We start from the raw sequence: 93,526 nt of genomic DNA, 5'->3' as shown, positions 1-93,526 counted from the left end.
GCCGTTGTCGTCGATGATGCAAATCGACACGGAGCGCAGCGAGACATCCAAACCGGTGTAGTAGGTCATCTCATCTCTCCTGCCAAAGCCGGGGCTTTAGATTCTAGGGAGAGCTCGACCAAGCCTGGTCCGCCCGATTACCGATGCTTCTGGCCGTAAGCGGCCATTGAGCTAGTCCTTGAACATTCGAGCATGGCGCCATAGCCAGCGGTCCAGTTGGTGCGGGGCGATCCATTCGCCGCCAGGTGCGACCAACCGGGCGCCGGCCAATCGCCAGCCGGCCCAAGGGCCGTGCAGTGCCGTGTGGTTGTAGACCACTTGTTGGTGCAGTCTTGCTGCGCAATCGTTCGGGCAAGCTTTGCCCGGCTTCCAGCATGGAGGCCTAAGATTGGTGTTCATGGGTATCCCTAGGAAGGCGGCGGGGACCTTATCGGCCCCCGGCGCTTGAGCTGGATCGGACTACGCCGCGAGAGCGGGTCGGGAAGGGCCTACACGACGGGCCTTAAGCAGCAAATAGACGGCTGCACCGACCAACAGAGCACTTCGCATAATGCATATTATGTCAACTCTCCGTAGGAGTTGGCGTGGACTGCTTTCTGATGCCCTAGCGCGGCGTTTCCTTCACCACTCGCCCTGCTCTCGGCCGATATCCCGGGTCAACGCCTCATTCCCCCGGGAGCGCCCAAATGAACTACGACTTCGAAGATGACTGGTACGGGTGGGGGCTGCGAGGCCGCCACCTCGTTTCAGAGGACGGCCAACGCATGACCATCGAGCGGTTACGTGGCTTGATGTGGCGAGACAAGATGAAACTCAGACGCGCCGGTTACGCCAACCGCCGCAAGGCCGAGGAAGCCCGCAAGGCCTGAAGTGGCCCGGTCCATCGGATCCATGCCATAGCCACAAATGTTCCGGCGGCGCGGATCTACGAGTACTCGACTCACGTTCTGACTCGATGCGAGGTGTCCGCTCCAGCCGGCACGGAACATCGAGCTAAATCGCCCCGGACGGACTCAGCGTAACCACGGAGCCAGATAGGGCGCCGTTCGACTGGCCATGGTCCGGCCGACGTCGTCCGGCGTACCTGCGACCACGATGCGGCCGCCCTCCTCGCCCGCTCCTGGTCCCACGTCGACCACCCAGTCGCTGTCGGCCACGACCCGCATCTCGTGCTCGACGACGATGACGGTGTTGCCCGCATCCACGAGCCCATGCAGTTGTGCCATCAGCTTGTCGACGTCGGCCGGATGCAGACCGGTCGTCGGTTCGTCCAGCACGTACAGCGTGTCTCCGCGTTGGCTGCGCTGCAATTCGGTCGCCAGCTTGATGCGTTGCGCTTCGCCGCCGGACAGTTCCGTCGCCGGCTGGCCGAGGCGCAGGTAGCCCAGGCCGATGTCGTGCAACAGGACCAGCGGGCGATGCACCGCGGCTTCTTCAACGAAGAATGCCCGCGCATCGTCAACGGTCATGTCCAGCACCTGTGCGATGTTCTTCCCGCGCAGCTCGATCTCCAGCGTCTTTGCGTTGTAGCGACGGCCGTGACACGTCGGACACGGCGCGTAGACGCTGGGCATGAACAAGAGCTCGACGCTCACGAAGCCCTCGCCTTCGCAGGTCTCGCATCGTCCCTGCGCGACGTTGAAGGAGAAGCGGCCGGCGGCGTAACGGCGCGCCTTCGCGGCCTTCGTCGCCGCGAACAGCTTGCGGACGTGGTCGAACAAGCCCGTGTAGGTGGCGAGATTGGAGCGCGGCGTGCGGCCGATCGGCTTCTGGTCGACGTTGACCAGGCGCCGGATCGCCTCCGCGCCTGCGCCGATGCGTCCCGTGGTGCGCGCGATTAGTCCCGGTCCGGGTGGACTGTCGGTGTCGGCCTCTTCCGTCGGAGGTTCGTGCCCCAGGTGTTCGCCGACGAGTTCCACCAAGGACTGGCTCACAAGGCTCGACTTGCCGGATCCTGATACGCCGGTGACGGTGGTGAATGCGCCCAGCGGGAAGCGCACGTCCACGCCGTGAAGGTTGTTGCGGTGGATGCCGCGCAGTTCGAGCCATTGCGAAATGGCGCGGGTATCGCGACGGCGGGCGTCGCGCTTGTCGAACAGATAGCGGCGCGTATGCGATGCCTCGACCTCGCGCAGGCCTGATGGCACCCCGCTGTAAAGGACACGTCCCCCGTGCTGGCCTGCGCCGGGACCCACGTCCACCAGCCAGTCAGCGCGACGCATCAATTCGAGGTCGTGCTCGACCACGAACAACGTGTTGCCGGCCATCTTCAGCCGGTCCAGCGCGTCGTACAGTGCTTCGCTGTCGGCCGGATGCAGCCCGGCGGAAGGTTCGTCAAGCACGTACACCACACCGAACAGGTTCGAGCGAATCTGTGTGGCCAGCCGCAATCGCTGCAGTTCGCCTGGTGAAAGCGTGGGCGTCGGCCGATCCAGTGTGAGGTAGCCCAGGCCGAGCGCCTGCAACGTGCCAATGCGATCGATCAGGTCGTGCGCGATGCGCTGCGCTGCGATGCGTTTCTCTTCCGATAGATCCGGCGTGCGGCGAACGTCCGAACCGCCGGCGTGCGCCGCCCCGCCCGCCTGAACGCGCGCGGCCACGTCCCTTCGGGTGTCGGCGCGGCCCCGGGTGCGGGTTCTAGCCGGTGTGTCGAAGTGGCCATCGGCGGCGGGCCTGAGCACGTCCACGACGCGATTGATCGGCAGCTGCGACAGCGTGCCGATGTCCAGACCCGCAAAGGTCACCGACAAGGCTTCGCGCTTGAGCCTGCGCCCTTTGCACACGGGGCACGGTGCGCCAGTCATGAAACGCGACACGCGCTTCTTCATCAGCGCGCTCTGCGTGGTGGCGAAGGTGTGCAGCACGTAGCGCCGCGCGCCGGTGTAGGTGCCCATGTACGCAGGTTCCGTCTTTCGGCGCAACGCGGTGCGTGTTTCGGCAGGGGTGAAGCCGGGGTACACCGGCACCGTTGGAGTTTCCTCTGTGAACAGGATCCACTCGCGGTCCTTCTTCGGCAGCCGCGACCACGGCACGTCGACGTCGTAGCCCTGTGTGACAAGGATGTCGCGCAAGTTCTGCCCGTGCCACGCCGGTGGCCATGACGCGATGGCGCGGCCGCGGATGCTCAACGACGGGTCGGGGACCATCGACGCTTCCGTCACGTCATACACGTAGCCCAACCCGTGGCAGTTCGGACACGCGCCCTGCGGCGTGTTGGGAGAGAAGTCCTCCGCGTACAGCATGGGCTGCTTGGACGGGTACGTGCCCGCACGGGAGTACAGCATGCGAATCAGGCTGGACAGCGTCGTCACGCTGCCGACCGTGGAACGCACGTTCGGCGTGCCGCGCTGCTGCTGCAGCGCCACTGCGGGGGGCAGGCCTTCGATGGAATCCACGTCCGGCACGCCGACCTGGTTGACCAGCCGTCGCGCGTACGGCGAAAGGGATTCGAGATAGCGGCGCTGCGCCTCGGCGTAGAGGGTGCCGAACGCGAGCGACGATTTACCCGAGCCGGAGATGCCGGAGAACACCACCAGCGCGTCGCGTGGAATATCGACGTCGACATCCTGCAGGTTGTGCTCGCGCGCGCCTCGGACACGGACGAAGGCTGCGGGCGATGCGTTCTGGCGTTCGCGTCTAGACATCGATGTGAATCCAAGCATGGTTCGCGGCTGAATGGTGTGACGACCTCGAACCTCGGATGGTTTGCGCTCGAAGGTCACCAGGCTGGAGGATTGCCAATGGGTCAACGTCCGCTATCTACCGGTTGAAACCGCAGCCAATAGCCGACGTGCGGCAAGACGCAGCGCACGGTTGGCCTCGCGGAGCACCAGCCTGCGTTGGGTTCATGAGTGCGGCGGCCCCTCCAGGGTGCCGGCCGCCGCCCACCGCAAAGGAGTGCTCCGCCGTGAACGCAGCGACCGTCGCCCGCCCCTCCGCGAATCGAGACCACGCCGCCACGCGCCGCCTGGTTCGGTTCGGCTGTTACCGACGCCCGGCTGCGCAAATCACCGCATGGTCTTCGCAGTTGGTAATGCTCGCCTGTCTGGCAATTCCAGGCGCGGCACTGGGCCAACCCCAACCATTTCGCTCTGGCCCAATGGTCCAGCACTTCCTCCCGAAAGTGATCGTCAACGAGCCCAACTACGCCATCATCGAGCGCTCGTCTGGTTCCACCCGGAACAAGCTCAAGCAGGTCGAAGTTACTTGCCCCGACGGTATGCGGGCGATGTCGGCTGGATTCTCAGCGGCATCCGGGCGCGGTGAGCCCGACGACTGGCGTGTCTTCCTGTCGCAACCGACGGACGATGGCAGGGGCTGGACGGTGTTTGCCATGTTCGATGGCACAGGGGGCAAGAACGCCAACGGCGTTTCTGGTGTGCCCGCCCCGTACGAGTGGGCTCTCAGGGTTCGCATTGTCTGTGCACGAAACGCGTGAGGTGCCGCGGATGAAGCCAGGCCCAGCCATTACGCTCATCGGGCTTCTCGCGTTCGCCTGGGCGCCTGTGCCTGTCTTCGCGGCAGACCCTGCATACCAGTGTCCGACGCACTGCCGACCTGGCTACGCGCTCAGGCGCGCTACTTCAAGTGACCGCGTGTGCGTGCCAGTCGCGGTACGTGATCAAGTCAAGGCCGACAACGATGCGATTGCTTTCCGCAGGCAACACAATCGCCCCCAGCCAACCCCCGACCCGAACAGACCCGTCTCATTCCGGATTCCGTGCCAGAGCCCATACGTCTGGCGCTATGCGACAGCGAACGATTACGCCTGCGTGGACTATGACCAGCGTACCCAGGCGCAACAGGACAATGGGTTTGAAGTAAGCACGTGGCGTTGCGCTGACTATCCTTCCAAGATTGCCTGCACCGCCCCTCTTCCATCGAACTTCGGTTTCGTCATTGCCCCTGAGAACGTGCGGCCCTACCTGGGTTGCCAGGTGCAGGACGCCCCGGTGGGTACAAGCTGCGCGTGTGGCATTGAACCGTTTGGCACCTGGAACCCACCTCGCAGGATGAGTGCCAGTGGCAGCGTGATTTACCTCAAGGCCGGTCGGCCGCCCGGGCTTCCCACTTCGGAACCCTGAGCGATAGCGAGTTACGTTCCCGGCTCATCAGCCCCACCCGCCCCTCCTCTTCCGCACGAGGCAGGCGCGAGTCGAGCTGGAATGAATTCTCAGCTGCCGATCAACACGCCGCGTTCCTTGAACACCTCACGAGCAATATTGAGGGCGTTGATGGCCGAAGGAAAACCAGCGTACACGGCCATCTGAAGAATCACCTCAACGATCTCGGATGGCCGGCAGCCGACATTGAGCGCTCCATTGATGTGCACTTTCAGCTGTGGCGCGGCTGTACCCATGGCGGTGAGCGCCGCGACCGTCGCGAACTGGCGAGATCGCAGGTCCAGGCCGGGACGTGACATGACATCCCCGTACGAGAACGAGACGATCCACTCCGCCAGATCGGGAGCGATGTCCTTCAGGCTCTCCACGACCGCAGTGCCCGTGCCACCCGTGATCGCCGCAAGTGCGGCTACGCCAAGGTCGTAGCGTTCATTGTCTGTTGCCAATTGCGTGATCTCCCAGCGAACCAAGGTCGGAACGAAGCGGAGCCGCGAAGCGGGCTCGGCTTGAAGGGAGAACCATAGATGCGACCGCCGCGCCCTGCAAGAACGGACCGAAGATTCGATTCCGAAATACCAGAAATCTCCGTGAACACATTTCTTCCATCGGTTGAGCGGACTAGGATGGCCTGCGTTCGCCCCCAGCGCCTTCTTCCTCCAACCGACGAGCCGCCATGCCGCACTTCATAGTCGACTGTTCCCAGGAACTGCTTCAGATTCACAGCGAAGAAGCGATCATCACCCGCCTGCATCGAGTAGTGAACGCTTCATCGCTTTTCGAGGAATCCGACATCAAGATCCGCGTACAGCCTTTCGAGATCTACGCTGTCGGCGGTGAAAAGCAGGACTTCATCCACACGTTCGCCTGGATCATGCAGGGGCGAAGTGTCGATCAGCGTGCGGCCTTGTCGAAGGCCATCGTTACCGAGTTGGCGGCGATGTTCCCGCTGCTTCCACGCATTGCCGTGAATGTCGCCGAGTTCGAGCGGGCCACCTATTTCAACCGCGCAATGATCCCGGCTTCATAGGCTGAGGGCCCCTGCCCCGGCTATTCCTGCCTGTGCCAGACCGAGATGGGCACGCTCCCGTCGGGGCGAGGCGGCACCCGGTAACTCAGCTCGTCGCCGTCGAGCTTGTACTGACGCTTCTGCACCGTCCCTTCCCAGTTCGGGAACGAGGAACCTTCGATCGAGAACACGAGCAGATTGGCCTCGCTGTCGATCGTTACCGTTCCGTAGTGCGTGCTGCTGCCCATCACCGCGGACTTGAATTCGTCCGCGCTGCCATCGGCCTTGCTGTCGGTGGCGAAGCGGACCCGTTCGGATTTGAAGATCTGCAACGAGTAGCGGCCCTGGTCGTCCACGACGAGCCTGCCCTTCGGCCGCTCGCCATAGTCGCGCGCCAGTCCACCACCCGGCAGTACCTTGTCTGCCGCTACCAGCGTCCATGTCCCGCGCAGCGGCGACACCTTCTCGAATGAAGCGGCGTCTCGCGCCGCCAACCCGGCCAGCATTGCCAGGGTAATGCCAATAAAGCGACTCATGGGTTACTCCCGTTTGAACGATTGCACGGGTGCAGGTTAGTCCGCTTGATGCATAACTAAAACATATCTATGCTTGTACCTGTCATTTCAGTATCGAATGATTGGAAATATGGAAACTCTGGATATCGGTGCAGTCAGGGCCTTCGTTCTTGCCGCGGAGATGCAGAGCTTTACCCGCGCAGCAGACTCGCTGGGCATTACCCAATCCGCAGTCAGCCTGAAGTTGCGTAGGCTTGAGGAGCAACTGGGACGCCGCCTGCTGGAGCGAACGCCACGACAGGTTCGCCTTTCCGCTGAGGGGTTGGCCTTCCTCGGTGCCGCACGCGATCTGATGTCCAGCCACGACCTTGCGGTAGCTGCGTTCGAAACGGAGCAACGTCGACTGGTCGTTGGCATCAACCACATGCTGATCGGTAGCGAACTGCCGTCCCTGTTGCGCCGCATTCACGACCACGATGCAGGGCTGCGGATCGAGATGCGGATCGCAGGCACGCAGGAGCTGATGCGTGCCTACGAGCAGGGCGAGCTCGATGCGGCCCTGGTGCTGCGTCCCGACGATGGGCGCAAGCAAGGCAAGGCCGCGTTCACGGAGGATTTCTCATGGTTCGCCGCCACGGGGTGGAGACCGCTCGCCGGCAAGCCATTGCCGCTCGCTACGCAAGGAGAGTCCTGCCGGATCCGCGCAGCAGCGACCAGCGCGTTGGACCGGGCCGGAATCGCCTGGGATGAAGTCTTCGTCGGCAAGGGAGCCGCCATCCTCGGCGCCGCTGCTTCCGGCGGGCTGGCGGTGGCGGTACTGGCCAGACGAGCCGTCCCGGCCGGGGCGGTGGACGTCAGTGGCATTGCCTCGTTGCCGTCGATACCCCGGCAGGACGTCATGCTCTACAGCGCGCTCAATGACCGGCGTTCGCGGGGCACGCTGCAGGTGCTCGTCCAGGCACTCCGCTGATGCGCCTCGCCAGGTCTCTCGCCGGTCAAGCCGCCCTGCCCCCCTGACTTGCAAATGGTACCCGGAGGATTATTCTCAGCCCTCCACAGCCAGGAAGGATCCACAATGAAGACCGTACTGTTCCTCATTGCTCTGTCGGCGACCTCACTTGCCTACGCAGGTGAAGCAACTTCATCGGACACGGCGTCGAGTTCCGCCGCTGCTACCGATGACAAGGGCGTGGTATGCGAGAAGAAGAAGGAAGTGGGAAGCAACGTTGCCACGCGGGTTTGCACCACCGAAGCCGAGCGAGTCGCGGCAAAGGACAAGGCACAGGCCGATGTTGAACGGCTCGGCCGGTGCAGCGGAAACGAGAAGGCCTGCAGCGGCAGTCTGTAGGACGGGCCCATGGCCAGACCACCTGATGGCAAAAACCGGGGGCCGACAAGGCCCCCGGTTCCGTTTTGGGGAAACGACAGCACCGTCACTCTGGTGGGCACGGTTCTTGCCGCTGCGGACGACGCGTTCACGGACGCGGCGTGAGCCGCTACACACAAATACAAATCCGCGGAAACTGGAACACACTGCCGATACGCGCAGCCGCTCAAATGGGATCACCACTTGAGAGGCATCGCAATGAACAAGCTCACCATCTCCGCGGCGCTGCTCATCTGCGCCGTCATCCTCCCCGCTGCCCACGCACAGCAGTCCGTGCGCGAGCATGCCGACGACCTGCTCCCCGCCTCTTCCGGTGTGCCCGCGCCGGTGAACCGCGCTCCCTGGATCGTTGCAGACCCGGCGAATTCGCGAATCGTTCCCGCCGCCCACCCAACAAGTGGCAATGCGCCGCAGGTTGACCTGAAGTTCGCGGACGAAGTGCCGCTGCAGCCGGGCATGTTCGATTCGGCTACTGCATGGGAAGACGAGCCGTAGGCCTCGCGATCACCCCAGCCAGCCTCCCCACTCCACCATTCAACGCAACAGGTGACCCCCATGAAGAACCACCTCGCCATCGCATCCGTCAACGCCGCGCTTGCCGGTCTACTCGTGCTCTCCTCTGCCGCCATTGCACAGACGGCCCCCAGCGGACTCAAGCGCACGGACCTGCAGAAGCACGACCTATCGATTCCGGGTCGCGAAGTCGTGCAGGTGCGCGTCGACTTCGCGCCAGGGACCACGGCCCCCAGGCATCGCCATCCGGGCGAAGAGATCGTCTATGCCATCGAAGGCACGATGGAGTACCGGGTCGAAGGTCAGCCCCCGGTAGTGCTCAAGGCGGGCGACGTGCTGTTCATCCCGGCCGGTGCGGCGCACTCGGTGAAGAACCTTGGCCAGGGCAACGCGGCCGAACTGGCGACCTACATCGTCGAGAAGGGCAAGCCCCTGCTCGTCCCCGCCAACTGATCCGGGCAGCAGGAGCTCACTGCTCCTGCAGCAACCCCAGCACGCGCGCCCGGTCCACCGCGTGCTTGCGGGACGTAGCCGACAGCTTCTGGAACAGGTTCTTGAGGTGCCATTTCACCGTCTCGGCGGTGACATCGAGGATCCGGGCGATCGCCTTGTTAGACAGGCCCTTGGCGAGCAGGCCGAGCACTTCGGATTCTTTCGACGTCAGCGCGCCGTTGCGCACCAGCAACGGCCTTGCCACCGTAGTGCGCGGAGCCACTGCACGCTTGCCCGGTTGCTCCCGATCCCTCGCCATGTCCAACGCGAACGGATGGACATGGGTCAGCAGCCAGGCATCGCCTGCGAGCGTGGCCAGGTGGACGGTCTCCTTCAGCAATGGCGTGGCGAGGTCATCTCCGCGCTTCCATGCGACCACCGCGCGCAACGCCATGATCGAACGCACATCGCCCTGGCGGTGCAGCGATTTTGCCAGCGCGTCGCCGCTATCGAGGAGCTGTTCGGCCTCGTCCAGGGCGTCGCGTGCGAGCGCCGCATCGGCCTTGGCAATCGCCGCGACGAGTTCGCACTCCGGCAGCAGCGGACGAAGCTCCTCGCCCTGCATCGTCGCCAGGGCCTCGTCGAGCGCCTGGGTGAGCGCATCGATGGTTTCCCGGGCGTTGTGCCGCGCGTGAATGCGAATGCGATCGGCGAGACCATGAATCCGCAGGCGTGGCAATTCCCGGCGCACGGCCAACGCATCCAGTTCTTCCAGCACCTGCAGCGCCCGTCGCTCGTCGCCTTCGCCAAGCGCGATCCGTGCGAGCGTCTGGTAGGCGAGCAGGATGTTGTCGGGCGCGCCCCACTGCTCGATGACATCGAGCCGGTTCGCGAGCAGCGGCAGCGCTTCGGCGGGTCGCCCCATTCGCGTAAGCGCGGCGGCAAGCACGGAGGCCTGCAGCGACGCGACCATGCCGCGACGTCCCTTCTCCTGTTCCGAATTCGCCACGGCGCGGCGGAGTGTGGCGGCGGCCTGCTCGGGGTCGCCGTCCCACAGGTGAGCCATTGCGCGCAGCATCCGCCCCAGGCCCGCGGCAAGGTGCAACGAGCCCGCCTCTCCGTGTTCGGCAGCCTCGTCCAACAGTTCGCGCAGAGTGCGGGTCGCGCCGGCATGCAGGGCTGCCATCGCGCGGGTGTTCAGGCTTGAAACCGCGTACAGCGGATCGTCGTGCTCGCGCAGCAACGGCGTCCAGCGCGCCACCAGGTCCGGCAGCAAACCCAGGCGGTCGGCATAGATGCACGCCCCAGCCGCGACCCGCAGCGCCTCGACGCGGGTTGCGGGTGTGGTGGCGGGGTCATCGATGATCCCGCGCGCGATTGCCAGGGCTTCGGAATTGCGATCGGTCGCCGCCAGCACGAATGCGGCGCCGAGCCTGATCCCGGAATCGCGTGCAAGCATCGCCGCGGGAATCCGCTCCAGCCATTCCCGCGCCTCGGCGATCTGACCCTGCGTGCCCAGCGTCCACAGCGATCGCGACGCGTACGCCTGCGCCAGCGGCTCGTCACCGGCGGCAAGCGCGTGCCTGGCGGCTTCATGGAAACGTCCGTTCCTGGCATACCAGTGCGAAACGCGCGCGTGCAGCTCCGACTGTTCCTGCTGCGGAAGCAGTTCGAACCGGCTGAGCAGGAAGTCGCGGGCGAGCGGATGCAACCGGATCCAGTCTGCTTGATCGCCAAGGATGACGATGGGTGTTTCGGCGATGATCTGCTGCAACTGCATGTCGCCGTCGGCGACGCCGACGCCACTCATCAGTTCGCACAGTTCGGCGTTGATGTCGTCGAGGATGGCTACGCGGGTCAACAACGCCACCGTCGGCCCGGACAGACGCGACAGCAGCGATTCGACGAAGTAGCCCTGGAGATGGCCCCGCCGCGCCGACAGCAGGTGAACCGCGGCGGCCGGATCGGTATCGTGCCCGGCCATCGCAATCGCAAGCTGCAGGCCGATGGGCCAACCCTCGGTGGTTTCGTGCAGCAGTGCACGTTCGTCCAGGTTCAACCTGGCGCCAAGGTTCTTTTCGAGGATGGAGAGCGACTCTTCGAATCGCAGGCGCAGGTCATCGGTGGTCAGCGTGGCGAGGTTGCCCTTCGCCGCCAACTCGGCGACGCGCAACGGAAGCGCCAGCCGTGAGGCAATGGCCACGCTCAGGTTTGCCGGTGCGTTGAGCAGGAGGTATTGCACGCACGTGCGTACGGTCGCCGCCGGCAGGCGTTCGGCCTCGTCGATGATGACGACGGTCTGCGCGCCGCGCTGGGCGACTTCGGACAGAAGGTCGGTCAATGCCGCGATGCCGGACCCCGGGGATCCCGGTCCGAGATCGCTGCTCGCGCTGTGCACCGATCGGCACAATGCGGCGATGAAGCGGGCCGGATCGTCTTCGGCGTCGCAGCTCACCCATGCGACGACGGCCCCGCGTTCCAGCCAGCGGCGTCGCCACTGCAGCAGCACCGTTGTCTTGCCGAATCCCGCAGGTGCAACCAGCTGGATGGCGGTGCGATCGCTGATCCCGTCCCACAAGGCCACCAGGCGCTCGCGCTCCACCGCGGCGCTCGGCAAGCGTGGCGGCGTGGTCTTGAGGATGATCTCGGAGTCGGACATGACGGCTCGTCGGACCTGGTCGACACCGCGGAGGCGCAGCTTACCCGATTGCCCGGAAAGTCCGTTTCACCCGGTTGTGCGTGCCCGCCCTATCCTTCTTCGTCCGCCCTGGCAGCTTCAGCCTGATCGGCTTCAGTCACCTGCGCGGACCGTTCGTACTGCAACAGATCGCCAGGCTGGCAGTCGAGCGCTTCGCAGATCGCCTCCAGGGTCGAGAAGCGGATACCGCGCGCCTTTCCCGTCTTGAGGATGGACAGGTTGGCGAGCGTGATGCCGACCCTGGCGGAAAGTTCGGTGAGGGTCATGCGCCGATCGTGCAGCACGTCGTCGAGTTTCACGTAGATGGCCATGTCAGATCATCGTGTCCAGGTCCGCGCGCAGGCGCGTGCCAACCTCGAAGACCTGCGCGAGCACGAACAGCAGGACCACCGCGACCCAGCCACTGGCCGAGAACTTCCAGTCGATGTTCGAACCGGCGGCATTCATGGCACCTGCCATCACGCCGAACACCAGCCTCAGCAGCTCGATGCCCAGCATGCACCAGGCGATCGTCTTCAATCGCACGGCGTTCTCGGGCACGAACGGATCGCTGTTGACCGTCGCCACCACCGCCAGCAGTCGCGACAGCTGCACGTGGACCAGCGCAACCATCAGCAGCGCCAGCACCATCCAGGTCCGCAGCACCGGGATCAGCAGCGACGAGTCCACGCGCGGCGGCTGCTTGCTGAAGAACTGGAAGAACGTCGGTTCGAACAGGAAGCTGGCCGGGATGGCCAGGAGCAGGCCAATGCCCGTGCCGATGTTGAGGATGCGCAGGATCCCAAGCAGGACCCGCGAGGCGGTAAGCGCAGTACCGGAGCTGGGCTGGAGCACGTGGTCTCTCCCACGGTTTTGTCGATTGACAATATCAGGCATATCGTTAAACAGCAACACACATATTGACATGCGATATGTCAGGCGCGAGTTTGCACAATCGCCAAGGCAAGCATATGATTGAGTACGCACTCAGTAATAACGAACCGCCATGGCCCGCCCCCGCAGCGAAGACAAACGAAACGCCCTGCTCACCGCCGCCATCCGGGTGTTCGCCGAGGACGGCATCAACGCGCCCACGGCAAGGATCGCCAAGGTCGCCGGCGTCGCCGAGGGCACGTTGTTCACGTACTTCAGCAACAAGGACGAGCTGCTCAATCATCTCTACCTGGAGATCAAGCGCGAGCTGCGCGAGGCGATGCTCTCCACCTACCCGCGTGCCGCCGACATCAAGCAGCGGGCACGCCATGTGTGGCGGACGTACGTCGACTGGGGCCTGGTGAACGTCGACAGGCGCAAGGTGGTGGCGCAGCTGGCCGTGTCCGATCGCATCACTCAAGACACCCGTGCGATTGCCTCCGCGGGCTTCGCCGACTTCCAGTCGATGCTCCAGGAAAGCATGGCCAAGGGTCAGTTGCGCGAGCATCCGCCGGCCTACATCGGCGCGATCCTGGTCGCGCTGGCGGAAACCACGATGGACTTCATGCTCAAGGAACCCGGCGCCGCCGAGCAGTACCGCAGTGCGGGCTTTGAGGCGTTCTGGCGGGCTGCTGCTTCTGACTAGCGCCCTTTTTTTGCCCCGATCAATGAGTGCGTGAACACTCAGTAACACCCTTCCCCCTGTCGCTGGAACGCCAATGCCCAACACCACCGCCCGCAATGTCGCCTCCTCCACGCAGCGGGAGTGCGTGTCATGAAGGTCCTGATCTTTGGCGCCACGGGCATGGTCGGCCAGGGCGTGTTGCGCGAGTGCCTCAACGCCGCCGATGTCAGCAGCGTGGTCGCGATCGGTCGAACCGCAACCGGCCGGGCGCACCCGAAACTGCAGGAGCTCATCCACGCCGACTTCTTCGACTACAGCGCCATCGAAGACCGGCTGCAGGGCTTCGACGCCTGCTTCTTCTGCCTGGGCGTGTCGTCGCTGGGCATGAGCGAGGCGGACTACACACGAGTGACTTACGACCTCACCCTCGCGGCCGCGACCACCCTCGCCCGCCTCAACCCCGCAATGGTCTTCGTCTATGTGACCGGCGCCGGCACCGACAGCAGCGAGAGCGGCCGCAGCATGTGGGCGCGAGTGAAGGGACGCACCGAGAACGCGCTGCTGCGCCTTCCGTTCAAGGCGGTGTATCTGTTCCGGCCGGGCGTCATCCAGCCGCTGCATGGCGTGCGCACCAAGACCGGCTGGATCCACGGCATCTACACGGTGAGCGCGCCGCTGCTGTCTATCGCGCGCGGGCTGTTCCCGCATACCGTCCTGACCAGCGAAGGCATCGGCCAGGCCATGCTCGCCGTCGCCCGCGATGGCAGCAGGAGCGCGGTGCTGGAAAGCGGCGACATCGAGGACGTCGTGCGGCGACCAAAGGAGGACTCGCGATGACCATGAAGAAACCAGACGCGCACCTGGAACTCACGCTGGCCAGTGCCACCGCGGCGGAGAGTGAATTGCTGCGGGCACTGCTTCGTGTCGACCTGGGCGCCCGCATCCAGATCGACATGCAACGACGCAACGTGCGGATCGAAGGTCGCTTCTGGGGCGACGACGTGGTCAGCGCGATCGAGGCGATCGGCTGCCAGATCGATTCGGTCCATGAGCGGCCGCGCACGGTGGTGCTGGCGACGGCCCCCGCGCCGGGGTTGTCGCAGCGGGCGCGCTACACAGGACATTGACGGCGCAGGACATTGACGGCGCGGCTTTGTATCGAACTGTATCGGCGCCGGCCGTGGCCACAGAACCTTGCATAACGGCCTGTCGGCGACACAACCGGCGGACATGGGGTTGAAAGAATTTCGTCATCGGAAAAGGGCAGCGGGTTGCATATCAACCCCAGGCCACAACCCGATGCACCTCTCCCCATAGCCTCCAGGAATCGCCATGACCACCCAGATCGAAAAAGTGCTGTACACCGGCAAGACCCACACCACCGGCGGCCGCAACGGCGCGTCGCAGAGCTCTGACGGCCGTCTTGACATCAAGCTGTCGTCGCCCGGCACGTCCGGCGCCGGCACCAATCCCGAGCAGCTGTTTGCCGCCGGCTGGTCTGCCTGCTTCATCGGCGCCATCGGCGCCGCTGCCGCCGCCCGCAAGATCAAGCTCCCGGCCGACCTGGCCGTGGACACCGAAGTGGACCTGGGCACGAACGCCGACGGCTACGCCCTGCAGGCCCGCCTCAATGTCAGCCTGCCCGACCTGGATGGCGACGTCGCCCGCGAGCTGGTCGAAGCCGCGCATCAGACCTGCCCGTACTCCAAGGCCACCCGCGGCAACATCGGCGTCACGATCAACCTGGTCTGACGCGCCTCCTCGCCTGCCCTGCCGATCCGCAGCGCGCCGGCAGTGAAGTCGGCCGGGAAACCGGCCGGCCTTGCCTCCATCGATGCCATCGCGGCACGAATCCGATCGGCTCCAGGCGCCCTCTCTTGAGGCTCCCTCTTTGTAACGCAGCGTAGGTTCGCCGCAATCGGCGCGGCTCGCATACAAATCGGCTCCGGCGCGACACCCCCGGGATACACCCCGGCGATGAAATGGCGTCCCGACACCCATCACGGTACCTGTCATGTTCCGCAACGTCCTCGCCCTCGCACTCCTCGCTGCTGCCGGCCTGTCCCCGGAGCTGGCGCACACCAACGACCAGGCCACTGCAGACGATGGCGTCGCAGCATCCCGGCAGGTCGACCTCTCGCCCCGCGAAGGGGGCTGAGCCATGGTCGGGAACGGATTCGAATTCGCGTTGGCCGGTGCGGCGGGCGTCGCCACCATTCTGTCGCCCTGCATCCTGCCGGTTCTCCCGATCGTGCTCGCCACCAGCACCGGTCGCAGCCGCGTCGAGCCTGCGTTGATCATCGCCGGGTTCGTTGCCACGTTCGCCGCCAGCGGGATCCTGATCGGCGCACTGTCGTCCTCTTCTGGCGAGTTGCAGGAGGCGATCCGCACCGGCTCGATCTGGCTGCTGCTCATGGCCGGCCTGGCCTGCCTGTGGCCGGCGCCGTTCAACTGGCTGGTGGCGCGCGTGCAGCAATGGCGGGCCGCCCATGCCGGACCTTCGCTTCCCCGTGAGGAGCGCAGCGGGAGCATGGCCGCATTGCTGGTCGGCGCCTCGTTGGGCCTGGCCTGGACCCCGTGTGCGGGGCCGATCCTGGCATCGGTGCTCTCGCTCGCGGCCAGCTCGCAGGCGCCTGGCAAGGCGACCTCGCTGCTGGCGGCCTACGCCCTGGGTGCAGGCCTTCCGATGCTCGCCATCGCCTACGGCGGTCGCTGGATCACCTCGCGCCTTGCTTTCCTCAATCGACGCGCCGAACTGTTCCGCCGCGTGTTCGGCGCGGTCGCAATCGCAGTCGCCGTGCTGCAGCTGTTCCAGTACGACGTCCTGTTCTCCGCCTGGGCCACGCAGTGGCTCCCCTCCATCGCAACCGGTCTTTGACCACGGTCCGCCATCATGAAACTGCTCAAGCCCATCCTCACCGCCCTTTGCATGAGCGTGCTTGCCGTTGCCTGCGCGCCCGGCGCCAGCGCCGATCCCGTGCCGGGAACCAGCATCTCCCCTGCCCCCAAGGCGCCTGAATTCCAGGGCATCGACCACTGGATCAACAGTGCCCCGCTGACCATGGCGCAACTGCGCGGAAAAGTGGTCCTGGTCGACTTCTGGACCTATTCCTGCATCAACTGCGTTCACGTGCTGCCGCATGTGAAGGAACTGCACCAGCGCTACAAGGACCAGGGCCTGGTCGTGGTCGGCGTGCATACACCCGAGTACGGCTTCGAGAAGATTCGCGGCAACGTCGAGGACGCCGTGAAGCGCTTCGGCATCGAGTACCCGGTTGCCCAGGACAACGGCTACGAAACCTGGGAGGCGTATAACAACCGCTACTGGCCGGCGCTGTACCTGATCGACCGCGAGGGACACGTGGTGTACCACCACTTCGGTGAGGGCAACTATGCCGAGACCGAGGACAAGGTAAAGCGCCTGCTGCAGAGCAAGTGAACGCGCGCATCTGAGCCCGCCCATTCCGCATCCAAGCCAGGACCCGTTGCATGGAACACATTGATCACATCCTGGTCGTCGACGACGACCACGACATCCGCTCGATGGTGGCCGAGTACCTGCGCAAGAACGGGTTTCGGACCTCGCTGGCCGCGGACGGGCGCGAGATGCGCGCGATCCTCGACACCAACGCGGTCGACCTGATCGTGCTGGACGTGATGATGCCCGGCGACGACGGCCTGGTGCTCAGCCGGAACCTGCGCACCAGCAAGCACAAGGCCATCCCGATCATCCTGCTGACCGCACGCGACGACGCTACCGACCGCATCATCGGCCTGGAAATGGGGGCCGATGATTACGTCACCAAGCCGTTCTCGTCGCGTGAACTGCTGGCGCGCATCAACGCCGTGATCCGGCGCACGCGCATGCTGCCGCCCAACCTGCAGGTGACCGAGGCCAGCCGGCTGCTGGAGTTCGGGCAATGGCGGCTCGATACCACGGCGCGACACCTGCTCGATCAGCAGGGCACCGCCGTCGCGCTCAGTGGCGCCGAGTTCCGGTTGCTGCGCGTGTTCCTCGACCACCCGCAACGCGTGCTCAGCCGCGACCAGCTGCTGAGCCTGACCCAGGGCCGTGAGGCGGAGCTGTTCGACCGCTCGATCGATCTGCTGGTCAGTCGCCTGCGCCAGCGCCTGAAGGATGACCCGCGCGAACCGGCGTACATCAAGACCGTTCGCAGCGAGGGCTATGTGTTCAGCCTGCCGGTCACGCTGCTGGATGAGGGTGCATGAGCAACGATGCCCCATCGCTCTGGTCGCGCCTGCTTCCGCGCAGGATCGCGTCGCGGTTGTACCTGATCCTGTTCACCGGCCTGCTGATCGCCCACGGCCTGTCGTTCGGCCTGCTGTTCTACGAGCGCTATGTCTCGGCGACGTCGATGATGCTCGGCAACCTGGAGAAGGACGTGTCCACATCGATCGCGATGCTCGACCGCCTGCCCGCCGCGGAGCGGCCGGCATGGGTGCCGAAGTTCACGCGCCGGACCTATCGCTACATCCTCGGCCCGGGCGAGCCCGGCGGCGAGTTGCAGACCGAACGGTCGCGGCAGTTGACGCAACTCATCGGCGGCGTGCTCGGCGACCGCTACCCCGTGCGCGGCAACACCACTTCGACCCGGCCCGAACGCCTCCAGGTCCACCTCAATCTGAGCGACGGCAGTCCCGTCACCATCGAACTCACGCCGTCGGTGATGCCGATCGCGCAGTGGCTGCCGTACGTGCTTGCCGCCCAGCTCGTGCTGCTGCTGGCATGCGCCTGGCTGGCAGTGCGCCAGATCACCCGGCCGCTGGCGCAACTGGCCAGCGCGGCCGACGCGCTGAGCCCCACTGGCGACGGCCCGCACCTGCCCGAGGGCGGACCGGCGGAAGTGGCCAAGGCCGTGTCGGCGTTCAATGCGATGCAGGACCGCATCGCCCTCCACCTCAAGGAGCGTCTGCAGATCCTTGCCGCGATCTCCCATGACCTGCAGACGCCGATCACGCGGATGAAGTTGCGCGTGGAGGCGATGGACGAATCCCCGGCCACCACCAAGCTGGCCAGCGACCTGGACGAAATGCAGCACCTGGTCCGCGATGGCGTCGCCTATGCGCGCAGCGCGCACGGCGGCAACGAGCCGCTGATCAAGGTCGACCTGGATGCATTCCTCGACAGCATGGTCTGGGACTACCAGGACACCGGCAGTTCGGTCAGCCTGATCACGCACGCCGGCGTTCCGGTCAATACGCGGCCCCGCGCATTGCGGCGCGTCGTCGGGAACCTGATCGACAACGCGGTCAAGTACGCCGGCGCCGCCGAAGTTGCCGCGTCGCTCGATGACGACGGCACCGTCGCCATCAGCGTGATGGACCGCGGGCCGGGCATCGCCGCCGATCAGCTCGATTCGGTGCTGGAACCGTTCTATCGCGTCGAGGGCTCGCGCAACCGCGATTCCGGTGGCGCTGGCCTGGGCCTGGCCATCGCCCAGCAACTGGCGATCGCGATCGGCGCCAGGCTTGTTCTGAAGACGCGCGATGGTGGCGGACTGGTGGCGACCGTGACGCTGCCTCGGGCCTGATTTCGCACCGCCGCGCCCGCGACACCTATGGCCCCGTCATCACGCGGGCGTTGCGCCGCAGGACCTGCGGTGGCTGGCCGAAGGCCCGAAGGAACGCGCGGCGCATCCGCTCGCGATCGGCGAATCCGGTTTCGGCCGCGACCACTTCGATCGGGTGCCTGCTCTGTTCAATCATGACCCGCGCCGCCTCGAGCCGCAGGTGCTCGACGGCCTTGGCCGGTGACTGTCCGGTCTCGGCGCGGAAGGCCCGACTGAACTGCCGCGGACTCAGGTGTGCCGCTTCAGCGAGTTCCTCCACTGTCAGCGCCGCGCGCAGGTTCTGCCGCGCGTAGTCGAGCGCTGTCTGGATGCGGTCAGACTTTGCGTCCATCTCCAGCAATGCCGAATGCTGCGTCTGGCCACCGGCACGGCGGTGGTACACCACCAGTTTCTGCGCCACCGAGCGCGACACATCCATGCCCAGGTCCTTCTCGACCATGCCAAGCGCCAGGTCGATGCCCGCGCTCATGCCGGCTGACGTCCAGACCGACCCGTCGATGATGAAGATCCGATCCTCCTCCACCTTCGCCTGCGGCACCTGCAGCTGCAGCGTCCGCGCGTGGAACCAGTGCGTGGTGACGCGCCGTCCGTCGAGCAGGCCCGCTTCGCCCAGGATGAACGCACCGGTGCAGACCGAGGCGATCCGGCGGGTGACGGGCAATGCCTTGCGCAGGTAGCCAACGAGCTTGCGGCCCGATGGCGACGGCTCCAGCAGGCCGCTGACGATCAGCGTGTCGAATGGCGTTCGCGGCAATGCCCGCGTCTCGACAGACATCCCCAGCGAGCTCTTCACCTGGCCACCGTGCTCGGACAGGAAATGGATGTCGTAGACCGTCTCGCCGACGTGGGCATTGGCCAGTTCGAACACCGACGTGGCGGCGATTCCCATCATCTGGAACCCGGACGGAAGTATGAATCCGACCCTCATCATCGCCCGCACTCCCAGACCGACGTATGGCACAAAAGGAGGTATATACGACATTTGCGCCACGGGCAAGCAGGCCTACATTTGCTTCCGACCCGGCATGTCGCCGGACTCGGACTCTCCCCCCAGGACCTGCCCATGAACACCCATGCACACAACGGTACCGCGCTGATCACCGGCGCCTCCTCCGGCATCGGCGCCGTCTACGCCGACCGCCTCGCCCGCGCCGGCTACGACCTGATCCTCGTCGCCCGCCGCGCCGACAAGCTCCAGGAACTGGCGAAATCGCTTACCGACCGCACCGGCCGCTCGGTCGAAACCATCAGCGCCGACCTGACCGACAAACAGGACCTGGCGCGCGTGGAAGCAACGCTCGCAGCCGACGCCAGCATCACCGTGCTGGTCAACAACGCCGGCGTCGGCGCCACCGCGCCGCTGCTGCAATCGGATGTCGGCGACATGGAGAAGATGATCACGCTCAACGTCAGCGTGCTCACGCGACTGGCGTATGCGGTTGCACCGGCGTTCGTCGCCCGCGGCCGCGGCACGATCATCAACATCGCCTCGGTCGTCGCGCTGGCCCCGGAACTGCTCAATGGCGTCTACGGCGGCAGCAAGGCATTCGTGCTGGCGTTTTCGCAGTCGCTGCAGCACGAACTGGCCGACAAGGGCGTGCGTGTCCAGGCGGTCCTCCCCGGCGCGACCGCGACCGAGTTCTGGGGCGTCGCCGGCCGGCCGGTGGAAGACCTGCCCAAGGAGATCGTCATGTCGGTCGAGGATCTGGTCGATGCGGCCCTTGCAGGCCTGGAACTGGGCGAGCACGTGACCATCCCCGCCCTGCCCGACGTTGCCCAGTGGACCGCGTTCGAAGACGCACGCCGCGCAATGGCGCCCGGCTTGTCGCGGATCACGCCCGCAACGCGTTACGCCATCGCCCGCTGACTGGCGCTCCCGAACGCCCGCTGTGGCCCGGAGGAGCGGCACGGTTCGCAAGCCCCGGACCGTGCCGCTTCTTCACCTGCCATGAATGCCGCGGGCCGCAGGCTTCCGCAACTGGCGTGCCCACGCGCCTCAGACGCGGGGAGCGCACCTCCTCGCGATCGATCAGTGCGAGGAGAAGCAGCGTGAAGTTGAAGCGCATGACGTTCAAGCACGTGAAGTCGAAGCACCTCCCACCTGCAGCGGCCCTGGCGACCTTCCTTGCCATCGTTCCATGGTCTTCGCATGCGCAGGACCAGAGCCACGCGGACAGCGCAGACCCCGGTGAATGGAAATGGATGGTCGCGCCCTACCTGTGGGCGGCCAGCGTCGGCACGGACCTGCACACGCCCTTCCCCGTGAGCGAGGGCGGCTCGGATTTCACCAATGTCATCGACGATATCGACGGCGTCTTCCAGGCGCACGTCGAAGGGCAGAACGGCGCCTACGGCCTGTTCGCCGACTTCACCTATTTCGGCCTGGGCGGCGACCAGGACTATGAGCGGATCAATACCGACTCGCAGCTCGACGCCTACCTGTTCGAGGCGGCGGCAGTGTGGAGCCCCGGCGAGGACCGCCTCAAGGGCATCGAGGTATTTGGCGGCCTGCGCTACATCGACATCGACCTGACCGTGACGTTTGATCCGCACGATCCACGCTTCGGCACGCTGGAGCTCAACCCCAACGACTCCTACGCCGACTTCATGCTCGGTGCGCGCTACACGTGGGCCTTCGCCCAGCGCTGGCGGGTGACGCTGCGCGGAGACGGCTCGTTCGGACAGACCGACGGCACCTGGAACGCCAGCATCGTCGGCCAGTACCAGGTGAAATACGGCGAATGGCTGCTCGGCTACCGGTACCTGACGGCGAAATTCGAGGACCAGCGACGCAAGATCGACATCACCATGAGCGGGCCCATGGTGGGATTCGGCTTCGTGTTCTGACCGCGTCGCCGCCTGGCCCCGGCCCCGGCGTCACGCCGGGACCGCTGGCTTCCTGGTCGCCCACACCTCGGGCGAGGCCTTGCAGTACTGATCGATGAACGCCTGCTGCGAAGGCATCTTGGCCACCGCTTCGTCGATGGGTTTGCGGATCGCCGGCAGCAGGCTGCGCATGTCGTCGTCGGACAGCCCCAGCGACAACGGATGATGCTGCGTGGGCACGACCCCCTGCCCCAGCATCACGTGCGTCCACGAGTCCACCCGGAACAGCTCGTTCGCACCCTGCCAGGCGTGCGCGCGCTCGCGCCAGGCGCGAAGGCGGATGGCCAGCGAATCGGGGATCTCCATCTCGCGGCACTGCTTCCACATCGCCTCGTCGCGCTGGTTGGCGTGGTAGTGAAGGATGATGAAGTCGCGCACGTGTTCCATCTCTGCGCGGCCGGTCGCGTTGTACAGGTCCACCAGCGACTGCGGGATGCCATCGAACGGAAACGATTCGATCAGCCGCACGATCGAGGTCATCGACAGGTGCAGGCTGGTCGATTCGAGCGGTTCGATGAAGCCGCTGGCCAGGCCCAGAGACACGACGTTCTTGTTCCATGCCTTCAGGCGTCGACCGGTGCGGAACTGCACCGGCCACGGCTCGCGGATGACCGGCGCGGCGGCTTCGCGCAGCAGCTTGTCGCGCGCCTCGTCGTCGGACATGTGGTGGCTGGAGTACACCAGCCCGCAGCCGACCCGGTGCTGCAGCGCGATGTGCCAGCGCCAGCCGGCCTCGTGCGCGATGGCGCGCGTGTACGGCACCGGCGGCCCCACCGATTCGGTCTGCAGGGCGACCGCGCGGTCACACGGCAGCCAGTTGTTCCAGTCCTCGTAGCCGGTCTTGAGGGTCTGCTCGATCAGCAGGCCGCGGAAGCCGGTGCAATCGATGAACAGGTCGCCTTCGATGACCTGCCCGTCCTCCAGCACCAGCGATTCGACGTAGCCCGACTCGCCGTTCTGCCTGACTTCGCGGATCTTGCCTTCGACGCGCTTGAGCCCGTGGGACTCGGCCTTTGCGCGCAGGAAGCGCGCGTAGAGCCCGGCGTCGAGATGGTAGGAATAGTTGACCTGGGGCGACTGCAGCAATGCGAACCGGTCGACGCGCGACGCCACCGTTTCCAGGCAGTAGTCGCCCAGCTCCGACTGGATGCCGCGTCGCAGGCTGTCCAGCCAGAAATGATGGAAGCCGCAGACCAGCGTGCTTTGACCGGTGACGCCGAACGGGTGGATGTAGCGCTCGCCGTGGCGGCGCCAGTTCTCGAACGAGATCGACAGCTTGAAGGTGCCCGCCACCGAGCGCAGGAACTCCTGTTCGTCGATCTGCAGGAAACGATGGAAATTGCGGATCGGCGGCACCGTCGATTCACCGACGCCGACCGTTCCGATCTGCTCCGACTCGATCAGCACCACGTCCAGCAGTTCGCGGAACTGGTGCGTCAACGCGGCGGCCGCCAACCACCCCGCGGTACCGCCACCGGCGATCACGACCCTTCGAATCCTGCCCTTTTCCACCTTGACCCCCTGCATTGCACTGGCCGGCGGCGCCGGCTCAACGATTGAGTTTGCCGATCAGCATGGCCCGCAGCTGCCGCGCCAGGGTCTCGTCGATGGGACCGAGCACCTGTCGCGCCGCTTCAGGAAGATGGTCTCCGGCGCGATCGGCCGCGCCGAAAACGTAATAGTCGAAGATCTCGCGCCACGCCTGTCGCTCGCGCTCGGGCCGGTCGCGGATGGTCCACAGAGCGTGGTACAGCGCGTGCATCGGCGTCGGAATCCACGCCGCGGCGCTGTTCCACCAGTAGTTCACCAGCACATTGAACGGCTCCAGCCCCTGCACGTGGTGCCACCACAGGCTCGGGATGAAGATCGCATCGCCCGGCTCGAGCACCGCGCTCTGCCCTGCTTCCAGTGCGTCGCGGAATCGCGGGTAACGCTCGAAGTCGGGATCGGCGAAATCGACCACGCTCACTGCCTGTCCGCCCGGCGTAGGCTCCAGCGGCCCCGGGTACAGGTTGTCGATCTGCCCGGGCGGGAACAGCGTGAAGCGGCGCCGCCCGACGGCACAGCAGGCGATGTTGTTGAGCGCGTCGTAATGGCACGAAGCGATGACGCGGTTGCCGATCCAGATGCTCGGCGGCGCGTCGATGCCGTGCGCCGCCAGGTCCAGGTCGTTGCCCGCGCGCATTCCGGGAAGACGGCTGTCGACCAGTAGCGAGGCGACGTAATAGGTCGGCGGTTGCGCGTCGTCGGCATGGGCAGCGATCTCGTCGAGCACGCGGCCCAGGTCGCTGCGCCGCACTTCGCAGTTCAAGTCGGTGAAATCGGCGTTGTAGAACGGCCGTCCGGCCACCTCCGGCCCGCCCCAGGAATAGGTCACCGCCTGGCCGTTGTAGAAACGGCGCAGGTAATCCATGGCATCGACGGGCGAGCGCGATGCCGCCTGCACCAGCTCCCAGTTGCGGACCAGGCCGCGCAGCACGGCCGGCTGTCCCGAGGCGAGCAGCTCCTCGATCGGCAACGATCCGTCGCTGCAGTCGATGGCCCGGATCGTGGCGGCCACGTCGACCACTCAGGCCTCCGCGACCACGCGCAGGCGGCGTTGCTTCTCCGCCATCAGCCGGCGCAGGTTGTGCAGCGAGGACTGCACCAGGAAGGCGCCCTCCAGGTAACCGGCGCGATGCAGCTCGTGCAGAGTCGCCGCGTCCAGCGCAGCCAGGCGCTCCTGGTCGATGCCGTGCAGGCCCGCCAGCGAAACCCGGTGCTGCTCGTCGAGCTGCATGTCCAGCTTCATCGGCTGGATCAGCCCCGCTACCTCAAACGCGGCGAACATCGCGCGCCCGGCCTCGACGCCGTCGCGAATGCCGCGCAGGACCGTGGACACATGCTCCAGGTACGCACTGTGCCCGCCGTGCGACAGGAACACCGGTTCGCCCTCGCCGAAGCTGATGCGCGGGTGCGCCATGTCGACGTGGATGACCGGTTCGCGGCGCACTTCGCCGTCGATGCGCTGTTCCTGGAAGCCGATCAGGAACGGCCCCTTTGCCACCACCCCCGGCAGGTAGGCGGCGTTCCAGCGGCCTTCGTGCAGGAACAGGTTCTCGTTGCGTTCGAATCCCAGCAGCGCCACCGCCTGCCACTCGTCCTTGTCCTTGCGGAAGAAGATCGGGTACTCGCGCTGCAGCTCGGCGAACTCCGTCGGGAAGGCCGCCACCATGCCGATCTCGTCGCCGTATTCGCGGCCGAAGCGGGTGACGACCCGAAGGTCCTTGTGCTTGATGTTGTTGAGCAGTTCGTATTGGGCCATGAGCGCTGCAAGGACGGGTTTGCGTGATGTTATGCGCTTGCCAGGCGAATAAGGAAAGTGCACTGCAAAAAAAACGGGCAGGACAGCTGCTCGCGCAGCGGCCCTGCCCTGGTTCAAAACCCTGGGAGGGTCCTCAGAACTTGTAGCGCACCCCCAGCATGTAGCGCGGGCTCTGGTCGACGAGCTTGATGATCTGCTTCTCGGAACGGCCGTGCCAGCGCACGTCCTGACCGGTCAGGTTGATCGCCTCGAACGTGGCGGACCAGTGGTCGTTGAACTCGTAGCCCACGTTCGTATCCCACTGCTCGTAGGCCTCGACGTAGTACGGGTTGCGGTTGGAGCCGTTCTGGTTGGCCGCGATCAGGTACTCGTCACGCCAGTTCCATGCCAGGCGCACCGACCAGCCATACTTCTCGTACATCAGCATCACGTTGGCCGTGTCGCTCAGTCCAAGCAGCGCGAACTGGTCGCGTTCGATCACCGTATTGTCGAAGGCGACGTCGCCGTCGACCAGGGTGTAGTTCGCGAACACGCCGAACCCGGACTCGCCGAAGAAGTACTGCCCACCCATTTCCCAACCGTGCAGGTTGGCGTCGTTCTGGTTGACGGGGCGGTTGACGTCGAACTCATACAGCGGATCGTCGGCCTCGCCCACCAGGTCGTAGGCATTCTCCATCGCCAGCGACTGCGCCGAGCTGCCGTTGTAGGCCGCCAGGCCGCCGGTTTCCGGGTTGCGCAGCATCGCCACTGCGGCGAACAGCGCCGTGTCGTTGGCCGAGCAGGCCTGGGACACGTCGTTGCCGGCCGCGCCGACCTGGGAGGCGCACGACGCGCTCGTCAGGAAGGCCAGTGCCGCCTGTGCATCGGGGCCGGAGGTCGGATCGGTCAGCCCGTACAGCGGCTCACGCACCACCGAGGTGCCGATGAAGTTCTTCACGTCCTTGTTCCAGAACGTCACCGAGATGAAGCTGGCATCGGCGAAGTACCACTCAACCGCAAGATCGAGGTTGTCCGATTCCAGCGGATCCAGCGCCGGGTTCTGCGCTTCGCCATTGGCGCGGGTGGACGGGTTGATCAGGATCGAACCGGTCGGCTGGTTCGGCGTCGGGCCCGCGTAGAGATTGCCGTAAGGCGCGCGCGCGATGGTCTTGCTGAACGATGCGCGGCCCTTGATCTCGTCGGTGAAGTCGAGCGAGAAGTCCAGGTTCGGCAGGACGAAGTCGTAGCTGTGCGTCTCGCTGAAGGGCACCTGGTCGTCGCCGCGCAGGATGCGGAAGTCGTTGTTGGCCTGCCACTGGATGGCGCTGGGCAGGGCAACCTGCGAGGTCGAGGTCAGGTAGGTCTTCTCGTAGCGCACACCGATGCGGGTGTGGGTCGGGAAGTCGCCCAGCGTACCGTCCAGGTCCAACTGGGCATACGCCGCGTCGGTGTCTTCCTTCACCCGGTTGTCGGCAGCCAGCTGCGGGTTGTAGCGGGTGGTCGCACCGTAGAAGTCACCGGCCCACAACGCACCGGCCGTGGCGCTTCCCTGCCAGGCGCCGTGGGCGGCACCCGGAGCGCTGAAGTCGTCGAACATGCCGACGATGTCGATCGGGCGGATCAGCGCGGCCAGGCCCGGCTCGTTACCGGTGTTGGCCACGCCCCAGTCGCCCAGGGTCGAATAGGCTTCAGTGGCCTGGTGGCGGGTCATCGTCGTTTGCGACGAATCGACGCCGAACTGGAAGCGACCGTCGTCAAACACGTACTCGCCGTCGATGCGGCCCTGCTTGATCTCGGTTTCCTGGCGCTGGTAGTTGATGCGCAGCACCTGCGAACCGATCTGCTCCGGCGGGAAGTCCGGGTTCACCGTTCCGTTGGTGCCGGCGATGGCGTCGCCCGAGGTCGGATACCAGGTACGGGCACCGATCGGCAGGCCATTGTTGAAACTCAGCTCCTGCGCCCAGTTACCGCCGCAGTACGGACCGACGGTGCAGTTGTTGGTGCCGGCGATGCTGAAGAACGTCGAGCCACCGCCGGTGACCGGATCGTTGGGCACGCTCTCGGAGGTGGTGTTGTGCGCGTCGAAGGTCAGGCGGAAGCGGTCAGTGACGTCCCAGGCCGCGTTGAAGCCCAGCGAGTCGAGCTTGTACTCCTGCTCCTGGTGCTGCTGCTCGTAACCGAAGTCCTTGGTGCCGACGATGTCGCGGATGTAGATGGGCGTGGCCACCGACTGGCCGGTATCGAACGTCAGATCGGTGAAGCTGTTGGCGCGCTGCAGCCAGATGGTCTGCTCGCCGCGGTCTTCCTTGATCTGATTGGTCGAGTAGGTGTAGTCCAGGGTCAGCGTCAGCGCATCGGTCGGCGCGAACTGCAGCACGGCCTGGCCGTTGATGCGCTCACGCTCGAAGTCGGCGAACGCATAGCGCAGGTCGTTGGGCATGCCATACAGCTGGCCGATGGCCGGTGCATTGGTCACCACCGCGTCCGGACGCAGGGCCGGGTCCGTACCGGTCCAGCGCTGCATGTTCCAGGCGTTCTCGGTCGCCTGTACCGAACCGCCGTGGCGCTTCTGGTAGCTCGCCGAAAGCCCGACACCCCAGGTCTTGTCGTCGTTGGTGTAGCTGAAGATGCCGGACACTTCCGGCGTGAAGTCGGTATCGAAAGGCTCCGACTCGTCGTAGACCGCCTTCACGCCGGCCGAGCCGACGAGGCCCTGGTGGTTGAACGGACGATCGGTCTGGATATCGATGGTCGCACCGATGCCGCCGCTGGGCACGCTGGCCTGGCCGGTCTTGTAGACCTCCAGCGTGGTGATCGCTTCGGACGCAAGCTGGGCGAAGTTGAACGCACGCGTGCCGCCGTCGACGCCGCCGATCGGCACCTGGCCGGGCGCACCGAAGGCGTCCGCGCCGGGGATGGTGCGGCCGTTGAGGGTGACCATGTTGAACTGCGGGCCGAAGCCACGCGCGGTGATCTGCGCGCCTTCGCCGTCGCGGCGTTCGATCGAGATGCCGGTGATGCGCTGCAACGACTCGGCAAGGTTGGTATCAGGGAACTTGCCGATGTCCTCGGAGCTGATCGCATCGACCACGCCGGCTGCGTCGCGCTTGATCTCCATCGACTGATTGAGACTGTTGCGCATGCCGGTGACCGTGACCGTATCGAGGGTCGTGGCCTGGTCGGAGCTGGTCTGCCCGGCCTGCGCGGTTGTGGCCTGCGCCGCCGTTGCCTGTGCAGTCGTCGCCTGCGCGCTGGTTGTCTGCGCAGTCGTGGCCTGCGCGGCCACGGTGCTGGCGTCCTGCGCGTACGCCGGGTTGATGACGAGCACGCCACCGACGAAGGTGAACATCGCGGTGGACTTGAAGCGCTTCTTGAACTGCCTGGACAGATGGCTCATTGCAAGGTCCTCCCAACTGAAGGGGAACCGCCCAAGGACGCCCACAGAACGTGGCACCGAAACCGACTCATATGGTCTTCCCCCTCAACTTCGATCAATGGATGTCGCCCTGTCTAAGGGCCCCTGCAGGCACCTGCCTGCTAGTTCCAGAACGAGCGTTCAAGCGAACGCCCGTGCAGATATTGCTTTGGCGTGACACTTCATTTCGATTTCAGGTACGCGTGCGTCGGTGGTGGCTCGGTGGACCTCCGGGACCCGCTTGGGGCGGGCAAGAGTGATAGCGCTATCATCTGGCCGCAGACTAAACATTAAGTTTCCATACATGTCACCGTGCACTGCAGCAAAGTTTGGCTAATGAATCGCCAAATTGAGTGTCACGGACACCCTTCCGCCCGTGCTTTGTGATGGTTTCATTCGCAACGATCCCCCCGCGCCCGCCCGGACCCCCATCTGGCTGAGAGCGCTATCAGTCCCGTACGTCCGATGGCGGCCTGGCAGGCCAGAGGACGTGCATCGGGCCGATGCAGCGCACGGCGTTGGCGGCGCAGCCAGTCAGTTCGCCGCCGGCCCGCCCAGCAGCACGCCATAGGACTGCAGGAATTCCACTGTGCCGTGGAATATCAGGCCGCCGCCCATCGCGGAAACGAAGAAGCCGACGATCCTGGTCGCGGCGTCCACGCCCTGCGCGCCGATCCTGCTCAGGATCTTCTTGGCATAGAGCAGCGAAACGTAGGTGCACACCACCGCAGCAGCGATCGCCGCGACCACCACGGCAAAGGAGATCACCAGTTGATCGGACTTGCGGATCAACGAGGTCAAGCCGATCACCGTGGCAATCACGCCGGGGCCAAACATGATGGGCATGGCCAACGGAATGAAGGAGACATCGCCGCTGTTGCCCTTCCCGGCCGACAGCATGCTGTTCTGGCTCGGCGAGAACAGATCGAAGCCGATCCGCATGAGGATCACGCCACCCACCACGCGCACCATGCTCAGTGGCACGCCGAACAAGCGCAGAAGCACGTTGCCGAACAGCAGGAAGAACAGGCACAGCAGCAGGACATTGATGCATGCCTTGCGCGCGGTCCTGCGCCGTTCCTCATCGCCCTTGCCATCCATAAGGCTCAGGAACACCGGAATGGCTTCCAGCGGATTGATGATGGCCAGCAGGGTCGTGAACAGACTGAAGAAGAGAGTGACCTGGGCCATCGGCGTCGGCGACTTCTCGCCCCCTCGGTTCCGGCAAACGGAGCACCGAGTCTTGGCGCGCATCAATCACAACAGCGTGAGGAATGGGCCCGGCGACGCCTGCCGACGCATTCGCGACACCGGGCATCACTTACCAGATATCAGTCACTTACAGCACATATCAAATGCGCTGTGGCAAATCGCCATGCAGCGCGATTCCCACCCAACCCCTGCCGGGATACATTTCCTTCCACGCGGCGCCCTGACCACCAGCGGCCGCCCGCATCAGGACCAGCAACGGCAACCAGGACCGGCATCGGAGTTTTTTTTGACTGAGTACAGTTCGCCGGCTCCGCCGCTGTTCGCTGTTGTTCCTGACGGTCTTTTCGGACCCCTCGCCTCCTCCAACCGCCTGCATTACTGGCAACTGCTTTGCCAGTTGTTCGCTGAGTTCTTTGGTCCCGACGCGCCGATGCCGCCGAGCATCGGCTTCCCGCGCCGCGAGATCACCTCGGCCATCGAGCGCTACCTGCTGACCGACGACCCCTGGGAAGACGACGGGCAGGCCCCGGACGCGCCATTGGCGATGCGGGCCAATGCCATCTACGAGCGCTTCCGCGCCGCCGGCTGGCTGCGCCAGGAGCGGGTCGGTGCGCGCGAGATGGTGGCGATGACCCACGCCGTGGCGCAGTTGCTGGTGGCGCTGATGGACTTCGCCGAACGCGGTCCGGCCTTCTTCGGCGCCAAGGTGCGCTCGATCGAGCTGCAGTTGCAGCAGGTGGTGGCCGGCAACGCCGGCGGCGACAGCCTGGACGAAGCAGCCGACCAGTCGCGGCAGCTGTTGTCCTATGTCGCCGCGATCAGCGTGCAGGTCCGCGACCTGATGCCGGAGCTGATCAAGGCCGAAAGCACAGCCCAGTTCGCGCGGCAGCTGTTCGAGCGTTACGTCGGCGAATTGTTCGTTGGCGACTATGCGCAATTGCACAACGCCGACCATCCCCTCGCCCGCCGTACCGCGATCCTGGCCATGGTTCGCGATATCGAACAGTCCGATCTGCGCGGGCAACTGATCGCGTGGTACCAGGAACGCGCCACCGGCGGCGACCGTGTCCGCGCCGAGCAACGCCTGCAGCGCAGCCTGCGACGCCTGTACGAGATCGATCGCATCGACGAGTACCTGGCCCGGCTCGATGACGACATCCGACAGGCCAATCGCCGTGCGCTGGCGTTCCTGGACTACCGGCTGCGCGCGCCCGACAAACTCGACGTGCTGCTGCGCCGCGCCTGTCGAGGTGTGCTGCAGGCGCCTGAAGAGTCGCTGCGCCTGCCGGTCGCACCCGGCCCGCTGATGGACGAACAAAGGCTGCGCGCGCCGCAGCAGCGGGCCAGGCCCATTCCGCGAACGGCCAACACCAGCCGCGAGCCCACGCCCGAACAGCTGGCGCGACTGAACCTGCTGCGGCAGATGACGCGCTCGCGCCTGGTCAAGCCAGAGGACCTGCGGCGCTACGTAGACCGTCACCTGGATGCCAACGGCCGCATCGATTCGGAGGCCATGGAAATCGCCAGCATCGAGGATTTCCGCGCCTACCAGACCCTCATCACGCTCGCATTGCGCAGCAGCCGCCAGGGCGGCCTGCGTCGCGACGATCCGATCCACAAGATGCTGCAGGGCTTCCGCATCCAGCTGAGCGATGGCGAACACACCGCCAACGACTTCCTGGCGTCGCCCCGCTTCGTCCTGCAACGCACGAGGAATGCCGCATGAAACGCTCATGGGCCACGTTGAGCCAGCTCGCCGGCGGCATGTACACCGCCCAGGACTTCGAGCGGGCGGCCTACCGCCTGGTCACCGAACAGGTGCTCTACAGCGCAGACCGCAAGTCGCGCAATGCCTACCACCTGGTCGAAACCTATCTGGCCGATTTCGCCGCCGCGCTGGAACCGCTGGGCATCCGCCTGGAGCGCAACGCCCACTTCCGCTACGTCACCGCACTGCCGGTCCACGGCGAAGGCACCGCGGTGAGCCTGGATGAAACTCTGCTGATCCTGGTGCTGCGCCAGCGCTACGACGAGGCGATGCGCCAGGGCCAGGTCGAGGACCACGGCGACGTGCAGGTGGAGCTGCCCGACCTGCAGGAGGCCTATCAGTCGCTGACAGGTCGCGAGCTGCCCGAGACCGGCGCGCTGCGCAGCCAGCTGCGCGCGCTCAAGCGCTGGTCGGTCTGCCGGACGATGGATTGCGAGCCGGGCGACCCGCAGCCATTCCGGATCCTGGTGCGGCCGGCAATCGTGGAGATAGTGGGCGCGCAGTGGCTGCAGCGCCTCGATCAGCACAATCAGCAGGACCTGCAAGACCAGGACACCGCTGCGGCCGCCGACAACGACGCGGCCGACGCTGAAGAACCCGCCAGTGAAGAAAGCATGGAGGCTGACGATGTATCAGCTTAAGCGCGTCCATCTCATCCAGTTCTTCCTGTTCCAGGCGCAGACGCTCGAACTCGACCTGAGCACGGCGATCATCGCGCCCAACGGCGCCGGCAAGAGCGCGCTCCTCGATGCGCTGCAGATCGTCATGCTCGGCGGCGACCGCAACCAGATCCGCTTCAACGCACAGGCCGGCGGCAGCCACCGCGCCCGCACGATCCGCGACTACTGCCTGGGCGTATACCGCTCCGGCGACGACGGCCGGGACCGCGACACCGCCACGACGTACCTGAGCCTGGTCTTCGAGGATCAGCAAAGCGGCGAGACACTCACCGCGGGCATCGCGCTGGCGGCTTCCGCTGCCGAGCCCGACCACCGCGTCAACGGCCTGTACCTGTTGCCGCGCGTGGCGCTGACCCTCGACGACCATCTGGAGACACTCAAGGGCGAGCAGTTGCCGCAGGAATGGTCGCGCTTCCGCGAGCTGATCGCACAACGCTGCAAGGCCGCCGGCAGCAAGGCCGAGCTGCACAGCAGCAGCGACCGCTTCATCAAGGACCTGCTGTACCGCCTGCGCCCGGGTCCGACCTCGCAGCTCGACGCGACGGCGTACCGCAAGGCATTCCAGAACGCACTCAACCTGCAGCGGGTCAGCGACGTCGACCTGTTCGTGCGCACGCTGGTCGCCGAGGAACGGCCGACCGAGATCGGCAAGTTCCGCGCCCTGCTCGACGGCTTCCGCCTGATCAAGGAGAAGATCGAACAGGTGGCGCGTCGCATCGACGAAGCCGAACTGGTCGAGCAGCACTACAAGAAGGTCGCCCACCAGGCGACGCGGGCGGCCTCCTACCGCGCGCTCGGTGCCGAGTACCAGCGCGACCTCCACTCCGAACGCGTCGATGCCGCCGAACTCGCGCTCGCCGACTCGCAGCAGTCCCTGCGCAACAAGCGCCTTGCCCTGGCCCAGGCCCGCAGCGATCGCGAGAACGCCCGCCTGGCCGCTGACGAAGCCAGCAAGCGACTGCAGGGCACGCGCGGCTACCATGAGCAGGCCTCGTTCGAGCAGCTGACCGCTCCCTATCAGGAAGAACTGGCGCGCCTGAAGAAGGAACTCATGCGCAGTGCCGGCTTCGTCCGCGACCAGTTGCTGGCCGTGGGCAAGCTCGGCCTGCCCGGCGTCGACACGCACCTGCTCAAGGCCGCCCTGACGCCCTGGCAATCGCTGTACGACCAGTTGGCCGCCCTCGTCGCCGATGCCGACATCCTGGTAGCGCCGGAAACCCTGCACGACGAACTGCGCCGGGCACTCGAGCGGGCCGCGCCGATCATCGCCGCGGTCACCGCTTACGAGCGCGAACGCCACAACGCCCTCGACCAGGCCCGGCAGACGGCGTTGACCGCGCGCCAGAACCTGACCCGGCTCAATGCCGGCCAATCCGAACTGCGACCCGACGTCGCCCGGTTGATGAGTTACCTCGCCGACGCCGGCGTGCCGGCGCAGCCGGTCTGCGACCTGGTGCAGGTCACCGACCCGGCCTGGCAACGCGCCATCGAAGGCTACCTGCGCAGCCACGTCGAAGCGCTGCTGATCCCGGCCGAACACGAAGAGCAGGCGGTGCGCCTGTACCGCTCGCTGCAGGGCGCGCGTTCGGTCTATGGCGTCAAGCTGGCCCTGTGCAGCCATGCGCGCCAGCCCAAGGCCGACACAACGCCGGCCGCCGGCCAGGTCGCCGCGTTGCTGGCCGGCGACAATGCCGACGCCCTCGCCTATCTGCGCCGGCAACTCGGAGATCTGCGCTGCGTCGCCACCGAAGCCGAAGTCGTGCGCAGCCGCCATGGCCTGAGCCAGGACGGGCTGGTCGCCAAGGGCGGCGGTGTGGAACGCATGCGCCTGCCCGCCGCCAGCGAACTCAAGATTGGCGCATCGAGCAGTCGCGAGCGCCAGAAGATGCTGCGCGAGGAACTCGACAACGCCGAGAGCCGCATCGGAGAACTGGAGGCCCAATGGCGCCCGGTGCACGCCAGCGCCACCGGCCTGGCCCGCATCGGCAGTGCTGAAGACATGGCGCGCGACGCCCACGAGCTGCTGCTGAAGCATCGCCAGGCAGCCGCGCGCTATCGCGCCCTGAAGGACAACCAGGACGCGGCCAGCGATCCCGACCTGATCCGTCTCAGCGAACAGGCCCAGGAATGGGAGCGCCGGCGTCAGCAACTGGAAGACCTGGTCGAGCGCCTCGTCGGCGAGGAAGCCGTCGCCACCGGCAAGTGCGCCGAGGCCGAAGCTGCCCTGCAGGCACTGCTCGAGCAGAGCGATGCGATCGCGCGCCTGGCCAGTTCGGCATTCGCCCATCCCGACGTCGATGCCAATCTGGTCGAGCACCAGCGCGAGGAGCTCGACGAGAAAGTCGCCACGCTCGCCGAACGCCAGCAGCGTTGCCAGACCCGCGCCGACGACAGCGATCGCATCCTCAACGGCCTGCTTCCGGAAGCCTGGCGCGGCCTGGCGCAATACGGCAAGGATCACGGCCTGGCGCTCGACCTGGAGCCGGGGCAATGGCGCCAGGCCAATGCGCTGTTGCACAAGGAGATCGAGCACCTCAAGGGCACCGAGCTGGTCCAGCACCAGGCCGCCGCCGACGAAGCCTATGCCACGGCCGTGGAGACCTTCCGTTCCAACGTCGCATCGGCGCTGTACGACAACTTCACCCGTCTGCGGCACCAGATCAACACGCTCAACCGGACCCTGCAGCGCAGCCCGGCGTTCTCCAACAACGAGCGCTACCAGTTCAAGTACGACGTCGCTCCGGAGTTCCGCGACCTGCACCGTTTCATCAACAAGGCCGCCGACGTCGGCCAGACCGACACGCTGTTCGGCAGCGCCGGCGAAGTTCCGCCGGCCTTCCGCGACATCATCGAGGACAAGGTCGGCAGCAAGGGCGCAACCACGGCGTCGCCGCTCGACGATTACCGGCGGTTCTTCAGCTTCGAAGTGGTCATCAAGCAGGACGAGACCGTCATCGGGACACTCAGCGAGCGCATGCGATCGGGCTCGGGCGGCGAACACCGCGCGCCGCTGTACGTCATCGCCGGCGCCGCCCTGGCGGCCGCCTACGGCAAGGCCGAGGGCCAGCAAGGCGGGCTGGGCGTGATCATGCTCGACGAGTTCGGCGACAAGATCGATGCACAGAACGCGCGCGCCACGACCAACTACCTGCGTTCACTCGGGTTGCAGCTGATCGTGGCCGCGCCCGACACGGCGCAGGGAACACTCAGTGGCGTGCTCGACAGTTACATCGAGCTGTTCCGTGACGGGCCGTTGCTGCAGGTCGAGCGTGTCGTCGTGCACGGTCGTGGCCGCGAACTGCTGGAGAGCGACCAGTTCCAGCTGCATCCGGAACTGCTCGACGCCGAGATCAGGAGAATCACGCTGGAACCTGAGAGCGCCTAGCGGATTCGGCAAGCACGCAAGCAGCTTGCCGTATACGCACAAGGCGCCGGCCACATTCGGCAACATTTCGGATGAATCGCGGCGACCCTGGGGAAATGCCTTATTCTCGGGCTGCTCCTTCCCATAGCCATCCGAGGCGAACATGCGCATCGTCTTGGCCGACGATCATCCGATCATTCGCAATGGTGTACGCACCTTGCTGGAGCGCGACCACGGTCTGAAGGTGGTCGCCGAGGCTGCCTCCGCCGATGAACTCCATCGCGTCCTGGATGCAGCACCATGCGACCTGATCATCACCGACTTCAACATGCCAGGCGGTCGCATGTCCGACGGACTCAGCCTGCTTGGAATGTTGCGCCGCAAGTGGCCCGCGCTGCCGGTCATCGTGTTGACCATCGTCAGCAATCCCGGCGTGCTGCGTTCGATCCTCTCCACCGGCGCACGCGGCCTGGTCAACAAGACCGAGGCGCTCGACGAACTGCCGCAAGCCGTGCAGGCCGTGGCGCAGGGACGCAACTACGTCGGCGCCGCGATGGAACGGGCGCTGCTGCAGGAGAGTGAGGGGGACAAGGAGAAGATCGCGCTCTCGATCCGTGAAGTCGAAGTCTTCCGCCTGTTCGCGTCCGGATTGACGGTGTCGCAGATCGCCAGGCAGCTCAACCGCAGCGTCAAGACGGTCAGCCGGCAGAAGGTCGATGCAATGGCCAAGCTCGGGATCGAGAACGACATCGACCTGTACTCCTACGCGCGCGAGCACGGGCTGCTATAGCGGCGTCGACGACAATTCGCTCACGTCACGCTCACGCGCGGCAACCTTCGTGCCTTCAATTACGTCCTGATCCGCATAACTTTCACGCGGCTGGAAGTTCGGCTGTGCGAGGTTGGACCCACGAGATCGCAGGAGCGCAGATATGAAAGTTGGCGAAATCATGACGACCGATGTGGTCCTCACCGACCCGGCCAAGAGCATCCGCGAGGCCGCCGAGACCATGAAACGGATGGATGTGGGCAGCCTGCCCGTGGGCGAAGGCGACCGGATCGTCGGCATCGTCACCGACCGCGATATCGCCATGCGCGCAGTGGCCAACGGGTTGGGATCGGATACGCTGGTCCGCGATGTGATGAGCGAGGCCATCCATTACTGCTACGACGACGAAGACGTCGACGACGTCGCGCGCAACATGGCCGACCTGCAGGTGCGGCGACTGCCAGTCATCAATCGCGAGCGCCAGCTGGTGGGGTTCGTGTCGCTGGCCGACTTTGCCTACAGCGGCGACGAAGACTCCTCGGAAGAGTTGCTCAAGGGCGTTGCCCGTCCGCATTAAGCCTGTTTTCCAGCGTCAGCGACGCATGCGGCGGCCGAAGCCGCCGCATGCACCGTCCCCTGGTTGCCTTTCGCCTCAAGCTGCGTTGTCCAGGCCACATTGCTCCGCGGGCCTGCGCGCGCCCTTCCCTGTCTGCTGCTCCATCAGCCGCGTCCATGCTGCGCGTGCCACCGGCTGCGCTTCGTACCAGTCCAGGCGCGAGCTTCCGCGGACCCGGAGGTAGCTCTGCTCCAGTTCGTCGAGGCAGTCGTCGAATGCCTGACCGCGGAGGTAGGCACTGAGACCCAGCTTGACGGCGGGGAGGTAGTCGTCACTGCGGAACACCACCACGTACTGACGGTAGTGCCGCATCCACGACGCGATCTCGCGCTCGATATCGACCACCTCAACCACGTTTGAACGCGTGCCATAGAACAGATTCGTATTCATCCTGCCTCCTGTTGCATGCCTCTTGGTTCAGTGCTTCCGCATTGGGCCGACGAAGAATCGACGGACCGGCGCGAAAGCTCGACGCAACTACCGTGCCATCCCCTGACCCCCTGCAGCCGCGCTGCGGCGGTCGTGGTTCACCCGGCGTTGCGATCGAGATGCAGGTTTTTCCGCGCAAAGGAAAATGTTGCCTGACCAGGGCCGCACGCCTTCAATGCGCGTTCACCGCGATCGGAATAGTCTTCCGGGACGAACCGCTGGAGCTCGACCGATGCCCGCATCGCTGCTGATCGTCGACGACGACCGCGACTTCACTGAATCGGCAGCCGACTTCGCCCGACTGCGCGGTTTCCGGCCCTACGTTGCCCACTCGCTGGAGCAATCGCGCCAGTTCAGCCACCTGCCACCGGTGGACCTGCTGTTGCTCGATCTCGAACTTCCGGATGGCAACGGCCTTGACCTGCTCGATGATCCGGCGATGCCCGAGCACGGCCAGGCCATCATCGTGACCGGCCAGCCCTCGGTGCAGTCGGCGATCCAGGCCGTCTCCCGGCCCGTGGTCGATTACCTGCTCAAGCCGTTGTGCCCGATCCAGTTCGACACCCTGCTCAAGCAGGCGGCGGCGCGCGGCGTCACCACCGCGGTCACCGATCGCCATGGAATGGTGGGCCGCTGCGAAGCGATGTGCCGGATCCACGACGACATCGATCGCGTCGCTGCAACCGACGCATCGGTGCTGATATCCGGCGCCAGCGGCACCGGCAAGGAACTGGTGGCCAGGGCCATCCACATCGCCAGTGGCAGGACCGGACCGTTCGTCGCCGTCAATGCCGGCGCGATCGCACCGGAGTTGCTGGCCAGCCATTTGTTCGGCCATGAGCGCGGCAGCTTCACCGGCGCCAGCCACCGTCATGCGGGCTATTTCGAACAGGCCCACGGTGGCACGCTGTTCCTCGACGAGATCACCGAGATGCCGCCGGCACTGCAGGTCTACCTGCTCCGCGTGCTGGAGACCGGGACGGTCACGCGCGTCGGCGGAACCGAAGCTATCGCCACCAATGTGCGCGTGCTTGCCGCGACCAACCGCGATCCGCAGATGGCGCTCGACGCCGGCAACCTGCGCGAGGACCTGTTCTATCGCCTCGCCGACTTCCAGATCACGATGCCTGCGCTGCGCGAGCGTGCGACCGACGTGACGTTGCTGGCGCAGTATTTCCTCGATTGCCTCAACGCCCGCCACGGCACCGCCAGGCGCTTCGCCGATGGCAGCGAGCGCGTGCTGATGCGGCACCCGTGGCCCGGCAACGTCCGTGAGCTGCGCAGCACCATCCAACGGTCGTACCTGTGCAGCGACGGGCCGCTGGTGCGGATCCGGGCGCTGGAGCAGCGGGCACGTACCATGGCAATGGCTGGCGGCATGATCGGCTTCGGCGTCGGAATGAGTTACGCCGAGGTCGAGCGCGAGATGCTGGTACGCACCCTATCCCACTACGACAACGACCGCGGCCGCACGGCGCAGGCGCTGGGAGTCAGCGTGCGAACGATCCAGAACCAGCTCGCACGCCTGCGCGGCGATGGCGACCCGCGGGCATGAGCGACGCCCCGGCGAGTGAACAAGTGCGGCGCTGGCGTCACAGTCTGCGCAACGAACTCAACGTCATCATCATGGCCACCTCGACTGCGTCGGCCCTGATCGAGCACGGTGAAAGCCTCACGCGCGTGCGCGAGCACCTCGCCCGTGCCGAGGCAGCGTCCCGGCGCTGCCGCGACCTGGTCCAGGAATGGCCGGACAGTACCTGAGCAAGCCGCTCCCGCACATCGCGCTGCTGGTCGGCGATGTGGTGGTGGCGCTGCTGCTGGGCGCGCTGGGTTCGCTCGCCTATGGCCTGCCGTCGCCGCAATTGCCGATGACGTTCGGCTACGCGGCGGTGCTGTTGGCCGCCGCCATGTTCGGTCACCGCTGCGGATTCCTGACGGTCGTGGCCATAGTCACCATGGTGCTGGTGCGCGGGCACGCCGATGCCGGCCCCATCGACATGGCGGCCTTTGCCGCGGTCGCCGGCGTCCTGGCCTGGCTCGCCGGCGAAGTGCGCGCCAGCCGAAGACCCGGCGACGTGCTCAAGCGATTCCAGGCCGACCGCGAGCAGCGCGCCCTGCTCGACCACCTTCCGAAGATGGTCTGGGTCGCCGAACCCGACGGCACGATGCGTTACCACAACCGCTACTGGTTCGAGTACACCGGCCTGAGCGGCGACGAGGGCTGGCAGGCCATCGTCCACCCCGAAGACATGCGTGCCGGCATGGATGCGTGGCGCGATTCGATGGCCACAGCGCAACCGCTCAACCTGGAGATGCGCTTCCGCCGCGCCGACGGCAGCTACCGCTGGCACCTGGTCAAGGGCGTTCCGATCATCGGCGCCGATGGCAAGGTGCATTGCTGGTACGGCGCCAGCACCGACATCGAGGACCAGAAGCGTGCGGTGGAGACGCTGGCGCTGGCCAATCAGCGCATCAGCCGTTTCCTCGCCGTGCTGAGCCACGAACTGCGCAACCCGCTGGCCGGCGTCACCACCGCCTCGGAGATCCTGCGCCGCGACGACACCGACGTGCCGCAGCGGACGCAGGCGCTGGCGACCCTGCAGCGCCAGAGCCAGCACCTGCGGCGGATGGTCGATGACCTGCTCGACATCTCGCGCGTGACCCAGGGCAAGGTCGAGCTGCGGCGCAGCCTGGTCGAGATCGGCGAGCTGCTCGATGAAGTGCATCGCGACAACGTGCCCATCGCCGCCCAGTATGGCGTGGTGCTGGTACCGCCGACCCATGAAGGAACGTGCCACGTCCGCGGCGATCACGCGCGCCTGCGGCAGGTGCTCGACAACCTCGTGTCCAACGCCATCAAGGCGAGCGCGCGCGGCCAGCGCGTCTTCATGTCGGTCGACGAGCACGACGGCGAATCGATCATCACCGTAGGCGACGAAGGCCAGGGCCTGGATCAGGACTTCGTCGCGCGCATGTTCGATCCCTTCGTGCAGTCGCCCACCTGGCAATCGCGTGGCCTCGGCCTGGGCCTGAGCATCGTCAAGCACATCACCGAGCTGCACGGTGGCCAGGTCAGCGTGCACAGCGATGGCCCCGGTCGCGGCGCGTACTTCACCTTGAAGCTTCCATGCGAATCATCGCCCGAGGCGTGCGGCTGCGACGACGAGCCATTGCGAATCGCTCCGGCCGTCCACGCCCATGTCCTGATCGTCGAGGACGAGCTGGAGAACGCGCAGGCGCTGCAGACCCTGCTCGAGCTGGAGGGCCACCGGGCGAGCATCGCCACCGATGCCGACTCCGCGCTGCGGATGGTGCGCGAGGATCCCGCCGACGTAGTCCTGTGCGACCTGGAACTCAGGGAGGGGCTGTCGGGCTACGACGTGGCGCGGATGATGCTCGACTCGGACAAGGCTCCCTACCTGATTGCCTACAGTGGCTACGGCCAGCAGAGCGACCGCGACCGCACGCGCCTGGCCGGCTTCCAGAAGCACCTCGTCAAGCCGGCGACCATCGCCGAGATCCTTGCCGCCATCGACGAGGGTTTGCGCTCTGGCCAGCGGCCGGTGCGTGGCGCCAGCAAACCCGCAATCACGTCCTAGCAACCGGCTCGCGGCCCGGCAAGAGTTGCGCCGGGGCGAAACACATTCCGTGCGTCCCCTCAAAGCCCCGTTAAGGCGCGATTCCCGCGCGCGGATACACGCAAAAGAACGACGCGACGTACACCGCTGGCGTCGTAACGTGAGCCAATGCGCATTGCCCAGATCGCCCCTCTCTATGAGGCCGTACCGCCCTTGCTCTACGGTGGAACCGAGCGGGTGGTTGCGCATCTCACCGATGCGCTGGTCGAGGAGGGTCACCAGGTCACGTTGTTCGCTTCGGCCGACACGTGCACCCGCGCCGAACTGGCAGCCATGCGCGACCAGGCCATCCGACTGGACCCGGCGCCCCTGAAGTCGGACCTGGCCGCGCACCTTTCCATGCTGCACGAAGTTCGCCGGCGCGCCGACGAGTTCGACATCCTTCACTTCCACGTCGACCTGATCCACTTCCCGTTCTTCGAGCGCTGTGCCGAGAAGACCGTCACCACGCTGCACGGGCGCCTGGACCTCAAGGACCTGGCCAATGGCTACGGCTGCTGGCCGCAGTTTCCGCTGGTGTCGATCACCGACAGCCAGCGGCATTCGATGGAAGCACTGAACTGGATTTCGACGATCCACCACGGCCTGCCGCAAGCGCTCTACGACTACTCGCCGCAACCGCGCGGCGGATACCTCGCGTTCCTCGGCCGCATCTCGCCGGAGAAGCGCGTCGACCGCGCGATCGACATCGCGCGCAGGGCCGGCCTTCCGCTGCGCATCGCCGCCAAGGTCGACGCCGTCGACCGCGAGTACTTCCGCACCCGGATCGAGCCCCTGCTCGACGCGCCTGGAATCGAGTACATCGGCGAAATCTCCGACAGCGACAAGAACCGCTTCCTCGGCGACGCGCTCGCCCTGCTGTTCCCGATCGACTGGCCGGAGCCGTTTGGTCTGGTGATGATCGAGGCGATGGCCTGCGGCACGCCGGTGCTGGCCTGGGATTGCGGATCGGTACCGGAGGTGATCGAGCCTGGTGTGTCCGGATGCATCGTGACGTCCGAAGCGCAGGCCGTCGCCGCGCTCGCCGCACTGCTGGCGCTGGACCGGCGCAGGATCCGCGACTGCTTCGAGCGCAGATTCACTGCCCAGGTGATGGCCAAGGCCTATGTCGAGGTGTACTGGCGCCTGCTGCGTGAGGCCGCACAGCAGCGCCGCGCCGGCTGAGGGACAGGCATGGACCCGGCGGCCGCGGCATCGTTGAACACCGGCTACGTCCTGAAGGAAGGCGAGACGTTCGTCGTCGCCAACCGCCAGGGCGACATCGAGGGCGGCGCCGACGGCCATTTCCACAACGACACCCGGATGCTGTCGCGGTTCTGCCTGCGCCTGGGTGACACCAGTCCGGTGCTGCTCAGTTCCTATGTCACGCGTGACAACGTGTTCTTCGTCGCGCACATGACCAACCGCCTGCTGCCGCCACTGGGCGGCACGTCCACCGGCGAAGGACTGGTCTACATCAAGCGCGTGCGCTTCCTGCACGACGACCGGATGTATGAGCGCATCAAGCTGCTCAACTACGGCAGCCAGCCGGCGCATGTACCGCTGTGCATGGAGATCGCCGCGGACTTCTCCGACATGTTCGAGGTTCGCGGCAGCACGCGCCAGCGCCGCGGCGAACTGTTGCCGGTGGAGGTGCTCGAACGCGGCCAGGTGTTCCGCTACCGCGGCCTCGACCAGGAACTGCGCACTTCATGCGTGAGCTTCTCCGACCGCCCCGACCACCTGGATGCGTCCGAAGCCAGCTACGTGATCGCGCTTGCCCCTGGCGCGCGGCGCGTGGTCTTCGTCGAGGTCGGCAGCGAGCTGGCGAGCGTCGACCGCAGCCGGTTCCGCACCGCCGCCGCGCAGGCGCGCAAGCGGATGCGGCTGCGCAACCGGCGCAGTGCCCGGGTCTGCAGCGAAGGTCCGCTGTTCAACGACTGGATGGAACGCTCGCGCGCGGACCTGACCATGCTGACCAGCGAGCTCGATACCGGCCCCTACCCCTACGCCGGCATCCCCTGGTTCTCGACGCCGTTCGGGCGCGATGCCGTCATCACCGCCCTGCAGACGTTGTGGCTGGACCCGGAGCTGGCGCGCGGCGTGCTGACGTTCCTCGCCCGCCACCAGGCACAGGAAGAATCCTCGTTCATGGATTCTTCGCCGGGCAAGATCATGCACGAGACGCGCAAGGGCGAGATGTCGGCGCTGGGCGAGCTGCCGTTTGGCCGCTACTACGGCGGCGTCGATACCACGCCGTTGTTTGTCGGCCTGGCCGGCGCCTACCTGGAGCGCACTGGTGACCGCCTCCTCATCGATGCGATCTGGCCGGCGCTGGAGGCGGCCACGTCCTGGATCGAGCGCGTGTGCGACGCCAATCCGTCCGGCTTCCTCGACTACGCGCGTGGCGAAAGCAGTGGCCTGTCCAACCAGGGCTGGAAGGACAGTTCCGACTCGGTGTTCCATGCCGATGGACGCGCGCCACAGGGGCCCATTGCCCTGGTCGAAGTGCAGGGTTACGCCTTCGCGGCACTGCGCGCGATGGCGCAGATGGCGCGCATGCGCGGACTCGACGACAGGGCCGCGGCTTGGTCACAACGCGCCGAGCGCCTGCGCGCCGAAGTCGAGCGCCTGTTCTGGATGCCCACCAGCAAGTTCTACGGCATCGCCATCGACGGCAACGGCGAATTGTGCGCCGTGCGGGCCAGCAACGCCGGGCATCTGCTCTACAGCGGCCTGCCCGACAACCGCCGCGCAGCCGCCGTGACTTCGCAGCTGCTCGACGCGCCGTTCTTCAGTGGCTGGGGCGTGCGCACGCTGGCGCAGGACCAGGTGCATTACAACCCCATGTCGTACCACAACGGCTCGGTCTGGCCGCACGACTCGGCCATCTGCGCCGCCGGCATCGCTGCCTACGGGCCACGCTCGGGTGCGGTGCGGCTGTTGCGCGGCGCCTTCGAAGCGGCGGTGCACTTCAACATGCGGCTGCCCGAGTTGTTCTGCGGTTTCCCGCGTTCGCACGGCAGCGCCCCGGTGGCTTACCCGGTCGCCTGCCTGCCGCAGGCCTGGGCGGCCGGTTCGGCTTTCATGCTGGTGCAGGCCTGCCTGGGCATCAGCATCGACGGCGCGCACGCGCAGATCCAGCTCGATCGCCCGCAGCTGCCGATCGGCATCGACGAGATCGTCGTGCGGCGCGTGCCGATCGCGGCGACCCATGTGCACCTGGTGCTGAAGCGCCTCAATGATCGCGTAGGCGTCTTCGTCGAGGGGCCCGGCACCGACAGCGTGTCAGTGCGCATCAAGGGCTGACAACGCACGATCGATGCAGATCCAGGCGAAATGAATGGCCGTGGCGCGCTGCGGTCGCCACCTCGGCCGGCCCGCGCTAGACTTGCGGCCATGTCCCCGCGTGCCCTCCTGCTCCGCGTGCTGCTGATTCTGAGCCTGGTCCTGAACGGATCGGGCTACGCGGTCGCGTCCACGCAGATGCATCTGGCGCACATGGCCACGGTGCATTCAACAATTGCCGCCGCCGACATGCACGATGCCGCTCCGCCGTGCCACGAGCAAGGTGGCCAGCACGTCGGCCAGTCCGGCATGCACGACATGGCGACAAATGCCGCCGCGTGCGATGACGCTGTCACCCGTCATGCCGCACCGGATTGCTGCCAGTCCTCGCAGTGCGCCTGCGACTGCCTGCAGCATGCAACGGCCACGCTCGCCCAGGTTCCGGTGCTGCCCGCGATGGCGGTCCGCGCACCGGACGTTCGCGCGATGCATTCCAGCCACGCCGCACCGGCGCTGGCGAACCCGATCCGACCTCCGATCGGTTGAGTGCCCGGCACCCAGGTGCCGGTTTCATGGCTTCGATGCCGCGCTCGCGAATTGTCCTGACTCCCGGGACCGCGTCGCGCCCCATCGATGCCCACGCACTCGACCGCTTTGCACGGAGTACTTCTGATGTCGTTTGATCCCTCTGCCCCGGATTCGGCGCCGAGCCAATCGCGCCGCCGCTTCGTCACCGGCTTGTCGGCCGGCGGCGTTGCCACCGGCCTTGGCCTGTGGCGCCTGCCCGCCATGGCCGCTGCAGGCCTTGCCGCAGCGCCGCAGCAACTGTCAGGCACCCAGTTCGACCTTTCCATCGGCAGCACGCCGGTCAATTTCACCGGCCACACGCGTCCGGCGGTCACCGTCAACGGCTCACTGCCGGCGCCGATCCTGCGCTGGCGCGAAGGCGACACAGTGACACTGCGCGTGGCCAATCGCCTGGGCGTTACCAGCTCGGTCCACTGGCACGGCATCCTGCTCCCGGCCAACATGGACGGGGTGCCGGGACTGAGTTTCGATGGCATCCATCCGGGCGAAACCTTCGTCTACCGTTTCGACATCCGGCAATCGGGCACCTACTGGTACCACAGCCATTCCCTGTTCCAGGAGCAGGCCGGGCTGTACGGCGCGATCGTCATCGACCCGCGCGAACCGGCGCCCTACCGCCACGACCGCGAGCACGTGATCCTGCTGTCGGACTGGACCGACAAGGATCCTGCAGAACTGTTCCGGCGCCTGAAACAGATGTCGGAATACGACAACCGGCGCAAGCGCACGGTTGGCGATTTCTTCCGCGATGCCGGCCGCGACGGCCTTTCGGCGACCTTGCGCGACCGTGGCGACTGGGGCCGGATGCGGATGACGCCGACCGACCTGTCCGACGTCAACGCCAACACCTACACCTACCTGCTCAACGGCCAGGCGCCGGCCGGCAACTGGACCGGGCTGTTCCGCAGCGGCGAGAGGGTGCTGCTGCGCTTCATCAACGGCTCGGCGATGAGCTATTTCGATGTGCGCATCCCCGGACTGAAGATGACCGTGGTGGCCGCCGACGGCCAGTACATCCATCCGGTCACGGTGGACGAATTCCGCATCGCCGTGGCCGAGACCTTCGACGTCATCGTCGAGCCGAGCGGCCAGGACGCCTACGCCATTTTCGCCCAGGACATGGGCCGCACCGGTTACGCGCGCGGCACCCTCGCCGTGCGCCAGGGCCTGGAAGCACCGCTACCGCCGCAAGACCCGCGCCCGATCCTGACAATGTCCGACATGGGCCACGGCGCCCACGGCAAGGGCATGGAAGGCGGATGCGGCGGGAAGATGGGACACGACGTGGGACAGGACGTGGGACACGACGTGGGCCACGACATGTCCGGCATGCCTGGCATGTCCAACATGGCCGGCATGGACCACTCCGGCGGCGGCATGCAGGCGCACCCGGCCAGCGAGCAAGGCAATCCGCTGGTCGACATGCAGACGATGGCGCCGGCACCCAGGCTCGACGATCCCGGCATCGGCCTGCGCGACAACGGCCGCACCGTGCTGACCTACGCGGCGATGAAGAGCCTGTTCGACGATCCCGACGGACGCGATCCCAGCCGCACGCTCGAACTGCATCTGACCGGGCACATGGAAAAGTTCGCCTGGTCCTTCGACGGGCAGAAGTTCATGGACGCCGAACCGCTTCGCCTGAACTATGGCGAGCGCATGCGCATCGTGCTGGTCAACGACACCATGATGACCCACCCGATCCACCTGCACGGACTGTGGAGCGACGTCGAGGACGAAGGCGGCAACTTCCACCTGCGCAAGCACACCGTGGACATGCCACCCGGCACGAAGCGCAGCTACCGCGTGCGCGCTGATGCGCTCGGCCGCTGGGCCTACCACTGCCACCTGCTCTACCACATGGAAGCGGGCATGATGCGCGAAGTGCGGGTGGAGGAATGAGCATGCGCCATTCGTTCCGCCGGTACGCACTGGCCACCGCGCTCACCTTGCCGATGGCTGCGCCGGCGTGGTCACAGGATCACGCACAGCACGGCGGCCATGCGCCTCCCGCGCCATCGCCGAAGGTCGAGCAACCGGTCCAACCCATTCCCGCGTTGACCGATGCCGACCGTGCCGCCGCGTTTCCCGAGCTCGGCCATTCGATGCAGCACGCGTCCGACTTCAACCATTACCTCCTGGTCGACCGTCTCGAGGCCGTCGATCTCGACCACGGCAGCGGCCAGGCCTGGGAGCTGCAGGGATGGCTGGGCGGCGACGTGAATCGACTCTGGTTGCGCAGCGAAGGCGAACGCGCGCGCGGCCACACCGAGTCCGCGGACGTCGAGCTTCTGTATGGCCACAGCGTGTCGCCGTGGTGGGATGTCGTGACCGGCGTGAAGCACGATTTCAAACCCGGCGATTCGCAGAGCTGGGCTGCGCTCGGCGTGCAGGGCATGGCGCCCTACAAATTCGAGATCGAGGCCACGGCGTACCTGGGTGAAGGCGGTCGCAGCGCGGCGAGTTTCGAGGTCGAGTACGACGTGCTGCTGACCAACCGGCTGATCCTGCAACCGTTGCTGGAGGCCGAGGTATACGGCAAGGACGACGCCCGTCGCGGCATCGGCTCGGGCCTGAGCACGGTCGAGGCCGGCCTGCGCCTTCGCTACGAGTTCACCCGCAAGTTCGCGCCCTACATCGGCGTGAGCCACGAGCGCGCCTTCGGTGACACCGCTGACTTCCGCCGCCAGGACGGTGAGGACTCGCGCGACACCCGCTGGGTGGCCGGTGTCCGGTTCTGGTTCTGAGCCGTGCTCTGAGCCGGGCGCTGGGCGCTACAGCACCGGCCTGACCGCCAGGTCGCGTTGCCCGCGCAAGGACTGCGCGGCGGCCTGCGCCTGCTCGGCCAGGGCGCGGTCGTCGAGGGCGCGATACAGCGCCAGCATCGCCCATGCCACACGGTAATCGCTGCCGGCGAAGGTGCTGAGGTCGCCCAGCACCGCAGCAGCCGCCTGCTCCTGCTTGGCATCAAGCAGCAGCAGGGCGTGGGCGACATTCGCACTCACGCGCTCGTCGGGACTGCCGCCCTGTTCGGCCTGGCTGGCGGCGCGCTGCATCGCCAGGACGGAGGCGGCATGATCGCCGGCGGCATCGTCGACCAGTGCGCGGGCGATGCCCCAGGCCACTGAATCGATTTCGACGCCAGCGTTGCCGGCCTGCGCGCGCGACACCCACTGGCGCGCGGTTGCGACGTCGCCATTGCGCAGCGCCGCCTGCACCGCCGCCAGCGCGAGTGCGCCTCGAGTAGGCGCAGACGGATCAGGCAATTGCCGCGCGATCGCACCGGCACGGGTGGTATCGCCCTTGGCCAGCAGCAGCTGCAACTGCAACTCCATCAGCAGGCCATTGGCGTCGCCGGTCTGCAGCGCACGCAGGCGATCCAGACTCTGCGCTGCTGCGTCGAGCCGGCCATTGGCCAGCAATGCCCGAGTCCGGATCGTTCCGATCGAAATTGCCAGCGCAGTGTCTTCCAGCGACTTGGCCAGTTCGCCCGATCGCTCGATCGTGGCCAGCGCGGCCGCAGGTTGCGCCAGCTTCAGTTCGGTCGCAGCCCGCGAGCTCAGCGTTGCCGCCAGGTAGTCGTGCACCTCGAAGCGCTCGAACACGGCGATGGCGCGATCGAACTCCTGCAAGGCCTGCTCGAAGTGGCCGCGCTTGGATTCGATGATGCCCAGGTTGGTGTCGACCATCGCCGCCTCGACCAGGTCGCCCGCCCGCTGCATGGCGATGCGCGCACGGCCCATGTCCTGGACGGCGCCGGCCATCTTCTCCTGCTCGACCTGGGCGACGCCGCGGCCGTTGTATGCGTTGCCCAGCAGGCTGGGATCGATGGAAGCGTCCCGGCTCGACTCCAGGACCGACAGCGCCTCGGTATAGCGCGTCTGCGCCGCGGCGAAGTTGCCGCGCCGGATCTCGACCGCGCCCAGGCCCATGCGCGTCTTGGCTTCGGTTTCGAGGTCGATCGGACGTGTCTCGAGGATGGAGGAGAATATCGCGGCGGCTTCGTCGGCGCGGCCGGCGCGGTACTCCAGCTGTCCTTCACGGACGCGCAGGCGCGGCTCGCGGCGTTGTTCAGGCGGCGCGGTCTCGATCAGGCGTCGCGCCGCGGCCAGCTGGCCGGAGATCAGTTCGGCATCGATCCGCTGCACGCGTTCGGTCAACGGACTGGGCGCACCGTGTTCGCCGCTGTGCCGGCCGGTGCGCTGCAACCACGAATCGGTCACCGCCGCTGCCGCTGTCAGCGGCGTGGTTCCCTGCGCATCGATGACGTGCTCCTTGCCGGCCTGCAACACACGCAGGCGGATGCGCCAGCCGCGGCTGTCATGCATGGCCTCCGGCGCGAGGATCCACTGCGCGCCACTGCCCTGCTCCAGCTTCTCCAGCGCGGTGCTGCCGTCTGCGGATGGATAACCGCTCTGGGTGCTCAGGTGCAGGGTGTGGTCACTTGGCAACACCTTCACGCCGCTGCTGCGCAGCCGGCTGGCGATGTAGTCCATCGCGCCCAGGCGGACCCAGGTCGACTCGGCTTCGATCGGCGTGACCCTCACCGGCAGCACCATCACGGTGCCGGCCTGCGGGGCCCGAGCCATCGACGCCGACCGTGGCGCGCGCGACGAGTACCAGGCCCAGCCGGCGGCGACGACAGCCACCAGCAGCGCGGCGAGCACGATGACGGTCAGGTATCGGCGCTCGCGGGGTCGCAGTGGCGGTTGCTGAACTGCCGGGGGGTGTGCCGTTGCAGGCTGGACCGCCGCAGAGGGCAGCTGCGTCGGCACGTCCACCACCGCAGCGGTTGCCGGTTCGCCAATGGCGGCGTCAGCACTGGACGCCGGCATGAACACCTCCGCCTCGGCCTCTTCCACCGGCGCGATCCAGTGGTAGCCAAAGCGCGAAACGGTGCGGATGATCGACTGGCGGTTGCCGGTGTCGTCGAGCGCCTTGCGCGCACGCAACATCGTCTGTGCGACGACGGTGTCGCTGACGTCGACCTTGCCCCATACCGCCGCGATGAGTTCGTCCCGCCCAACCGCGCGCTCGCGGTTGGCGATCAGGTAGGCCAGGCAGTCGAACGATTTCGGCGGCAACGCGACACGCAACCCTGCGCGCTTGAGTTCGCGGGATGCGGGATCGAGCTCGAATTCGCCAAACCGGTACCGCGTAAGGCGCATGCGCCCGACCTGCCTTCTGTTCGCCCCGGCGTCGCTCTAGGCACCGGGCAGCGTCGGACTCCATCGTAAGTCATACGCCCCCTGCCATGCTCCGGCGGAAGGTCACGGCGTGCTGATCACAACACGAAGCTCACAGCACGCTGACGCTGAATTCGGCGACCTGCGCCGCCGCCTGCGGCGATTCCCAGTCGCGGCGATAGACGAAGCGCAGATGCGCCGAGCCCCTGCCGACCGCCCTGAACAACCAGGTGTGGGTCGCGCCGGGCCCCTTGCTGGCCCCGCCGGCTTCCATGGGGCCGGGACCGGGGTCCTGTTCCATGCGCAGCAGGCCCGCGTCGGCATCCGCCAGCTCCCAGCGACGACCCGAAGCGAGGCTGCCGCTCAGGTTCACGCGCAGTTGCTGGCCCTGTTCGAGCGTCACCGGCATCGACACATCACCGGCGCCGATATCGACCAGCCCCGCCTGCCGCTGCCCCGGAACCCGGTACAGCACCGGGTCGATGCCACCGCGATGCGGCCCGGGCACCCACAGCCTGCCGTCGTCCAGGCGACGCAGGTCCAGCGGCTGCCGGCCGCCAGCGGGGTCGAGCCGGTACACCACGCTGTCGCCGCGATCGCTCGATCGCTCGATGTTCCAGCGGCCCTGGTCTTCGTCGGCGCGGACGGCCGCTCCCGGAACGACACGGATCGTGCGCAGCGAATAACGCGTCGGCACCCCGGTATCGCCGTTCGCATACAGCTGCAGGTCGGCGCGGATCGCCGTGCAATCGGCGCACGGCAGCCAGCCGACGTAACGTCCCAGCACATGCTCCTGACCCGCCACGCCCGCACCCTGCACGCTGTGCCTGCCATCGCACGCCACCAGGACCAGCGCAGCCGCAAGCGCAACCAGGCGCACCAGAACCATTCCACTGTGTTGCCAGAATCTCATCACGCTCACTTCGATCGGTTGCGGCGGCCGGGGCATCGCGCCCCGGCCGCTCGCAGGACTCAGTAAACCTTGACCTGCAGCTTGACGCCGGAGGCGTCGGCGGAAGCGACGACCTTGAAGTAATAGCGACCGGCAGCCGGTGCATTGATCACGATCGACTGGTTGGTGCCCGGACGCACCGATGCACCGATGTTCTCGGTCGGCGTCGGCTCGGCGGCGAAGTTGGCGTAGGCCTGCAGCGTGCCCTTGCCGCTCAGCGTGAGCATCTCGATGCGGGTCTTGCCGGCCGGGATGTCGATCGAATACAGCTCGCTCTGGCCCGCAGCCAACGGCGGCAGCGACTCGAGCGCACCGGCGGTCAGCGGGCGCGCCACCAGCGGCTGGCCAAACGTCTTGGCGCGCTGCACGGCAGCTGCTGCATCCAGGATGCCCACGCCGATCGGCTTGCCTGCCTCGGGCTTGACCGGGAACGGACGCGCCGAAGCCTTCAGCATGCCTTCGATCACGCCCGGAGTCAGCGGCTGCGGTGCGACGCTCTGCATCAGCGCGACCACGCCCGAGACGTGCGGCGTCGCCATCGAGGTACCGGTCATGCCGACGTAGCGGTCGCCTTCCGGCGAGGTGTTGCCGGTGTTGTGCGTCGACCAGATGTAACCGTTCGGCGACCCTTCGGTGCCGGCGCCGCCAGGCGCGGCCAGGTCGACGCCCGCGCCGTAGTTGGAGTAGCCGGCGCGCTGGCCGGAATAGCCGGTGGCACCCACGGTCACCACGTTGGCGCAACTGGCCGGAGCATGGCCGGCAACGTCGGAGTTGTCATTGCCTGCCGCAACGATGACCGTCGCACCCAGCGACACCGCCTTGTCGATCGCCGCCTGCGTTTCCACTTCACACTCGTGCGCGCCGCCGAGGCTCATGTTGATGACCTCGGCCGGGTTCGGATTGTTCGGCACGCCTTCGATGGTGCCACCGGCGGCCCACACGATCGCGTCGTTGATGTCGGAGGTGTAACCACCGCAACGGCCCAGTGCGCGCACCGGCACGACCTTGGCGTTGTAGGCGATGCCGGCGCCGCCGATGCTGTTGTTGGTGGTCTCGGCGATCGTGCCGGACACGTGGGTGCCGTGCCAGCTGCTGTTGCTGGCTGCCGAGCCGGCACCGCAATCGCCGGCGCTGGCCCAGTCGCCCAGGTCCCAGCCGCCCGGTGCACGGGTGTCGTCGGCACGACGCGACATGAAGGCGTCGGTGATGAAGTCGTAGCCCGGCAGCAGGTTGCCGACCAGGTCGGCGTGCGCGGTTGCACCGGTGTCGATCACCGCCACGACGATACCGGCGCCGCTGGCGCCCGCGTCCCAGGCCGAGGTCACGCGCGCGCCACCGGCGCCGGTGCCGTAATGCCACATCTGGTGCGTGGCGAGCACCGGGTCGTTCGGCAACGCGGTCGCGTGCATGATCGCGTCGACGCCGACGTACTCGACGTTCGGATCGGCGGCGATCTCGCGCATCAGCGCTTCGGCCTCGGCGCGCTGCAGCGGCTGCGACGCCTTGACGACATGCTTGCCGCCGAAGGTCGCGCGCAGGGTGCTCACGCGCAGCGCGGCAGTGCCCTTCAGTCCGGCCACCTTGGCGCCCATCTGCGGACGGGCGCGGGTGGCGGCGGCATCGAGCGCACGCTGGCGTGCCGCCGGCTGCACGCGCTCGGCGCTGCCGTCGCGGTACTTGACGATGAAACGCGGCGAGATGGTGGCATCGTCGATCGAGGTCAGATCGATGCGGGCGCCAGCGGCCAGGGCCGGTGCGCAGGCACTGGCGAGCAGCAGGCTCAGAACGGTACGACGAATGGTCATGATGGAATTCCTGATGATGGTTGCCACGTACGCCGGGATGGCGCCGATGGCGAAAGTCGGGTCGCAACGCAGGCGGCGCGTGGACGCCGCCCGCGCTGCAGGTCAGATCACAGATCGATGCCGAAGCCGACGCCGGCGGACTGGTCGTCGCTGCTGAAGGCGCCGCCGATGCTCACGCTGGCGCGATCACCGATGGCCTTGGAGTAGCCCACCGACAGCGCGCTTTCGCCGTTCTGCCAGCCGGCGCCGACCGCGACGCGGCCATTGGGGCTGCGCGAGTTGGCGGCGTTGATCGACATGTTCATCATGGCCGCGCTCATTGCGCCCATGCGGTCGATGCGCTGGTCCTGCTTGCCGATGCGGTAGTCGAGATCGGTGAACTGATCCGACAGGCCCTGCAGGCGGCTGTCGGTGTAGGCGTTGGCGCTGGTCAGCGTCTGCGTCGCAGTGACGTCGGTATAGCCGTTGGCTGTAGCCAGCGTCTGCGCATCGCCGGCCTGGACCTGGGCAACGTTGGCCGCGTCGGTCGAGGCAGTGCCGGCGGCGACATTGGTCACGCGACGCTGGCTGCCGGCATTGCCGACCGACACGGTGTTGGCCTGGTCGGCAACCGAGCCCTGGCCCAGCGCCACCGAACCTGCGGCCGTGGCCGATGCGCCCTGGCCTACGGCCGTGGCGGAAGCGGCGGTCACCGACGTGTCGGCGCCGACCGCGACGGCATTGGTCGCTGCAGCGGCGATCGTGGCGTTGCTGCCCACCGCGGTGCTGCCATCGGCAGCCACGGTTGCGCCGGTGCCGATCGCGGTATCGCCGGTGTCGGTGGCGACGCTGCCGTTGCCGACGGCCAGGCCATTGCCCGAGCCCATCGGCGCGCCGCCGCCCCCGCCAGCCTGGTACGACTGCTCGATCACATTGACGCGATTGCCCAGACCGTTCAGCGCGGCATCCATCGCACCGAGCGCGTCGCCGATCGTGTGGAAGCTGCCACCCTGGATGGCGAACGTCGGCACGCTCCACAGGCCTGCGCCATTGCGGGCGGTGCCGCCGCCGACCAGCGACGCGATCGACTCGAGCTGGCCGATGTTGGCGGCATCGCCCGCGTTGACGCCATTGCCAACGTTGGCGATGACCGTGCCGGCGCTGCCGCCGAGCGTCACGCGCTCCTTGCCGGCCGCATCGTCGTACTTCACCGCCGCCGCATCGAGGTCGCCGACCGCACCGCCGACACCGGCGATGGCTACGTCGAGCTGGCCCTTGTTGACCGCATCGGTCGCCTCGGTGCCGGCGGCGACGTTGGCGATCTGGCGTTCGGCGCCGAGCGCACCGACGGAGACGGTGCCATCGCGGTCAGCCACCGCACCGGCGCCGATCGCGACGCTGTTGTCGGCGATGGCCGCGGCGGTGGCGCCCAGGGCGACACTGTCGACGCCACCGGCGAAGCTGTTGTAGCCCGAAGCCAGGCTGTTGGTGCCCACTGCGAACGCATTGGTGCCCACCGCCGTGGCGTAGTCGCCCGAGGCCAGCGCATAGGAGCCCAGCGCGGTCGAGTACTGGTTGAACGCCTGGCTGTTGTCGCCATAGGCCGTGGCCGAATCGGCCGCGGCGATGCTGGCGTTGCCGCCGGCGAGCGCATTGACGCCTTCGGCACTGGCGCCGGTGCCAAGCGCGATCGCGCCGTCCGCCATCGCCGCGGCCTGGCCGCCAATGGCCAGCGCGTTGTTGATGTCGCCGCTCGCGCCGCTGCTGCCGACGTGCGCGCCGTTGCCGAACGCGGTGTTGCCGGTGCCGAAACCGCCCCATGCTTCGGCGTTCATGCCGATGGCGATGTCTTCTTTCCAGGTGGCGATGGCGAAGTCGCCGATGGCCAGGCTGTCCATGCCCCAGGCCACGCTCTCCGGGCCGATGGCGATGGATTTGGCATCGTGCGCCTGGCTCTGCTGGCCGATCGAGATGCTGGAATGGCCGCCGGCGTTGGCGACAAAGCCAAGCGCCACCGAACCGTTGATCACGGTCGGGTCGGTCGAGCTGTACGTGCCCGTCGGGAAGCTCGTGTTGGTGGTATCGCGATCGCCGGTGCTGGCGCCGCCGCCCAGGGCAACGTCGTAGTTGGCCCAGGTGTAGGAACCACCGCCGAGCGACTGCGCGCCGATGCCGAGCGCCACGGCGCGACCGTACGGGCTGGTGCCGGCGTTGGGCTTGGGCGTATTGCCGAAGGCCGCGCCGATGTCGAGGTAGCTGCCGATGGCGGTGGAGCTGGGACCGACGGCATAGGAGTTCAGGCCGATGGCCGTGGACTTGTTGCCGTAGGCCCAGGCGCTGTAGCCCAGCGCGGTGCCCGAGCCGCGCACGGCGATTGCCGTACCGCCAACCACGGTCGAGTTCTGGTCCTTGATCACCGGGTCGAACAGCTGCAGGCCGGTCACCGGATCGACAACGTAGGTGCCCTTGACCGGGTCGACCTTGGGCAGGATCGTATCGCCCATCGTCTGTGCGCCGTTGCCGATCACGACGTTGTTGGTGCCCTGCGACGCGGCGCTGGTGCCAATCACGGTGGAATTGGTGGCCGGGCCCGGGGTGTTGACCACGAACGACTGGCCAAATCCGGTGACGACCGAGGAAACCAGCGCCTCGGCGCGGGCGTTGGTGCCCATCACGATGGTGCCGTTGCCGTTGGCGCGGGCACCGTTGCCGATGGCGATGGCGTTCGCAACCGGACCTGCGAGGTCGGTGCGGACCATCGTGGTCACGCCGGCCGTGGTCGTAGCCGAGACGCCGCTGATCACCATCTCGGTGGTGGCGCCGGTGCCCAAGGCGATGTTGTTGGCGCCGTTGGTGCGCGCCTGGTTGCCCATGGCGACGCTGTTGGTCTGGTTGCCCGCGGCCGCGGTTGGCGCCGTCGTGGTGGTGGTCACCGTGTTCGGCGTTCCCTGGACGGTGGTCGTGGTCGTCGTGGTGCGCTGCGCCTGGGTCTGGGACTGGTTGCCGATGGCAACGCTGTTGTCGGGGCCGGCCACGGACTGCACGCCGATCGCCACCGCTCCCCGTCCCAGCGCCTGTGCGGCAGCGCCCAGCGCGGTCGCATTGTCGCCATTGGCCCAGGTGATCTCGTTGGCGTCGACCAGGCCGTCACCGTCCAGGTCGATCCACGAACCGATTGCGGTGGTGTTCTTGCCAGTCGCCTTGGACTCGTCGCCGATCGCATTGGCGCGGTCGCCGATGGCCTTGGCGCGCGGCCCGCAGGCCAGCGAGTCGGCGCCCGGGGACGTGCTGTCAACCGGGATCGGAACGTTGGCGTCGTCGACGAGCTGGCAGTTGGCGCCGGCGAACACGGGCGCGGACAGGACGGACAACAGGGCGATGGTCAGGACGCGGCGCTGCAGGTGGCGCGGCTGGTTGCTGTGGATAGGCATGACGGCTCTCGAATGGATTGGGCGGGGTCGGCGCCGGCGCCGTTGCGCCCCCCTGCCGAAAATCCCCGGCCCACCGTGGCAAGCCCCTGCCCTGCGAACATGAAAGCGCGCTTACAAATCCCGCCGAAGCCATAACAAACCGATAACAGAGCAACAACAAGTCCATGAATTCACTGGGTTTGGAGGTTGCAGCCCTGCGGGCACCCGTCTCGCGGCCCCGCTGACGGGTGCCCGCTGCCAGCCCCGTACGCCTGCCGATGGCCCGTGACAGTTAGATTATGTTCATAATCTAACGCGCATCCTCCCCCAACCCCCTCCCGTTCCACCACCACCCCATGGACACCGTCAGCGTCAGGACCAGCGAAAGCGTCGAGCCCGCCGCTCCACGCGACGGCCTTGTCCTGCTGACCGCCCTGGGCGGTTCGTTCATCGCCACCATGACCGCGCAGTTCACCGGCACCAACCTGGCCGATATCCAGGGTGGCGTGGGCGCGTCGGCCGACGAGGTGTCGTGGATCTCCACCGTCTACACGATGACCAGCTTCGTCGGGATCATCGTTTCCGGGCCGTTCGCCCGGACCTTCGGCCTGCGCCGCTATTACCTCGCCACCGCCGCGATATTCGCCGCCTGCGCCTGGCTGTGCACCCTCGCCACGGCGGTGCCGCAGCTGGCGGTCCTTCGCGGGATCCAGGGCGTTGCGGCGGGCGGATTCGGACCGCTGGCGTTCCTGGCCGTGTTCATGCTGTTCAAGGGGCCGCGCCTGCCGTTCGCGCTGTCGCTGCTGGCCTTCGTCCTGCTGGTATCCGTCACCGCCGGCCCGGTGCTTTCGGGCCTGGTCGAATCGCTGCTGGGCTGGCGCGGACTGTTCCTCGTGCAGTTCTGGCTCAGCGCGCTGATGGTCCTGGCGGGCCTGGCGTGGCTTCCGCGCAGCGCGCTGAACTGGAATGCGCTCAAGACCGACTGGGGCGCGATGGCGCTGCTGGCCGCGGGCCTGGCCGCGCTGATGCTGGTGCTGAACCAGGGCACGCGCCGCTTCTGGCTCGACAACCCGACGATCGCCTGGGCGACCGCGCTGTGCATCGGCGCCTGGGCCGGGTTCTTCTTCATGAGCCGCTACTCGCCGTCGCCGATCCTCAACCCGGCCAAGTTCCTCGACCGGCGTTTCGCCATCCCGATCGCGATGAACCTGCTGTTCCGCGCCAGCTTCGCCGTGACCGTCTACCTGGTCCCGCAGCAGCTGGCGTTGACCCAGGGCTACCGCCCGCTGCAGACCTCGGCCGCGCTGCTGTGGTGCCTGTTGCCGCAGGTCGCGGTGTTTCCGCTGGTCTGGCGTGTGCTGCAGCGCGTGGATGGCCGCGTGCCGATGAGCCTCGGCCTGCTCCTGTGCGCCATAGGCACCGGCCTTGCCGCATTTGCCAGCAACCAGGACGGCGCCGAACAGTTGCATTGGACCCTCGCCCTGTTCGGCGTCGGCCAGATGCTGTTCCTGGTGCCCGACTTGCTGATTGGCGCCAGCTCGCTCAAGCCCGAGGACCTGCCGACCGCATCGCTGGCCTTCAACGCGACCACGCTGGGTGGCACCACGCTCGGCACCGGCCTGGTCACCAATTTCGTCACCGAACGCGAGAAATTCCATTCCAACGTGCTGACCGAGCACGTGTCCTGGCTCGACCCGCTGGCATCCGACCGCCTCTCGGCATTGGCCGGCGCCATCACCAGCCGGATCGGCGACGAAACCGTAGCCAGCGCCCGCGCCGTCGGACTGATCGCCGGAAACGTGCGCCGCGAAGCCTGGCTGCTGGCCATCAACGATGCCTACGCGCTGGTCGCAATCCTGATCGCCGTGGTCGCCTTCGCCTCGATCCTGATCGGCCGTTCTCCTCCCCTTCCCCGCCTGGGATCGCCCCAGGGAGTCGCACCGTGAAACTCCGAACCGCCACCCTCGTCGGCCTGCTTGTCGCCGGAACCGCAACGGCGGTCACCGCCACCATGGTGTCGCCCGGCGGCGTCGTGCAGGGCCTGGACCGGCATTACACCGACAATGCCTATGTGCGCGGCGACATCACCCAGATCGGCCCGAAGATCTCCGGCTATGTCACCGACGTCGTCGTCCATGACAACCAGCCGGTGCGTGCCGGCGACGTGCTGTTCCGCATCGACGACCGCGACTTCCAGGCACGCCTGGCGCAGGCCAACGCCGCGCTCGCCGCGCGCAAGGCCGCGGTGGGCAATCTGGACGCGCAACTCGGCCTGCAGCGCTCGCTGATCCACCAGGCCGAAGCCGGCGTGCAGCAGACCCAGGCCGAGGCCGAGCGCTCCCGGCGCGACGCCACGCGTGCGCGCCAGCTGGTCAGTGACCAGCTCATCTCGAGGTCGCAGCTCGACCAGACCGAATCGGCCGAGCAAGTGACCGTGGCCCGTGTCGCCGAAACCCAGGCCAGCCTGGCGGCGGCCCGGCAGCGCATCGCCGTGCTCGAGAGCCAGCGCCCGCAACTGCTCGCCGACATCGGCGCCGCCGAGGCCTCCGTGTCCCTGGCCGCACTCGACGTCGAAAGCACCGTCGTGCGTGCTCCGGTGGATGGCCGCGTCAGCGAGCGCATTGCCCGCGTCGGCCAATACGTGAAGGCCGGCACTCAGCTGATCGCACTGGTGCCGGCGGAACTGTGGGTGGTGGCCAACTTCAAGGAAACGCAACTCGAGGGCATGCAGGCCGGCGCCACGGTCGAGGTCGTCATCGACGCCGTCCCTGGCATCACCTTCCATGGCCGCCTCGACAGCCTGGCCCCTGCAAGCGGCGCACAGTTCGCGCTGCTGCCGCCGGACAATGCCACAGGCAATTTCACCCGCATCGTCCAGCGCATCCCGGTCAGGATCGCCCTGCTCGACCAGCCCGAACTGGCCAGCCTGCGGCCGGGGATGTCGGCGACGGTACGCGTACGCGATGGCAAGGCCGACCCGATCTGAAGCGACAATCCAACAGTGCAACCGCCCCCAACAGGAAGCGCACGACATGAGAGTTTCGAAGGAAGCCGCGCAACAGAGCCGGGAAAGGATCGTCCAAGTCGCCGCCACGCTGTTTCGCGAACGCGGCGTCGATGGCATAGGCGTTGCCGACCTGATGAAGGCGGCGGGGTTCACCCACGGCGGCTTCTACAAGCATTTCCAGTCCAAGCAGTCGCTCGCGGCCGAGGCCTGCGCGCTGGCGTTCGATGACCTGCAGCAGCGGCGCTGGTCGCGCTTGCTGGGGCCTGGCGAAAGCGACGTGCCGCCACTGAAGCGCTTCGTCGAGGGATATCTGTCGACACGTCACCGCGACAATCCCGGCGAAGGCTGTCCCATGCCATCGCTGGGCGCCGATTCGGCTCGCCAGGATCAGCCGATGCAAACCGCGTTCACGCAGGGCGTCGAATCGCTGGTCGGACTGCTGGCCGCACATGTGCCCGGGCGCAATGCCAAGGCGCGACGCGATCGCGCACTGGCGACGCTGGCCTGTCTGTCTGGCGCGATGTCGCTTGCGCGCGCGGTGGATGACGAGGCGCTGTCGGAGGAGATTCTGCAGGCCGCGATCGACTGGCTCAATTGAGCCGCGCCGGTTGGACTACGGCGTCTGCAAGCGCTTCGAGACGCGGTCGCGCGCGATGATCAGCACCTTCTTCACGTCGGCGAAACTGGTTTCGGGAAGGTTGTTGAAATCCATCATGCGATGCTCGAACTCGCGCCCACCCGAGACATCTTCGATCGCGAAGCGGACTTCCTGCAGCGCGACCCGCCTGTGGTCGTACTCACCCAGCACGCTGATGCTCGCCTTCTGCAGCGCGCAGAACAGGCTCAGCGTCGCGGCATCGGGCTGGCACTCGCGCGTGTCCTTGCGGTTCCAGTCGGCTTCGCTCTTCAACAGCGCGTCGGCCTTGTCGAGGATCTCGATGTCCTGGACGGAAACGGGTTGATCGCGATCTTCGTAGGCCGGCTGTGGCGCCGAAGCGCAGCCAGTCAATGCAACGATCGCCATCACTGCGAGCAGCGCGAATGCGAAGACCGGATGTCTGGTTCGATGCGGATCATTCACTAGAACTGCGCCCCGTTGCTGTTGCCTGATGATGCACAGAAACACTCAGGGCCGCCTTTCGGCAGCCCTGAGTGTTTTCAACTGGCGTCCCCACGGGGATCCGAGCTTAACCCCCGACTCGCCCTCGCCCACCGCAAACCCATTCAGATCAAGCTTTCGCCTCGCAGCCGGTACCGGCCCGCAGCCTAGCTGCTGAAATGTCCGCTATCGGCCAGAAGCGGACATGGAGCCAGGGTGGCCCCGTGGAGTTGGCGCCACAGCCGGCTCGACAAACGAGCACTGCTCGCCTGGTCGTTCGAGGCAGGCGTGAGTCGCGCTGGTTTGAATGCGCACTGGAATCGGCCCTGGCTTCCGGCCGTATTGACACGTTTTTCTGCAACGCAGCATCGCCTTCGAGTGCGGCGCGATGGGCTACGGCACATCCGCTCCCTTGGCCCTCCAAAGACACCCCTGAATTACACGCGAAATCCACACGCCCGGGTGTCTTCTATGAGCTGCTAGGAGAAGTCACTGGATGTCCGTGCGCGCTGGAGACACTGTCCTTCGGCGCCATCTCATCTCTGCAATGGATCGCCTCGATTCCAACTGATCGTTGCTCCCGAAGCAATACGAGTTGTGCAAGAGACGAGATGTGGTCGGTCATATCCTCCGATAGAGTCTGGCGAAACATCACCCCGGCTGAACTGCGAGCCGTTGTGGTGCGAGTGCCGACACGTAGCCGCACGGCACCGGCCCATCGCCGGGCTGTGGAAGTACTGAGGCTCAATTCCTTTCATTGCGCGGGTCGGGGCGGCCTCCGGAGCCCCGGTTCAGGACTTCGCTTTCCTTGAAGAACAGATCGACTGGACTCATGCAACTTACTGGCCTCAAGTATTTCGTCGCCGTCGCCGAACACGGCAGCTTCTCCGCCGCTGGCGAATGGCTGGGCATTTCGGTTTCGACTTTGACCCGAAGCGTGACGACACTGGAGGAGGATCTGGGTCTGAACCTGTTCGAGCGAAGCAAGCAAGGTGTTGCGCTGACTCCTGCTGCTGGACCGGTGCTTACTGAAACAAGACGAATGCTCGCCAGCCTGCAGACAGTGACGGAGGTCGCAGCGGGAGCGGCGCGGGGAATTGCAGGAGAGCTTCGGCTTGGCGTTCGGTCGCCCCCCTTGGGCGAGCCTCTGCGCGGCATGCTCGCGCGCTGGCGCGAGGGTCATTCCGCCGTGCGCCTGGTCGTCCACGAACTGCCGGATGTGGAGTTGTTCTCTGAGCTCGTGGCGCGACGCATCGACGTCGCGCTCATACCCAGCTACGCGCCATGGCCGCGCATCGTCATGGAGCCACTTTATCGCGAGCGGATGGTGGCGGCAGTACCCCAGGAGCATGCGCTCGCACAACGCGCATCACTCCGCTGGAGCGATTTGCTAGGTGAGAACATCTACGTCCAGGACTGGGCACAAAGCCACGCCATGCGGGAGTTCTACGCCAGGATGATGGGGCCAGGCATGCCGCTTAATCCCGTTCCTGCTGGAAAGCAAACCATCTTCAGCCTCGTGGCGGCAGGCTTCGGCGTGACGCTCGCGCAACAAAGTCAGGCAGAGGTGAGCTTTCCGGGAGTGGTCTTCGTCCCCATCGACGAATCAAGCGCCCAGGTGGAGTTCTCACTGGCGTGGTCGCCGCATTCCGAGTGCTCGATCATCGGCCGATTCTTGTACTCGATGCGTTCAAGCGCCAGGACCAAAGGCGTGGCGACGATGGACATCCAAGGATCCATCGCAGAGTAACGGAGTGCGTCCCGGTCGTTGGTTATCAGATTCGCATTGTGAAACAAGTCTTCGAAAGAAGCCGCTGGCAGCACCCTCGATGCCTCGCGGAGTACGAACACTTCAATCAATCTCTCATGGGAGTACCAGCGATGCCTACGATCACCACTCCGGACGGCGTAAAGATCTTCTACAAGGACTGGGGATCCGGTCAGCCGATCGTCTTCAGCCATGGCTGGCCCCTGTCAGCCGACGACTGGGACGCCCAGATGATGTTTTTCCTTCACCACGGCTACCGGGTGATCGCCCATGACCGGCGCGGGCACGGTCGGTCCGAGCAAGTGGCCACCGGCAACGACATGGACCACTGGGTCGCCGACCTCGCTGCACTCACCGAACACCTCGGCCTCCGCGACGCGATCCACGTCGGGCACTCCACCGGCGGCGGTGAGGTGGCCCGTTACGTCGCTCGCCACCAGGAGCGGGTCGCCAAGGCAGTGCTGGTGGCCTCGTTGACGCCGAACATGGTGAAAACCGACGCGAACCCTGCCGGTCAGCCGCCGGAGTTTTTCGACGGGGTCAAGTCAGGCGTGGTTGGCAACCGGTCGGAGTTTTTCCGGGCAGTCCCGGAAGGTCCGTTCTACGGATTCAACCGTCCGGGCGCCAAGCCGTCTGAGGCGGTGATCGCGAACTGGTGGCGCCAGGGCATGGCCGGCGGCGCCCTGGCCCACTACGAGACCGTCTTCTCCTGGCTGGAGGACTACACCGAAGATCTGAAGAAGATCACGGTGCCGGTCCTGGTCATGCATGGCGAAGACGACCAGATCGTGCCGTTCGCCAGTTCGGTGCCGCGCGCGGTCGAGCTGCTCGCGAAGGGCGTGCTGAAGGCATACCCTGGCTTCCCGCACGGCATGCTGACCACCCACGCGGACGTCCTCAACCCGGACCTTCTCGAGTTCATCAAATCCTGACGGGACGCCAGCCCGACAGAACCAGGCAATTCGGGTGGCGCGCTCCTCGGGTGCGCCACTCGACCTACTTGTCCGCTTTGGGTCGAAAGCGGACATCGTGCTGCGACTTTGGGCAAGGCATGTCCACGGGGATCCGAACTTAACCCCCGAGTTTCTCTGCAGCACCGCACCAGGATCCGCATCATTCCGCCCGTGCGCAGCCGCCGCCGCACCGCGGCCTGATCCCTCTCGCCGACGCAGCCGCCGGCCGCCAGTCGCTTCGCTTCGCCGCTGGCCAGCACTACCCCAACTCTCATCCATCGATCGCCCCGGCGCTGGGCGCGCCACCAGGCGCCGCGGAGCGGCCTCGAGCACCCGAGATCTCGCCGGCGATCGCCGCTGGCCAGCGTCACCAGGCACCCCACCGAAGCGGCGGGCGGCGCGATCGCGCACGAGCTGGCGCGCCAGCAATGGCCACGGCGATCGAATGCGTTGTATCCCGCCAAGTCGTGAGGCCATCGGAAAAAGGTAATTTCGGTAACGCCATCCGGAAACCATCGCTTTTCCGAACGGGATCAAAGGCTTGCGAGAGCCGGCGAAAGGTAATCAAAAGGTAATTTGAGAATAACTAGTTACCTTTCTCTCTAGTGATCTATGGGCCGGAAGAGACTCAATAGAATCAACGTGTTAGGAACTGATTACCTTGGAAGTTACCCCGGATTACCCTTGAAAGGTAATTATCCTTCCCCTATCGGATCAGGGAGTTAGATCGGGTTTTCGGACCCTGTTACCGGGATTACCTTTTTCCGATGGCCACCTCGGATAGAGCCTGAGAGAGCCTGGTGATCGGCCTAGTGCTGAGCACCTCGATCGCTTCCCGAAACTCCGCCCGAGCGCGTCTGATCGCGTCGGAATCCCCTGTTCGCCGCGCCCTCGCATCGCCAGGCCGCGCCTCGCTGAGAGCGGCCTGCGCGATCTGAGTCGAATGCGAGCCAGGAGGCGGCAAGGCGTGGCGGGGTCTCGACCGCGCGCCGTGAGTGTTGGTGAAGGTTTCCGTACGCTCATGGTAAAAACCGAATGGACGGGGGCCCGCTCGCGCCAGGTGCGACGCCGCTGGCTGAGAATCGGCCCATGCACCGCGGCCTCACCCCTCCGGACGTGGACAACCTTCCGCCGCTGCCTGAGCGGTTTAGTTGGCAGCTGCCACACGTGAAGCAACACCGGCGCCCGACGCCCGAGGCGCGGCAGATCGTGCTCGATGGCGCGGGCCCGGCGGTGGCCTCAGTGCAGCCAAGCATCGGCAAGGCCTCGACCATCGTCGGGATCCATCGCTGGTTAGAGAGCGGCCGCCACTACCGGGAGTTCACCAGCCATGAGGTGGCGCTGCGCTACGTGGCCGCGTGGGCGTGGCGCTATGCAGACCTGATAGCCGAAGAAGTCGAAGACCATCGCCGTGTAAACGCGGGACGATGATGCGCGAATGGTAAACACGCCCCCCGATGGCGTGATAGCGTCCCAAGATCAACAGCTGCTACCGGGAAAAGGCATGGATCGAATTACAAAGGCGCTTCTAGACGACTTCTCAAGCGAGGCCGGCATCGAGAAGCAGCCCGAGAGCAAGCGATTCGAGCACTTCGCTGCTTTTCTCACCGTGAACCCGTATGTAAACGACACCTTCGACGCTACCGAGATCGCAAGCGGCGGTGGTGACGATACGGGCATCGATGCTGTTGCAATCATCGTCAATGGACAGCTTGTAACCGATCCAGAACTAGTCGAAGAGTTGGTTACAACAAACAACTTCCTCGATGCGACATTTCTCTTCGTGCAGGCAGAAACGACGTCAAACTTCGATGCCTCCAAGATCTCGAACTTTGGTTTTGGAGTCGCCGATTTCTTTAAGGAGCGGCCTGCCCTTCCTCGCAATGATGAGATAAAGGCCGCCGCGGAAATCATGAGCGCCGTTTTTTCGCGCAGCAGCAAGTTCACAAGAGGCAACCCGGTCTGCAGGCTCTTCTATGTAACTACTGGGCAGTGGACGGGAGATCGCAACCTAGAAACAAGGCGAGAGGCCGTCATCGCCGACCTTACGCAGCTTGGAATATTTCGGTCCATTGACCTGGCACCAATTGATGCAAGCGCCATTCAGCGACTCTACAACCAGTCAAAAAACGCAGTTTCCCGCGACTTCACTTTCGCAGAGAAAACCGTCGCGCCGGAGATACCAGGAGTAAAGGAGGCATATCTAGGCCTGCTCCCGGCAGAAGAGTTTCTGAAATTGCTAGACGATGGCGATGGAAAGATTCTTAAAGGAATCTTCTACGACAATGTTCGCGATTGGCAGGAGTACAACGCAGTCAATAGTGAGATCAAAGCTAGCCTGGAAATCCCAGCGCAGAGAGCACGATTCTCGCTCATGAATAACGGAGTCACGATAATCGCTAAGACGTTGCGCGCAACCGGGAATCGCGTGCACATAGAAGATTATCAGGTTGTAAACGGTTGCCAGACGAGCCACGTACTCTTCGACAACCGGGAACTGCTCGACAGTAGCGTTGTCGTTCCCTTGCGACTCATCGCGACAGACGACGAGGACATAACGGCGTCCATTGTCAAAGCGACAAACAGACAAACAGAAGTCAAAGAGGAGCAGCTAATTGCGCTATCGGACTTCGCAAAGAAGGCCGAGGTGTATTTCCAATCAATGGCACCTGCGCAACGCCTTTACTACGAACGTCGATCAAGGCAATACAGCTCCAACGCGAGCGTCGAAAAAACAAGAATCGTAACGCCTTCAAACCTGATACGAGCGCATGCCTCCTGCTTCCTTGAGGAACCGCACCGAACCACACGCACTTACCGGCTGCTTCTCGAAAAAATTGGGAAAACGATCTTCGGCGCAACCGACAAACTTGAACCCTATTTCTTCTCAGCCTCAGCGCACTACCGAATCGAATTCCTCTTCCGCAATGGTCAGCTAGACTCGAAATACAAGCCAGCGCGGTACCACATCATCATGGCCACGCGCCTTCTGATGCAGCCAGGCGCCGTTCCTCGCGCCAACTCTCACGAAATGGCGCGCTATTGCCAGCCACTCATTGAGGCTATTTGGGACACCACCCAGGCCGAAAAGCTGCTCAAAGACGCTGCTCAAATAGTGGACTCCGCTGCAGCAGGTGACTTTCACCGCGACACGATTCGCACTGAGCCCTTTACTCAAAAGGTCAAAGAGATGTGCCAAGCTCATACGGCGAGAAGCTAATCACCTCCTCACCAATCCAATCGTTAATCTCGCAGAAGCGGCTCTGCAGCGGCTCCAGTTCGTTCTTAACGAATACCTTCGCAGCCGGCTCGACTGCACCGAACCCGCCAGTATTTTTCGGCACGATGCCGAGCAGCTGCGGCGGCACGCGATGCGCGGCCAGAATGTCATCGCGCGTCGCGTCTTTGATCCCGAGGAATTCATCTCTCGCCGCGACCTCGCTGATCGGGATCACCTGCACGCCGTCTTTCTTGCCGTTGGGCGAATAGAGGAAAAGGTTGCGAAAATTGCCCGGGCCCTTTGAATTGCGAAGCGCTTCGCGCACCGCGTTGATGTCGTCCTCAGTCTGAGACGGATCGCTCATGTAAAGGATATAACCCGCGTGCGATCCGTTGATGTAGTACTTGCGGCGGAATAGCGTGCTCGATTCATTGAGCAGCGCCGATTGCAGCGCGCTCATGTACTCGGGCACGCCATAGATCTCCTGATTGAGATCCGGCTCGAGCAGATGGAACACGCTGCCCGCTTTGAATTCGTGCACCTTGCCAAAACCTGGCACAAAGAAGAACTGCCCAGCCTGCAGGCCTCGGCGCGTGTACTTAGCCAGCGATGACACCAAGCGCAACGGCTTCCCGCTCAGCGCATCACGGCGCTCGAGGTAACTATTGCCGAGCACCAGGTAATCGAGAGCGAACCGATTGAAATCGGCGCGCGAGAGCATCCGGTGCGGCTTGAACGTGCGCGCGAGAATGTTCCGCTTCACGTAGATCGCAGAGGAATGATGCGGGCTGCTGCGGAAGGTTTTCGCGAGACCTTCGAGGGAAACCGGCGGCTCGTACCATCGGCCATTGGTCACGCATTCCATGTAATCGAGCAGCTCGCGCCGATCGAGCACCGGCGTCGGATCGCCGAAAGAAAAGGCCTCGACCCCCCTCGCCGGCGCGGCCCTCACGCCATCGCCTGCGGTTTCGGTAGCGAGAGCCGCGTGCGCGGTTGCGTTCATCAGAAGATCTCCAAAATGCTAGAGGAACGCCCGCCAATGCCCTCGAGAGGCTCATTGTCGAGCGCGTGCAAGGTTGCCCACGCTAGATCGGCGTGGCCGATCTCTTCATTGCGGCCGGCTTCAAAGGTGGATTGCCTGCCGCTCGCCGTCATCGTTTTCCGGATGCTCATGAAGGCCTGCGCGAGATCCGTCCAACCCGCATCGAACTCGAGGCGGCCGCTGGCGATAACGTCTTTACCCTTAAGCACCAGGCGATTTTTCACTTCAATCGAGTAATTGATACTCCGAACCGCTGGGAAAAATTGCTTTACCAGCTGATAAACGCCGGCGCCGAGGCCGGTCGCGTCGATCGCGATATGCGTGACGCGATAGCGATCGGTTAGCTTTTTGATGGCATCCGCTTGACCGGCGAAATCCATGCCGCGCCATTGATGCTTTTCAAGGATGCGGAACTTCCCGCCGCGCACTGCAGGCGGCGCGACGACAACGCAGCCGGCCGAATCGCCGTGCATCGCCGGATCGTAACCGACCCACACCTCACGACTACCGAAAGGCCGCGCGGCGAATGCTTTGAAATCCTCCCAGACTTCCCAGCTGTCCACCATGCAGCGCTGCATCTCAGTCAGTGAAAACACCGATGCCGTGTCATCGATGAATTCGCACATGAGCAAATTCGCCCATTCGTCCGCGCTGTACTCGAGGCGCAACTGCTGCAGATCAAAGAGATCGCACCCTTCGCGCACCGCATCCTCGACGGTAACGATCTGGCGCCACTGGCCATCCGCGCAGCGGCGCCCGTCCACTAGCGCCGCGTGGCTGGCGTCGATCTTTACCCGGTCCTCTTTCTTTCGCCCCTTGTTGTATAGATCGCCACTCCAAAACGGATAGGCATCGTGAGTAATGCTCGACGGCGTAGAGAAATACGTCTGTCGCCATTTCTTGTGAATCGCCATGCCGCTCGCAACTTTTCGGAGCTGCTGGAACTGATAAACCCAGAAGTACTCATCGAAATATAGATTTCCGTGATAGCTCTGGGCCGTGCGCGCATTCGTTCCGAGGAAATAGAGCGTGGCCTCATTCGGCAGCACGATCGGATCGCCGGAAAGATCAACCTCAACCTCGCGCGCAAAATTAACGATGTACTGGCGGAAAACGTGCGCCTGGGCTTTGCTCGCCGAGAGAAAGATCTGATTTCGTCCGGTCTCGAGCGCATCAACCAGCGCCTCTCGAGCGAAGTAGAACGTCGCGCCGATCTGGCGGGACTTGAGAACGTTGCGGATGCGCTCGCTCAGCGCATTCTCACGCCATCGGCGCTGATACCCAAAGAGCGAGGCCTCAAAGTTTTCGATCAGCCGATCTTTCTGCTCATCGCTGAAAACGTTGCGCGCCGGCTTCCGTTTCGGCCCCGCATTGCGGCGCTCGATATTTGGATTTAGATCGCCCTCATGGCCGCCGGGCTGGGCATAGCGCCGCACGCGCGCCAGGCGCTCGATCTGCCGGCCGAGCAGATCGATCTCTTTGAAATCGCCGCCGGTTTTCTGATCCTTCGCGATCAGCTGCATCATGCGCGCCTCGAGGGAGCACTCGACGCGATCGATCGGCAGGAAGTCATCCCAGCGATCTCGCGATTTCCAGCTCTCGACGGTTGTGCGCGCTACGCCATAGGTTTCGGCGATGTCCGTGACTCGCCACCCTTGCCAGTAGAGGGAGCGAAAGTATCGGCGCTGGTCAGTTTGCGGCGGCGTTGCAAGCATGGCCGCAGCCTAGGGCGCGCGATCGATACCTCTGAGCCGCGGCCACTGTGCATCGCTGTTCTACAGTCCGCCGCGGTTGCTGCTATTACGTCGCGCCGCCGAGCCTATGCCCCTACGAATCGCCCAAACGATCAGAGGGATCCCGCATGGCTCGCAAGTCGAAATTTTTCCGCGTCGCGACGGAAGGCGCTACCACCGACGGCCGCAAGATCGAGCGGAAATGGCTGCAGGAGATCGCGGCAACATACAACCCGGTCACGTATGGCGCTCGCATCTTCATCGAGCACATCCGCGGGATCAACCCGAACGCACAAGGCGCGTTCCGCGCGATGGGCGACGTGACCGCGGTGAAGATCGAGGAGATCGATGGAAAGATCAGCCTCTTCGCGCAGATCGATCCCACCGAGGAACTGATCGCCCTGGTCGGCCAGCGCCAGAAGATCTATTCCTCGATCGAGGTGGCCGAGAACTTCGCGAATACCGGCATGGCCTACCTGGTCGGCATGGGCGTCACCGATTCGCCGGCGAGCCTGAGCACCGAGATCCTCGCCTTCGCCGCGCAAAATCCCACCGCGAACCCGTTCGCCTCGCGCAAGCAAGCGCCCGACAACCTCTTCACCGCGGCGGAAGAGATTGCGATCGAGCTCGAGGATGAGGAACCCGAGCCGGCGGTGCCGCTGCTCGATCGCATCCGCGCGCTCTTCACGCGCAAAGGCGCCGACGATGCGCAGCGCTTCGCCGATGTGCACGCATCCGTGGAGCACGTCGCCCAGGCCGCCGCCGACAACGCCACCGCCGTCGAGCAGCTGCGCGAGGATTACAGCGCGCTCAGCGCACAGCTCGCCGCGAACAAGACCGCCAGCGACCAGGCGCTCACCCAGGCGATCGCCGACATCACCGCCAAGATCGATCACACCGAGCACCCCGGCACGCCCACGCGCCCGACCGCGCCCGGCGGCAGCGGTGAACTTCGCACCGACTGCTAAGCACTCCCGAACGCACACCACGCCGATCGCAACATCACGCCACCGCCCCGGAGTCAGAGAACCATGCGCAACAACACCCGCCTGCTTTATTCCGCCCTGCTGGCGCAGATCGCCCAGCTCAACGGCGTCCCCTCCGCTGAGCAGAAATTCAGCGTCGATCCGAGCGTGCAGCAGACCCTCGAGACGCGGATGCAGGAAACGTCTGATTTCCTGGCCCGCATCAACATCATCGGCGTGACCGAGCAGATCGGCGCGAAGCTCGGCCTCGGCATCGGCTCGCCGATCGCCAGCACCACGAACACCGCGACCACCGACCGCGCCACGAAGGATCCGACCGCGCTGGATGAAAACGGATACCACTGCACCCAGACCAACTCCGACACGCATCTTCCGTATGCGAAGCTCGACGCCTGGGCGAAGTTTCCCGATTTCCAGACCCGCGTGCGCGACGCGATCATTCGCCGCCAGGCGCTCGATCGCATCCTGATCGGCTTCAACGGCACCAGCCGCGCCGCAACCTCCAACGCCGCCACGAATCCGCTGCTGCAGGACGTAAACAAAGGCTGGCTGCAGAAGTACCGCGAGCAGGCACCGGCCCGCGTGCTGGCTGATGGCGCGAGCGCCGGCGCGAATCAGATCCTGGTCGGATCCGGCGCCGGCACCGATTACAAGAACCTCGATGCCCTGGTGATGGATGCCGTGGCGAACCTGGTCGATCCCTGGCACCGCAACGATACGCAGCTTGTCGCGGTGCTCGGCTCGGATCTGCTGCATGACAAGTATTTCCCGCTGGTCAATGCCGCGAACCCGGCGACCGAGCAGGTCGCCGCTGATCTGATCATCAGCGCCAAGCGCGTCGGCGGCCGCTCTGCGGTGCAGGTGCCTTTCATGAAGGCGAATTCCATCCTGATCACGCGCCTGGATAACCTCTCGATCTACTGGCAGGAAGGCGGCCGCCGTCGCGCCGTCACCGACAACCCGAAACGCGACTGCATCGAGAACTGGGAAAGCTCGAATGATGCGTATGTCGTCGAGGATTTCGGCGCCGGCTGCCTCATCGAAAACATCGTGCTGCAGCCGTAAGCCATGACGATCGCGCGCCGACATTTCCAGCGCGTCACCGCCGCCGAGGCTTCGGCCTCGGCGGAGGTTGGCGAACCCATCAACGCGAATGCCTATGAGCTGATGCTCGCCCGTCTGTATGAGGACAAGCGCCGACTCAAAGAGCTCCAATCGATCGAGCGCAAGATCGAGATCAAGCGGCAGATCGTCGCCGACTATGCGCCGTGGATCGATGGCGTGCTCGAGGCCGGCCGCGGCGGTCAAGATGCTGTGCTGATGACCGTGATGGTCTGGCGCATCGATGCCGGCGATCACCTGGGCGCCCTGCAGATTGCCGATTACGCGCTGCGCTTTGGCCTGGTGCTGCCTGAGCAGTACCAGCGCGACACGGCCACGCTCGTCGCCGAGGAAATCTCTGACCAGGCGCTCGCCGCGCTCAGCACCGGCGGCTCTTTCGATGCCAGCGTGCTCGACGTCACCGAGCAGCTCACCAGCTCGCACGATATGCCCGATGAAGTGCGCGCCAAGCTGCAAAAGGCGCTCGGCCTGTCGATCGCTGCGCTGATGAAGGAAGGCACGCCGATCGCCGATGGTCGCCGCTGGGCCGAGCAGTCGATCGAGCACCTGCGCCGTGCGATGCAGCTGCACGATCGCGCCGGCGTCAAGCGGAACATCGAGCAGCTCGAGCGCTACCTCAGAAACAACCCGGCCCCGGCGCCCGACGCGAACGCATCGAGCACCGACCAGGCAACTCAGCGCACCGCCGCGGAGACCGGCGCGCCTGGTGATGCCAGCACGGATCAGCCAGGCGCGCCGGCCCCGGCAACCCTCGAGAGCTAACAGCGTCGCCCAGCGCGTCAGCGGCGGCGGCGGGATCAACGGACCTCTCTCCCCGCGATCCCGCCCCACCGCCGCACCTGGATCCAGAGAGAGCACCCGATGAGCGGTTTCGTCGCCACAGCACCGATCACCACCGCCGGCGGCGACGCCGATGCGATGCGATCCGATGGCTGGTTTCCTGATCTGTCGATCGCCTGGATCCGCGCCACCGTGCGGCTCGATGGCACGATCACCGAGGATCGGCTGCGCGACGCCGGCCGCTACGCGATCACCGACATCAACCGCCGCCTCGCCGCGTTCAAGGCCGGCCACGTCGCAGCCGGCAAGGCCTCGCTCGCTGCCGTGGCCAGCGATGAGATCGATGGCGAGAACCGCCTCGAGCTGCTCTATCGCCGCGCCGTTGCCTGCGCCCTGAAAGCCGAGGTGATCGAGCGCTTCCGAGACTTTGACAGCACCGACGCCGGCCTTCGCCGCGCCGAGGATCTCGATGCCTCGATCGGCGAGCAGCGCCGAAACTCGAGCTGGGCCGTGCGCGACATTCTCGGCCAGCCGCATTCGGTGATCGAGCTGATCTGATGCGCGTCTATGCACGCCAGGGCGACACGCTCGATGCGCTGGTCTATCGGCACCTAGGCCGTACTGCCGGCGTTGTCGAGGCCGCGCTCGAGGCGAATCCCGGCATCGCGACCCTGGGCGACGTGCTGCCGCACGGCACCGCGATCGAGCTGCCCGAACCCGCCGCCGCAACCGCACCGGCGCGCCGCGCCTTAATCCAGCTCTGGGACTGATCTGATGAGTGCATCAACGCTTAGCCTGTCCTCGATCCAAGCGCTCACCGGAACCGCCGTGGCCTCGAGCAGTTTCGGTCTGGTGGCCTGGTCGCTGCCATTCGACGCCGTTGGCGTCCCGGCGGCGGTGCTGTTCATGGCGCTCACCGGCACCGCGGCCGGCCTGGTATTTGAGCAGCCAGGCGGCAGCCGTGCGCGCATGTTTGGCCTCGCGTTCGCTTACACCGTCTTTGCTGCGGCCGCCGCGATCGTCCTGGGCGAGATCCCCGGCTTCACCTTTTTCAAGAAAGTCGCGCCGGCGACGGCGCTGCTCATCGCGTTCCTCGCGCAGACATTGATCCCGGTGATTCGGGAATCGCTAGCAGAGCGCGCCAGGCGCTCGATCGGAGGCGGCAAGTGATCACGTTCCTCGGCCTCGTGGCGGCGCTGGTGGCATTGCTCACCGGCTGCGCCATGCTGAAAGACACCCACATCACGCACGGCGATCGCCTGGTGCTGCGCGGCATCCTCGAGCGCGCCCTGCGCGGCCTACGCGCCCGAGGCCTGCGCGGCTTGGAGCTGGCCGAGCTGGCGATCGCGGTGCGCCTGGTGCTGCGCCTGGGCGTCCTGGTGATGATCGTGGCGAGCAGCGGCGTCGCCTTCCTCGAGACCCTCGCCGGCCCCGAGCCTGGGCGCTATGACGTGATGCTGCGCTGCTTCCTCGCGGCCTATATGGCGATGCAGGCGCCGTGCACCTGGATCCGATGGATTACCCGCGGCGATCGCCGGCACGCGCACCGGCCCCTCTCTGCCGATCACGGCCACGCTCGCCGCAATGCTCACTGAGGCGCAGCTCGCCGCCGCGGTCCAATGTCCGCCGCCTCGAGCGGCGCAATGGCTGCCGCACCTGCAGCGATCGATGGCTCGCTTCGGCATCACGACCAGGCTGCGCGCCGCGCTCTTCCTCGCCCAGCTTGGGCACGAAAGCCTCGGCCTGTCGCGCACCGTCGAGAGCTTCGATTACTCGGCGCCCAGGCTGCTCGAGGTTTTCGGTGAGTACTTCACCAGGGAATCGGCAAAGGCCTACGCCCGCCAGCCAGAGCGGATCGCGAATCGCGTCTATGCGCATCGCCTGGGCAACGGCGACGCCGCGAGCGGTGATGGCTGGCGCTACCGCGGCCGAGGCCCCACGCAGCTCACCGGCGCCCGAAACTATGCCTGGATGCAGCAGCAGCTCGATCTCCCGCTGCTCGAGCGGCCCGAGCTGGTGCTCGAGCTGCCGATCGGCGCCGACACCGCGGCGGCCTACTGGCACGGCAACGGCCTCAACGCGATCGCCGACACCGGCGACGTGCTCAGCGTGAGCCGCAAGATCAATCTCGGCACCATCAAAACGCGGCGGATGCCCAACGGCCTCGCCGATCGAATCAACCGAACGCAACGCGCGAAAGCCGCGCTGGGAGTCGCCTGATATGGGACGCGATCTGATCCTGATGCTGCTGCTGATCTGCGCGATCGGCGGCTATGTCATCACCCAAGATGCTCGAGTGAATCACTCCGACAAACGCGCCACCGCGGCCGAGACCACCGCGAAGCGCCTGCAGGTCGAGCTCGATGAGGCGCGTGGAAATGTGCGCATCGTGACCAGGTACGTCGATCGCGTGAAGATCGTGCGCGAGAAAGCCGAAGCCATCACCAGGGAGATCCCCGTTTATGTCACCGAGAACGCCGATGCTCGCTGTGATGTGCCTGCTGGCTTTGTCAGCGTGCACAACGCCGCAGCCGAAAACGTACCCCTCGCCGAATCCGGCCGAGATCCTGATGCGCCCGCCCCAGGCGTTGCGCTCTCTACCGTCGCCGAAACCGTCGCCGGTAACTACGCCATCTGCCACGAAAACGCCGAGCAACTAACGGCGCTGCAGGAATACGTGCGCAGCTGGTCGGAGGCCTCGAGCCGTGATTAAGCCGGACAGCCTTCGCGCCCACATCACCGCCGCGGTGCCGCAGCTGCAGAGCAATCCCGAGCAGCTGCAGATCTTCATCGATGCCGGGAGCATCGTGAGCACCGGCGCGGCCGGTCTCTCGTTTGAGTACCGCTACACGCTCACGATGATCCTCACCGACTTCGCTGCGCACCCGGACGCCATCATGGTTCCCCTGCTCGCGTGGCTGGCGGTGCATCAGATCGATCTGCTGCAGAATTTCGATAAGCACGGTGCGATCGCATTCGATGCCGAGCTAGTCGCGAATGATCTGATCGATTTGCGCATCAAGATCCCGCTCACCGAGAGCGTGGGCGTGCACGCGAACGAAGCCGGCGACGGCTACAACGTCGAGCACTATCCCGAGCCGCTGCTCGAGCCGAATCTCGCCGGCGGGCACTGGCGCCTGTACTGCAAAGGCGAGCTGCTCGCCGAATGGGACACGCCGGCGGCCTAACGGATGGCAGATCTCGAGCAGCTCGAGGAATGGGCCGGCCCGCTGCTGGAAAAGCTGCAGGCCGGCGAGCGGCGTGCGCTGGCCAGGCGCATCGGCGTCGCTCTGCGGCGATCGCAGCAGCAGCGCATCGGAGAGCAAAAGAACCCAGACGGCACCCGCTACGCGCCCCGCAAGGTGCAGCGGATGCGCGATCGCGCCGGCGACATCAAGCGCGGCGCTATGTTCAAGAAGATCCGCCAGGCGAATCACCTACGGCTGCAGGCGGACGCCGCGCAGGTTTCGATCGGCTTCCTGGGGCGCGTGGCACGCATCGCCCGCGTGCACCAGGAAGGGCTAAGCGATCGCGCGAGCCGAAACGGTGAGCAGGTTCGCTATGAGCGGCGCGAGCTGCTCGGCTTCACCGACCGAGATCGCGAAATGATCCGCGATATTCTGCTCGAGCACCTCACCCGCTGAACGCATAACGTGCGCAGCTGTAAATGCCGATTGCACAGCGCCGCGGCGTTGCGAGCAATAGGTGCGCCGGCGAGCCTGATCGCACTCCGCGAAGGCCTCGCCCATGTCCACTTTCACCGCCGTCGATCTGTCGCGGCTTCCGGCGCCCGCCGTTGTCGAGCTGATCAGTTACGAGGCGATTCTCGCCGCGATGCTGGCGGATCTCCGCGCTCGAGATCCGCAATTCACGGCGCTCACCGAATCAGACCCGGCCTATAAGGTGCTGCAGGTCTGCGCCTTTCGCGAGATGCTGGTGCGGCAGCGCTGCAATGAGGCCGCGCGTGCGGTGATGCTCGCCTATGCGATCGGATCGGATCTCGATCACCTGGGCGTGCTGCTCGGCGTCACTCGCCTCGAGCTCGAGCCCGGCGATCCGCTCAATAGCATCCCGCCGACGATGGAGAGCGACACCGAATTTCGCCGGCGGATCCAGCTCGCGCCAGAGGGCTATTCCGTCGCCGGTCCCGAGGGCGCCTATATCTTTCACGCGCTCAGCGCCGATCCCGACGTGCTCGACGCCAGCGCCACCAGTCCGACGCCCGGCGAAGTTGTCGTTACCGTGCTCTCGCGCGATGGCAACGGCGCGCCATCGGCGCCCCTGGTGGCGAAAGTCGCCGCGGCGCTGGCCGATGATTCGGTGCGACCGCTCACCGATCACGTGACGGTGCAAGGCGCCACCATCGTTCCCTATGCGGTGCAGGCGACCGTTTACACATACGCCGGCCCCGATTCGGCGCTTGTGCTCGCCGAGTCTCTCAAGCGCCTCGAGGCCTACATCGAGGCATCGCATCGCCTGGGCCGCGATGTGCCCCTCTCGGGCATCTTTTCGGTGCTGCATTCGGAGGGCGTGCAGCGCGTCGAGCTGCATTCCCCGCTCGCCGACATCGTAATCAGCCGCACGCAGGCCTCGCATTGCACCGAGATCACCATCACACCCGGCGGCGTTGATGAGTAAGGCATTGCTCCCGCCGAACGCGAGCAGCTCCGAGCGTGCCATCGAGGCCGCCACCGCGCGCATCGGCGATGTGCCGACGCCGCTGCGCGATCTCTGGGATCCGGACACCTGCCCGGCCGAGCTGCTGCCCTGGCTCGCCTGGGCGCTTTCCGTTGATGCGTGGAAACCGTACTGGCCAGAGCACATCAAGCGCGCCAGGTTGCGCACGGCGCTCGACATTCAGCGCCGAAAGGGCACCGCGCAAAGCGTGCGCCAGGTTGTCGCGGCTTTCGGTGGATCGGTGCAGCTGCGCGAATGGTTTCAGCTGGATCCGCCAGGTGCTCCGCACACCTTCGAGATGCTGCTCACCGTCGCCGGCGAAGGCGGCGAGACCGCCACCGCTCAATTCGTTGATGACGTGATCGGCGAAGTCTCTCGCACGAAGCCGGTGCGCTCTCACTTCACGTTTACGCAAGGCCTGCAGGCGATCGGACGCATCGGCGCCGGCGCCGGTGCTCGCGCCGCCGTTTACCGTCGCCTGCAGCTGCAGGCCGTCGAACCATAAGGGATCCGAGATGCAGCTCATCGTCACCGCCGCAGGCTTCGCCGCGATCGTCAACGCCGAGAACACCGGCACCGGCCCGGTGCTGGTCTCGCAGATCGGCATCACTGACCAGGTATTCACCGCCGACGCCGGCGACCTGGTGCTACCTGGTGAGCTGAAACGGCTCAGCACGTTTGCCGGCGCCGCGGTCGCGAATGACACGATTCACGTGACCATTCGCGACGATAGCGCCGACGTTTACACGCTGCGCGGATTCGGCCTGTATGCGGCCGATGGCACGCTGCTCGCGCTCTACAGCCAGGCCACGACGATCCTCGAGAAGTCGGCGCAGGCGATGATGCTGCTCGCCGCCGATGTCGTATTCACGCAGATCGAGGCCACTAGCCTCACGTTTGGCGATACCAACTGGCTCAACCCGCCAGGCACCGAGACGGTGCCCGGCGTGCTCGAGATGGCCACCGATGCCGAGACCGCGACCGGCGCCGACAACACCCGCGCCGTGCACCCGAAAGGCCTGAAAGCGCTGCTCGATTCGCGCTTCGGAGCTGGCGCCCCGTCCGCATTCGTGAAGGGCTTGCTCTCGCTGGCGACCGCTGCGCTCATCCGCACGGCGCTCGAGCTGGGATCCGCAGCGCTGCGCAATGAAGGCACCGGCAACGGTCTCGACGCCGACAAGCTCGACGGCCAGGAAGGCGCCTTTTATCTGTCCTGGGCGAACCTCACCGGCAAGCCGGCCACGTTCGCACCGTCCCCTCACTCGCACGTCTGGGCCGACATCACCAACCCGCCAACAACGGCCACGCGCTGGCCAACCTTCGATGAAGTCACCGGCAAGCCGGCGACGTATCCGCCCGCCAACCACACGCACGCCGCCGCCGACATCATCGCCGGCACCTTCGCCGATGCGCGTATCGCGGCGAGCAACGTGACGCAGCACCAGGCCACGCTAGCGATCGCCTGGGGCCAGGTCACGGGCAAGCCGGCGACGTTCACGCCGTCAGCTCACACCCACGCCGCGAGCGAGATCGTATCCGGCACGTTTGCGCTCGCACGGCTTCCCGCGCTGCCGACTTCGCAGATCACCGGCCTCGACGCGGCACTCAGCGCGAAAGCCTTGATCGCCGGCGGCAATTCTTTCAGCGGAAAGCAACGCATCGGCAGCTCGCCGCCTGGGCTGGATGGCGGCGCGTATGCGAACGGTCAAGCCGAGTTTGCATCCGAGAATGGGCAACCTGCTCGCGTCGGCTTTCATAACGTCGGAACCGATGGCGCGGCCATCTACTACCTCGGCGGCGTTAACTTCGGCGCGATCAATTCCGGCGGGACGAACGTCAATTTTTGGACTTCCGGCAACTTCGACCCGAATTCAAAGGCGTCGCTCAGTCAGACCGTCGCTTTCCGCGACATCACCGCGAACCGAGGCGACGGCACCGGCGTCATCTTTTTCGGCAGCGGCACACGCTATCTGTACTGGGATGGCAACACCTACAACCTAGTGAGCGCGGGGCTGAACGTTGGCGGCACCGTGAGCGCGCCAGGCTTCGCGCAGTCATCGAGCCGCCGATACAAGACGGACATCGAGAACATCACCCCAGAGCGTGCGCTCGAGCTGCTGAGCACGTTGCGCCTGGTCTCGTATCGGATGCGCGCCGATGGCAGCGAAGCGATGGGCGTGATCGCGGAAGAGCTGGCCGATGGCCCGCTCGATTTCGCAGTAACACGAACCGCCAACGGCGACCCGGAAGGCGTGAACTATCAGCCGCTTTTCATCCTCGCATCTGCCGCATTGCTGGGCGTCGCCGATCGCGTCGCCTCGCTCGAGGCAAGGGGATAAACCGTGGCGAAAGGCATCTATAGCGGCGGCGTCGATTTCGATGATCTCTTCGATCCCGACGTGAAAGGCGACGGGATCACGGCCTGGTGGATCACTAGCGCCGGCGTGCCCCTCCGCTACGCAAAACTCGCCTACGGCAGCAAGCGCGCCGATGTCGGCTGGCGAGACTCGGCCGGCGTTGATGTCTCCAACTATTGGGCCGCGAAGGGTACGGCGCGCTATGCGCTGCCCATCAATGGCCAGACGTTCACCGCCGGCTATTCCGCGCCGACCAATCAAACCGGCACGGCGTTCGCCACCGTGACGGTAGCGCTCGCGAGTAACGGCACCTATACCGTGACTCGAGGCGTCCGCACCGGAACGACGCAGCTCGCATCTGGCACCTGGGAAACATCGCCTGGCTCTTTCGACGTGCGCATGATCGCCGAGGACACTGGCGGCGATTCCAGCGGCGGATACGTGGACACTGGCTATCGCAACGCGGGCACGAGCGCATCGCGAACCGTGAGCGTTCCATCAAACTCGGCCCAATCGAAAGACGGTAACGGCCGCATCCGCATCATCATCTCTCGCGCGGGCCAGGGCGACGGCGGCATTGTCTCGGATACGACCATTTATACCAACGTCGCAGCGAATGGCTGGGTGTAATCACACCGCCAAGGCGAGCGAAAAAATGGCGCGGCTGTAAATCTGCATTGCACACTGCAGCCGCGGTGCGCGCGTGCGCGTAGCCCATCAACATCGCTCGCATGGATGCGATGGCAGAAGCGCAGCGTTTGCTCTCGAGCGTGATCCGGTTTGGCACCGTTGCCGAGCTGGATCTCGCCGCTGCGCGCTGCCGCGTCGATACCGGCGAGATCCGCACCGATTTCGTGCCCTGGTTTGTGCCCCGCGCTGGCACGTGCATCGAGTGGAGCGCGCCGGTGATCGGCGAGCAGGTGATGCTCATCTCGCCAGGCGGCGACACGCACGGCGCCGTGGCATTGCGCGGCGTCTATTCCGATGCGTTCCCCGCACCCGATAGCAGCGCAACCCGCCACCTCACCCGCTTCGCCGATGGCGCCGTTATCGAATACGACCACGCCGCGCACGAACTGAAAGCCACGCTGCCGAGCGGTGGCAAGGCCGAGATCACCGCCGATGGCGGCGTGATCATCAATGGCCCGCTCACCGTCAACGGCACCGCCGAGATCAATGGCCACGCCCAGGTGAATGATGACCTGGACATCACCGGCACCGCGAAGGCCGAGATCGACGTGATTGGCGGCGGCAAGAGTCTCAAAGGGCACAAGCACCTCGGCGTTATCGCTGGCGGCGCTGTCTCTGGGCCGCCGCAATGAGGGGAATGAGCGCCCGCACCGGCCTCGCGATCGATGGCGTCGAGCACCTCGCGCAGTCGATCGCCGACATTCTCACCACGCCGATCGCGTCGCGTGTCATGCGGCGCGAATACGGCTCTTTGCTGCCTGAGCTGATCGATCAGCCAGTGAACGGCGCGACGCGCGTGCGGTTGTTTGGCGCGACCGCGACCGCGCTGATGCGCTGGGAGCCGCGCATCAGGCTCACCCGCATCAGCCTCACGCCGGGAGATATGCCCGGCGCGTTTGTGCTCGATCTCGAGGGACGCCGCACCGATGTCGCGCCGTCCAATGAGTACACCCGCCTCACCATCCCGCTCCGCTTCCGTTCCTGATCACCCTGGAGAAAGCTGCCATGCCCGACGCATACCATCACGGCGTCCGCGTCATCGAAATCAACACCGGCACCCGTCCGCTGCGCACCGTCTCGACGGCTGTGATCGGCATGGTCTGTACCGGCGCCGATGCCGACGCGCTCACCTTCCCGCTCAATAAGCCGGTGCTGCTCACCGACGCCCGCAGCGCGATCGCCAAGGCCGGCGAGACCGGCACGCTCGCGAAGAGCCTGAAAGCGATCGTCGATCAGTGCGATCCGTTCGTGATCGTTGTCCGCGTCGAGGCCGGCGCCGATGAATCGACCACCACGACCAACGTGATCGGCAGCACCGCGACCGGCAACTACACGGGCCTGCAGGCCTTGCTCGCCGCGCAAGGTCAGCTCGGCGTGCGGCCGCGGATCCTGGGCGCGCCTGGTCTCGACACCGAGGCCGTGGCGACCGAGCTGGCGATCATCGCGAAGAGGCTGCGCGGCATGGCATACGTGAGCGCGAGCGCCAGCGCCACGCCGGCCGATGCGGTGCTCTATCGCGACGACTTCGCCGCTCGCGAGCTGATGATCATCTATCCCGATTTTGTCGCCTGGGATAGCGCCACCAGCCTCGCGGCGCCGGCGTTCGCCACCGCTCGCGCCCTGGGCCTGCGCGCCAAGATCGACCAGGAGCAGGGCTGGCATAAGACGCTCTCGAATGTCGCCGTGAGCGGCGTCACCGGCCTGAATCGCGATGTGTCCTGGGATCTGCAGGATCCGAACACCGATGCCGGCCTGCTCAATGCCGGCGACGTCACCACCCTGATCAACCTCAACGGCTTCCGATTCTGGGGCTCGCGCACCTGCAGCGATGAGCCGCTCTTTGCTTTTGAGTCGGCCACGCGCACCGCCCAAGTGCTCGCCGACACGATCGCCGAGGGCATGGCCTGGGCGATCGATAAGCCGATGCATCCCTCGCTGGTGAAGGACATCATCGAGAGCATCAATGCGAAATTCCGCGAGCTGAAATCCGCGGGGTACATCATCGATGCGAAGGCCTGGTATGACGAAGCGGCGAACACCCCGCAGCAGCTCGCCGGCGGATCGCTTTACATCGATTACGACTTCACGCCGGTCCCGCCGCTGGAAAACCTCAACCTGCGCCAGCGGATCACCGATCGCTATCTCGCCGATTTCGGGCAGCGCATCAACGGCTGATCTCGCGGCCGGCGATGCCTCGCTCGCATCGCCGGCTGATCTCTCATCGCTTCACTGATTCCGGAGTCAGAAAATGGCAATGCCAAAGAAGCTCAAAAACCTCAACCTCTTCAACGACGGCACGAGCTATATCGGCCAGGTCGCGGAAGTCACCCCGCCCACGCTGAGCCGCATGATGGAGGACTACCGCGGCGGCGGCATGAGCGGCCCCGTCAAGATCGACAACGGGCAGGAAGCGATCGAGCTGGAATGGAAAGCCGGCGGCATCATGCGCGACGCCCTGCGGCAGTACGGCATCACGCGCCACGATGGCGTGCAGCTGCGCTTTGCTGGTGCATACCAGCGCGACGATACCGGCGCGGTTGATGCCGTCGAGATCGTTGTGCGCGGCCGGCACCAGGAGATCGGCTTTGGCAACGCCAAGGCCGGCGACGATACCGAATTTTCGGTAAAGACCGCCTGCAGCTACTACAAGCTCTCGATCAACGGGCAGACCGAGATCGAGATCGATCTGATCAACATGATCGAGATCGTCGGCGGCGTGGATCGTCTCGCCGCGCAGCGCCAGGCGATCGGCGCCTGATCGAGCAACCCGGCCCGGCGTAATGCCGGGCCTCTCCCCTTCCCTTTTCAGAGAGAGAGAACGCAATGAGCAAGACCACCCCAGCGCCCGCGGCCACCGTCAATCCGGCACCGCCGCCGATCATCCTCGAGACGCCGCTGCAGCGTGGCGATCAGAAGATCACCGAGATCCAGCTGCGCAAGCCGCAAGCCGGCGAGCTGCGCGGCGTGTCCCTGGTCGATCTGCTGCAGATGGAAGTGACCGCGCTGCAGACGGTACTCCCGCGCATCACCGCGCCGGCGCTCACCGCGCACGATGTCGGCCAGCTCGATCCCGCGGATCTGCTGCAGCTGGCGGGAGGCATCTCGGCTTTTTTGCTGCCGAGAGCGGTGCGGGAAATGGGCTCCCCCGCTGCGTAGAGGATGCGATCGCCGACATCGCCGCCGTCTTTCACTGGACGCCGGCGGCGATGGAGGGATTCACCCTCACCGAATTGATGGAATGGCGCGAGCGAGCGCGCGAACGTAGCGGAGCGGAGTAATGGCAGATCTGAAACTGCAGGTGATTCTCAGCGCGATCGATCGCGCCACCGCTCCCCTGCGAAAGATCACGACGGGCAGCAGCTCGACCGCCCAGGCGCTCAAAGCTGCCCGCCTGCAGCTGCGCGATCTCGACCGCACGCAGAACCAGGTGCAGGGCTTCCGCCGGCTCAGTGCCCAGGCCGGCGAGAGCGGCCTCGCCATGAAAGCCGCTCATCAGAAGGCGGCACAGCTGCGCGCCGAGATGGCAGGTGTGGATGCGCCCACGCAGAAAGCCGCCCGCGCTCTGGCCAAGGCCGAGCGCGAAGCGGTGAAGCTGAAAAACGCGCACCTGGGCAACCTGCGCGCCCTGAAAGAATCGAAAGGCGAGCTGGCCAGCGCCGGCATCGCGATCAATCGCCTGAGCGAGCATGAGCGCCACCTGCGCGCCGAGATTTCGCGCACGACGCAGGTGATGGGCAAGCAGCAAATCAAGCTCGACCAGCTCGCCAGGAAGAATCAGCAGCTCTATCTCGCTCGGCGTCAGCTGGCGAAATCGCAAGGCATGGCGGGAGCTGCAGCCAGCGGAGGCGCCACCCTGGGCGCCGCCGGCGCCGTGCTCGGCGCGCCGGTGCTGGCATCGGTGAAGGCCTACGCCAGTTTTCAGGATGCGATGACTGGCGTGGCGCGCCAGGTGCAGGGCGCCCGCGACGGTACTGGCCAGCTCACCCCGCTCTATTTCCAGCTCGGCGATTCGATCAAGGCGATGGCCGAGCGGATCCCAATGGCGACCACCGAGATCGCGGCGCTAGTCGAGGCCGGTGCGCGCATGGGCATCCAAGGCAAAGAGAACCTGCTCGCGTTCGCAGAGACAACGGCGATCACCGCGGCGGCGTTTGATCTGCCCGTTGATGAAGTCGGCGAGAACATGGGCAAGCTCGCCGGCCTCTACAAGATCCCGATCAAGAACATCAGCCAGCTCGGCGATGTGATCAACTTCCTCGATGACAACGCGCTGAGCAAAGGCGGCGACATCATCGATGTGATGCAGCGCCTCGGCGGCGTCGCCGACAAGCTCGATTTCCGCAAGGCCGCTGCCCTGGGCAGCACGTTCCTCTCGCTGGGCGCTGCGCCCGAGGTTGCGGCCAGTGCATCGAATGCAATGGTGCGCGAGCTGTCGATCGCGACGATCCAGAGCAAGCGATTCCGCAAAGGCCTCGAGACCCTCGGCCTCGATGCGCGAAAGCTGCAGGACCGGATGGCCTTCGATTCCACCGGCACGATCATCAGCGTGCTCGAGCAGATCAAGAAGCTCGACCCCGCCGATCAGATCACCGCTGCGACGCAGCTATTCGGCAAGGAATACGGCGACGACGCCGCGAAGCTGGCCAACAACCTCGGCGAGTATCGAAAGCAGCTGGCGCTAGTCGATAACGCCCAGGCGAAAGGATCGATGCAGCGCGAGGCCGCCGCCCGCCTGGCTAACCTCTCGGCCGGCTGGACGCTGCTCAAGAGCACCGCATTCAACGCCGCGGCGGATATGGGCGCCACGCTGGCGCCGTCGCTGCTCGAGCTGATGAGCAGCGTGCGCAGCGTGCTCGGCCAGGTGCGCACCTGGATCAAGGAAAACCCGCAACTCGCCGGCACGATACTCAAGGCCACCGCCGCGATCGCGGGGCTGCTCACGGTGCTCGGCGGCCTCGCCCTGGGCATCGCCGGCGTGATCGGCCCGCTGGCCCTGGTGAAGTTTTCAGCGAGCACCCTGGGGATCAGCCTGCAGCCGGTGCTCAGCACGATCAGCTCGCTCGGCTCGCGTGCGCTGCCGATGCTGGCCAACGGTGCGCGGGCACTGCTGCCGATTATCGGCGGCGTGAGCGCGCCGGTGCTGGCGATCGTCGCCGCGGTGGCTGTCGCTGGCGTGCTGATCTGGAAATACTGGCAGCCGATCAAGGCCTTCATGGTCGGCCTCTGGCAAGGCATCAGCGAGGCGGCGGCGCCGATCGGTGCGCAGCTCGCCGCGGCCTTCGCTCCCCTGCGCCCGGTATTCGCTTGGCTCGGCAATGTGCTCGGCCAAGTCTGGGGCTGGATCAAGCAATTTCTCACGCCATTCCAAGCCACAAGCGCGGAGCTGCAGAACGCGACCAACTACGGCCGCGCATTCGGCCAGATGCTCGGCACCGTGATCCTCGCGCCGCTGCGCCTGGTGATCGGCGCCGTCTCGCTGCTATGGCGTGCGATGCAGCTCGCCTTTTCCTGGTCTCCGATCGGGATGCTGGTGCAGAACTGGGGCGCGATCATCGGCTTCCTCTCGAGCCTGATGGAGCGATTCAGGGCGATCGGTGGCCAGCTGATGCAGGGCTTGATCGGCGGCCTGCTCGGCGGCCTGAAAGCGGTGCGCGACACGATCACCGGCGTCGGCGGCCAGGTTGTGACCTGGTTCAAGCAAAAGCTCGGGATCCATTCGCCCTCGCGCGTTTTCGCGCAGCTGGGCGATTACACGATGGCAGGCCTCGCCGGCGGCCTCGATCGCAGCCGCGGCCTCCCGATCCGAGCGCTCAGTGCCGTCGCCGGCAACATGCGCCAGGTGGGCGCCGGGATCGCCCTGGGCGCCGCAGCAGCGCCGGCGGTGGCCATCGATCACCGTCCGCCGCTGGCGCCGCCCTCGAGCGCTACGACCGCGCCTGGTGCGATCTACAACATCACGATCAACGCCGCGCCAGGCGCGGCCGCCCAGGACATCGCGCAGCTGGTGCGCGCCGAGATCGAGCGCATCGAGCGCGAGAGGCAGGCACGCACGCGCTCGCGCCTGGGCGATTACGGAAATTAAAGGATCGCCGCGATGATGATGGCCCTGGGCACGTTTGTTTTCTCCCTCTCGACGCTGGCCTATCAGCAGCTTCAGCGATCGAGCAGCTGGCGGCACGCGAGCAGCGAGCGCGTGGGCGCGCGTGCGGCCCGGCAGTTTGTCGGGCCTGGTGATGACACGATCAAGCTGAGCGGCCTGGTGGCGCCCGAGATCACCGGCACGCCGGCCTCGCTCGAGACGATCCGCAGCCTGGCAGACGAAGGCCGGCCGCTCTCCCTGGTGGACGGCGCCGGCCAGGTGCACGGCGCGTATGTGATCGATGGCCTCGAGGAAACGAGCAGCCTGTTTTTCACCGATGGCACGCCGCGCCGCATTGAATTCAATATCTCGCTCACCCGCGTCGATGATGAAGCGATGGCCGAGGACTCGCAGACGGCCGAGGCCTCGGCGTGACGGCCGCCGCTTACGCCGTGCCCGCGTGGCGCGTTGTGCTCGATGGCAAGGATCTCACCGACAAGATCCGCCCCAGGCTGCTCGATCTCACGCTGAGCGAGGCGCGTGGCGGCGAGGCCGATCAGCTCGATCTGCGCATTCACGACCATGACGGCCGGATGGCACTGCCGCGGCGCGGCGTCGAGCTGAGCGTAGCGATCGGCTGGGCCGATTCCGGACTGATCGAGAAAGGCCGCTTCCGCGTTGATGAAGTCGAGCACACCGGCGCGCCGGATCTCATCACCATCCGCGCCCGCAGCGCGGATCTCACGCATCCGCTGCGCACCAGGCGCGAGCGCAGCTGGCATAGCGCCACCCTGGGCACGATCATCCGCAACATCGCCGGCGAGCACGGCCTGCAGGTGCGCATCGAGCAGCGGCTCGCAGGCATCGCGATCCCGCACCTGGATCAAGTGAATGAGAGCGATGTGCACCTGCTCAGCCGGCTCGGCCAGCGCTTCGATGCGATGGCCACCGTCAAGGCCGGCGCCCTGCTCTTCGCCCCTATCGGCAGCGGCAAGACGCCGAGCGGCATCGCGCTCCCTGGTGCAGTGATCACCCGCCGAGATGGCGATCAGCATCGCTACGCGCTCGCCGACCGCGACACATTCAGCGGCGTCCGCGCCTACTGGAACAACACGCCAGGCGCTAACCGGAAATCAGTGCTGATCGGCGAAAGCGGCGACGCGAAGCGCCTGCGCGAGACGTTTAACAGCGAGGCCGAGGCACGCGAGCACGCAGCCGCGGAATGGCAGCGCATCCAGCGCGGCGCCGCGACGATGGGCTACACGCTCGCGCTCGGCCGAGCGGATCTGTATCCCGAGCAGAAACTGCGCGTGAGCGGATTCAAGCGCGAGATCGATGAGACGAAATGGCTCATCGCCAAGACCACGCACACCATCAGCGGCAGCGCGGGATTCACCACCGCGCTCGAGCTCGAAACCGATGCCAGCAGCTGATCGCTGCAGGTGGAACGCTGCCAACCCCAGAAGAGGAAACCCGCCATGAAGATCCTGATCGCCGTGATCGTTGTCGCCGTTGTCGTCGCCGTGATCGTCTATCGCAAGCGCCGCAAGGCGAGCAGCAGCACCGGCGGCGCCGGCGGGAGTTATGGCGGCGGCGGCAAGGTTCCGCGGCCGCCGCAGCAGCAGCGCTAGCATCAACGAGACAAAAAAGCCGCCGGGAAACCGGCGGCTTTTTGAATTTCATAGTTTCAGAATTCGGACCAATGGCCCAACCGCTTACCCCGCGGAATTGTGACCGCGTTCCGATCCCGCGCGACACGCCGAAAGCGAGCGATCGACGGTGCTCGCACCTTCCTCGATCGAGCGGCGTCGCGCCAGGCTATCGGCGCCGCCGGTGAGATCTCCCGCCAGGATCCGCATCGCGTCGAGCGCTTCAAAGCACGCCGCGTAAGGCTGTCGCAGATCTGTCGGAACTTCCTGCCATCGGCCGATCAGCCGGATCGCCGGCCATTCGATCTCATCGCTGATCCCCTGGGCATCGCGGGCCTCGAGGCCGCGGCGCAGATCCTCGATCGATGTCTCGAGGAAGCCGATCGTCTCGCTGGCCAGAGCTGCCGGATCCGCTGCCGGCTGCGCCTGAGCGGCTGCAGGCGGCGCGGAGGATTCCGCCGGTGCATCGGCGCGTGCGGACGGATCCGCGGCGCCCTGGGGCGCGTTGGCGGCGCCTGGTGGATTGCTCGGGAGGATGATGAGCAGCGCGATCGACGTGGCCAGCACGCCGAGCGCGATCTTCGTGATCGCTTTCACTGAGTCCCTTTCAGCTGGTGGAGCGCTTGCGCGCGTTGATGGGTATGACACGGGCCGGCGCGGCAACGATGCCAGCACGGCGGCGGTGATTATCTGCGCACTGTCGTCGCCGCTCTGGCGTGCATTCGTTCGCGCACACCACCGTTATTCCGAGTTTGCCGATCTCGATACTGCCGGCCACTACGCGGCCGAAAATGCCGCTGGGCGTCAGATCTTGCGACCCCTTTTTTTGCCGCCGACGCGGATGCTCACATTTTCCTGGTGAGCATCGCCCGCGAAAACTTGACCCTGCTCGCCGCCGGCGATCGCCACGCGCGATCCCGCAGCTGCGCCAGGCACGGCCACCACGCCAAGCGCTCGCAGTGCGGCCGCCTGCAGCTCAGGCGATGCCGCGCGGAATGTGCGCAGCAGCTCGGCCTCATCGCCGCCGAGCGCCTGCGACGTGGCGCCGGTGAGCACATAGACCACATCAACGCCCAGGCGAGCGGCGCCGGCCAGGTAGGGCGCCGATGGTGCGGCGTGCCCTAGCTCGTAATTCGTCTGTGACTTTTTCGCGACCCCCAGCTCATCAGCCATCTCGGCCTGACTCTTTCCCAGCCTGAGGCGCTCTTTCTTGAGCCTCGTTCCTATATCCACAATAGTTCCCCAAAACAGCTTGACAAGGGAAGAATCCTTCCCTACCGTGAACGTACCTTCACCAATTTACCCATTTCTAACCTATGTCGAACGTGAACGGAGCGCAGACCCGGACACCGGAAGCCGCCCGCGCGGAATTGGAGCGCCAGGGAATTTCGGTGGCGGCCTTCGCCCGCACGCATCGGCTGCCGTACTCGACCGTCTACCAGGTGCTCACCGGCGAGAAGAAAGGCCGCCGCGGTGATGCGCATCGCGCGGCTGTGCTGCTCGGCATCAAGGCCGGCGAGATCCTCGAGGTGGAGAGCCATGAGTAAAGCGCCAGGAATGAGCTGCCCCCATTGCAAAAGCGCGGCACGTGCGCGCACCAGCACCGCTCTCTCGCCGCTGTTTCGCGAGGTCACGTATCAGTGCCTCAATGACCACTGCGGCCATGTTTTCGTCTGCGGTCTCGAGGCGATCCGCACGCTCTCGCCCAGCGCGATCCCCGATCCCGAGATCAGGCTGCCTTTCTCTCAGCACGTGAAAAAGCGCGAGATCGCGCAGCAGCTCGTGCTCGGCCTGGGAGCTGAGCCGGCATGAATCAGCACGCCATCATCGAGGCCCAGCGTTTCTTTACACGGCAGCAGCCGCCGCACGCGAACGCCGAGCAGCTGCTCGAGCAATGCGCGAATCACCTCGCGGAGTCGTTCTGTCTCACCACCAGCTCGGCCATGCAGATCGCGATGAGCGTGCTCAGCGAGATCGAATCCGCAACGGCCGAGGGCTTCATCGACATCGATCGCAGCAGCTCGAGGATGGCGCTGGTGCGCGATACGGCACGGCGAACGATGCACATGGTTAGCGCTGGCGAATTGTTGAACCTGGTGCGCAGACGCGCACGGCGTCGAGATCCAGAACCTAACACCGGCTGAGATCTAAAAAACCGATTTCCCCTCTTTTCCTCGCCCGACCGCTTGCGGACGGGAGCGATCTCTCTTTGCCTGAAAAAACCCTATGCGCCCAGAACTGCAGACCGACATCACCCGCCGCCTCATCGCGGATTTCGGATTTAAGCCTAAGGGCCAATGGCTGCAGGAGGGCCGCTGTCCTGACTGCAGCAAACGCGAGATGTACGCGAGCGCCGAGGCGCCCTGGATCCTGCGCTGCGGCCGCCTGGCCAAGTGCGGCGCCGAGCTGGCGGTGAAGGACGTTTACCGCGATCTCTTTGAGAGCTGGTCTGATCGATACATCGCCAGCGAGGCGAACCCCTACGCCGCCGCCGAGGCTTATCTGCAGTATTCGCGCGGCTTCGATCTGAAACGCCTGCGCGGCCTTTTCAGCCAGGAGCGCTATCACAATTCCGATCTGAACATCGGCAGCGCGACGGTGCGCTTCACGCTCGAGTGCGGCAGCTGGTGGGAGCGGATCATCGATCGCCCTGAGCGCTTCGGAAAGCGCAAAGCGAATTTTGCGTATGGCAAACCGTATAACGGCCACTGGTGGCAGATGCCCGACACCGCCGCCGATGCCGGCGAGGTTTGGCTCACTGAGGGCATCTTTGACACGATCGCGCTCGAGCTGAATGGCATCGCGTCGCGTGCGCTGCTGTCATCGAATAACTACCCCGAGCACGCGCTCGCCAAGCTTCGAAGCGATCGCGCCGCCGCCGGCGCCGATCGACCGGTGCTGATCTGGGCGCTCGATGGCGACGCATCCGGCCGCGGCTTCACGCAGAAATGGATCGAGCGCGCACGCGCCGAGGGCTGGGATTGCAAGGCCGCGCAGATCCCGCAGAGCGGCCGCTCAAAGATCGACTGGAACGATGTGCACCAGCGCGGGAAGCTCGCCGAGAAAGATCTCGAGCTGTATCTCTATGAGGGCGCGCTGCTCACCGCCGAATCGGCCACCGCGAAAGCGCTGCTGATGTATAAGCGCAAAGAGCGCCGAGAGTTTCACTTTGGCTTTGATAACCGGCTGTTTTGGTTTCGCTTCGATGAGGCGCGTTATGGCAAGGCAAAGGAAGCGCTCGAGTCGAAAGATAACGGGCTGAGCGAGACGCAGATTCGCGACCAGGCGCTCACCGAATCCGGCAGCGTCACCGAGATCGCCAACTGCTACCCGAGCGCGCTGTATTACCAGGCGAACGCGCTCACCGATGAGAGCTGGTATTACTACCGGATCGCATTCCCGCACAAGGGAAGGCCGCTCAAGAACACATTCACCGCCGGCCAGCTGTCATCCGCCAGCGAGTTTAAAAAGCGCCTGCTCGGGATCGCGCCTGGTGCCGTATTCACCGGCAGCACGCAGCAGCTCGATCGCATCTTCAAAGAATCCCTCTACTCGATCAAAACCGTCGAGACGATCGATTTCGTCGGCTATGCACGCGAGCACGGCTGTTATGTATTCGGCGATCAACTGGCCATGAAAGAGGGCCAGCTCGGCGAAGTGAATGAAGAGGACTTTTTTGAATTCGGCAAGCTCTCGATCAAGACCCTGAATCAGAGCGTGGCGCTGCAGATCAACGCCGACCGCAACGCATACCGCACCGATTGGCTCGATATGATCTGGGAGTGCTTTGGCGCGAATGGCATCGTCGCCCTGGCCTTTTGGTTTGGCACCCTGTTCGCCGAGCAGATCCGCGGCCAGCAAAAGAGCTACCCCTTCCTCGAGGTTGTCGGCGAGGCCGGATCCGGTAAATCCACGCTGGTCGAGTTTCTCTGGAAACTATTCGGCCGCCGCGATTACGAAGGCTTCGATCCGTCAAAGGCCACGCTCGCCGCACGCGCTCGCAACTTCGCCCAGGTCTCAAACCTGCCCGTTGTGCTCATCGAGAGCGAGCGCGATAGCGACACCGCCAAGCAGAAAACCTTTGATTGGGATGAGCTGAAAACCGCCTATAACGGCCGCAGCGTCCGCTCGACTGGCGTGAAGAATTCCGGCAACGAAACGCGCGAGCCGCCATTTCGCGGCGCGATCGTGATCAGCCAAAACGCCGCCGTTACCGCGAGCGATGCAATCCTGCAGCGCATCGTGCACCTCCACTTTGACAAGAGCACGCACACCGCCGCGACCAAGCAGCTCGCCGAGAACCTCGAGCGGATGCCGGTCGAGACCGTTTCCGGCTTCATCCTCGCCGCGACCAGGCGAGAGGCGAAGGTGCTCGAGGTCCTGGGCGAGAACCGCGCGAAGTATGAAAACCAACTGATCGCCGAGCCAGAGATCAAGAGCGTGCGAATCGCTAAGAACCACGCGCAGCTGATGGCGCTGGTGGATGGGCTGCGCCACGTGATCAAGCTGAGCGATCTGCAGTATTCGGCCACGCACGCGCTGCTGGTGCGCATGGCCATCGAGCGGCAGCACGCGATCAACGCTGATCACCCGATCGTGGCCCGTTTCTGGGAGCTGTTTGAGCACGTGGACGCGCTCAACCCGCACGGCCCCGCCGAGAGCGATACCTCGATCAATCACAGCCGCGATCACGATCTGATCGCGATCAGCCTGGTCGAGTTTGAGGAACGTTGTGCGCGCCGCGGGCTGCGCCTGCCGGTCGATATGACGGACCTGAAAAAGCATCTGCGCACGTCACGGCTGCGCCGGTTTGTGGACGTCAAGACCGTGAATTCAAAAGTGACCAACGGCTCAAAGAAATGCTGGGTTTTCCAGCGCGAGCGCCAGTAACCAAGCGGCGCCGGCGGCCGAGCTGTCACTCGGCCCAAGGCCCATCACCATGAAGGAGAGAGAAACCATGCACCCGATGACCGACACCACGCCGGCAACGGCACACACCCCCGCAACGATCGACACCGGCGCCGAGGTTCAGGCTATCACGCCGCGCGAACCGGCCCCGGAAGCTGTGCAGGCCTACACGTTGGCCAGCGTCGCTTACCTCGAGGCGACGGCCGCGCGCTACCGCGCCGAGGAAACCGAGGCACGCGCCCACGCTGCAGCTCACCGCGCCGATCCTTTCCACACGCCGGCCGAGCGCGTGCTGCTCAGCAAGCTCGCCGAGAACCGCGGCGACAATGCCGCGCAGCGCGCCCAGGCTTTCCAGTACCGCGCCGATGGGCTGCGCGCCGACTGCCCCGCGGCCACCACGATCCCGCCGATGGCGGTGATCGTGCTCACCGTGCAGCGCGACCGGATCCAGCAAACGGCGCGCCTGGTGATGGGAGGCACGCGATCGGTGCAACGCACGTGGGAGCGCGTTGGCGATCGCTCATGGCGCTCCCGCGATGCGGACTGGTCCGAGGCCGAGGATCGCATCGGCGTCGAGCTGTGCGAATACATGGATGCGGTGAGCCTGCCCGATCGCGTCGCGAACATGCTGCCGCGGCCGCCGGCGTCGAAGGTCTCGAGCAACGCTGGCCAGGAGGTGAGCCATGCTTAAAGCGCTACTCATCGCCGCCGCGATCTTCTTCGCGCTCGGCTTCGCTGGTGCTCGCTGGCACACCAGGCGCGCCGCTCGCCGGCGTCTTGGGCGCGCCTACCTGGGCGACGCCGCCGGCTTCACCCTGCGCGCTCCGCGCGGCCCGCAAGCCGTGCGCCGTGAGGCCGCGGCCGTGGCGGGAGGTGCACCGTGACGCAGCGCCAGATCTCCCATGATTTCGATCTGCCCCTCTGCGCGGATGGCCACCAGGCGCGGCACATGCTCGATATGCGTGCGCCGCGCGTCGGCGGCGGCGACTTCATCGAATGCCAATGTCGCAGCACCGTCCGGCATGGCGACTTTGACCAGGCGCTCGCCGAATGGTGCCGGCTCAATGACACGAAAAAGCCGCGGATCCCCAAGCGCGCCGAGCTGCTGCAGTTTCGTCTCCCGCTGCAGCGGAGCGCTAGGCCATGAAAGCGAGCAATCGATTCGGCACGCGAGCAGCTGGCGATCACATCGATCAGCTGCGCCGCCCATCGGCCGCGCCGTCGAGCCTCCCGGCGCGCATGTGCTGCCGCTGTCACCGCCGCCGGTTCATCGGCGGCGGAAAGGTCCGCACGGTATTCCGGAACGGCCTGCGCGTGAGCGCCTTCACGTGCTCGAGGTGCGCGGCATGAAGGCCAGGATCAGCATCAAGGCCGACCAGGTCTGGGTTACGCGCGCCAAGAAAACGC

General features: G+C 65.7%; 92 protein-coding genes and 1 pseudogene (1 of these 93 only partly in view). 70 read left to right on the top strand and 23 right to left on the bottom strand.

The features are described 5' to 3' along the window. Positions 1-171: 171 nt before the first annotated feature. Positions 172-399, bottom strand: a complete 228-nt coding sequence (locus AB4Y64_RS10160) for a DUF3653 domain-containing protein (RefSeq protein WP_441816319.1) — start codon at positions 397-399, stop codon at positions 172-174. Between the two features lie 287 nt (positions 400-686). Between AB4Y64_RS10160 and AB4Y64_RS10155 the strand changes: the two genes are divergently transcribed. Beyond that, complete coding sequence (locus tag AB4Y64_RS10155; RefSeq protein ID WP_441816318.1) at positions 687-869, top strand: hypothetical protein; 183 nt, start codon at positions 687-689, stop codon at positions 867-869. A 144-nt stretch (positions 870-1,013) separates the two neighbouring features. Here AB4Y64_RS10155 and AB4Y64_RS10150 read toward each other — a convergent pair whose 3' ends face one another. After that, positions 1,014-3,644, bottom strand: a complete 2,631-nt coding sequence (locus AB4Y64_RS10150; RefSeq protein WP_441816343.1) for an excinuclease ABC subunit A — start codon at positions 3,642-3,644, stop codon at positions 1,014-1,016. Positions 3,645-3,907: 263 nt separating this feature from the next. Between AB4Y64_RS10150 and AB4Y64_RS10145 the strand changes: the two genes are divergently transcribed. Next, on the top strand, positions 3,908-4,438 hold the full coding sequence (locus AB4Y64_RS10145; protein ID WP_441816317.1) for a hypothetical protein: 531 nt from the start codon (positions 3,908-3,910) through the stop codon (positions 4,436-4,438). A gap of 735 nt (positions 4,439-5,173) precedes the next feature. Here AB4Y64_RS10145 and AB4Y64_RS10140 read toward each other — a convergent pair. Continuing rightward, a complete protein-coding gene (locus AB4Y64_RS10140) occupies positions 5,174-5,569 on the bottom strand; it encodes a carboxymuconolactone decarboxylase family protein (RefSeq protein WP_441816316.1) in 396 nt (131 codons plus the stop codon). 227 nt (positions 5,570-5,796) lie between these two features. On the opposite strand from AB4Y64_RS10140, the gene AB4Y64_RS10135 reads away from it, so the two are divergent. Further along, entirely contained in the window at positions 5,797-6,150 is a 354-nt protein-coding gene (locus tag AB4Y64_RS10135; RefSeq protein WP_441816315.1) for a 5-carboxymethyl-2-hydroxymuconate Delta-isomerase, read from the top strand. Positions 6,151-6,170: 20 nt separating this feature from the next. Here AB4Y64_RS10135 and AB4Y64_RS10130 read toward each other — a convergent pair whose 3' ends face one another. Continuing rightward, a complete protein-coding gene (locus AB4Y64_RS10130) occupies positions 6,171-6,665 on the bottom strand; it encodes a lipocalin-like domain-containing protein (protein WP_441816314.1) in 495 nt (164 codons plus the stop codon). A gap of 109 nt (positions 6,666-6,774) precedes the next feature. On the opposite strand from AB4Y64_RS10130, the gene AB4Y64_RS10125 reads away from it, so the two are divergent. The 4 genes from AB4Y64_RS10125 (at position 6,775) to AB4Y64_RS10110 (ending at position 8,997) form a co-directional block, all read left to right on the top strand. Further along, complete coding sequence (locus AB4Y64_RS10125; protein WP_441816313.1) at positions 6,775-7,614, top strand: LysR family transcriptional regulator; 840 nt, start codon at positions 6,775-6,777, stop codon at positions 7,612-7,614. 105 nt (positions 7,615-7,719) lie between these two features. Further along, a complete protein-coding gene (locus AB4Y64_RS10120) occupies positions 7,720-7,992 on the top strand; it encodes a hypothetical protein (RefSeq protein ID WP_441816312.1) in 273 nt (90 codons plus the stop codon). Between the two features lie 237 nt (positions 7,993-8,229). Further along, the gene (locus AB4Y64_RS10115) at positions 8,230-8,526 is read left to right on the top strand and encodes a hypothetical protein (protein ID WP_441816311.1); all 297 of its coding nucleotides are present in this window, start codon (positions 8,230-8,232) and stop codon (positions 8,524-8,526) included. A gap of 60 nt (positions 8,527-8,586) precedes the next feature. Beyond that, on the top strand, positions 8,587-8,997 hold the full coding sequence (locus tag AB4Y64_RS10110; RefSeq protein WP_441816310.1) for a cupin domain-containing protein: 411 nt from the start codon (positions 8,587-8,589) through the stop codon (positions 8,995-8,997). A gap of 16 nt (positions 8,998-9,013) precedes the next feature. Here AB4Y64_RS10110 and AB4Y64_RS10105 read toward each other — a convergent pair whose 3' ends face one another. The 3 genes from AB4Y64_RS10105 to AB4Y64_RS10095 form a co-directional block, all read right to left on the bottom strand. Then, a complete protein-coding gene (locus tag AB4Y64_RS10105) occupies positions 9,014-11,635 on the bottom strand; it encodes a LuxR C-terminal-related transcriptional regulator (protein ID WP_441816309.1) in 2,622 nt (873 codons plus the stop codon). A gap of 89 nt (positions 11,636-11,724) precedes the next feature. Beyond that, positions 11,725-11,985 (bottom strand): helix-turn-helix domain-containing protein, encoded by a 261-nt coding sequence (locus tag AB4Y64_RS10100; RefSeq protein ID WP_441816308.1) that lies wholly within the window; start codon positions 11,983-11,985, stop codon positions 11,725-11,727. Position 11,986: 1 nt separating this feature from the next. Beyond that, the gene (locus tag AB4Y64_RS10095; protein WP_441816307.1) at positions 11,987-12,508 is read right to left on the bottom strand and encodes a DUF2975 domain-containing protein; all 522 of its coding nucleotides are present in this window, start codon (positions 12,506-12,508) and stop codon (positions 11,987-11,989) included. A 151-nt stretch (positions 12,509-12,659) separates the two neighbouring features. Between AB4Y64_RS10095 and AB4Y64_RS10090 the strand changes: the two genes are divergently transcribed. The 8 genes from AB4Y64_RS10090 (at position 12,660) to AB4Y64_RS10055 (ending at position 18,763) form a co-directional block, all read left to right on the top strand. Beyond that, positions 12,660-13,232, top strand: a complete 573-nt coding sequence (locus AB4Y64_RS10090; protein WP_441816306.1) for a TetR/AcrR family transcriptional regulator — start codon at positions 12,660-12,662, stop codon at positions 13,230-13,232. 129 nt (positions 13,233-13,361) lie between these two features. Then, positions 13,362-14,048 carry an NAD(P)H-binding protein gene (locus tag AB4Y64_RS10085; protein WP_441816305.1) on the top strand — a complete coding sequence of 229 codons (687 nt, stop codon included), beginning with the start codon at positions 13,362-13,364 and terminating at the stop codon, positions 14,046-14,048. Next, positions 14,045-14,338 (top strand): hypothetical protein, encoded by a 294-nt coding sequence (locus AB4Y64_RS10080; RefSeq protein ID WP_441816304.1) that lies wholly within the window; start codon positions 14,045-14,047, stop codon positions 14,336-14,338. Before AB4Y64_RS10085 ends, AB4Y64_RS10080 begins: the two co-directional genes overlap by 4 nt. A 205-nt stretch (positions 14,339-14,543) precedes the next feature. After that, complete coding sequence (locus tag AB4Y64_RS10075; RefSeq protein ID WP_441816303.1) at positions 14,544-14,963, top strand: organic hydroperoxide resistance protein; 420 nt, start codon at positions 14,544-14,546, stop codon at positions 14,961-14,963. 409 nt (positions 14,964-15,372) lie between these two features. Next, entirely contained in the window at positions 15,373-16,089 is a 717-nt protein-coding gene (locus AB4Y64_RS10070) for a cytochrome c biogenesis CcdA family protein (protein WP_441816302.1), read from the top strand. Between the two features lie 15 nt (positions 16,090-16,104). Continuing rightward, on the top strand, positions 16,105-16,650 hold the full coding sequence (locus AB4Y64_RS10065; protein WP_441816301.1) for a redoxin family protein: 546 nt from the start codon (positions 16,105-16,107) through the stop codon (positions 16,648-16,650). Between the two features lie 50 nt (positions 16,651-16,700). Next, the gene (locus AB4Y64_RS10060) at positions 16,701-17,441 is read left to right on the top strand and encodes a response regulator (RefSeq protein WP_441816300.1); all 741 of its coding nucleotides are present in this window, start codon (positions 16,701-16,703) and stop codon (positions 17,439-17,441) included. After that, a complete protein-coding gene (locus tag AB4Y64_RS10055) occupies positions 17,438-18,763 on the top strand; it encodes a sensor histidine kinase (RefSeq protein ID WP_441816299.1) in 1,326 nt (441 codons plus the stop codon). The genes AB4Y64_RS10060 and AB4Y64_RS10055 overlap by 4 nt, the downstream gene beginning before the upstream one ends. 25 nt (positions 18,764-18,788) lie before the next feature. On the opposite strand, the gene AB4Y64_RS10050 is transcribed toward AB4Y64_RS10055, so the two are convergent. After that, positions 18,789-19,694, bottom strand: a complete 906-nt coding sequence (locus AB4Y64_RS10050; protein ID WP_441816298.1) for a GlxA family transcriptional regulator — start codon at positions 19,692-19,694, stop codon at positions 18,789-18,791. A gap of 171 nt (positions 19,695-19,865) precedes the next feature. Between AB4Y64_RS10050 and AB4Y64_RS10045 the strand changes: the two genes are divergently transcribed. After that, positions 19,866-20,669, top strand: a complete 804-nt coding sequence (locus tag AB4Y64_RS10045) for an SDR family NAD(P)-dependent oxidoreductase (RefSeq protein ID WP_441816297.1) — start codon at positions 19,866-19,868, stop codon at positions 20,667-20,669. A 182-nt stretch (positions 20,670-20,851) separates the two neighbouring features. Continuing rightward, positions 20,852-21,649 (top strand): hypothetical protein, encoded by a 798-nt coding sequence (locus AB4Y64_RS10040; RefSeq protein WP_441816296.1) that lies wholly within the window; start codon positions 20,852-20,854, stop codon positions 21,647-21,649. 30 nt (positions 21,650-21,679) lie between these two features. Here the strand turns inward: AB4Y64_RS10040 and AB4Y64_RS10035 are convergent, their stop codons facing one another. The 5 genes from AB4Y64_RS10035 to AB4Y64_RS10015 form a co-directional block, all read right to left on the bottom strand. Continuing rightward, a complete protein-coding gene (locus AB4Y64_RS10035; RefSeq protein ID WP_441816295.1) occupies positions 21,680-23,215 on the bottom strand; it encodes a tryptophan halogenase family protein in 1,536 nt (511 codons plus the stop codon). A gap of 22 nt (positions 23,216-23,237) precedes the next feature. Further along, a complete protein-coding gene (locus tag AB4Y64_RS10030) occupies positions 23,238-24,257 on the bottom strand; it encodes a cupin-like domain-containing protein (RefSeq protein WP_441816294.1) in 1,020 nt (339 codons plus the stop codon). Continuing rightward, complete coding sequence (locus AB4Y64_RS10025; protein WP_441816293.1) at positions 24,258-24,992, bottom strand: SapC family protein; 735 nt, start codon at positions 24,990-24,992, stop codon at positions 24,258-24,260. A 133-nt stretch (positions 24,993-25,125) separates the two neighbouring features. Continuing rightward, positions 25,126-28,368 (bottom strand): TonB-dependent receptor, encoded by a 3,243-nt coding sequence (locus tag AB4Y64_RS10020; protein ID WP_441816292.1) that lies wholly within the window; start codon positions 28,366-28,368, stop codon positions 25,126-25,128. A 552-nt stretch (positions 28,369-28,920) separates the two neighbouring features. Beyond that, a complete protein-coding gene (locus tag AB4Y64_RS10015) occupies positions 28,921-29,640 on the bottom strand; it encodes a MarC family protein (RefSeq protein ID WP_441816291.1) in 720 nt (239 codons plus the stop codon). A 244-nt stretch (positions 29,641-29,884) separates the two neighbouring features. Between AB4Y64_RS10015 and AB4Y64_RS10010 the strand changes: the two genes are divergently transcribed. From AB4Y64_RS10010 to AB4Y64_RS09990, 5 genes and pseudogenes are all read left to right on the top strand, one after another. Continuing rightward, complete coding sequence (locus AB4Y64_RS10010; RefSeq protein WP_441816290.1) at positions 29,885-31,324, top strand: Wadjet anti-phage system protein JetA family protein; 1,440 nt, start codon at positions 29,885-29,887, stop codon at positions 31,322-31,324. Further along, positions 31,321-32,007: a DUF4194 domain-containing protein gene (locus tag AB4Y64_RS10005; protein WP_441816289.1), complete on the top strand. Its 687-nt coding sequence runs from the start codon at positions 31,321-31,323 to the stop codon at positions 32,005-32,007. Before AB4Y64_RS10010 ends, AB4Y64_RS10005 begins: the two co-directional genes overlap by 4 nt. Beyond that, entirely contained in the window at positions 31,994-35,431 is a 3,438-nt protein-coding gene (locus AB4Y64_RS10000) for an SbcC/MukB-like Walker B domain-containing protein (protein WP_441816288.1), read from the top strand. The genes AB4Y64_RS10005 and AB4Y64_RS10000 overlap by 14 nt, the downstream gene beginning before the upstream one ends. Before the next feature lie 142 nt (positions 35,432-35,573). Continuing rightward, the gene (locus AB4Y64_RS09995) at positions 35,574-36,200 is read left to right on the top strand and encodes a response regulator (protein WP_441816287.1); all 627 of its coding nucleotides are present in this window, start codon (positions 35,574-35,576) and stop codon (positions 36,198-36,200) included. A gap of 142 nt (positions 36,201-36,342) precedes the next feature. Next, positions 36,343-36,681 (top strand): annotated as a pseudogene (locus AB4Y64_RS09990) (CBS domain-containing protein); the annotation flags it as partial. Between the two features lie 150 nt (positions 36,682-36,831). Here the strand turns inward: AB4Y64_RS09990 and AB4Y64_RS09985 are convergent. Then, a complete protein-coding gene (locus AB4Y64_RS09985) occupies positions 36,832-37,185 on the bottom strand; it encodes a hypothetical protein (RefSeq protein ID WP_441816286.1) in 354 nt (117 codons plus the stop codon). A 271-nt stretch (positions 37,186-37,456) separates the two neighbouring features. Between AB4Y64_RS09985 and AB4Y64_RS09980 the strand changes: the two genes are divergently transcribed. From AB4Y64_RS09980 to AB4Y64_RS09945, 8 genes are all read left to right on the top strand, one after another. After that, positions 37,457-38,779 (top strand): sigma-54-dependent transcriptional regulator, encoded by a 1,323-nt coding sequence (locus AB4Y64_RS09980; RefSeq protein ID WP_441816285.1) that lies wholly within the window; start codon positions 37,457-37,459, stop codon positions 38,777-38,779. Beyond that, a complete protein-coding gene (locus AB4Y64_RS09975) occupies positions 38,776-38,985 on the top strand; it encodes a hypothetical protein (protein WP_441816284.1) in 210 nt (69 codons plus the stop codon). The genes AB4Y64_RS09980 and AB4Y64_RS09975 overlap by 4 nt, the downstream gene beginning before the upstream one ends. Next, positions 38,967-40,823, top strand: a complete 1,857-nt coding sequence (locus tag AB4Y64_RS09970) for a PAS domain-containing hybrid sensor histidine kinase/response regulator (protein WP_441816283.1) — start codon at positions 38,967-38,969, stop codon at positions 40,821-40,823. Before AB4Y64_RS09975 ends, AB4Y64_RS09970 begins: the two co-directional genes overlap by 19 nt. Before the next feature lie 147 nt (positions 40,824-40,970). Further along, positions 40,971-42,026, top strand: a complete 1,056-nt coding sequence (locus AB4Y64_RS09965; protein WP_441816282.1) for a glycosyltransferase family 4 protein — start codon at positions 40,971-40,973, stop codon at positions 42,024-42,026. A gap of 9 nt (positions 42,027-42,035) precedes the next feature. Next, positions 42,036-44,150 (top strand): amylo-alpha-1,6-glucosidase, encoded by a 2,115-nt coding sequence (locus AB4Y64_RS09960; RefSeq protein ID WP_441816281.1) that lies wholly within the window; start codon positions 42,036-42,038, stop codon positions 44,148-44,150. A 90-nt stretch (positions 44,151-44,240) separates the two neighbouring features. Beyond that, on the top strand, positions 44,241-44,675 hold the full coding sequence (locus AB4Y64_RS09955) for a CopL family metal-binding regulatory protein (protein WP_441816280.1): 435 nt from the start codon (positions 44,241-44,243) through the stop codon (positions 44,673-44,675). 126 nt (positions 44,676-44,801) lie between these two features. Beyond that, on the top strand, positions 44,802-46,619 hold the full coding sequence (locus tag AB4Y64_RS09950) for a copper resistance system multicopper oxidase (protein WP_441816279.1): 1,818 nt from the start codon (positions 44,802-44,804) through the stop codon (positions 46,617-46,619). A 53-nt stretch (positions 46,620-46,672) separates the two neighbouring features. After that, positions 46,673-47,464, top strand: coding sequence for a copper resistance protein B (locus AB4Y64_RS09945; RefSeq protein ID WP_441816342.1), 792 nt, complete (start codon positions 46,673-46,675; stop codon positions 47,462-47,464). A gap of 27 nt (positions 47,465-47,491) precedes the next feature. Here the strand turns inward: AB4Y64_RS09945 and AB4Y64_RS09940 are convergent, their stop codons facing one another. The 4 genes from AB4Y64_RS09940 to AB4Y64_RS09925 form a co-directional block, all read right to left on the bottom strand. Next, positions 47,492-49,885: a winged helix-turn-helix domain-containing protein gene (locus AB4Y64_RS09940; protein ID WP_441816278.1), complete on the bottom strand. Its 2,394-nt coding sequence runs from the start codon at positions 49,883-49,885 to the stop codon at positions 47,492-47,494. A gap of 130 nt (positions 49,886-50,015) precedes the next feature. Then, positions 50,016-50,816 carry a protease inhibitor I42 family protein gene (locus tag AB4Y64_RS09935; protein WP_441816277.1) on the bottom strand — a complete coding sequence of 267 codons (801 nt, stop codon included), beginning with the start codon at positions 50,814-50,816 and terminating at the stop codon, positions 50,016-50,018. Between the two features lie 59 nt (positions 50,817-50,875). After that, positions 50,876-52,660, bottom strand: a complete 1,785-nt coding sequence (locus AB4Y64_RS09930) for a S8 family peptidase (RefSeq protein ID WP_441816276.1) — start codon at positions 52,658-52,660, stop codon at positions 50,876-50,878. A gap of 107 nt (positions 52,661-52,767) precedes the next feature. Further along, a complete protein-coding gene (locus AB4Y64_RS09925; protein WP_441816275.1) occupies positions 52,768-56,070 on the bottom strand; it encodes a YadA-like family protein in 3,303 nt (1,100 codons plus the stop codon). A 335-nt stretch (positions 56,071-56,405) separates the two neighbouring features. Between AB4Y64_RS09925 and AB4Y64_RS09920 the strand changes: the two genes are divergently transcribed. Genes AB4Y64_RS09920 through AB4Y64_RS09910 form a run of 3 tightly spaced genes read left to right on the top strand, consistent with a single transcriptional unit; the run spans position 56,406 to position 59,654 of the window. Next, positions 56,406-57,995 (top strand): MFS transporter, encoded by a 1,590-nt coding sequence (locus AB4Y64_RS09920; RefSeq protein ID WP_441816274.1) that lies wholly within the window; start codon positions 56,406-56,408, stop codon positions 57,993-57,995. Then, positions 57,992-59,035: an HlyD family secretion protein gene (locus AB4Y64_RS09915; protein WP_441816273.1), complete on the top strand. Its 1,044-nt coding sequence runs from the start codon at positions 57,992-57,994 to the stop codon at positions 59,033-59,035. Before AB4Y64_RS09920 ends, AB4Y64_RS09915 begins: the two co-directional genes overlap by 4 nt. Beyond that, entirely contained in the window at positions 59,013-59,654 is a 642-nt protein-coding gene (locus tag AB4Y64_RS09910; RefSeq protein WP_441816272.1) for a TetR/AcrR family transcriptional regulator, read from the top strand. Before AB4Y64_RS09915 ends, AB4Y64_RS09910 begins: the two co-directional genes overlap by 23 nt. 15 nt (positions 59,655-59,669) lie before the next feature. On the opposite strand, the gene AB4Y64_RS09905 is transcribed toward AB4Y64_RS09910, so the two are convergent. Then, the gene (locus AB4Y64_RS09905; RefSeq protein WP_441816271.1) at positions 59,670-60,080 is read right to left on the bottom strand and encodes a DUF6197 family protein; all 411 of its coding nucleotides are present in this window, start codon (positions 60,078-60,080) and stop codon (positions 59,670-59,672) included. Positions 60,081-60,987: 907 nt separating this feature from the next. On the opposite strand from AB4Y64_RS09905, the gene AB4Y64_RS09900 reads away from it, so the two are divergent. The 4 genes from AB4Y64_RS09900 to AB4Y64_RS09885 all read left to right on the top strand — a co-directional run bounded on the left by AB4Y64_RS09900 (position 60,988) and on the right by AB4Y64_RS09885 (position 66,096). Next, positions 60,988-61,905, top strand: a complete 918-nt coding sequence (locus AB4Y64_RS09900; protein WP_441816270.1) for a LysR family transcriptional regulator — start codon at positions 60,988-60,990, stop codon at positions 61,903-61,905. Positions 61,906-62,036: 131 nt separating this feature from the next. After that, on the top strand, positions 62,037-62,855 hold the full coding sequence (locus AB4Y64_RS09895; RefSeq protein ID WP_441816269.1) for an alpha/beta fold hydrolase: 819 nt from the start codon (positions 62,037-62,039) through the stop codon (positions 62,853-62,855). Between the two features lie 1,110 nt (positions 62,856-63,965). Next, positions 63,966-64,307 (top strand): hypothetical protein, encoded by a 342-nt coding sequence (locus tag AB4Y64_RS09890; RefSeq protein WP_441816268.1) that lies wholly within the window; start codon positions 63,966-63,968, stop codon positions 64,305-64,307. 7 nt (positions 64,308-64,314) lie between these two features. Further along, positions 64,315-66,096 (top strand): AIPR family protein, encoded by a 1,782-nt coding sequence (locus AB4Y64_RS09885; protein ID WP_441816267.1) that lies wholly within the window; start codon positions 64,315-64,317, stop codon positions 66,094-66,096. Here AB4Y64_RS09885 and AB4Y64_RS09880 read toward each other — a convergent pair. Further along, positions 66,059-67,099, bottom strand: coding sequence for a phage portal protein (locus tag AB4Y64_RS09880; RefSeq protein WP_441816266.1), 1,041 nt, complete (start codon positions 67,097-67,099; stop codon positions 66,059-66,061). The two genes, AB4Y64_RS09885 and AB4Y64_RS09880, sit on opposite strands and share 38 nt — an antisense overlap. Continuing rightward, positions 67,099-68,853 carry a terminase ATPase subunit family protein gene (locus tag AB4Y64_RS09875; protein ID WP_441816265.1) on the bottom strand — a complete coding sequence of 585 codons (1,755 nt, stop codon included), beginning with the start codon at positions 68,851-68,853 and terminating at the stop codon, positions 67,099-67,101. The genes AB4Y64_RS09880 and AB4Y64_RS09875 overlap by 1 nt, the downstream gene beginning before the upstream one ends. A gap of 146 nt (positions 68,854-68,999) precedes the next feature. On the opposite strand from AB4Y64_RS09875, the gene AB4Y64_RS09870 reads away from it, so the two are divergent. The 25 genes from AB4Y64_RS09870 (at position 69,000) to AB4Y64_RS09750 (ending at position 87,193) form a co-directional block, all read left to right on the top strand. After that, positions 69,000-69,839, top strand: coding sequence for a GPO family capsid scaffolding protein (locus AB4Y64_RS09870; RefSeq protein ID WP_441816264.1), 840 nt, complete (start codon positions 69,000-69,002; stop codon positions 69,837-69,839). 63 nt (positions 69,840-69,902) lie between these two features. After that, entirely contained in the window at positions 69,903-70,922 is a 1,020-nt protein-coding gene (locus AB4Y64_RS09865) for a phage major capsid protein, P2 family (RefSeq protein ID WP_441816263.1), read from the top strand. Between the two features lie 3 nt (positions 70,923-70,925). Next, the gene (gpM, locus tag AB4Y64_RS09860) at positions 70,926-71,741 is read left to right on the top strand and encodes a phage terminase small subunit (protein WP_441816262.1); all 816 of its coding nucleotides are present in this window, start codon (positions 70,926-70,928) and stop codon (positions 71,739-71,741) included. A gap of 99 nt (positions 71,742-71,840) precedes the next feature. Further along, a complete protein-coding gene (locus AB4Y64_RS09855) occupies positions 71,841-72,317 on the top strand; it encodes a head completion/stabilization protein (protein ID WP_441816261.1) in 477 nt (158 codons plus the stop codon). Beyond that, positions 72,317-72,529 carry a tail protein X gene (locus tag AB4Y64_RS09850; RefSeq protein ID WP_441816260.1) on the top strand — a complete coding sequence of 71 codons (213 nt, stop codon included), beginning with the start codon at positions 72,317-72,319 and terminating at the stop codon, positions 72,527-72,529. Before AB4Y64_RS09855 ends, AB4Y64_RS09850 begins: the two co-directional genes overlap by 1 nt. Before the next feature lie 82 nt (positions 72,530-72,611). Then, positions 72,612-72,929 (top strand): hypothetical protein, encoded by a 318-nt coding sequence (locus AB4Y64_RS09845; protein ID WP_441816259.1) that lies wholly within the window; start codon positions 72,612-72,614, stop codon positions 72,927-72,929. Further along, the gene (locus tag AB4Y64_RS09840; protein ID WP_441816258.1) at positions 72,926-73,354 is read left to right on the top strand and encodes a hypothetical protein; all 429 of its coding nucleotides are present in this window, start codon (positions 72,926-72,928) and stop codon (positions 73,352-73,354) included. The genes AB4Y64_RS09845 and AB4Y64_RS09840 overlap by 4 nt, the downstream gene beginning before the upstream one ends. Then, positions 73,344-73,979, top strand: coding sequence for a glycoside hydrolase family 19 protein (locus tag AB4Y64_RS09835; protein WP_441816257.1), 636 nt, complete (start codon positions 73,344-73,346; stop codon positions 73,977-73,979). Before AB4Y64_RS09840 ends, AB4Y64_RS09835 begins: the two co-directional genes overlap by 11 nt. Position 73,980: 1 nt before the next feature. Beyond that, complete coding sequence (locus AB4Y64_RS09830) at positions 73,981-74,472, top strand: hypothetical protein (RefSeq protein ID WP_441816256.1); 492 nt, start codon at positions 73,981-73,983, stop codon at positions 74,470-74,472. Continuing rightward, positions 74,465-74,947: a phage tail protein gene (locus AB4Y64_RS09825; RefSeq protein WP_441816255.1), complete on the top strand. Its 483-nt coding sequence runs from the start codon at positions 74,465-74,467 to the stop codon at positions 74,945-74,947. The genes AB4Y64_RS09830 and AB4Y64_RS09825 overlap by 8 nt, the downstream gene beginning before the upstream one ends. Before the next feature lie 3 nt (positions 74,948-74,950). Continuing rightward, a complete protein-coding gene (locus AB4Y64_RS09820) occupies positions 74,951-75,403 on the top strand; it encodes a phage virion morphogenesis protein (protein ID WP_441816254.1) in 453 nt (150 codons plus the stop codon). Between the two features lie 103 nt (positions 75,404-75,506). Further along, positions 75,507-76,397 (top strand): baseplate assembly protein, encoded by an 891-nt coding sequence (locus AB4Y64_RS09815; RefSeq protein ID WP_441816253.1) that lies wholly within the window; start codon positions 75,507-75,509, stop codon positions 76,395-76,397. Next, complete coding sequence (locus AB4Y64_RS09810) at positions 76,390-76,941, top strand: phage tail protein I (protein WP_441816252.1); 552 nt, start codon at positions 76,390-76,392, stop codon at positions 76,939-76,941. Before AB4Y64_RS09815 ends, AB4Y64_RS09810 begins: the two co-directional genes overlap by 8 nt. Positions 76,942-76,951: 10 nt before the next feature. Beyond that, the gene (locus AB4Y64_RS09805; protein WP_441816251.1) at positions 76,952-78,775 is read left to right on the top strand and encodes a tail fiber domain-containing protein; all 1,824 of its coding nucleotides are present in this window, start codon (positions 76,952-76,954) and stop codon (positions 78,773-78,775) included. A 3-nt stretch (positions 78,776-78,778) separates the two neighbouring features. Further along, on the top strand, positions 78,779-79,423 hold the full coding sequence (locus AB4Y64_RS09800; RefSeq protein WP_441816250.1) for a hypothetical protein: 645 nt from the start codon (positions 78,779-78,781) through the stop codon (positions 79,421-79,423). A 110-nt stretch (positions 79,424-79,533) separates the two neighbouring features. After that, on the top strand, positions 79,534-80,115 hold the full coding sequence (locus AB4Y64_RS09795; protein ID WP_441816341.1) for a phage baseplate assembly protein V: 582 nt from the start codon (positions 79,534-79,536) through the stop codon (positions 80,113-80,115). After that, complete coding sequence (locus tag AB4Y64_RS09790; RefSeq protein WP_441816249.1) at positions 80,112-80,468, top strand: GPW/gp25 family protein; 357 nt, start codon at positions 80,112-80,114, stop codon at positions 80,466-80,468. Before AB4Y64_RS09795 ends, AB4Y64_RS09790 begins: the two co-directional genes overlap by 4 nt. Positions 80,469-80,488: 20 nt before the next feature. Continuing rightward, a complete protein-coding gene (locus tag AB4Y64_RS09785) occupies positions 80,489-81,658 on the top strand; it encodes a phage tail sheath protein (RefSeq protein WP_441816248.1) in 1,170 nt (389 codons plus the stop codon). A gap of 73 nt (positions 81,659-81,731) precedes the next feature. Then, positions 81,732-82,241: a phage major tail tube protein gene (locus AB4Y64_RS09780; RefSeq protein WP_441816247.1), complete on the top strand. Its 510-nt coding sequence runs from the start codon at positions 81,732-81,734 to the stop codon at positions 82,239-82,241. 65 nt (positions 82,242-82,306) lie between these two features. Then, positions 82,307-82,639, top strand: a complete 333-nt coding sequence (locus AB4Y64_RS09775; protein WP_441816246.1) for a phage tail assembly protein — start codon at positions 82,307-82,309, stop codon at positions 82,637-82,639. Positions 82,640-82,689: 50 nt separating this feature from the next. Continuing rightward, on the top strand, positions 82,690-82,761 hold the full coding sequence (locus tag AB4Y64_RS09770) for a GpE family phage tail protein (RefSeq protein WP_441816340.1): 72 nt from the start codon (positions 82,690-82,692) through the stop codon (positions 82,759-82,761). Beyond that, positions 82,761-85,565, top strand: a complete 2,805-nt coding sequence (locus AB4Y64_RS09765) for a phage tail tape measure protein (RefSeq protein WP_441816245.1) — start codon at positions 82,761-82,763, stop codon at positions 85,563-85,565. The genes AB4Y64_RS09770 and AB4Y64_RS09765 overlap by 1 nt, the downstream gene beginning before the upstream one ends. A gap of 12 nt (positions 85,566-85,577) precedes the next feature. Next, entirely contained in the window at positions 85,578-85,997 is a 420-nt protein-coding gene (locus tag AB4Y64_RS09760; protein ID WP_441816244.1) for a phage tail protein, read from the top strand. Beyond that, the gene (locus AB4Y64_RS09755; RefSeq protein ID WP_441816243.1) at positions 85,994-86,995 is read left to right on the top strand and encodes a phage late control D family protein; all 1,002 of its coding nucleotides are present in this window, start codon (positions 85,994-85,996) and stop codon (positions 86,993-86,995) included. Before AB4Y64_RS09760 ends, AB4Y64_RS09755 begins: the two co-directional genes overlap by 4 nt. Positions 86,996-87,040: 45 nt before the next feature. Beyond that, positions 87,041-87,193 carry a hypothetical protein gene (locus AB4Y64_RS09750; protein WP_441816242.1) on the top strand — a complete coding sequence of 51 codons (153 nt, stop codon included), beginning with the start codon at positions 87,041-87,043 and terminating at the stop codon, positions 87,191-87,193. Positions 87,194-87,277: 84 nt separating this feature from the next. Here the strand turns inward: AB4Y64_RS09750 and AB4Y64_RS09745 are convergent, their stop codons facing one another. Together AB4Y64_RS09745 and AB4Y64_RS09740 are read right to left on the bottom strand one after the other, a co-directional pair. After that, entirely contained in the window at positions 87,278-87,808 is a 531-nt protein-coding gene (locus tag AB4Y64_RS09745; protein ID WP_441816241.1) for a hypothetical protein, read from the bottom strand. Between the two features lie 207 nt (positions 87,809-88,015). Continuing rightward, positions 88,016-88,444 (bottom strand): helix-turn-helix domain-containing protein, encoded by a 429-nt coding sequence (locus tag AB4Y64_RS09740; protein ID WP_441816240.1) that lies wholly within the window; start codon positions 88,442-88,444, stop codon positions 88,016-88,018. A gap of 83 nt (positions 88,445-88,527) precedes the next feature. Here AB4Y64_RS09740 and AB4Y64_RS09735 point away from each other — a divergent pair, with 83 nt between their 5' ends. From AB4Y64_RS09735 to AB4Y64_RS09700, 8 genes are all read left to right on the top strand, one after another. Then, positions 88,528-88,758: a DNA-binding protein gene (locus AB4Y64_RS09735; protein ID WP_441816239.1), complete on the top strand. Its 231-nt coding sequence runs from the start codon at positions 88,528-88,530 to the stop codon at positions 88,756-88,758. Further along, positions 88,751-89,023, top strand: a complete 273-nt coding sequence (locus tag AB4Y64_RS09730; RefSeq protein ID WP_441816238.1) for an ogr/Delta-like zinc finger family protein — start codon at positions 88,751-88,753, stop codon at positions 89,021-89,023. Before AB4Y64_RS09735 ends, AB4Y64_RS09730 begins: the two co-directional genes overlap by 8 nt. Continuing rightward, positions 89,020-89,355, top strand: coding sequence for a hypothetical protein (locus tag AB4Y64_RS09725; protein WP_441816237.1), 336 nt, complete (start codon positions 89,020-89,022; stop codon positions 89,353-89,355). Before AB4Y64_RS09730 ends, AB4Y64_RS09725 begins: the two co-directional genes overlap by 4 nt. An 82-nt stretch (positions 89,356-89,437) precedes the next feature. Beyond that, positions 89,438-92,101, top strand: a complete 2,664-nt coding sequence (locus tag AB4Y64_RS09720) for a toprim domain-containing protein (protein WP_441816236.1) — start codon at positions 89,438-89,440, stop codon at positions 92,099-92,101. Positions 92,102-92,168: 67 nt separating this feature from the next. After that, positions 92,169-92,810 (top strand): hypothetical protein, encoded by a 642-nt coding sequence (locus AB4Y64_RS09715; protein WP_441816235.1) that lies wholly within the window; start codon positions 92,169-92,171, stop codon positions 92,808-92,810. Continuing rightward, positions 92,803-93,003 (top strand): hypothetical protein, encoded by a 201-nt coding sequence (locus tag AB4Y64_RS09710; protein ID WP_441816234.1) that lies wholly within the window; start codon positions 92,803-92,805, stop codon positions 93,001-93,003. The genes AB4Y64_RS09715 and AB4Y64_RS09710 overlap by 8 nt, the downstream gene beginning before the upstream one ends. Next, complete coding sequence (locus AB4Y64_RS09705; RefSeq protein WP_441816233.1) at positions 93,000-93,266, top strand: hypothetical protein; 267 nt, start codon at positions 93,000-93,002, stop codon at positions 93,264-93,266. The genes AB4Y64_RS09710 and AB4Y64_RS09705 overlap by 4 nt, the downstream gene beginning before the upstream one ends. Positions 93,267-93,465: 199 nt before the next feature. Beyond that, positions 93,466-93,526, top strand: partial view of a hypothetical protein gene (locus AB4Y64_RS09700; protein ID WP_441816232.1) — the start only. It continues 182 nt past the right edge of the window; the window shows 61 of its 243 coding nt (coding positions 1-61); it begins with the start codon at positions 93,466-93,468; its stop codon lies off the right edge, out of view.

The organism is Lysobacter sp. TAF61, from assembly GCF_052113485.1.
Classification (GTDB): domain Bacteria; phylum Pseudomonadota; class Gammaproteobacteria; order Xanthomonadales; family Xanthomonadaceae; genus Lysobacter_J.
The sequence above is the reverse complement of the archived record's forward strand: the minus strand, read 5'-3'. Positions and strand labels throughout refer to the sequence as shown.

Bases quoted from the DNA above. Each gene is read 5' to 3' on its own strand.
- AB4Y64_RS10160 (WP_441816319.1), bottom strand. From the start codon at position 399: ATGAACACCAATCTTAGGCCTCCATGCTGGAAGCCGGGCAAAGCTTGC.
- AB4Y64_RS10155 (WP_441816318.1), top strand. From the start codon at position 687: ATGAACTACGACTTCGAAGATGACTGGTACGGGTGGGGGCTGCGAGGC.
- AB4Y64_RS10150 (WP_441816343.1), bottom strand. From the start codon at position 3,644: ATGTCTAGACGCGAACGCCAGAACGCATCGCCCGCAGCCTTCGTCCGT.
- AB4Y64_RS10135 (WP_441816315.1), top strand. From the start codon at position 5,797: ATGCCGCACTTCATAGTCGACTGTTCCCAGGAACTGCTTCAGATTCAC.
- AB4Y64_RS10130 (WP_441816314.1), bottom strand. From the start codon at position 6,665: ATGAGTCGCTTTATTGGCATTACCCTGGCAATGCTGGCCGGGTTGGCG.
- AB4Y64_RS10125 (WP_441816313.1), top strand. From the start codon at position 6,775: ATGGAAACTCTGGATATCGGTGCAGTCAGGGCCTTCGTTCTTGCCGCG.
- AB4Y64_RS10120 (WP_441816312.1), top strand. From the start codon at position 7,720: ATGAAGACCGTACTGTTCCTCATTGCTCTGTCGGCGACCTCACTTGCC.
- AB4Y64_RS10115 (WP_441816311.1), top strand. From the start codon at position 8,230: ATGAACAAGCTCACCATCTCCGCGGCGCTGCTCATCTGCGCCGTCATC.
- AB4Y64_RS10110 (WP_441816310.1), top strand. From the start codon at position 8,587: ATGAAGAACCACCTCGCCATCGCATCCGTCAACGCCGCGCTTGCCGGT.
- AB4Y64_RS10105 (WP_441816309.1), bottom strand. From the start codon at position 11,635: ATGTCCGACTCCGAGATCATCCTCAAGACCACGCCGCCACGCTTGCCG.
- AB4Y64_RS10100 (WP_441816308.1), bottom strand. From the start codon at position 11,985: ATGGCCATCTACGTGAAACTCGACGACGTGCTGCACGATCGGCGCATG.
- AB4Y64_RS10090 (WP_441816306.1), top strand. From the start codon at position 12,660: ATGGCCCGCCCCCGCAGCGAAGACAAACGAAACGCCCTGCTCACCGCC.
- AB4Y64_RS10085 (WP_441816305.1), top strand. From the start codon at position 13,362: ATGAAGGTCCTGATCTTTGGCGCCACGGGCATGGTCGGCCAGGGCGTG.
- AB4Y64_RS10080 (WP_441816304.1), top strand. From the start codon at position 14,045: ATGACCATGAAGAAACCAGACGCGCACCTGGAACTCACGCTGGCCAGT.
- AB4Y64_RS10075 (WP_441816303.1), top strand. From the start codon at position 14,544: ATGACCACCCAGATCGAAAAAGTGCTGTACACCGGCAAGACCCACACC.
- AB4Y64_RS10070 (WP_441816302.1), top strand. From the start codon at position 15,373: ATGGTCGGGAACGGATTCGAATTCGCGTTGGCCGGTGCGGCGGGCGTC.
- AB4Y64_RS10065 (WP_441816301.1), top strand. From the start codon at position 16,105: ATGAAACTGCTCAAGCCCATCCTCACCGCCCTTTGCATGAGCGTGCTT.
- AB4Y64_RS10060 (WP_441816300.1), top strand. From the start codon at position 16,701: ATGGAACACATTGATCACATCCTGGTCGTCGACGACGACCACGACATC.
- AB4Y64_RS10055 (WP_441816299.1), top strand. From the start codon at position 17,438: ATGAGCAACGATGCCCCATCGCTCTGGTCGCGCCTGCTTCCGCGCAGG.
- AB4Y64_RS10050 (WP_441816298.1), bottom strand. From the start codon at position 19,694: ATGATGGGAATCGCCGCCACGTCGGTGTTCGAACTGGCCAATGCCCAC.
- AB4Y64_RS10045 (WP_441816297.1), top strand. From the start codon at position 19,866: ATGAACACCCATGCACACAACGGTACCGCGCTGATCACCGGCGCCTCC.
- AB4Y64_RS10035 (WP_441816295.1), bottom strand. From the start codon at position 23,215: ATGCAGGGGGTCAAGGTGGAAAAGGGCAGGATTCGAAGGGTCGTGATC.
- AB4Y64_RS10025 (WP_441816293.1), bottom strand. From the start codon at position 24,992: ATGGCCCAATACGAACTGCTCAACAACATCAAGCACAAGGACCTTCGG.
- AB4Y64_RS10020 (WP_441816292.1), bottom strand. From the start codon at position 28,368: ATGAGCCATCTGTCCAGGCAGTTCAAGAAGCGCTTCAAGTCCACCGCG.
- AB4Y64_RS10015 (WP_441816291.1), bottom strand. From the start codon at position 29,640: ATGCGCGCCAAGACTCGGTGCTCCGTTTGCCGGAACCGAGGGGGCGAG.
- AB4Y64_RS10005 (WP_441816289.1), top strand. From the start codon at position 31,321: ATGAAACGCTCATGGGCCACGTTGAGCCAGCTCGCCGGCGGCATGTAC.
- AB4Y64_RS10000 (WP_441816288.1), top strand. From the start codon at position 31,994: ATGTATCAGCTTAAGCGCGTCCATCTCATCCAGTTCTTCCTGTTCCAG.
- AB4Y64_RS09995 (WP_441816287.1), top strand. From the start codon at position 35,574: ATGCGCATCGTCTTGGCCGACGATCATCCGATCATTCGCAATGGTGTA.
- AB4Y64_RS09985 (WP_441816286.1), bottom strand. From the start codon at position 37,185: ATGAATACGAATCTGTTCTATGGCACGCGTTCAAACGTGGTTGAGGTG.
- AB4Y64_RS09980 (WP_441816285.1), top strand. From the start codon at position 37,457: ATGCCCGCATCGCTGCTGATCGTCGACGACGACCGCGACTTCACTGAA.
- AB4Y64_RS09975 (WP_441816284.1), top strand. From the start codon at position 38,776: ATGAGCGACGCCCCGGCGAGTGAACAAGTGCGGCGCTGGCGTCACAGT.
- AB4Y64_RS09970 (WP_441816283.1), top strand. From the start codon at position 38,967: ATGGCCGGACAGTACCTGAGCAAGCCGCTCCCGCACATCGCGCTGCTG.
- AB4Y64_RS09965 (WP_441816282.1), top strand. From the start codon at position 40,971: ATGCGCATTGCCCAGATCGCCCCTCTCTATGAGGCCGTACCGCCCTTG.
- AB4Y64_RS09960 (WP_441816281.1), top strand. From the start codon at position 42,036: ATGGACCCGGCGGCCGCGGCATCGTTGAACACCGGCTACGTCCTGAAG.
- AB4Y64_RS09955 (WP_441816280.1), top strand. From the start codon at position 44,241: ATGTCCCCGCGTGCCCTCCTGCTCCGCGTGCTGCTGATTCTGAGCCTG.
- AB4Y64_RS09950 (WP_441816279.1), top strand. From the start codon at position 44,802: ATGTCGTTTGATCCCTCTGCCCCGGATTCGGCGCCGAGCCAATCGCGC.
- AB4Y64_RS09945 (WP_441816342.1), top strand. From the start codon at position 46,673: ATGGCTGCGCCGGCGTGGTCACAGGATCACGCACAGCACGGCGGCCAT.
- AB4Y64_RS09940 (WP_441816278.1), bottom strand. From the start codon at position 49,885: ATGCGCCTTACGCGGTACCGGTTTGGCGAATTCGAGCTCGATCCCGCA.
- AB4Y64_RS09935 (WP_441816277.1), bottom strand. From the start codon at position 50,816: ATGAGATTCTGGCAACACAGTGGAATGGTTCTGGTGCGCCTGGTTGCG.
- AB4Y64_RS09930 (WP_441816276.1), bottom strand. From the start codon at position 52,660: ATGACCATTCGTCGTACCGTTCTGAGCCTGCTGCTCGCCAGTGCCTGC.
- AB4Y64_RS09925 (WP_441816275.1), bottom strand. From the start codon at position 56,070: ATGCCTATCCACAGCAACCAGCCGCGCCACCTGCAGCGCCGCGTCCTG.
- AB4Y64_RS09920 (WP_441816274.1), top strand. From the start codon at position 56,406: ATGGACACCGTCAGCGTCAGGACCAGCGAAAGCGTCGAGCCCGCCGCT.
- AB4Y64_RS09910 (WP_441816272.1), top strand. From the start codon at position 59,013: ATGGCAAGGCCGACCCGATCTGAAGCGACAATCCAACAGTGCAACCGC.
- AB4Y64_RS09905 (WP_441816271.1), bottom strand. From the start codon at position 60,080: ATGGCGATCGTTGCATTGACTGGCTGCGCTTCGGCGCCACAGCCGGCC.
- AB4Y64_RS09900 (WP_441816270.1), top strand. From the start codon at position 60,988: ATGCAACTTACTGGCCTCAAGTATTTCGTCGCCGTCGCCGAACACGGC.
- AB4Y64_RS09895 (WP_441816269.1), top strand. From the start codon at position 62,037: ATGCCTACGATCACCACTCCGGACGGCGTAAAGATCTTCTACAAGGAC.
- AB4Y64_RS09890 (WP_441816268.1), top strand. From the start codon at position 63,966: ATGCACCGCGGCCTCACCCCTCCGGACGTGGACAACCTTCCGCCGCTG.
- AB4Y64_RS09885 (WP_441816267.1), top strand. From the start codon at position 64,315: ATGGTAAACACGCCCCCCGATGGCGTGATAGCGTCCCAAGATCAACAG.
- AB4Y64_RS09880 (WP_441816266.1), bottom strand. From the start codon at position 67,099: ATGAACGCAACCGCGCACGCGGCTCTCGCTACCGAAACCGCAGGCGAT.
- AB4Y64_RS09875 (WP_441816265.1), bottom strand. From the start codon at position 68,853: ATGCTTGCAACGCCGCCGCAAACTGACCAGCGCCGATACTTTCGCTCC.
- AB4Y64_RS09870 (WP_441816264.1), top strand. From the start codon at position 69,000: ATGGCTCGCAAGTCGAAATTTTTCCGCGTCGCGACGGAAGGCGCTACC.
- AB4Y64_RS09865 (WP_441816263.1), top strand. From the start codon at position 69,903: ATGCGCAACAACACCCGCCTGCTTTATTCCGCCCTGCTGGCGCAGATC.
- gpM (WP_441816262.1), top strand. From the start codon at position 70,926: ATGACGATCGCGCGCCGACATTTCCAGCGCGTCACCGCCGCCGAGGCT.
- AB4Y64_RS09855 (WP_441816261.1), top strand. From the start codon at position 71,841: ATGAGCGGTTTCGTCGCCACAGCACCGATCACCACCGCCGGCGGCGAC.
- AB4Y64_RS09850 (WP_441816260.1), top strand. From the start codon at position 72,317: ATGCGCGTCTATGCACGCCAGGGCGACACGCTCGATGCGCTGGTCTAT.
- AB4Y64_RS09835 (WP_441816257.1), top strand. From the start codon at position 73,344: ATGCTCACTGAGGCGCAGCTCGCCGCCGCGGTCCAATGTCCGCCGCCT.
- AB4Y64_RS09830 (WP_441816256.1), top strand. From the start codon at position 73,981: ATGGGACGCGATCTGATCCTGATGCTGCTGCTGATCTGCGCGATCGGC.
- AB4Y64_RS09820 (WP_441816254.1), top strand. From the start codon at position 74,951: ATGGCAGATCTCGAGCAGCTCGAGGAATGGGCCGGCCCGCTGCTGGAA.
- AB4Y64_RS09815 (WP_441816253.1), top strand. From the start codon at position 75,507: ATGTCCACTTTCACCGCCGTCGATCTGTCGCGGCTTCCGGCGCCCGCC.
- AB4Y64_RS09810 (WP_441816252.1), top strand. From the start codon at position 76,390: ATGAGTAAGGCATTGCTCCCGCCGAACGCGAGCAGCTCCGAGCGTGCC.
- AB4Y64_RS09805 (WP_441816251.1), top strand. From the start codon at position 76,952: ATGCAGCTCATCGTCACCGCCGCAGGCTTCGCCGCGATCGTCAACGCC.
- AB4Y64_RS09795 (WP_441816341.1), top strand. From the start codon at position 79,534: ATGGCAGAAGCGCAGCGTTTGCTCTCGAGCGTGATCCGGTTTGGCACC.
- AB4Y64_RS09790 (WP_441816249.1), top strand. From the start codon at position 80,112: ATGAGGGGAATGAGCGCCCGCACCGGCCTCGCGATCGATGGCGTCGAG.
- AB4Y64_RS09785 (WP_441816248.1), top strand. From the start codon at position 80,489: ATGCCCGACGCATACCATCACGGCGTCCGCGTCATCGAAATCAACACC.
- AB4Y64_RS09780 (WP_441816247.1), top strand. From the start codon at position 81,732: ATGGCAATGCCAAAGAAGCTCAAAAACCTCAACCTCTTCAACGACGGC.
- AB4Y64_RS09775 (WP_441816246.1), top strand. From the start codon at position 82,307: ATGAGCAAGACCACCCCAGCGCCCGCGGCCACCGTCAATCCGGCACCG.
- AB4Y64_RS09765 (WP_441816245.1), top strand. From the start codon at position 82,761: ATGGCAGATCTGAAACTGCAGGTGATTCTCAGCGCGATCGATCGCGCC.
- AB4Y64_RS09760 (WP_441816244.1), top strand. From the start codon at position 85,578: ATGATGATGGCCCTGGGCACGTTTGTTTTCTCCCTCTCGACGCTGGCC.
- AB4Y64_RS09750 (WP_441816242.1), top strand. From the start codon at position 87,041: ATGAAGATCCTGATCGCCGTGATCGTTGTCGCCGTTGTCGTCGCCGTG.
- AB4Y64_RS09735 (WP_441816239.1), top strand. From the start codon at position 88,528: ATGTCGAACGTGAACGGAGCGCAGACCCGGACACCGGAAGCCGCCCGC.
- AB4Y64_RS09730 (WP_441816238.1), top strand. From the start codon at position 88,751: ATGAGTAAAGCGCCAGGAATGAGCTGCCCCCATTGCAAAAGCGCGGCA.
- AB4Y64_RS09725 (WP_441816237.1), top strand. From the start codon at position 89,020: ATGAATCAGCACGCCATCATCGAGGCCCAGCGTTTCTTTACACGGCAG.
- AB4Y64_RS09720 (WP_441816236.1), top strand. From the start codon at position 89,438: ATGCGCCCAGAACTGCAGACCGACATCACCCGCCGCCTCATCGCGGAT.
- AB4Y64_RS09715 (WP_441816235.1), top strand. From the start codon at position 92,169: ATGCACCCGATGACCGACACCACGCCGGCAACGGCACACACCCCCGCA.
- AB4Y64_RS09710 (WP_441816234.1), top strand. From the start codon at position 92,803: ATGCTTAAAGCGCTACTCATCGCCGCCGCGATCTTCTTCGCGCTCGGC.